General features: G+C 37.3%; 114 protein-coding genes and 1 tRNA gene (1 of these 115 running past the window's edge). 42 read left to right on the forward strand and 73 right to left on the reverse strand.

Annotated features, from left to right (window positions below):
• Positions 1–119 precede the first annotated feature (119 nt).
• From asnS to J2Y40_RS20490, 6 genes are all read right to left on the reverse strand, one after another.
• A complete protein-coding gene (gene asnS, locus J2Y40_RS20465; protein WP_310001041.1) occupies positions 120–1,568 on the reverse strand; it encodes an asparagine--tRNA ligase in 1,449 nt (482 codons plus the stop codon).
• A gap of 693 nt (positions 1,569–2,261) precedes the next feature.
• Positions 2,262–3,737, reverse strand: coding sequence for a helix-turn-helix domain-containing protein (locus tag J2Y40_RS20470; RefSeq protein WP_310001043.1), 1,476 nt, complete (start codon positions 3,735–3,737; stop codon positions 2,262–2,264).
• Between the two features lie 182 nt (positions 3,738–3,919).
• Complete coding sequence (locus J2Y40_RS20475) at positions 3,920–4,519, reverse strand: CDP-alcohol phosphatidyltransferase family protein (RefSeq protein WP_153395080.1); 600 nt, start codon at positions 4,517–4,519, stop codon at positions 3,920–3,922.
• Between the two features lie 4 nt (positions 4,520–4,523).
• Entirely contained in the window at positions 4,524–5,171 is a 648-nt protein-coding gene (locus J2Y40_RS20480; protein ID WP_153395082.1) for an LA_2272 family surface repeat-containing protein, read from the reverse strand.
• Between the two features lie 31 nt (positions 5,172–5,202).
• Positions 5,203–6,276 carry a fatty acid desaturase gene (locus tag J2Y40_RS20485; protein ID WP_185151964.1) on the reverse strand — a complete coding sequence of 358 codons (1,074 nt, stop codon included), beginning with the start codon at positions 6,274–6,276 and terminating at the stop codon, positions 5,203–5,205.
• Between the two features lie 10 nt (positions 6,277–6,286).
• On the reverse strand, positions 6,287–6,754 hold the full coding sequence (locus J2Y40_RS20490; RefSeq protein ID WP_153395086.1) for a hypothetical protein: 468 nt from the start codon (positions 6,752–6,754) through the stop codon (positions 6,287–6,289).
• Between the two features lie 106 nt (positions 6,755–6,860).
• On the opposite strand from J2Y40_RS20490, the gene J2Y40_RS20495 reads away from it, so the two are divergent.
• Both J2Y40_RS20495 and J2Y40_RS20500 read left to right on the forward strand, forming a co-directional pair.
• The gene (locus J2Y40_RS20495) at positions 6,861–7,793 is read left to right on the forward strand and encodes an XRE family transcriptional regulator (RefSeq protein WP_310001047.1); all 933 of its coding nucleotides are present in this window, start codon (positions 6,861–6,863) and stop codon (positions 7,791–7,793) included.
• A gap of 27 nt (positions 7,794–7,820) precedes the next feature.
• Positions 7,821–8,885: a hypothetical protein gene (locus tag J2Y40_RS20500; protein ID WP_310001049.1), complete on the forward strand. Its 1,065-nt coding sequence runs from the start codon at positions 7,821–7,823 to the stop codon at positions 8,883–8,885.
• A gap of 1 nt (position 8,886) precedes the next feature.
• On the opposite strand, the gene rimM is transcribed toward J2Y40_RS20500, so the two are convergent.
• Both rimM and J2Y40_RS20510 read right to left on the reverse strand, forming a co-directional pair.
• Positions 8,887–9,429, reverse strand: a complete 543-nt coding sequence (gene rimM, locus J2Y40_RS20505; RefSeq protein ID WP_310001051.1) for a ribosome maturation factor RimM — start codon at positions 9,427–9,429, stop codon at positions 8,887–8,889.
• A 13-nt stretch (positions 9,430–9,442) separates the two neighbouring features.
• The gene (locus J2Y40_RS20510) at positions 9,443–10,006 is read right to left on the reverse strand and encodes a 30S ribosomal protein S16 (protein WP_153395092.1); all 564 of its coding nucleotides are present in this window, start codon (positions 10,004–10,006) and stop codon (positions 9,443–9,445) included.
• A gap of 232 nt (positions 10,007–10,238) precedes the next feature.
• Between J2Y40_RS20510 and J2Y40_RS20515 the strand changes: the two genes are divergently transcribed.
• Positions 10,239–11,861: a serine hydrolase gene (locus J2Y40_RS20515; protein ID WP_310001054.1), complete on the forward strand. Its 1,623-nt coding sequence runs from the start codon at positions 10,239–10,241 to the stop codon at positions 11,859–11,861.
• 31 nt (positions 11,862–11,892) lie between these two features.
• Here J2Y40_RS20515 and J2Y40_RS20520 read toward each other — a convergent pair whose 3' ends face one another.
• From J2Y40_RS20520 to J2Y40_RS20530, 3 genes are all read right to left on the reverse strand, one after another.
• Positions 11,893–12,405 carry a nitroreductase gene (locus tag J2Y40_RS20520; protein ID WP_310001056.1) on the reverse strand — a complete coding sequence of 171 codons (513 nt, stop codon included), beginning with the start codon at positions 12,403–12,405 and terminating at the stop codon, positions 11,893–11,895.
• Positions 12,406–12,446: 41 nt separating this feature from the next.
• Complete coding sequence (locus J2Y40_RS20525; protein ID WP_310001058.1) at positions 12,447–13,088, reverse strand: DoxX family membrane protein; 642 nt, start codon at positions 13,086–13,088, stop codon at positions 12,447–12,449.
• A gap of 79 nt (positions 13,089–13,167) precedes the next feature.
• Positions 13,168–13,617 (reverse strand): hypothetical protein, encoded by a 450-nt coding sequence (locus tag J2Y40_RS20530; protein WP_153395100.1) that lies wholly within the window; start codon positions 13,615–13,617, stop codon positions 13,168–13,170.
• Between the two features lie 156 nt (positions 13,618–13,773).
• On the opposite strand from J2Y40_RS20530, the gene J2Y40_RS20535 reads away from it, so the two are divergent.
• Positions 13,774–14,142 carry a hypothetical protein gene (locus tag J2Y40_RS20535; protein WP_153395102.1) on the forward strand — a complete coding sequence of 123 codons (369 nt, stop codon included), beginning with the start codon at positions 13,774–13,776 and terminating at the stop codon, positions 14,140–14,142.
• A gap of 71 nt (positions 14,143–14,213) precedes the next feature.
• On the opposite strand, the gene J2Y40_RS20540 is transcribed toward J2Y40_RS20535, so the two are convergent.
• Positions 14,214–14,738 (reverse strand): SRPBCC family protein, encoded by a 525-nt coding sequence (locus J2Y40_RS20540; RefSeq protein WP_153395104.1) that lies wholly within the window; start codon positions 14,736–14,738, stop codon positions 14,214–14,216.
• 210 nt (positions 14,739–14,948) lie between these two features.
• On the opposite strand from J2Y40_RS20540, the gene J2Y40_RS20545 reads away from it, so the two are divergent.
• The 7 genes from J2Y40_RS20545 to J2Y40_RS20575 all read left to right on the forward strand — a co-directional run bounded on the left by J2Y40_RS20545 (position 14,949) and on the right by J2Y40_RS20575 (position 21,406).
• Positions 14,949–16,997, forward strand: coding sequence for a M3 family metallopeptidase (locus tag J2Y40_RS20545; protein WP_310001062.1), 2,049 nt, complete (start codon positions 14,949–14,951; stop codon positions 16,995–16,997).
• 13 nt (positions 16,998–17,010) lie between these two features.
• Positions 17,011–17,430 carry a hypothetical protein gene (locus J2Y40_RS20550; RefSeq protein WP_310001064.1) on the forward strand — a complete coding sequence of 140 codons (420 nt, stop codon included), beginning with the start codon at positions 17,011–17,013 and terminating at the stop codon, positions 17,428–17,430.
• A gap of 209 nt (positions 17,431–17,639) precedes the next feature.
• On the forward strand, positions 17,640–17,840 hold the full coding sequence (locus J2Y40_RS20555) for a YqaE/Pmp3 family membrane protein (RefSeq protein ID WP_153395109.1): 201 nt from the start codon (positions 17,640–17,642) through the stop codon (positions 17,838–17,840).
• 162 nt (positions 17,841–18,002) lie between these two features.
• Positions 18,003–18,734: a class I SAM-dependent methyltransferase gene (locus J2Y40_RS20560; RefSeq protein WP_153395111.1), complete on the forward strand. Its 732-nt coding sequence runs from the start codon at positions 18,003–18,005 to the stop codon at positions 18,732–18,734.
• A 121-nt stretch (positions 18,735–18,855) separates the two neighbouring features.
• Positions 18,856–19,113, forward strand: a complete 258-nt coding sequence (locus tag J2Y40_RS20565) for a serine hydrolase domain-containing protein (RefSeq protein ID WP_310001067.1) — start codon at positions 18,856–18,858, stop codon at positions 19,111–19,113.
• Positions 19,114–19,600: 487 nt separating this feature from the next.
• Positions 19,601–19,879, forward strand: coding sequence for a hypothetical protein (locus J2Y40_RS20570; protein ID WP_310001069.1), 279 nt, complete (start codon positions 19,601–19,603; stop codon positions 19,877–19,879).
• Between the two features lie 111 nt (positions 19,880–19,990).
• Entirely contained in the window at positions 19,991–21,406 is a 1,416-nt protein-coding gene (locus J2Y40_RS20575) for a hypothetical protein (RefSeq protein ID WP_153395115.1), read from the forward strand.
• Positions 21,407–21,487: 81 nt separating this feature from the next.
• Here J2Y40_RS20575 and J2Y40_RS20580 read toward each other — a convergent pair whose 3' ends face one another.
• The 4 genes from J2Y40_RS20580 to J2Y40_RS20595 are packed head-to-tail and all read right to left on the reverse strand — an operon-like array spanning position 21,488 to position 23,971.
• Positions 21,488–22,177, reverse strand: a complete 690-nt coding sequence (locus J2Y40_RS20580) for a response regulator transcription factor (protein ID WP_153395117.1) — start codon at positions 22,175–22,177, stop codon at positions 21,488–21,490.
• A gap of 17 nt (positions 22,178–22,194) precedes the next feature.
• Positions 22,195–22,971 (reverse strand): sensor histidine kinase, encoded by a 777-nt coding sequence (locus tag J2Y40_RS20585; protein WP_153395119.1) that lies wholly within the window; start codon positions 22,969–22,971, stop codon positions 22,195–22,197.
• A 21-nt stretch (positions 22,972–22,992) separates the two neighbouring features.
• A complete protein-coding gene (locus tag J2Y40_RS20590) occupies positions 22,993–23,625 on the reverse strand; it encodes a hypothetical protein (protein WP_153395121.1) in 633 nt (210 codons plus the stop codon).
• Between the two features lie 13 nt (positions 23,626–23,638).
• Complete coding sequence (locus tag J2Y40_RS20595) at positions 23,639–23,971, reverse strand: hypothetical protein (RefSeq protein WP_310001073.1); 333 nt, start codon at positions 23,969–23,971, stop codon at positions 23,639–23,641.
• Positions 23,972–24,350: 379 nt separating this feature from the next.
• Here J2Y40_RS20595 and J2Y40_RS20600 point away from each other — a divergent pair, with 379 nt between their 5' ends.
• From J2Y40_RS20600 to J2Y40_RS20630, 7 genes are all read left to right on the forward strand, one after another.
• Positions 24,351–25,190, forward strand: coding sequence for a T9SS type A sorting domain-containing protein (locus J2Y40_RS20600; RefSeq protein WP_310001076.1), 840 nt, complete (start codon positions 24,351–24,353; stop codon positions 25,188–25,190).
• Between the two features lie 91 nt (positions 25,191–25,281).
• Positions 25,282–26,643: a phosphatidylinositol-specific phospholipase C domain-containing protein gene (locus tag J2Y40_RS20605; protein WP_310001078.1), complete on the forward strand. Its 1,362-nt coding sequence runs from the start codon at positions 25,282–25,284 to the stop codon at positions 26,641–26,643.
• Between the two features lie 162 nt (positions 26,644–26,805).
• Positions 26,806–28,044: a hypothetical protein gene (locus J2Y40_RS20610; RefSeq protein ID WP_310001080.1), complete on the forward strand. Its 1,239-nt coding sequence runs from the start codon at positions 26,806–26,808 to the stop codon at positions 28,042–28,044.
• Entirely contained in the window at positions 28,037–28,492 is a 456-nt protein-coding gene (locus J2Y40_RS20615) for a VOC family protein (protein WP_310001083.1), read from the forward strand. The genes J2Y40_RS20610 and J2Y40_RS20615 overlap by 8 nt, the downstream gene beginning before the upstream one ends.
• A 141-nt stretch (positions 28,493–28,633) precedes the next feature.
• Positions 28,634–29,251 (forward strand): hypothetical protein, encoded by a 618-nt coding sequence (locus J2Y40_RS20620; protein WP_310001085.1) that lies wholly within the window; start codon positions 28,634–28,636, stop codon positions 29,249–29,251.
• 485 nt (positions 29,252–29,736) lie between these two features.
• A complete protein-coding gene (locus J2Y40_RS20625; protein WP_310001088.1) occupies positions 29,737–32,109 on the forward strand; it encodes a TonB-dependent receptor domain-containing protein in 2,373 nt (790 codons plus the stop codon).
• Between the two features lie 18 nt (positions 32,110–32,127).
• Positions 32,128–32,784: a hypothetical protein gene (locus J2Y40_RS20630; RefSeq protein ID WP_310001090.1), complete on the forward strand. Its 657-nt coding sequence runs from the start codon at positions 32,128–32,130 to the stop codon at positions 32,782–32,784.
• A gap of 5 nt (positions 32,785–32,789) precedes the next feature.
• Here the strand turns inward: J2Y40_RS20630 and J2Y40_RS20635 are convergent, their stop codons facing one another.
• Both J2Y40_RS20635 and J2Y40_RS20640 read right to left on the reverse strand, forming a co-directional pair.
• Entirely contained in the window at positions 32,790–33,158 is a 369-nt protein-coding gene (locus J2Y40_RS20635) for a hypothetical protein (protein WP_310001092.1), read from the reverse strand.
• A gap of 3 nt (positions 33,159–33,161) precedes the next feature.
• Complete coding sequence (locus tag J2Y40_RS20640; protein ID WP_310001094.1) at positions 33,162–33,296, reverse strand: hypothetical protein; 135 nt, start codon at positions 33,294–33,296, stop codon at positions 33,162–33,164.
• 86 nt (positions 33,297–33,382) lie between these two features.
• Here J2Y40_RS20640 and J2Y40_RS20645 point away from each other — a divergent pair, with 86 nt between their 5' ends.
• From J2Y40_RS20645 to J2Y40_RS20685, 9 genes are all read left to right on the forward strand, one after another.
• The gene (locus J2Y40_RS20645) at positions 33,383–34,006 is read left to right on the forward strand and encodes a TetR/AcrR family transcriptional regulator (protein ID WP_310001096.1); all 624 of its coding nucleotides are present in this window, start codon (positions 33,383–33,385) and stop codon (positions 34,004–34,006) included.
• The gene (locus J2Y40_RS20650; RefSeq protein WP_310001098.1) at positions 34,006–34,485 is read left to right on the forward strand and encodes a GNAT family N-acetyltransferase; all 480 of its coding nucleotides are present in this window, start codon (positions 34,006–34,008) and stop codon (positions 34,483–34,485) included. The genes J2Y40_RS20645 and J2Y40_RS20650 overlap by 1 nt, the downstream gene beginning before the upstream one ends.
• A 10-nt stretch (positions 34,486–34,495) precedes the next feature.
• Positions 34,496–35,314 carry an AraC family transcriptional regulator gene (locus J2Y40_RS20655; protein ID WP_310001100.1) on the forward strand — a complete coding sequence of 273 codons (819 nt, stop codon included), beginning with the start codon at positions 34,496–34,498 and terminating at the stop codon, positions 35,312–35,314.
• 72 nt (positions 35,315–35,386) lie between these two features.
• Positions 35,387–35,983 (forward strand): NAD(P)H-dependent oxidoreductase, encoded by a 597-nt coding sequence (locus tag J2Y40_RS20660; RefSeq protein WP_310001104.1) that lies wholly within the window; start codon positions 35,387–35,389, stop codon positions 35,981–35,983.
• 492 nt (positions 35,984–36,475) lie between these two features.
• Complete coding sequence (gene tyrS, locus J2Y40_RS20665) at positions 36,476–37,672, forward strand: tyrosine--tRNA ligase (RefSeq protein ID WP_310001105.1); 1,197 nt, start codon at positions 36,476–36,478, stop codon at positions 37,670–37,672.
• Positions 37,673–37,726: 54 nt separating this feature from the next.
• Entirely contained in the window at positions 37,727–38,263 is a 537-nt protein-coding gene (locus J2Y40_RS20670) for a hypothetical protein (RefSeq protein WP_153395139.1), read from the forward strand.
• Positions 38,264–38,266: 3 nt separating this feature from the next.
• Entirely contained in the window at positions 38,267–38,788 is a 522-nt protein-coding gene (locus J2Y40_RS20675) for a 3'-5' exoribonuclease domain-containing protein (protein WP_310001107.1), read from the forward strand.
• 16 nt (positions 38,789–38,804) lie between these two features.
• On the forward strand, positions 38,805–39,344 hold the full coding sequence (locus J2Y40_RS20680; RefSeq protein ID WP_310001109.1) for a hypothetical protein: 540 nt from the start codon (positions 38,805–38,807) through the stop codon (positions 39,342–39,344).
• Between the two features lie 247 nt (positions 39,345–39,591).
• Entirely contained in the window at positions 39,592–40,041 is a 450-nt protein-coding gene (locus tag J2Y40_RS20685) for a GNAT family N-acetyltransferase (RefSeq protein WP_310001111.1), read from the forward strand.
• 156 nt (positions 40,042–40,197) lie between these two features.
• Here J2Y40_RS20685 and J2Y40_RS20690 read toward each other — a convergent pair whose 3' ends face one another.
• The 8 genes from J2Y40_RS20690 to panD all read right to left on the reverse strand — a co-directional run bounded on the left by J2Y40_RS20690 (position 40,198) and on the right by panD (position 47,638).
• Entirely contained in the window at positions 40,198–41,709 is a 1,512-nt protein-coding gene (locus tag J2Y40_RS20690; protein WP_153395147.1) for a helix-hairpin-helix domain-containing protein, read from the reverse strand.
• 3 nt (positions 41,710–41,712) lie between these two features.
• Entirely contained in the window at positions 41,713–42,996 is a 1,284-nt protein-coding gene (locus J2Y40_RS20695) for a PP2C family serine/threonine-protein phosphatase (protein WP_153395149.1), read from the reverse strand.
• 12 nt (positions 42,997–43,008) lie between these two features.
• On the reverse strand, positions 43,009–44,052 hold the full coding sequence (locus J2Y40_RS20700; protein WP_153395151.1) for a TerY-C metal binding domain-containing protein: 1,044 nt from the start codon (positions 44,050–44,052) through the stop codon (positions 43,009–43,011).
• A 22-nt stretch (positions 44,053–44,074) separates the two neighbouring features.
• The gene (locus tag J2Y40_RS20705) at positions 44,075–44,713 is read right to left on the reverse strand and encodes a VWA domain-containing protein (protein WP_153395153.1); all 639 of its coding nucleotides are present in this window, start codon (positions 44,711–44,713) and stop codon (positions 44,075–44,077) included.
• 82 nt (positions 44,714–44,795) lie between these two features.
• The gene (locus J2Y40_RS20710) at positions 44,796–45,470 is read right to left on the reverse strand and encodes a TerD family protein (RefSeq protein WP_153395155.1); all 675 of its coding nucleotides are present in this window, start codon (positions 45,468–45,470) and stop codon (positions 44,796–44,798) included.
• A 24-nt stretch (positions 45,471–45,494) separates the two neighbouring features.
• Positions 45,495–46,070 (reverse strand): TerD family protein, encoded by a 576-nt coding sequence (locus tag J2Y40_RS20715; RefSeq protein WP_153395157.1) that lies wholly within the window; start codon positions 46,068–46,070, stop codon positions 45,495–45,497.
• Positions 46,071–46,255: 185 nt separating this feature from the next.
• A complete protein-coding gene (locus tag J2Y40_RS20720) occupies positions 46,256–47,284 on the reverse strand; it encodes a lysylphosphatidylglycerol synthase transmembrane domain-containing protein (protein ID WP_310001117.1) in 1,029 nt (342 codons plus the stop codon).
• A 3-nt stretch (positions 47,285–47,287) separates the two neighbouring features.
• Positions 47,288–47,638: an aspartate 1-decarboxylase gene (gene panD, locus J2Y40_RS20725; RefSeq protein WP_062702848.1), complete on the reverse strand. Its 351-nt coding sequence runs from the start codon at positions 47,636–47,638 to the stop codon at positions 47,288–47,290.
• A gap of 399 nt (positions 47,639–48,037) precedes the next feature.
• Here panD and J2Y40_RS20730 point away from each other — a divergent pair, with 399 nt between their 5' ends.
• Positions 48,038–48,328: an HU family DNA-binding protein gene (locus J2Y40_RS20730; RefSeq protein ID WP_062702846.1), complete on the forward strand. Its 291-nt coding sequence runs from the start codon at positions 48,038–48,040 to the stop codon at positions 48,326–48,328.
• A gap of 126 nt (positions 48,329–48,454) precedes the next feature.
• Here the strand turns inward: J2Y40_RS20730 and pdxH are convergent, their stop codons facing one another.
• Entirely contained in the window at positions 48,455–49,096 is a 642-nt protein-coding gene (pdxH, locus tag J2Y40_RS20735; RefSeq protein WP_153395161.1) for a pyridoxamine 5'-phosphate oxidase, read from the reverse strand.
• Between the two features lie 24 nt (positions 49,097–49,120).
• Here pdxH and J2Y40_RS20740 point away from each other — a divergent pair, with 24 nt between their 5' ends.
• Together J2Y40_RS20740 and J2Y40_RS20745 are read left to right on the forward strand one after the other, a co-directional pair.
• Complete coding sequence (locus J2Y40_RS20740) at positions 49,121–49,669, forward strand: YqgE/AlgH family protein (RefSeq protein WP_153395163.1); 549 nt, start codon at positions 49,121–49,123, stop codon at positions 49,667–49,669.
• 108 nt (positions 49,670–49,777) lie between these two features.
• The gene (locus tag J2Y40_RS20745) at positions 49,778–50,359 is read left to right on the forward strand and encodes an N-acetylmuramoyl-L-alanine amidase (RefSeq protein ID WP_153395165.1); all 582 of its coding nucleotides are present in this window, start codon (positions 49,778–49,780) and stop codon (positions 50,357–50,359) included.
• A gap of 84 nt (positions 50,360–50,443) precedes the next feature.
• Here the strand turns inward: J2Y40_RS20745 and J2Y40_RS20750 are convergent, their stop codons facing one another.
• From J2Y40_RS20750 to J2Y40_RS20790, 9 genes are all read right to left on the reverse strand, one after another.
• On the reverse strand, positions 50,444–51,253 hold the full coding sequence (locus J2Y40_RS20750; protein ID WP_153395167.1) for an aminotransferase class IV: 810 nt from the start codon (positions 51,251–51,253) through the stop codon (positions 50,444–50,446).
• A 78-nt stretch (positions 51,254–51,331) separates the two neighbouring features.
• Entirely contained in the window at positions 51,332–51,718 is a 387-nt protein-coding gene (locus J2Y40_RS20755) for an START-like domain-containing protein (protein WP_076551122.1), read from the reverse strand.
• A gap of 190 nt (positions 51,719–51,908) precedes the next feature.
• Complete coding sequence (locus J2Y40_RS20760) at positions 51,909–53,084, reverse strand: aspartate aminotransferase family protein (RefSeq protein WP_153399861.1); 1,176 nt, start codon at positions 53,082–53,084, stop codon at positions 51,909–51,911.
• A 419-nt stretch (positions 53,085–53,503) separates the two neighbouring features.
• A complete protein-coding gene (locus tag J2Y40_RS20765; RefSeq protein ID WP_310001124.1) occupies positions 53,504–55,246 on the reverse strand; it encodes an OstA-like protein in 1,743 nt (580 codons plus the stop codon).
• Between the two features lie 3 nt (positions 55,247–55,249).
• Positions 55,250–55,723, reverse strand: coding sequence for a Fur family transcriptional regulator (locus tag J2Y40_RS20770; RefSeq protein WP_055984478.1), 474 nt, complete (start codon positions 55,721–55,723; stop codon positions 55,250–55,252).
• A gap of 66 nt (positions 55,724–55,789) precedes the next feature.
• Complete coding sequence (locus J2Y40_RS20775; RefSeq protein ID WP_153395171.1) at positions 55,790–57,781, reverse strand: KUP/HAK/KT family potassium transporter; 1,992 nt, start codon at positions 57,779–57,781, stop codon at positions 55,790–55,792.
• A gap of 119 nt (positions 57,782–57,900) precedes the next feature.
• Positions 57,901–58,881 carry a pyruvate dehydrogenase complex E1 component subunit beta gene (locus J2Y40_RS20780; protein WP_153395173.1) on the reverse strand — a complete coding sequence of 327 codons (981 nt, stop codon included), beginning with the start codon at positions 58,879–58,881 and terminating at the stop codon, positions 57,901–57,903.
• A 258-nt stretch (positions 58,882–59,139) separates the two neighbouring features.
• Entirely contained in the window at positions 59,140–59,559 is a 420-nt protein-coding gene (locus tag J2Y40_RS20785; RefSeq protein ID WP_153395175.1) for a DUF2147 domain-containing protein, read from the reverse strand.
• Positions 59,560–59,737: 178 nt separating this feature from the next.
• Positions 59,738–61,666, reverse strand: coding sequence for an LTA synthase family protein (locus J2Y40_RS20790; RefSeq protein WP_153395177.1), 1,929 nt, complete (start codon positions 61,664–61,666; stop codon positions 59,738–59,740).
• Between the two features lie 89 nt (positions 61,667–61,755).
• On the opposite strand from J2Y40_RS20790, the gene J2Y40_RS20795 reads away from it, so the two are divergent.
• From J2Y40_RS20795 to J2Y40_RS20815, 5 genes are read left to right on the forward strand one after another with little or no spacing between them, the layout of a single operon-like run.
• On the forward strand, positions 61,756–62,469 hold the full coding sequence (locus J2Y40_RS20795; protein WP_153395179.1) for a phosphatidylcholine/phosphatidylserine synthase: 714 nt from the start codon (positions 61,756–61,758) through the stop codon (positions 62,467–62,469).
• 28 nt (positions 62,470–62,497) lie between these two features.
• Entirely contained in the window at positions 62,498–63,262 is a 765-nt protein-coding gene (locus J2Y40_RS20800; protein ID WP_153395181.1) for a 3'-5' exonuclease, read from the forward strand.
• A gap of 5 nt (positions 63,263–63,267) precedes the next feature.
• Entirely contained in the window at positions 63,268–63,666 is a 399-nt protein-coding gene (locus tag J2Y40_RS20805; RefSeq protein WP_153395183.1) for a DUF2007 domain-containing protein, read from the forward strand.
• Between the two features lie 45 nt (positions 63,667–63,711).
• Positions 63,712–64,317 carry a fumarylacetoacetate hydrolase family protein gene (locus tag J2Y40_RS20810; protein WP_153395185.1) on the forward strand — a complete coding sequence of 202 codons (606 nt, stop codon included), beginning with the start codon at positions 63,712–63,714 and terminating at the stop codon, positions 64,315–64,317.
• A gap of 59 nt (positions 64,318–64,376) precedes the next feature.
• A complete protein-coding gene (locus tag J2Y40_RS20815) occupies positions 64,377–64,814 on the forward strand; it encodes a universal stress protein (RefSeq protein ID WP_153395187.1) in 438 nt (145 codons plus the stop codon).
• An 83-nt stretch (positions 64,815–64,897) separates the two neighbouring features.
• Here the strand turns inward: J2Y40_RS20815 and J2Y40_RS20820 are convergent, their stop codons facing one another.
• Positions 64,898–65,131: a DUF6341 family protein gene (locus J2Y40_RS20820; RefSeq protein WP_153395189.1), complete on the reverse strand. Its 234-nt coding sequence runs from the start codon at positions 65,129–65,131 to the stop codon at positions 64,898–64,900.
• A gap of 42 nt (positions 65,132–65,173) precedes the next feature.
• Between J2Y40_RS20820 and J2Y40_RS20825 the strand changes: the two genes are divergently transcribed.
• Both J2Y40_RS20825 and J2Y40_RS20830 read left to right on the forward strand, forming a co-directional pair.
• The gene (locus J2Y40_RS20825) at positions 65,174–66,079 is read left to right on the forward strand and encodes a DUF6427 family protein (RefSeq protein WP_153395191.1); all 906 of its coding nucleotides are present in this window, start codon (positions 65,174–65,176) and stop codon (positions 66,077–66,079) included.
• Between the two features lie 5 nt (positions 66,080–66,084).
• Positions 66,085–66,669 (forward strand): DUF3109 family protein, encoded by a 585-nt coding sequence (locus tag J2Y40_RS20830; protein ID WP_153395192.1) that lies wholly within the window; start codon positions 66,085–66,087, stop codon positions 66,667–66,669.
• A 50-nt stretch (positions 66,670–66,719) separates the two neighbouring features.
• On the opposite strand, the gene J2Y40_RS20835 is transcribed toward J2Y40_RS20830, so the two are convergent.
• From J2Y40_RS20835 to J2Y40_RS20895, 13 genes are all read right to left on the reverse strand, one after another.
• A complete protein-coding gene (locus J2Y40_RS20835; RefSeq protein WP_153395194.1) occupies positions 66,720–69,563 on the reverse strand; it encodes a pitrilysin family protein in 2,844 nt (947 codons plus the stop codon).
• Positions 69,564–69,714: 151 nt separating this feature from the next.
• On the reverse strand, positions 69,715–70,401 hold the full coding sequence (locus J2Y40_RS20840; protein ID WP_153395196.1) for a hypothetical protein: 687 nt from the start codon (positions 70,399–70,401) through the stop codon (positions 69,715–69,717).
• Positions 70,402–70,655: 254 nt separating this feature from the next.
• Positions 70,656–71,990: a trigger factor gene (locus J2Y40_RS20845; protein ID WP_153395198.1), complete on the reverse strand. Its 1,335-nt coding sequence runs from the start codon at positions 71,988–71,990 to the stop codon at positions 70,656–70,658.
• A 143-nt stretch (positions 71,991–72,133) separates the two neighbouring features.
• A complete protein-coding gene (locus J2Y40_RS20850) occupies positions 72,134–72,700 on the reverse strand; it encodes a hypothetical protein (protein ID WP_153395200.1) in 567 nt (188 codons plus the stop codon).
• 31 nt (positions 72,701–72,731) lie between these two features.
• Positions 72,732–75,116, reverse strand: a complete 2,385-nt coding sequence (locus J2Y40_RS20855; RefSeq protein ID WP_310001138.1) for a TonB-dependent receptor — start codon at positions 75,114–75,116, stop codon at positions 72,732–72,734.
• Between the two features lie 269 nt (positions 75,117–75,385).
• Complete coding sequence (locus tag J2Y40_RS20860) at positions 75,386–75,742, reverse strand: hypothetical protein (protein WP_153395204.1); 357 nt, start codon at positions 75,740–75,742, stop codon at positions 75,386–75,388.
• Positions 75,743–76,092: 350 nt separating this feature from the next.
• Positions 76,093–78,024 carry an ABC-F family ATP-binding cassette domain-containing protein gene (locus J2Y40_RS20865; protein ID WP_153395206.1) on the reverse strand — a complete coding sequence of 644 codons (1,932 nt, stop codon included), beginning with the start codon at positions 78,022–78,024 and terminating at the stop codon, positions 76,093–76,095.
• A gap of 318 nt (positions 78,025–78,342) precedes the next feature.
• Entirely contained in the window at positions 78,343–79,719 is a 1,377-nt protein-coding gene (locus J2Y40_RS20870; RefSeq protein ID WP_231128669.1) for a DUF2235 domain-containing protein, read from the reverse strand.
• 155 nt (positions 79,720–79,874) lie between these two features.
• Positions 79,875–80,552 carry a response regulator gene (locus J2Y40_RS20875; RefSeq protein ID WP_153395208.1) on the reverse strand — a complete coding sequence of 226 codons (678 nt, stop codon included), beginning with the start codon at positions 80,550–80,552 and terminating at the stop codon, positions 79,875–79,877.
• Positions 80,521–81,282, reverse strand: coding sequence for a sensor histidine kinase (locus tag J2Y40_RS20880; RefSeq protein WP_231128670.1), 762 nt, complete (start codon positions 81,280–81,282; stop codon positions 80,521–80,523). The genes J2Y40_RS20875 and J2Y40_RS20880 overlap by 32 nt, the downstream gene beginning before the upstream one ends.
• Positions 81,283–81,299: 17 nt before the next feature.
• Complete coding sequence (locus J2Y40_RS20885) at positions 81,300–81,923, reverse strand: hypothetical protein (RefSeq protein ID WP_153395210.1); 624 nt, start codon at positions 81,921–81,923, stop codon at positions 81,300–81,302.
• Positions 81,924–81,950: 27 nt separating this feature from the next.
• Complete coding sequence (locus tag J2Y40_RS20890; RefSeq protein WP_153395212.1) at positions 81,951–82,688, reverse strand: hypothetical protein; 738 nt, start codon at positions 82,686–82,688, stop codon at positions 81,951–81,953.
• Between the two features lie 817 nt (positions 82,689–83,505).
• A complete protein-coding gene (locus J2Y40_RS20895) occupies positions 83,506–84,126 on the reverse strand; it encodes a DUF5715 family protein (RefSeq protein WP_153395214.1) in 621 nt (206 codons plus the stop codon).
• Between the two features lie 220 nt (positions 84,127–84,346).
• On the opposite strand from J2Y40_RS20895, the gene aqpZ reads away from it, so the two are divergent.
• On the forward strand, positions 84,347–85,063 hold the full coding sequence (gene aqpZ, locus J2Y40_RS20900; protein WP_153399867.1) for an aquaporin Z: 717 nt from the start codon (positions 84,347–84,349) through the stop codon (positions 85,061–85,063).
• A gap of 56 nt (positions 85,064–85,119) precedes the next feature.
• Here aqpZ and J2Y40_RS20905 read toward each other — a convergent pair whose 3' ends face one another.
• The 20 genes from J2Y40_RS20905 to aceB form a co-directional block, all read right to left on the reverse strand.
• Entirely contained in the window at positions 85,120–85,665 is a 546-nt protein-coding gene (locus tag J2Y40_RS20905) for a hypothetical protein (RefSeq protein ID WP_153395216.1), read from the reverse strand.
• Between the two features lie 95 nt (positions 85,666–85,760).
• Positions 85,761–86,741: an acyl transferase gene (locus tag J2Y40_RS20910; protein WP_310001144.1), complete on the reverse strand. Its 981-nt coding sequence runs from the start codon at positions 86,739–86,741 to the stop codon at positions 85,761–85,763.
• Between the two features lie 175 nt (positions 86,742–86,916).
• Positions 86,917–87,708, reverse strand: a complete 792-nt coding sequence (locus tag J2Y40_RS20915) for a UDP-2,3-diacylglucosamine diphosphatase (RefSeq protein ID WP_153395220.1) — start codon at positions 87,706–87,708, stop codon at positions 86,917–86,919.
• 24 nt (positions 87,709–87,732) lie between these two features.
• Positions 87,733–88,179: a 6-carboxytetrahydropterin synthase gene (locus J2Y40_RS20920; RefSeq protein WP_153395222.1), complete on the reverse strand. Its 447-nt coding sequence runs from the start codon at positions 88,177–88,179 to the stop codon at positions 87,733–87,735.
• A 310-nt stretch (positions 88,180–88,489) separates the two neighbouring features.
• Entirely contained in the window at positions 88,490–88,852 is a 363-nt protein-coding gene (locus tag J2Y40_RS20925) for a hypothetical protein (RefSeq protein ID WP_153395224.1), read from the reverse strand.
• Between the two features lie 85 nt (positions 88,853–88,937).
• Positions 88,938–89,879: an RHS repeat-associated core domain-containing protein gene (locus tag J2Y40_RS20930; protein ID WP_310001145.1), complete on the reverse strand. Its 942-nt coding sequence runs from the start codon at positions 89,877–89,879 to the stop codon at positions 88,938–88,940.
• A 523-nt stretch (positions 89,880–90,402) separates the two neighbouring features.
• Complete coding sequence (locus tag J2Y40_RS20935) at positions 90,403–93,978, reverse strand: DUF6443 domain-containing protein (RefSeq protein WP_310001146.1); 3,576 nt, start codon at positions 93,976–93,978, stop codon at positions 90,403–90,405.
• Positions 93,979–93,983: 5 nt separating this feature from the next.
• Entirely contained in the window at positions 93,984–97,328 is a 3,345-nt protein-coding gene (locus tag J2Y40_RS20940; protein ID WP_310001147.1) for a hypothetical protein, read from the reverse strand.
• A 5-nt stretch (positions 97,329–97,333) separates the two neighbouring features.
• Positions 97,334–98,878 carry a T9SS type A sorting domain-containing protein gene (locus J2Y40_RS20945; protein ID WP_310001148.1) on the reverse strand — a complete coding sequence of 515 codons (1,545 nt, stop codon included), beginning with the start codon at positions 98,876–98,878 and terminating at the stop codon, positions 97,334–97,336.
• Positions 98,879–99,401: 523 nt separating this feature from the next.
• Positions 99,402–100,136 (reverse strand): DUF6882 domain-containing protein, encoded by a 735-nt coding sequence (locus J2Y40_RS20950; RefSeq protein ID WP_310001149.1) that lies wholly within the window; start codon positions 100,134–100,136, stop codon positions 99,402–99,404.
• Positions 100,137–100,142: 6 nt separating this feature from the next.
• Positions 100,143–100,730 carry a hypothetical protein gene (locus J2Y40_RS20955; RefSeq protein WP_310001150.1) on the reverse strand — a complete coding sequence of 196 codons (588 nt, stop codon included), beginning with the start codon at positions 100,728–100,730 and terminating at the stop codon, positions 100,143–100,145.
• Between the two features lie 4 nt (positions 100,731–100,734).
• Positions 100,735–101,286, reverse strand: a complete 552-nt coding sequence (locus J2Y40_RS20960; protein ID WP_310001151.1) for a hypothetical protein — start codon at positions 101,284–101,286, stop codon at positions 100,735–100,737.
• Between the two features lie 17 nt (positions 101,287–101,303).
• Positions 101,304–102,476: a hypothetical protein gene (locus J2Y40_RS20965; protein WP_310001152.1), complete on the reverse strand. Its 1,173-nt coding sequence runs from the start codon at positions 102,474–102,476 to the stop codon at positions 101,304–101,306.
• Positions 102,477–102,624: 148 nt separating this feature from the next.
• Positions 102,625–103,179 (reverse strand): hypothetical protein, encoded by a 555-nt coding sequence (locus tag J2Y40_RS20970; RefSeq protein WP_310001154.1) that lies wholly within the window; start codon positions 103,177–103,179, stop codon positions 102,625–102,627.
• A gap of 13 nt (positions 103,180–103,192) precedes the next feature.
• Positions 103,193–103,678, reverse strand: a complete 486-nt coding sequence (locus tag J2Y40_RS20975; RefSeq protein WP_153395248.1) for a DUF4259 domain-containing protein — start codon at positions 103,676–103,678, stop codon at positions 103,193–103,195.
• Positions 103,679–103,855: 177 nt separating this feature from the next.
• Positions 103,856–105,118, reverse strand: a complete 1,263-nt coding sequence (locus tag J2Y40_RS20980) for an erythromycin esterase family protein (protein ID WP_310001156.1) — start codon at positions 105,116–105,118, stop codon at positions 103,856–103,858.
• Between the two features lie 263 nt (positions 105,119–105,381).
• The gene (locus J2Y40_RS20985) at positions 105,382–105,768 is read right to left on the reverse strand and encodes a thioesterase family protein (protein ID WP_153395252.1); all 387 of its coding nucleotides are present in this window, start codon (positions 105,766–105,768) and stop codon (positions 105,382–105,384) included.
• A gap of 117 nt (positions 105,769–105,885) precedes the next feature.
• Positions 105,886–106,455 (reverse strand): OmpH family outer membrane protein, encoded by a 570-nt coding sequence (locus tag J2Y40_RS20990; RefSeq protein ID WP_153395254.1) that lies wholly within the window; start codon positions 106,453–106,455, stop codon positions 105,886–105,888.
• A gap of 189 nt (positions 106,456–106,644) precedes the next feature.
• A complete protein-coding gene (aceA, locus tag J2Y40_RS20995; protein ID WP_153395256.1) occupies positions 106,645–107,925 on the reverse strand; it encodes an isocitrate lyase in 1,281 nt (426 codons plus the stop codon).
• Positions 107,926–107,988: 63 nt separating this feature from the next.
• Positions 107,989–109,566 (reverse strand): malate synthase A, encoded by a 1,578-nt coding sequence (gene aceB, locus J2Y40_RS21000; protein ID WP_310001160.1) that lies wholly within the window; start codon positions 109,564–109,566, stop codon positions 107,989–107,991.
• 124 nt (positions 109,567–109,690) lie between these two features.
• Between aceB and J2Y40_RS21005 the strand changes: the two genes are divergently transcribed.
• The 3 genes from J2Y40_RS21005 (at position 109,691) to J2Y40_RS21015 (ending at position 112,722) form a co-directional block, all read left to right on the forward strand.
• Positions 109,691–111,169: a helix-turn-helix domain-containing protein gene (locus tag J2Y40_RS21005; protein ID WP_153395260.1), complete on the forward strand. Its 1,479-nt coding sequence runs from the start codon at positions 109,691–109,693 to the stop codon at positions 111,167–111,169.
• Between the two features lie 77 nt (positions 111,170–111,246).
• Positions 111,247–111,900 (forward strand): ComF family protein, encoded by a 654-nt coding sequence (locus J2Y40_RS21010; RefSeq protein ID WP_310001162.1) that lies wholly within the window; start codon positions 111,247–111,249, stop codon positions 111,898–111,900.
• Positions 111,901–112,032: 132 nt separating this feature from the next.
• A complete protein-coding gene (locus tag J2Y40_RS21015; protein WP_310001164.1) occupies positions 112,033–112,722 on the forward strand; it encodes an alpha/beta hydrolase in 690 nt (229 codons plus the stop codon).
• Between the two features lie 5 nt (positions 112,723–112,727).
• Here the strand turns inward: J2Y40_RS21015 and upp are convergent, their stop codons facing one another.
• The gene (upp, locus tag J2Y40_RS21020; protein ID WP_153395266.1) at positions 112,728–113,378 is read right to left on the reverse strand and encodes a uracil phosphoribosyltransferase; all 651 of its coding nucleotides are present in this window, start codon (positions 113,376–113,378) and stop codon (positions 112,728–112,730) included.
• Between the two features lie 82 nt (positions 113,379–113,460).
• Positions 113,461–114,771, reverse strand: a complete 1,311-nt coding sequence (der, locus tag J2Y40_RS21025; RefSeq protein ID WP_153395268.1) for a ribosome biogenesis GTPase Der — start codon at positions 114,769–114,771, stop codon at positions 113,461–113,463.
• A 255-nt stretch (positions 114,772–115,026) separates the two neighbouring features.
• Here der and J2Y40_RS21030 point away from each other — a divergent pair.
• Positions 115,027–115,097: transfer RNA gene (locus J2Y40_RS21030), tRNA-Gln, on the forward strand.
• A gap of 146 nt (positions 115,098–115,243) precedes the next feature.
• Here J2Y40_RS21030 and J2Y40_RS21035 read toward each other — a convergent pair.
• A protein-coding gene (locus J2Y40_RS21035; protein WP_310001167.1) for a hypothetical protein crosses the window boundary here: on the reverse strand, positions 115,244–115,343 show its 3' portion. Its footprint extends 260 nt past the window's final position; 100 of the gene's 360 nt are visible here — the last part of the coding sequence; its start codon lies beyond the right edge, outside the window; its stop codon occupies positions 115,244–115,246.

Raw genomic sequence — 115,343 nt, forward strand, 5'->3', positions numbered from 1 at the left:
AATACATTCTAATTTGAAAGCAACGCTAAATTTTTCTTTTCTATACATAAAAAAATGCCCCTAAAAAGTGTCTAACTTTTTGGGGGCAGTCCATTTACATTAAGGCTTTTTTTATTCGTCTAGAACTCAGCGTTCTTCGGCGTTCTTGGAAAAGGAATTACGTCTCTGATATTCGTCATTCCTGTTACGAAAAGAATAAGTCTTTCCAATCCTAATCCAAACCCGGCATGTGGCACAGAACCGAATTTACGGGTATCAAGATACCACCAAAGTTCGTGCTCATCCACGTGCATATCTGCCATTTTCTGTTTTAGTACGTCTAATCTGGCCTCTCTTTCGGAACCTCCGATGATTTCTCCGATTCCCGGAAAAAGGACATCCATTGCAGCAACGGTCTTGTTATCATCATTCAGTTTCATGTAGAATGCTTTGATTTCCTTCGGATAATCGAATAATACTACCGGGCACTCAAAGTGTTTTTCTACCAGATATCTTTCATGCTCAGACTGAAGATCTGTTCCCCATTGTTCAACAGGATACACAAATTTTCCTTTTTTATTTTCTTTAGAGTTCAACAGGATCTCAATAGCTTCTGTATAGCTTACACGCTTGAAACGCTTGGTAATTACATTCTCAAGTTTTTCTATCAGTCCTTCTTTCGCTCTTTCTTTTTCCGGTTTTGATTTTTGTTCTTCTTCAAAACGCTTGTCAAGGAATTCAAGATCGTCTTTGCAGTTGTCAAGAACATACTGAATCACGTATTTCAGGAAGTCTTCTGCCAGATCAATGTTATCTTCAAGGTTGTTGAAAGCCACTTCAGGCTCAATCATCCAGAATTCCGCAAGGTGTCTTGTCGTGTTCGAGTTTTCTGCACGGAAAGTAGGCCCGAAGGTATAAATTCTTCCCAATCCCATTGCGGCAGTTTCTCCTTCAAGCTGTCCGGAAACCGTTAAGTTGGTTTTTTTACCGAAGAAATCCTGTGAGAAATCAATTTCACCTTCTTCAGTTCTTGGCATATTGTTAAGATCGAAGTTGGTCACTCCGAACATTTCTCCTGCTCCTTCAGCATCTGCTCCTGTAATAACCGGAGTGTTGATATAGAAGAACTGGTTTTTGTTAAAGAATGAGTGTACTGCGAAACTTACCGCGTGACGGATTCTGAAAACGGCTCCAAATACATTGGTTCTGAATCTTAAATGCGCCTGCTCACGAAGCTTTTCCAGACTGTGCTTTTTTGGCTGCAAAATAGTATTCTGCAATTCTTCTGTAAAGTTATCTCCTAAAATAATGATCTTTTTAGCAATAATTTCCACAGTCTGCCCGGCTCCCTGACTTTCTACCACTTCTCCTACAACTTTAAGAGATGAAGCTGTACTGATCTTTTTGATAAGCTCCTCGTCAAAGCTTTCAAAATCAACAACAATCTGCAAATTATTAATCGTAGAACCATCATTTAGGGCAATAAAGCGATTAGAACGGAATGCTCTTACCCATCCGTAAACTGTAATGTCATGATGTAATACTTTCTTGTAATCCTGTAGGATTTCTTTAATCGTCTGCTTTTTCATTTGTTGATGATAAATTTTTGTATAAAAATTAATGACTGCAAAGTTACAAAAAAACAGCGCAATTTGATGATTGCGCTGTCTTTAAAAAAATCATTTAAGAAGTATTTAAACTTTCAGTTCAGGAAAATCGCCTTTTTATCTGTTAGTCTTTTTTGATTTTCGAATTTAATTTCACTTTAATACCGGTCTGAACTGTTATAAAAACCTTCATTAATCTGAAGCCACATCACTTTAAATAAATTAGTCTGAGTTTTCATGGAGTAGTTTTTAATAATAAATGGTTATTAGTTTTTAAAATTCAGATTAATGTTCAAACCATGATCCCGTTTTGCTATTACACTTCATTTCCACATTTAAAATGCATTAATGGGATTGAATGGTTCTTGTTTTTACTGGTTTAAAATCCTTAAATGATTAGTGTCTGCATATCAATCTTTAAACAATTATGTCATTACTTTCGTTCGATTTTTTTCGTCACATTAACTTTTTGATTTGATTTTTTACGATCAAAGATTGAACATTTTCAATTTTGAATGGTACCTCTTCAAAATGCAGATGTTGTGTCTTTAACTGAAACAAAGATGCAGTAAAGTAAGATGATTATGCAAGCAGATGGTTTATAGATTCATAAATTTATAGGGATAAAATCATGAATCTATAAATGATAAAACACTGATAACAAATAAATTAAAGTTAAATCGAATTAATATTTTCAATCTCCTTCAGATAAATAGAAAGTGGGGTTCCGGTTCGTTTTTTGAAGGCTAAAGTGAAGGCCTGTTCATTATTATATCCTAGTTCTTCGGCAATAAAAGGAATTTTATAAGAACGGAATTTCTTATCATTGGCCAATCTGTTAATCGCATAATCAATACGAAGATCATTAAGATACGTAGCAAAATTCTTTCCTTTATAGGTATTGATGATTTCTGATAAATATCTGGAATTGGTCTTTACTTTTTTGGCGAGACTTCCCAGGGTAATTCCTTTATTTAAAAACTGTTCTTTATCTTCGAAAATTTCAAGTTCTTTTAATACAGCCTGGGCGATATCCTCTGAAACGGTTTTGGCTGTTTTATGATCTTCAGTTTCTTTGTTCTGTTCTGAAAAATCCTCTGACATCGTTTCACTTTTCGGTTCCCAGCTTCTTTTATTTTTATGAACAGACTGAAGAAGATCCTGTGCAATTTTCCTGTATTTCTTTCCCGTTTTTTTATACCTGAAATAAAAATTCATAAATAATAAATGGGAGATCACTAAAAGACTGAGAACAATATAAAAAAGGTTCTTCCTGTTTTTAAAATCATTGGCAGCGGCTTCTTCTTCCTGCTGCAGTTCAGGGACATCATATTTTCCGGGAAGCTCACGGGATATATCCAGGAATTGAGCATCCAGAATACGGTCAATTTTCATAAAACGGTCTACATAATACCATTGCTTCTCCTTGTCCCCATTTTCTTTATAATAATTGATAAGATAAGTATATACTTCTTTTAGCTCAGGATAAATATAATCCGTCTTAAGAACCATAGAATCTATTCTGACAAAACATTCTATCGCTTTCTCTTTTTCCTGAAGCCCTGCATAGGATTTCCCTAAATTTAAAAGGGTATAGTTTTGATTTCTCTTAGTCGAATTTTCCGGAATAAAGAAGAATTTTCTGCATTGTATCAGGTTATCTATGGCAGGTCTGTATTTTTTTAGCTGTACATGATAAAGGCCCAATAAACCCAGATACTGATGATAGCTGTACTTATTTTCATTCTTTTGGGAAGCCTGCAAACCCTCCTGTATCAGTGTATAAGCAGAATCCATTTTATTAGTCTGTATATAGGCATCTGCAAGGCTAAGTTTGAGAAGATCACGTTCGCCCTCATTCATATTATCTGCCTCATATAAGTAATGTCTGAAAGTTCTGGCTGCTTCGGCATGTTTTCCTGTATAATTATTCAGGGTGGCAATGCCTATATGCGCCAGGGCCATCTGCTTTTTATCTCCTTGTTCTTTGGCAGATTCCAGGGCAGCCTGAGGATTTGTGTTAAAGAATTTTTCTTCCAGTTCCTGATAGGCTGATTGTTTTCCTAAGATACTTTTTTCAGCCGTATGTGCCTGTGCATTCACTACGGTAGTCCATACAATCCATAACAGTATCCAATATTTTACTTTCATTGCTCCTTCAGGGTATCTTACAAAAATATTATTTTATTCGGCAGATTCATGATCTCTTTCAATTTTCCTTTATTGATTGAGGGTTTATAAGGAAATTAATTCCCGATCAAGTTACAAAAAACAGCGTAAAGTAACGATTACGCTGTATGATTCATCAATTATTTAAAAGAAAACGATATGGATCAATTAAAGAAGATGGTCTTTTTTCTCTGTTTTCCGTTCCGGATTCTCCATGCATGGTAAGAGCTGGGTACGTCATACTGCCATTTCGGGAGCAGCACGACAATCAGGATCACATCTATATGAGAGATAAAGCCCAATCCCACTGTAAGATAAAATGCCCAGCCGGTCTGTTGGAATCCTATTAAATAGGTAAAAGCGATCAGCAGACTCACTCCCCACATTTTTGATAAGAACGCATGGGTACAGGTTTCCTTTCCGAATTTCCAGATGCTTACGATATAGCAAAGTGCTTCCATCACAAAGATCAGAAGAATTCCCTGCCATTCGTCTTTAATGAGTCCGGGATTCAGGAAATAGGCAGCAAAGCCCAGTGAAAGCCAGAATATCAAATCGGTCTGACTGTCCATTCTCCGGAGTTTTTCGGAAGAAACCCCTGCTTTCCGGGCAATAATCCCATCAAAAATGTCCGTGAGCAGTCCTGCATACATCATTATCAAAATTATAAATCGGGCTTTTTCACCTGCAGAATAGGCTAAGAAAAGAATCACCGGAGCAAGGAGCAGTCTTATGGCAATTAAAATATAAGGTATTGTTTTCATGGTTTTAAAAATTAATGATTGGTAAACTTCTTTTTCCGTTTTTATTCCATAGTCCCAACTGAAGGCCTTTCATTTTCCTGGAAACATTGACCAGCCCGATCTGTACTCCTGTCATTTCTTCTGTTTTATTGTAGATTCCGGCCTGAAATCCTTTAAATAGTTCAGCGTTGTTTACCGGAGCAATCGTTACTCCTTTAAAGTCTTTTTCATAATTATAAAACCCGGACAGCATCACCCCCTTTCCTTTATCGATGTAAGTGCCCAGTCCTGTTACAATAATTCCGTTCATCGTGTTTCCATAATTATAAACTGAAACAGAAACCCCGTTGTGGTTCACTATACTTCCGTATCCGCAACCGGAAACCGTAAGGCCGTTGACAATAAGCTCAGGCTGCTCTTTCCTGTTTTTCGCAGGATCGTAAAACATCCATACAACAGGTCCCAGAGGAATCGGTTCCAGATTGATACCATTAATTTTTCTGGTATTGTTTTTATCCAGAACACCTCCTAACCCTAAAGCAATACCGTTTACTTTATCAATTTTATTTAATGGAGTTAAAGCGGCGAAACTTGTTCTTTCCCTGCTTAAACTGTTCTGAGCTGAAACCAGAACACTCAAAAAAAGTCCTGTTATTAAAAATATTGTTTTCATATTCTTTTTGATTTATATTTTTTATTCAAAACTACCGGCTTAATTTTTTCAGATATTCATAATGAGAAATTACCGCATAAAAGATGCTTTTTTCATGATAAGGAAGCTGATTTCTCACTGCTGCTTTTTTAATAGCGGGAGTGATAATCGTATACACTGTATGCGGAAGACCGGGAAAAAGATGATGGGCGGCATGGGAATTAAATCCTCCGAAAATCCAGTTGGCCAGTCTGTTTGTAGGGTGATAATCCAGAGAGACGGCTAACTGATGTTCATAATAATCATAGGGTAGATAACCGTTTTCATCTGCTTCCGGAAAGTCTGTTTCAAGGCTCAGGTGGGAAATAATCAGGGTGAGCACAAAAAACAGGGAAATCGTCAGGTGCATGATGATAAAAGACAAAATGATTGTCACTACCGGAATATGAGTAAAAAAAGCAGGAATTACCAACATGTAGCTGAAATAAGCCAGCTTCAGGATAATGACTTCTGCAACAGACATCCAGGAATGGCTTTGATTTCTCAGATTGGCCAGGTCTTTTTTCCCCAGATAAATAAAATCTTTAATCAGGATCCAGTGTAAGGTATACAGACAATACAATAAAGTAGCGTATAAATGCTGGTATTGATGAAGCTTACTTCTGGGCTGATTAGCAGAAAGCCGGATGAATATATTGTCATCAATATCTGTGTCACAACCATCTACATTCGGAAACACATGATGTGAGGCAATATGTCTTTTTTTCCACAGTCTCGCATTAACTCCCTGCAGATTAAAGGTGATATAATAAATAATCTGGTTCAGCTTTTTATACTTTGAAAATGTATTATGTACACAGTCATGAGAACAATTGAATGCAAGAAGTATCCCTGACAACCCTAATAATATATAGTTAATAACAACGGCGTACCTCTTATTTTCCATATAAGGATTAAAAAGATTGAGATACAGCAGGATAAAAGCCACAGAATAGAACAAGAATTTTACAATTATTAGCTGCTTCGCTTTATCAACAGTCTCTTCTGTAAGCAGTACCTTTACCTCTTCACGCAGCTCCGGGTAAAACGCGGAACTCGTTTTTTTGAATTTTATCTTTGTTTTCATGATCATGTGGTTAAAAAACAATGTTGAACCCAAAGGAATACCTGAATCCTTTAATAGGAAAGTGTTTATACGTATTGTACTCGAAATTATAGCCCAGTTCTCCGGTAAAGAAATGGCAGAATGTTACTCCGAATTTGGGTGACGCAGTATAAGGAGAAACTCCTGCTCCCGCATATAGGCTGGTCACGAGATCTTCATCACCAAACGCTTTTATCTTCCGGAAATAATCGAATTCCGGAATGATCAGCAGCTTTCTCTCGTCCCACCAGTTAAAGTGCCCTCTCAGGCTGTAATAGTTCTTGGCATTTTCGGACGGTAATTTCATTCCTACCGATAAAAAGGTCTTGTCTCCTAATGAAGTTCCTTCTATTCTGGTACTGAGGATTACGGCTACAATTTTCCAGCCTTTATCATTTCCCAGCTGAGCTTTGCCCAAACTAAAAAAAAGTAAAAATGCTCCTAAGATTATATTTTTCATCGCTGATTGTTTTAAAATGATGTTTCAAAATTATCTGTGAAAAACACCAATCCGAATGCGAAAAAAAATTAAAATAAATGCCTACATTTGTGAAAATCACAAAAACATGCACCAGGAACTTTTACTCAGGGAAATTCGTAGGAAAATCGGTGACAAATCGCTGAATGATGAAATTGCTAATATCCTCAATGTAAGTTATGATGCAGCCCACAGAAGAACTTCATTAAAAGCAAAATTCAGCTTTGAAGAGGCTCTGGAACTCGCAAAATACTATCAGATTTCTCTGGATCAGTTTATGACATCCGATCATCAGATTCTGGTACAAAAAACATCAGCAGTGACTGAAACGGAAGATTTGCAGTCATTTTTTCAGAATAATCTCAGCGTTTTTGAGAATTTACCGCTTTCAGACGGGATTACCATTTACTATTCGGCGAAGGATATTCCCTTTTTTTACACCCTTTCCGATACACTGCTTTCCCGGTTCAAAGTATATGTATGGATGAATCTCCTGAATGCCAAGCAGGTCTTCGTTCCTTTCCTTCAGTTTTCACCGCCTTATTTTGAAGCAGACACCCAGGAATTGAAGAAAAAGTATGAAACACAAAACGTTGTGGAACTGTGGAATGATATGACGGTTTCCAGCATTCTGCAGCAGATTTCATTTTATTCCGATACCGGACTTTTACAAAAGAAAGAAGCCAATATTATTTTGGAGGAACTGAAGGAACTGATAGAATATATCGAACAGAAAACGGAAAACAACCCCAAATTTCACCTGTATGAAAATGAGCTGATGCACCTTTCCAACGATATTTTTTTCCACCATCCGCAGCAGTCCCTTTTTGCTATTCCTACCAACATGTTTGGGTATATTCTTATTAATGATGCCAAAACCTGTAACGAAACCCTGAATTATTTTGAACATCAGATTAAAAATTCAAAATCCCTGAATACCTCCGGGAACCGCGACAGGAAGATATTTTTCAACAAAATGTACGAACAGATCGGTCGCCTTCAGAGATATCTGAGCGAATAAAACTGTATCTTTAATCAAAACAACCTTATGAAAACCCGGATTATCCTCTTATTTTCACTATTGGTGCTTCAGTCCTGTTATTCCCCGAAAACAGATATTGAGGAGGACAAACACCCTGAAATACCGGAATTTCCAAAATTTTCAGAGCCTGCCATTTATGCGGAAAAGGTAATGGAACTTCCTCTTTCACAGAGCAGTAATTGTTTTTATCAGCAAAAGGATGATTATTTTTTCATCTACAATTATCCAGGGCTGGATTACGCATCCAATGATCTCTGCCAGCTCTTCATCATCAAAAACGGTAAACCAGTCATTTTTGAAAAATGGAAAAATATTCCGAAGATCAATAATTTCGCATTTGTGGGGGATCATGCAGATCTTTATGTGAATAACAGAAAATATCTGGCCCCCAATTATACTCTGAAAGAAATTTTCCCCATTTATAATCTTGATGATGTTCAGGATAAATATGAACACCTTTTGCATTTGGGAGAAAATGAAAAAGATTCCGCGGTATTGCAAAAGATCGCCGTGGAGCAGAAACAGCTGCAGGATAATATTTTAAGCAGGATCAAAGAAATCCGTTACATCGATGATGAAGCCAGTCCGGGAATGATGAACTACCCTTCCTCATCCGTTTCCTATCTCTGCAATTCTGATTCTGAAAATCCTTTTTATATTATGCCTAATTTTCTGGAAGAATCGCGGGCTGCATTTGAAATGAGGGATGTCGGCTACAGAGATTCTCTTTACGGGAAATTACGACCGAAAATGACACTGGTTCACAGAGAAAACAGGTTTACCCGTGAAATCAGCAAACAGCATGTGGATTCTACATTTTTCAATCAAAAAGATAGAATTGTTACCGGAAATGTATGGTTCAGCCGTGGCAATCATTATGTAGCCAGCTTTGGTTATTCTCCGGTCTACATGTATTATTACGATCTGAAAATCAAAAATAAGACCATCTCTACCAAGGAAGACAATACCAAAATGGTTATCACATCCATTGTAAAAACAGCCTCAGGGAAATATTTTTTAGTGAACAACCTGAAAGCAGGAAAGTTTCAGGTCTATTTTTTGAAAAATTAAATTATTCGTCCTTTTTGGAAGGCACTAAAAAGACATCGATAAGTCCTTCAGGAAGTTCAGTTTTAATGAATCTTTCTTCTCTGTTGACTTCCATGATCCAGTCTTTGATAATTGGAATTACTACTTCTTTTCCGTCTAAATTGGTGATAAAGTAGTTCTGTGCAGTCTGATCATTAACAGATCTTATCACTCCGCAGTTATTATTATTCTGGTCCAGAATATCGAAACCAATGATTTCGTGGTAATAGAATTGTTTTCCTGAAAGCTTAGGCAGTGTAGCAAGCGGCAGATAAACACTTTTACCTAACACCTGATCTACAATGGCTTCTGTGGAATTTTTAAGGAAAATATTCAGAGCATCGTTTTTGCTCCAGGATGATCTTTCAATAAAAAAAGGAACCAATAATCCGTTGATTTCAACGAATATTGATTCCAATTTATTGTAAAGCTCGGGTTGATCGGTATCCAATTTAAGGATAACGTTGCCCGCAAGTCCGTGTCTGCGTGTGATCTTACCTAATAAATAGCAGTCTTCTTTACGCATACGGCGGTACTTTTTAAGCTTCAGTGTTTTCTTCAGTTTCAGCAGCAGGAGCTTCTCCTTCTGTAGCTTCAGCAACTTCTTCAGCAGGTGCGTTAGCAGCTTCTTCAGCAGCCTTAGCATCAGCTTCAGCCTGTGCAGCAGCAGCGATTCTAGCTTCGTTTACTTTAGCTTCAGCTTCTAAAGCAGCTTTCTTAGCGTCTGCCTGAGCTTTAGATAAACCTTCTACTTTACCTTGTACTTTTGCATCTTTAGCTTCTACCCAAGCATTGAATCTTTTTTCAGCTTCAGCTTCGTCAAAAGCACCTTTAGCTACACCACCTTGTAGGTGTTTTTTGTAAAGGGCACCTTTGTAAGAAAGGATTGCTCTTGCAGTATCAGTTGGCTGTGCACCGTTGTTTAACCACTTTACAGCAGCATCAACGTTCAAATCGATAGTTGCAGGGTTAGTAATTGGGTTGTAAGTTCCTAGTTTCTCGATGAATCTACCATCTCTTCTAGCTCTAGAATCTGCAACCACGATGTGGAAGAAAGGCTTACCTTTTTTACCGTGTCTTTGTAATCTGATTTTTACTGACATAATGTTGTGAATTTTACGGGAACTCGTCCCAGTTAAATATTTAAGAGTGCAAAGATAAATAATTTTTCTGATGTAACAAGATAAAATCTTAAATTGTTATAGTATTAAACGGTCAGACAGTTTGTTTATGAAAAATTTCTGTGATTTCCGGAGTTAGTTCTGGTATTACTTTTTCTTTTTCATGTTTCCGTTCAAAGCATTTTTAAATATTTTAACAAAAACGTTACGTTTAATGAAAAACTTACTCCTCCTTATGGTAGCCATCTTTGGTTGTAAAAATCTGTACAGCCAATCCAGAGAAGAAAAAATTGACAAGCTTATCAGCTCTTATGAGCATCTCGGCCGTTTTAACGGAAGTGTTCTTGTGGCAGAAAAGGGAAAAATACTTTTTGAGAAAAGTTATGGCATCAAAAATTTCCAGACCAAAGAAAAGAATACTAATCAGACTATTTACCGGATCTACTCTACCACCAAATCATTCACAGCTACCGTTGTTTTATTGCTGGAAAAACAGGGAAAATTATCTCTGCAGGATAAACTATCCAAATATTTTCCAAAATTTCCAAAAGGAGACAGCATTACCATTGAACAATTACTTACCCATACTTCCGGCATTCAGAACAATACCAATTCTGAGCAGACCAAAGATGAAGAAACATTTCTGAACTATATAGCGGGCCAGCCTTTAGATTTTTCTCCCGGCAGCAAATGGAGTTACAGCAATTCCAATTATTACTTATTAGGATACATCATCAACAAAACGGCAGGAATGTCTTACCAACAGGCTGTAAAAAAATATATTCTAAATCCTTTAAGCATGACCAGTACAGGTTTTGGATTTAAAGATTTAAAAGATAAAAACAAAGCAACAGGCTATGATTTTTTATCCAAAAACAATTCCAGAGAAGGGGTAAATTATGATTATGACCACCCTCACGCTGCGGGCGCCATGTATTCTACAGTAGAGGATCTTTACAAATATGAAGAAGGACTTAAGAATTTTAAAATACTGGATAAGGAAACTTTGGAAAAGGCGCAGTCCCCTTTCCATAATTACGGCTATGGATATGGATGGACCGTTGAATCAATACAAGGGAAAACGGTGATCGGACATGGTGGTGCGGGGCCTGGCTTTCTATCTTTCTTTTCAAGAATTCCTCAGGATGATATTTCTGTTATCATATTAAGCAATATTTTCGATGGTGGTGTTCCGGAAGTATACAAAGGAATCATCTCTTTACTGAACAACCATCCTTATCATCTTCCTAAAAATGTAAAAATCAGTCCTGAACAGCAAAACCGGATAAAGGGATTATACCAGTCAGCAGACAGGAATATCTATATTTCTGCAAACGACGGATTAACAAGTTATTTTGATTCTAAAGACAGCTCCGGAGATACCTTCTTTCCGGAAAATGAAAAAAAGTTTTACGTTATCAATTATGAAAATGATAAAATTTATTTTGAATTTGAAGCGGGCAAAAATGGAGAAATAAGCTCTTTAAAAATAACCAAAAACGGAAAACTGATGAGGGAAGCTAAAAAAATAAGCAGTTCTTTTCTATGGGGAGCAGTAGGAGCCTCCACTCCAAATGGGTGGAACGGACCAGATGTAAAATTAGCACCCAGTTCCGAAAATAAAAATATTCTGGAAGCCAGAAATGTCATATTAAAACCAGGTGACCTAAAATTTCGGGCCAATAATGAATGGGCGATGGAACTGGGCATCAATGAAGCCAACCATCTGGTAAAATATGGGAATAATATCAAAATAACAGAACCCGGAACCTATGATATTATTCTGGATATGACCAATGAAATTAACCCTGCTTACCAGGTAATTAAAAAGCCGTGATTACAGGATTAATTTCACAGGTATAATTCATTTAATTAAGTTTCCCCAAGTAGAAAAGTCCAAGACATTTCTGGTTTTCTTCAATAGTCAGGGATTCTTTCAGATGGTCTACAATTTTGGGTGAACTCCAATAGCACCCTATTTCATTGGCTGTACAGGTAAGATACATATTTTGTACAGCCATTGAGGTAGCTGCAATTTCTTCCCATTCAGGAACCATTCCGCTAAAATTAACGACAATGGATACTACCGCATCTGCTTTATTGATTTTAAATCCTATATCGTTATATTTTTTCTCCAGGAAAAGCTGTTCAGGCTGTGTTGCCTTATAAATAGCCTGCATTTCGGAAGCTAGCTTTGCTTTGTCTTCGCCTCTGAAAACTTTAAATCTCCACGGTTTCGTCCGTTTATGATTGGGAGCAAATGCTGCTGAGCTGAGAATTTCATCAATCAGTTCCTGAGAAATTTCAGCATCGGTATAATCTTTCGGAAATATACTTCTTCTGTGCTCTATGATTTCTTTTAAAATTTCTGCTTTATTCATGCTGCAAATTTACAACATGAACGCAAACGCACCGCATTTATTTACATCTGATTTTTCAAAAAAAGATCCGGGTTTTTGTATGCTTTATACCCGGTTATTACAAAGGTACCCACCATCAAAATCCCCAAAGCTGCAGAAATCCCCTTCATGTAGATATTTTCACCGACGGGCCCAAGCAGATAAAGGGTTACAAAACTGAAAATATAAATCATTCCCGTCATTACCCAGCTTTTGTCCGGATCCGGAAAGGCTTTCACAGAAGATGACTGATTGTAGCTGAATAAAGGCATCAGTTTATGTTTATCCCATATAATCAATGCCAGTACGGCAATCATCATCAGAGAAGTAATCATCCAGGTTCCGGTAAAAGAGAGGCTTATCGTAATGACCCATATATTACTCAGGATTGCCATGAACATGAGTGCCCCCAATAATGCAAAGCGCTGTGTCATCAGTAAAATTCCTGCTGCCACCTGTGTGAGTCCTAAAAAATTCCAATAAAAACCTGATTGATATAATGCTTCAAAAAAATACCCGATGGGATGATCTGTAGAAATACGGGTAAATCTCTCTCCCATCAGTTTCACCAGCCCTGAGGGTAGAAAAGCAAATCCTACGAGGTATCTTAAATGTATGATGATCCACTGATTGAATCGATTTGTTCTTAACTTTTCAAATATCACAGCTTTAGTATTTTGCAATGCAAGGTACTAAAATATTTCAAATCCACAAATTTCTTTCAATATATTTGTAATGAGATCCCTAAAGTACTTCAATAATCTCCTGGTGGATATTATTCAGAGTAAAAGCATCTCCTGATTTCATTCCCATCATTTTTCGGGCCATAGGACTTTCGGGAGAAATGGCATAAAAACGATCTCCTTCAAAAAAGAATTCACCTAAAGAAACAGAAATATAAAAACGGGCTTTATTGGTAATCACAAGAGAGCCGAGTTGTACTCTTTCCGTAGCATTGTTCAGCACTTTTGCCATATTTCTTTTCAGATCATTCAAAGCACCTAACTGGCGCTGCATCTGGTAGATCTCCTCTTGCATTTCTTCCCTCATACTGTCATATTTGGGCGTTTTTTTAATGTCACGGCTTGCTTCCAGCGTAAATTCGATGAAGTTTTTAAGTTTTTCTATTTTCTCTGCAATAACAGTCTTAACATAGTTTCGGATATCACTTTTTTCAAATACAGTCTTCTCCATACATCTAATCTTTACATAAAGGTATATTTTTTTCCTGAAAAAATTAAGCCATTCTGATCAGGACAACCTATTATTTTAACAGAACCCATTTTTTCATCTAAAAAATCTAATTCTCCCCGCATTATCCGTAAATGTTATATTTTAGCCTAAAAAAAAATGAAGATAGGTTTAATCATATGGGCTTTGATTTTTATACTGCCATTAAGCTCATGTGTTTCTGATGAAGAATCCGTCAGACAGGTAAATTCAGCGTTTAAGGGTGAATATGCAGGAACGTTCAGCGGAGATGAAAACGGCAACATTTCTTTTACAATATCAAAAGAAGGAACCATGGATGGCAAACTGGAATTTCCTCCCGCTAATACAACAGAGATCATAGACGGATATGTGAATTCCGACGGTAAATTTGATATGAATACCAAAAATAATTTTCATTTTACCGGATACCTGAAACAAACCCACACTACGGGAAGTTGGAAAAGAGGTCCGTTATCCGGGACGTTCAGTTTTGACAAAAAACAATAGTAATAACACTTCTATTTTGAGTTGCAATAAAAAAAGAGACTTTTTATAGCCTCTTTTTTTAGTATTATTAATTATTGTTCTGCCTGTTTCTTCAAATCTCCAAGCCCCTGATTAAACATTTTTTCCATATTCATGTTCATCAGAGGCTTCATGATCTTCATTACCGGATTCAGTTCATTGTCTATCATCCAGGTTACTTTGGTTCCGCTTCCTTCAGGAGTTAAAACAAATGCTGCTTTGGCATTACCATTGAATGGTTTGATAAAGTGAAGTTTTGTCACCAGTTTTTGATTGGGCACTATTTCAGTAACAGACTGTTCTCCTTCACTTCCCTCTCCTATCCAATGATAAGAATCTCCCATTTTGTCACCTTCTCCGGAATATGTGATCTTGATATTTTTGATTTCTTTAGAAAAAGGATCCCATGTGTTATAGCTTTTCAGAGAGCCTACATGCTGCCATACTTTTTCTATTGGAGCATTAATGGTTACAGCTTTTTCGAAATGATAATCTTTGCTGAATGTTAATATCGCAATGATACCATATACGACAAGAAGCAGAATGATTGTGCCAAGAATTTTTAAGATTGTTTTCATAGTTTATCTATTTTTAAGTTTATTTTGAGTTGAAATGGTAAATCCTGTCACCAAAATTAGTCATTCTGTTTTCTCTGCAGCTTTCCATATGACAAGATTATTAAAGTTAAAGTATTTTTGTCATATCCTGACATCAAGGCATTATTTTTGACCATTTTCAGCTTTGATTCAGGGATGAATCATTATTTTTACCTTAAATAAAATTGAAAAATGAATATTTTAACAGAAACTTTTAATACGCCATATCACGCAGCCCCTTTCAATGAAATCAAAAATGAGGATTACCTTCCGGCTTTTAACGAACTGATTAAACGATCTGAGCAGGAAATTGATGCCATTGTCAATAATCCAGAAGCACCAACTTTTGAAAATGTTATTGAAGCCCTCGCCTATTCCGGTGAACAGCTGGATGTGGTTTCGAATATATTTTTTAATTTAAATTCTGCGGAAACCAGTGATGAGATCCAGCAGATCGCCCAGGAAGTTTCTCCCATCCTGACGGAATATTCTTCTAAAATTTCTCAGAATGAGGCCCTTTTCAGCAAAATCAAAAAAGTATATGATGAGAAGGAAAAATACCAACTTAACGGTGAACAGGAAATGCTTTTAAATGAAACCTACAAAGGGTTTGTAAGAAGCGGAGCCCTGTTGAATGAGGAAGACAAAGAAAAATTAAAGAAAATCAGCATGGATCTGTCTTTAAAGTCCCTTCAATATGGACAAAACGTACTGGCTTCTACAAATGCTTATTTTAAACATATCACCGATAAAAAAGAACTGGCTGGAATTCCGCAAGCCATCATTGAACAGTTTGCTGAAGAAGCTAAAGAAAGAAATCTTGAAGGCTGGGTGGTTACCTTGCAGTACCCAAGCTATATTCCGTTTATGACGTATGCCGAAAACCGTGATCTGAGAAAGGAACTGGCTCTGGCCAACGGTAAAAAATCTTTCAATGGTGATGAGTTTGACAACCAGAATCTGATTAAAGAGCTTCTTACTTTAAAGCAGCAGAAAGCTGAGCTTTTAGGATATAAAAATTATGCGGATTATGTTCTTGAAGAAAGAATGGCTAAATCTCCGGTTAAGGTTTTTGATTTTTTAAATGAACTTTTAACCAAAGCAAAGCCTTATGCTGACCAGGAAATCGAAGAACTGAAATCTCTGGCAAAAGCTGACGGAATTGAAGAAATGCAAAACTATGATCATACGTTCTATGCCGAGAAGCTCCGTAAAGCCAAATTTGATCTGGATGACGAAGAACTAAAACCTTACTTCCCACTGGATCAGGTACAGGACGCCGTGTTCGGACTGGCAGGAAAACTTTTCGGGCTTAGCTTTGAAGAAAGAAATGATATTCCGAAATATCACGAGGATGTGAAAGTGTATGAGGTAAAAGAAATTATAGCTGTTTCCAGTACCGGTAAGATAGAATCTGAGTACAAAGCATTGTTATATGTTGATTATTTCCCAAGAAAAGGTAAAAGAGCCGGAGCATGGATGACCAGCTATAAAAGCCAGTATCAACAAAACGGTGAAAACTCCCGTCCGCACATTTCTATTGTATGTAATTTCAGCAAACCGACAAAAGATACACCTAGCTTACTGACCTTCCAGGAAGTAACCACTCTTTTCCATGAATTCGGACACGCACTTCATGGCATGATGGCTGATACTCAATACCCAAGTCTTTCCGGAACTTCCGTAAAATGGGACTTTGTAGAACTTCCTTCCCAGTTTTTGGAGAACTTCTGCTTTGAACCTGAATTCTTAAAAACATTCGCAAAACATTATCAGACAGGAGAAGTACTTCCTGATGAAAAGATTGAAAAAATTGAATTGTCTAAAAACTTCATGGAAGGTTACCAGACGCTCAGACAGATCGGTTTCGGGCTGCTGGATATGAATTATCATACCAAAGTGAAAGAGCTGGAGAATGAAAGTATAAAAGAGTTTGAAGATAAGTATACTAAACCTGCTACCCTTTATCCGATTAATCCTGAAACAGCCATGAGCCCAAGCTTCTCGCATATTTTCCAGGGCGGATATTCTGCAGGGTATTATTCTTACAAATGGGCTGAAGTACTGGATGCCGATGCTTTCCAATATTTTAAGGAAACCGGAATTTTTAATCCTGAAACCGCAGCAAAATATAAAATCCTGCTTTCTTCCGGAGGAACAAAAGATCCTATGGAGCTGTATAAAGACTTCAGAGGAAGCGAGCCTAAGGTGGAAAGTTTACTGAAAAGAGCATTTGGATAAAAAATAGACAATTATGAAGCAGGTACTTAATACTCTTGGAGAGATTTTTATAAAGACTTTAAAAATCACTCTTAATAAGATTACTTCCGAAAGCATTGACGAAATTTTAAACAACAGAGATGAGCCTGAATTTTCATCATTGTGGATGCAGGCTTACCAGGTCGTGGAGGAAAAGGAAATGAAGGAAGCTTTAAGGGATCAGGTTGACGAAATCAGAAAGGAAATCTTTTTATTCACTTTCAGAACAGCCAACTCATCTGATCTTCCGGCCTATATTTCTGAAGATTTTGAACTGATTGCTTCTTACTGCATTCATGAAATTGAAAATCCCTGGGTTACGAATCTGTTTTTCACGTATCTCAATCATCAGATTCCTTATGGAGAACTGATGAAAACGGATAAGACCATGAAGGAATTAATTGATTCACTATAAAATTCCGGATTATTTAAATAATAAAAGATAGGTGTAGGTTTTATTCCTGCATCTATTTTTTTATAATTACCTCCCGAAAAATGAAAAATGGGATACAGAGAAGCAGTCATACCTAATCTCTTCACCAAATAATATTTTCCAAGCAAAAGCCACTCCTATTTTTTAAAATATAACTAACTTTCGTATTCATAATATTAAAATCAGAAGCCATGTTATTAGCTATTCTTCTCCCCTTTCTATCCTTTATGGTTCGTGGAAAAATCATTACAGGAATTGTCTGCCTGATTCTTCAGATTACATTGATAGGCTGGCTTCCCGCAGCGATCTGGGCTGTTTTATCCTTAAATAATGAAAGAGCAGACCAACGAAATGAAAGATTAATCCGTGCCATGCGCGAAAATCGGAAATAAGCTGCCGGCCGTGAATATATTATACAGATCCTTTATTTTTTTAAAGGATTTTTTATATTCAAAAGCGCTTACAGGAATTGTAACAGGAAATCAGAAAGACTATTTCATGGATTATTTTCGTTTTTAATGAAACAAATCTCTTAGAAAAACAACTTATCCTATATGAAAGAAAATAAGTACGACGAACCTTCATTTTTTGAGCAGTATGATAAAATGCTCCGCTCTCAAATCGGGCTGCAAGGAGCCGGGGAATGGCATGCCCTGAAAAATATGTTACCGGATTTTAAGGATAAAAATGTTCTTGATCTTGGCTGCGGATTCGGATGGCACTGCCGCTATGCTGTTGAAAATGGAGCAAAATCTGTCATTGGAATTGATCTTTCAGAAAAAATGCTTGCCAAGGCGAAAGAAGTCAACAGCCTTGAAGGTATTCAATATGAAAGGAAAGCTCTGGAAGATCTGGAGTATCCTTCAGAAAAATTCGATATTATATTGAGCTCATTAACTCTGCATTATGTGGAATCTCTGGATACGGTCATTCAGAATGTTTACCGATGGTTGACTGCCGAAGGACATTTTATATTCTCAGTGGAACATCCTGTGTTTACCTCGGAAGGAGGCCAGGATTGGACTTATGACAAAAATGGCGAAAAAATAAGCTGGCCTGTCGACCGATATTTCATGGAAGGAAAAAGGAGCACAACATTTCTCGGCGAAAATGTCACCAAATACCACAGAACTTTAACCTCTTACCTGAATACCCTGCTAAAACACGGCTTTAGAATCAAAGAAATTGTAGAACCAGAACCAAGCCATGAAATGCTGAAAGAAATCCCTGAAATGAAAGATGAACTCCGCCGCCCAATGATGCTTCTGGTCTCAGCAGAAAAATAGTATTCTAAGATAAAAAGAAGCTAAACTAATATCATCACTATGAAACTCAGAATCATTATTTTATTCTTACTTACCCATCAGCTGTATTTTACACAAAAAAAAATCTTCCGGATCTAAAAATATGGAAGCCAGAATTGATCGTATTATTCTCACTGGTTTTAGTAATAAAAATGAGCCTGGTGGCGTATTTATGGTGGCTAAAGGCGAGAAAACCCTATACCGGAAGGCCTTCGGGAAAGCCAATCTGGAACTGAATTCAGATATGACTCCGGAACAGGTCTTCCAGATCGGCTCAATGACCAAACAGTTTGCTGCGGTGGCTATCCTTATGCTGGAGCAACAGGGAAAACTGAGTGTTAATGATCCGGTTTCAAAATAGATTAAAGATTATCCTTCCGGAGATAAAATTACGATTCACCATCTGCTTACCCATACTTCAGGGATTATTTAGAGAGCAAAGGATAGAATCAACTTCGTTGATTCGTCGAAGCATGTGGATAAGCATACCTCTTCATCAGCGACAAAGTCGTTTCACTTTGCCCACTTCAAATAAAGCGGAATTATTCATCAACTTTGCATTAATTTTTTTGCAGACTTGAAGAAATATAAAATTTAAACAGTCTCTAAGTATCAAAAATTCAAAATGGATCAGCTGGAAAAGCTATTTTCAAAAGCATTTACCTGTAAAAATAGGAGCCACCTGTACTCTTATTTCCCTTTTACTGGCCTGTACAGGCTTTGCAGCTATTGTATCGGTTATTCCTGTCGCCTTTGCTGTTGAATTACTGATCTCGCTATTTGGAGATCATCAAGAGGGACCGGGTGGTTTGATATTGCTGTCATTCGTTTTTATCAGTGCTCTGATCATGACTTTCTATTATGTAAAGAATCTGGCAAGAAACATATTCACGATTACGAAAAAAGAATTATTCCTTATTATGTTCCTCTTTTACTGGATTGTGCACTCTCTGGGTTTTTATATTTACTGGGGCCTTTTTACGGATTTTAGCAATGACGGGCAGATTATTTTGGGTTCTATCTTCAGCTTTCCGGTTTCCAGTCTTGCTTTTATTATCATCGGTTTTTGGATTGATTCTATCATTAAAAAATACACTCCGGAACATCAGTTACCTGAAAATCATTAAAAATTCTATTAGTTATTTCAAAAAATTTGGAGGATCACGGCTTAAATAATATCTTTATCAGACAGCATTTCTCAGAAATTGCTGAAAGAAACTAAATACCATATGCAATCAATGTTCAGAAAACCAGACATTAAAATTACATTCTCGTTTTTCATTATTTTATTATTTTCATTACAAGCCATAGCCCAAGAAAAAAGTCCTTTGCTTACTGGCAAAGTCACTATTTCCATAAAAGAAGGAACTTTTGACTGTGATCTTACTTTAAGTGATATTCCCCGTATTGAAGATTATGTCATCCGCCTCAATTCCGGGATGAATATATTACACTTTAAAAGTAAAAAGCCCAATGATTTTGTACTAGCTTATGAAAAAAGTACTGTTGACAGTACTTCAACAGGCGAGTCACTTGCCTACTATTTTCCGAAAAACAAAAAAGAAAAATTTCTGCCTCAATCTGTACAATTGAAGTATACCGGCAAGTTTCCTATTGCCAAAGATACTATTGAAAATTATACTAAAGATGACTGGAGAGGAAATATCGCCTTCAACTATAATTCTCTGAGAGCCGAAGGTAACCAGGGCGCCTGGTATCCTATTTTATTTGATATGGCCAAGGACAAAAAATATGAAGAAGTGCGATATGATATTGAATTTACCTGCAGCGACTGCTCCACTCTGTATGTCAACGGAAATCCCCCTGTAAAGGCTAAAAATTACCGTTTCAAAAGTGATGTACCCTATGAGCTGGCGGTCTTCCTTGGAAATTATGATTACTCCAATATCGCCAATACCTATATCCTGAATCCTCAACTTACGCAGGAACAGATTAAACAATTCAGCGAAATGATTAATACCTATAAAAATTATTATGCTGAAAACCTGGAAACTCCTTTTGGGGGGCCGGTGACTTTTGTAGAAACTACCCCTACTTCCCGCGACAACGGATGGCTGTTCGTATCTTACCCAACCATCATGAATATAGGCTGGGGAGATAATGGACTTAAAAGCCTTTTTGATCCTAAAACCCAGAACTGGTTCAAGCCTTTTATTGCTCATGAACTGGCTCATTACTATTTCGGAACTTATAAACAATTCAACTCTGAGCTTGGCGGAATTATCTCAGAAGGATTTTCGGAATTCCTTTCTCTAAAAGTAGCCAAAGATATTCTGGGTAAAGAGGTATATGACAAAAAGATAAAGGATAAACTTAAAAATATTAAGGATTTTACTCCAATGCCTTTAAGCACTATCAAAACAAAACCATCCGATGATGATTATATTGAATATGCTTACGAATCTACTCCTATTCTTCTGGCGGCTATAGAAAAAGAAATAGGTGAAAAGCAAATGTGGAAATGGATGGATGCCCTTCTGAAAACACCTACCGTTTTCACCAACTACTCATTCCTGATATCAACGTTAAAAGCATCACTTAAAGACGATAAAAAATTTGAATATCTCAAAATCCGTTATTTTGAAGACAAAAAGCATATAGAACATGCCATACAGACTTTAGAACAGAAGTAAACAAGATGACAGCAGAACACCCTGCTGTCATTTTTTATTTATGCTGAATAAGTAGACCATAACTTCCAGCCTTCCTAAATCCTACTCAAAATTATCTTTCAGATAATGGGTATCCACAATTTTACTTTCTATGGCATACACTACAAGGCCTGCCGTATTTTTTGCCCCGGTTTTCAGGAGAAGGTTATTGCGGTGGCCTTCAACTGTCCTCGAACTTAAGAATAATTTATCTGCAATTTCCGAAGTACTGTACTGCCTGCAAATAAGCTCCAGCACCTCTTTTTCTCTTTTTGAGATATGATTGGCATCAAAAATACTGGAGACTTTTTTACTGGAATCCGTTATATTCTGATGCAGCGCTTCCATAACTTCCCCATTATAATAAAAGCCTTTCTCATACACTTCCCTCACCGCTTTGACCAATTCTGCCGGGCTGGAATTTTTTTTAAGAAAAGAACAGGCTCCCGACTGGATCATATTGATGATAAAAGATTTGGTATTGTAACTGGTCAGTGCAATTATTTTTACCTGAGGATATTTTGTATGGATCTGTTTGGTTGCTTCTACTCCGTTTACTTCCGGCATATTAAGATCCATCAGAATTACATGTGGCAGCTCTTCAAGAACAGCAAGAGCATCAAGAATCTCTTTGCCATTGCTGAAATCTCCGGAAAGCACCATATCTTTTTCTCTTTGTATTAAAAAGGAAATTCCCTGGCGGAACAGGGCTTCGTCATCTACAATGATCACCCGGATTAAGTTTTCTTTCATCTTATTCTGATTATCAATTAAAATGTAAATTCTACCGTAGTTCCCTTGTCTTTTTTACTTTCTATTTTCAGGGTACCATTGATGAGCTCTATTCTGCTTCTTATATTTCTCAGTCCCAGACCGCCTTTTAGGGTATCGTCATCCGGGTCAAAACCTTTACCGTTATCTTCATACCTGCAAACATTTTTTCCGTCTCTTCCTTCAAATATAATCCGGATATGAGTGCTTTCGCCATGCTTTATGGAGTTGTTGGTAAGTTCCTGGATTATTCTAAAGATATGTAAATTTTTTTCACTTTCAGCCTTTGCAAAATATAAATTGCTGGTATAGGAAACCTGCACTGTTTTTGAAAGATTGATTTCTGAACACAGGGCATCTATGGCCGCGTGCAGTCCGAATTTTTCCAATATGGGAGGAAGCAGGTCATGCGAAATCTGCCGGGCACTTTCTGCGGTTATATTAATCAGGTTTATTATTTTATCCTTAAGCTCGGTATATTCCTCTTTTGTTAAATATTCGCAATCCAGCAGATGAACATTCAGAGAAACCACACTTAGTTTTGAGCTGATATCATCATGCAGATCCTGAGCTATTCTCAGTCTTTCTTTTTCCTGTGAACTGATCATGGCATGGGTAAGATCTTTTTCATACCTGATTTCCATTTCTTTCTTCTGAAGAAGATTTTTGGTGATCTTTTTATTGGAGAAATAGTAGAAAATAATCAGTGCGACAGCCAGTAAGGTGAATGCCAGAAAAGTGTAGACTATCGTGGAAATAATGGTATTGTCATTCATGGTATAAAATCTTCAAAATAATTATACTCTTTTTCTGTGGAAGGAAAAATACTCGATCAGAATAAAAATCTGGTACACAATAAACATCACTGCATTGATTACCCAGATCTCTTTATGCACATTTCTATCCATAACCACGTACAGATTCCCTGATAAAAACAGCACTGTACTGCTGATCAGATACATAATGAGCCCCAAAACCATATAATTATATTTTTTTTCGCCATCCAGTATATTATATAAGTGAAACAATCCCAGAATAATGATGGCGTAAGAGGTAACAAAAATTTCAAACAGATTGAAAATGTAATATTTTGCCGGATCTGCAATGTATTGCAAAATCAGGACGGTGGGAATAATCATTAAAAAAAACTGTGCAGTTTTCTTCTGATACCGTTCCGTCAGAATCTCACGAAAGAACAGTCCCAGCAGTAGGAATTGGCCTATCAGATAATAATGAGAGAAAAACAGATTATTGATTTTCTGATAGCTCAGTATGTAAAATACAGCTTCACATATTGATATCCAGATTAAATAGCCCATAAAAAATCTATAGGCCTTCCCGGAACCGGAAAAGCCTATGGTATATACGGTCAGGTTAATCAGCAGAATACCTTTTCCAATTAACGATGGTATTTCAATCCATTGATACAATGATCCCGCTATTTTAAATTGTTTCTTCCCACCATTTATTAGCAGAACATGCAGAAGGACAAGGAGTGGTCATATCATAAATATACCATCTGCGATCAGGATCTACCATATCATTCCCATCCGGATCAACGCCTACCATCAGAAATTTATACTCACCCTCATCGGTAATGGCATTATAGCCGCGAAACCGTTCGGTTCCGTTTTCAATCTTAAAGATTTCATATACATCAATAGATGGAAGAAGGTGAGAAATGATCTGGGTGCCTTTAATTTTTTCCTGCTTCTGCCAGTTGCTTATCCATCTTCTGGCGTCTTTTAACGGTACATGTAATACGGGTTCTTTCATAGTTTAGATTTTTTTAAAGTTACACAATTCGTTCAGAATATTGAGTATTAACCTCAGCATATTTTACAAAATAAAGATCTGATGCATAGCTCAATACTTATGAAATTTTACAATTTTCAATCATTTACAGCTCTTTGCTTTCCATCTCTTTTAAATAAGGAATATGACTGTTATTTCAAATCTTCTGTCTCTGTTTTCAAAAGTAGAATAATCCCGGAATTGAAAACCGCGTATTTCTACCTGTTTTTCAATTCAGCCTGTAATACGCTGTTTTTGCCTTTTTTTTCACTGTTACTTTGGAGTATTCATTACATGGGAAGTATGAGCACTCATATTTTGTAAGAATAATAAAAAACAGTCCTATCTAAAAATCTATATCATGAAAAAAATTTTCTTTTTTGCAATCCTTGTTTTCTTAAGCAGTATTGCAGGCATCAGTGCACAGACAAGCACAATGACTTTTGAGAATGCAATTAATGGCAGCACAAGCTTTATCAATAACGGGTATACTTTTAACATTGTTTCACAAGCAGGTACTTTTAGAATTCAGTCCAATTATCCGGGCACAGGATGGAACGGAACCGCGAATGATAATGTTTATATTGATAATACGGGAACCACCAATATCAACTCTCCTTCCTTCAGCGTTAAGAGCACTTCCAGATTTACCGTATCGAAGTTTTGGGTGTTTTTAAGCAATACCCAGCTGAATCAATCTAATTCATCAGGAACATTGATCATTACAGGAAAACTAGGAGGTGTCACTAAATTTACCACCACCAAAACATCGGGATTCAACACTACTTTCAACGGAACAACAGGATCAACTGGTGTCTACAACGGTTTTACCCTGATTGATCTTTCCACCCTGAATAACCAGAACAACAGCAACACTCTCATTGACGAGCTCCAGCTGCAGTCTACCGGAGGCTATGTTTATATGTGCCTTGATGCCTTTACCTGGACAAAAACATCCACACTGGGAACAGCCGAAAATAAGATTAAAGACAAAACGGCAATATACCCTAATCCTACCTCAGGAATTTTCCATCTGAATGTGGAAAAAAACAATAAAGTTTCTGTTTATGATCAATCAGGAAAGCTTGTGAAGTCCACAGAAGTGGTAAAAGGTGACAATGAGATAGACATTACCGCACTTCCCGACGGAGCTTATCTTATCACCACAGATTCCGGAAGTTATAAAATCATTAAAAAATAACATCGGAAAAATAAGATGGAGACCAGAAACCACCTATCAAACGGGGCAGATTCCGAAAAGCCATAAGAGTAGGAAAACTAATTATACAAAAATGAAAACATTTTCACAAAACTGGATGAGCTATCTTCCCAATCATCTGAAAATTACTGATCTTACTATTCCCGGAACTCATGACAGCGGAACTTATCCGGCCTGGGATTCAAGCTACCTTACCAAATGCCAGTCCCTGAACATCTCTGAACAGTTAAATGCAGGTATACGATTTCTGGACATCCGTTTAAAACGCGGAACGCGGGCAGACAAGGATCATGTGCTCTGGGTGTATCATGGGATTGCAGATATGGATATCAGTTTCAGCGGAACCATTATGAATGAATGTCAGAAATTTCTTTCAGAAAACCCGGGAGAAACCATACTGATGTCCATCAAAAATGAAAGTGACCCCGACAGCAGTAAAGACAAAAACAAATTCTATGATGATCTGACCGGATCTGTCAATATAGGACATTTCCCGGGCCTTTTCTACACAGAAAACCGAATACCCGCATTGAGTGAAGTAAAGGGAAAAATAGTGCTCCTCCGTCGGTTTGGACTGGGAGACCGGGCTGACATAGGAATTGACCTTTATGACCAATGGCCGCATGACAGCACCAAAGAATTCAGCAATCACGGCATCGCCTTGTATGTTCAGGACAGGTATGATGACTGGAAAGATGATATAGAAGATAAATTCATAAAGGCTGTAAAACCTGTCCTGGAAAAAGCTTCATCATCACTTCCGGACAGTCTTTTCATTAATTTTACCAGTGGAACCAGCGGTAATATATTTTATGAAGGACCAAGAGGCATTGCAGAAATTGTCAACCGTCTTTTTTTTAATTATCTGTATAACAAACCTAAATCCCGATATGGAATTATTCCGATGGATTTTCCGGAAATCCCGCAGGATAAAGCCCTGATTAATCGTCTTTTCTCCTGTAACCCTTTTTCTTTCAGTTCTGAAACCATGCAACACGGACAGATTTATGAAGTTCGTACAAGACTGGACCTTAACAAATGTATGGATGTCAATCAAAACAGCCAGCAGGACGGAACCCCAATCATTGTGCATACCGCAAACGGCCAGCCCAATCAAAGATGGAAACTGGAAGCTGCGGGAGACGGTTATTTCTATCTGCATGCCCAGAATACTCCCGACTCTGTTCTGGATGTAAATGGCTTAGGAAAAACTGACGGAACAGCTGTTATTCTTCAGAAAAAGAATGGCGGGGATAATCAGAAATGGAAAATCAACCGTCTGGAAAACGGGTACTTCACCTTAAATCCAAAACATATATCCACCATGTCACTTGATTTATTTGGGGCATCAACAGAAAACGGATCATTAATTAAAATTTTCCAGGCTTCAACCGGTGACTGGGCAGAGCAATGGGCATTTATTCCGGTAAGATGATTCCAAACAATATAAAAAATAATTACAATGGGAGCACCCCAATTTCTGAAGCATTTTATCTTATTTAATTTTAAGGCCAATAAAAAATAGACAGAATCTGATTTGTCTATTTTTTTGTTTCTCACTTTGTGTATCTTTATTCACACGAAAAAATATCAGTTAATGGACCATCTTCATGGAAAAGTAAAATCGGTGAAAGAATATGTATCGGATACTATTCGTGAAGAAACCCTCTACACCCCGGAAGGACAGATGTCAGAAAAGAAATTATACAGGAAAGGTGTTCTGACAAGTATCGAAAAAAGATATGGAAAAGAGGGTATGCAAGTCAGGGAACTTCACCGTCTGGGAAAAAATATGCCTGATACGATTGTCTATCATTTTACGGATCCATCAGGAAACCTCAACAAAAAAGAGACTTATGATCTGAACGGCAATTTTCTGGAGGAAAAAAAGATGGGGAGTACCTTTATCACCTATAATTCTACAGGAAAACTGGTCAGCTTTATTAAAGACGGGATCACTCTTTTTACCAAACAGTTCAATGCACAAAATCAGGCTCTGGAAGAAATATCATTTACCGATTCCGGTGAAGAATGGTCTGTTGTTACCTATTCTTATGCTGGAAATTCTATTACCAAAAAAACATTTGATGCAGAAAAAAGACTGGTGAGGCTAAAATATCTTGTCTTGGATGAAAAGAAAAGGATCTTACAGAGTTTTGCCTTTTCCAGATATGATATTCATGTTTATGATCTGTATGAATTGTATAACAAGGAAATCACCTCCAGGATTACACCAGAAAATTTCAAAAATATAATCTCAGATGGTCTCCCGGAACAGGCTGTTTTTCCTTTACAAAATAACGGACTGTATAGGGATGAAATTAAAAATCTCCTTGAAGAATTTAGATATGATATGAATGGAGCACTTCTTCCCGGCTACCCACCGATCCATTTTTTCAATGAATTAATAACATTGGGTTATGATGAATCTGACCGGGAAATTTACTCTGCAAGATTCGTTTACTGGCCTGATTTTGACGAAACGGAACTTACTCAATTGGAGTTTTCAGAAAATAAATACGATGACCGCGGACTTTTAACGGCCCACACCAATACTATCACAGAAAAAAATTATGATTTCGGAGGCAGTTATACATACACTTATGAATTTGATGGCGAAAATAGGGTCATCAAAAAAATCAAAACGGGCAGAAGTTCCAGCATCACTGCTGTTTCTTATGAAAACGGAAACAGAATTGAAGTGGAACAAACTGAAGACCATCGGAGGTTTACCCATATTTTTGACCCGCATAATAACCTAATCTACTACGAAGATGCTTCAGAGAGAGAAAATGAGAAATGGTCACAGTCTTATGAAATCACCTATTATGAATAAAAGTCTTTTACATTTTGTATTTCTCCTGTTATTATTAAACGCCTGCGCTCCAAAAGAAACTCCTATGAATACATCCAATCCCGTTGTTTACTTTGAAATTCCCGTTACTGATCTGCAACGCGCTGAACAGTTTTACAAGGCTGTTTTCGGGTTCAGCTTTGAAAAAGAAATTATCGACCGTTATGAAATGGCATTGTTCCCTTTTGAAGAAAAAAGCAGCGGCATTACCGGAGCTCTGGCCAAAGGAGATGTTTACAAACCCAGCAAAGAAGGCGTTATTATTTATTTCAAAACAGATAATATTGATAAGACTTTAGACAAAGCCGTTCAGAATGGCGGAAAAATTCTCTATCCGAAAAAAACAGATGATAAATATGGTTTTGCCGTAGCTGAATTTGAAGACTCGGAAGGAAACAGAATTGCCCTTCACGAAACTCTAAAAAAATAAGGAGTGTAAAGACAGTTCAGACGGTATTTACACTTATGATAGAACAAATTAATTATTATTATCAAATTGTGAAAAAAAAATCTTTACCTTAGTTCACGGAAAAGGGCTTACCACCTTAAAAAACCAAGCTATGCATAACATATGGCAAATGAACTTTTTTTCATAAAAACCAATCCTACTATTGCCAAAATTAATTTGTTCAATAAGATTGACCGCGAGGAAGAACAGATGATGAAATTTCTTCCGGATGATGCCCGGGTAAGCCTTGAAATTATTAAGAAAAAGGTAAAGGATTCTGTGGAACACCTTACCAAAGATGAACTTTCCACTATTTTTGCATGGTTCAACAGCCTTTATCCTTCCGACATTGAAGAAACCAAAACACAGCTTTTCATCAACGGAATTGATCTCTTCTATGAAATCTCCCATAAAGACCGGGTGGCAAGTTTCCAGCAGCTTCTTACCGATTACGAAAATTATTCCCAGCAAAATCTGGAATTCATTATGGATTCCCAAAATTTCAATCAGTTTCTGCTTTACGGAATATTTATCACGGATATAGCTTCGGAAGAAAAAGGCAGTGTGAATATGCTTTCCCATTATTTAAAGACCGACCATCCTACGCTCTACTCTTTTGCAGAAGGCCAGTTCAAAAAAGGGATTGAAATAGAGGCCCACTCTGAATTACAGCGGTATTTCGGAGAACTCTATGATCTTACCCGATTTTACAAAGGTTCTATCATCAAACTCGACCAGTAAGCATTTTCCGCCTGTATTAATAAGTTGGAAAACGCAACGGCGCCAGGATCTTTAAATACTAACCGTTTTTAGGGCGCAAAGGCGTTTACACTCAGCAAAGATGATTTTTTATAGATTATAAAACTTTCATTGGAAAGAAAAAGCATTCACAAAAATCTGCGAAATCTGTGAGATCTGTGGGAAACAAAAATGACTTATAAATCCTTATAAGTTGGAAAACGCTAAGGCGCCAGGATCTTTAACTACTACCCGTTTTTAGGACGCTAAGGCGTTTACACTCAGCAAAGATGTTTCTTAATGGATAATTGCCAAAAATCTTTGATTTTTTTGTGCCTTATAAACAGCATAATAGGAAAAGTTCTTTGCGTCTTTTGCGTATACCAACATGAAAAGTTCTGCAGCCATCAATGCTCTCATCTCTTTTAAAAATAGATCAGGGATGTAATATCTTCAGTTCGTGAATTGTCATGTATAAAAAAACAACCATGAACCGGAAGATAATTATTCTTGCATGCCTCGCCTCCTCTTCTTTCTTTTTTGCTCAAAGCGTTGAAGGAACCGTAACCGACGGACAAAATAAACCGTCATCGGAAACTGAAGTGCTTATCACTAAAAATAACGCTAAATTTTCTGCCATTACAGATGAAAACGGGATGTTCAAAATCCCACTGAAAGAAGACGGAGACTACCTGCTTGAAATTATCCGGGATGGTGTAAAAACCAACAGTGAAAAAATTACCGTAAAAGGAACTTCCAAAAAGGATATACAGCTCAAAGAAGTGCCTGCTCCGGAACAGAAAATAGAAGGAGTAACGATCACCGCAAAGAAAAAACTGTTTGAAAGAAAAGTTGACAGGCTGGTTTTTAATGTAGAGAATTCTGTAGCTTCACAAGGAATAGACGCCGTGGAAGCATTGGCAAAAACCCCGATGGTAAGGGCAACTGATGATGCCATAAGTATTGCAGGGAAAAGCAATGTTGCTGTTATGATCAACGACAGGCTCCTAAACCTAAGCGGTCAGGAGCTTATCAATTACCTAAAAACATTAAGATCCGATGATATTTTAAAAATAGAAGTCATTACCACACCCCCTGCAAAATATGAAGCAGAAGGGAAAAGCGGGCTGATCAATATTATCATGAAGAAAAATACCAGCCTGGGCTGGAACGGTTCTCTTCAGACTTCCGGAAGTTATTATGGAGGAAGACCGGCAACCTCTACCAGAAGCGGTGCCTCATTTAATTATCAGGGGGAAAAGCTTTCCCTGAGCACCAATCTTTCTTTAGGTGATAATTACTGGGAAAATCATTCTTACAATTATCTGACAGGAACCACAGCTGATAATTACTGGAATACCAACAACATCAGTTCCAATAATTATAAATACAAAGGCGGAAACGCAAAAGGAGAATACAAGATTAATGATCATAATCTGATTGGTTTCAACTATAATTATTCTTTCAGTAATCCTTTGGAACAGGGAGAAAGCAAAACGACCATTTTCAATGAGGAAGGGCTGCTGAATGTTGAATCTAATTTCAGAAACAAAAACCGCAGAAATGTTCATAATGCCACCGCTTTTTATGATCTTAAACTGGATTCTCTGGGAAGCAAGCTGAACATTACGGCTAACATGCTTGTGAATGATGCCAATGCCAGAAACTTTTATAATACCATTACTTCAGAGACAAGCTCAACATTTGTTAATCCAATCAGTAAATACCGTATTTATTCCGGGCAGGCTGATCTGGAGAAAAACTTTGCCAAAATTAAGACAGAGGCAGGGTTGAAATATACTAAGATCAAAAATGATTCTGAGTTTAATTTCTTTGATATTAAAAACAATGAATACCTCATCAATCTGAAAAAGACCAACACCTTCTTTTACAATGAACAAAACTACGCTGCATATGCATCTGCCAGCCTTAAAATCAACGAAAAATGGGATGCTAAAGCCGGTCTCCGCTATGAATATACTTCTCTAGAAGGTATTTCTATGAATGATGATTCTTCTGCAAAAATCAAATACGGAAAATTCTTCCCTACCGCTTATATCAGCTATAAACCCAATGAAAATCATACATTCTCCCTGAATTATTCAAGGAGAATTTCACGCCCTTATTTTGGAAACCTCAATCCTTTCAAATTTTATACTTCAGATTTTGAATACAATACCGGGAATCCTTACCTGCTTCCTTCTTTTTCTGATAATTTTGAATTCGGGTATGTGCTGAATAATAACTTCAATGTTACCTTATACTATAATTACAATAAAGACAACTGGGACAGGATTCAGTATGTGGAAGGCAACCTTAAATACAGTATTGTCAAGAATTTTTATAATGAAGATCAGGCCGGAATCAACATCAGCTATAACTACAACAAACTGAAGTGGCTGGAATCCAATATTTTTGTGAACGGCTATTATGCCAAATCAAAATCGTATGATCCGGATGCGGTCTCTGCTCCGGCCGGATACAGTGCCAACTTTAATGTAGATAATAATTTCTTCCTGAATAAAGACAAAACCCTGACCTTAATGCTCGGTTTATGGAGCAATCTTCCCAACAGAGACGGGAATACCTCTTATTTTGCCAATGCTTCCCTGTACACAGGAATGAAACTGAACCTGATGGATAAAAAACTTCTGATCAACCTGTATGTCAATGATTTTCTGAATACCAACCGATCAAAAGGAATAGAATATTATCCCAATTATAACGTAGAATACTATTATAAAGGAATTACAAGAAACATCTATCTTTCTGTGACCTATAAATTCGGGAACAATAATGTAAAAGGTGCTACCAAACAGGTTAAATTTGAAGAATCCAGCAGAGCGGGAGGTAATAATTAAGCATATTTACTATTTTTAATGAAAATTACAGTCTTGGATGAAAATTATTTAGAAGCAGCACAAAAATATGTTCAGGAAACAGCCGGATCTGGATTTAATATTCCAGGAAAAAGTATAGAGAATTATGAAGATATATTCTGCTTTTCTTATCAGTCCGGTTCCTATTTAAAGACTTTGAATGCGGAAGATATGCAGGTCGGGCCCGGGCCTCATGTTTTAGTTAAAGCAGACGGAAGGATATATCCTTATTCCGGTTCATATTCTTATGCAGAAGCCATTCAGGAAACCAGGATGAAACTGTACCGTGAAAAAATCATTAAAAGTGTACATTCAGGCTATCAGCTTGACAAAGTATATACCCTGATCATCGAAAAAATACATCATGAAGATCAGCTGATCTCTATTTTAAGAGACTACAAAGCAAGTTTTATTATACCGGAAATTATAGGAAACTCTATTTACCGTACAGAAAGAACTTACAAAAAAAGTGAACTGAAAAAAAGGTTTGAACTTCTCCCTGCGGAATTTAATAAACTGCATGGGGATTTTTCTGCTGCATTAAACAACATTATTGAAACTTATTGCTGTGAATTCAGTCTGAAAGAGAAACATCATTATCCGTATGCCTCGTATATCGGAAATGCCCAAGAAAAGGATTATGAAACGGTCTGGTAAACAGTTTATATAGCTTCTGCGTCTTTCTTCATTAACCTGATTTTCAAAACATAATAAAGCATTCCTCCTGCCAGGTAGGCCAGAACATCCAGCAGATCTCCTGTAAACCTCTCTGAAATTAGCGGGCAAATAGCTTCAAATAACAGTGATAGATACAGAACAGAAGTAAGAATGAATTTCAGATCCGGTTTCCAGGAATATCCCATTCTTTTATTCATCAGGTATTCTATCAGATAAGTGTACATCGGAACCGTAATAAAATCAGTAAAATGATTACTGATGACAGGAATGATAATACCTTTTTTCCTTAAAATAAGAATCATAAGCCAGACTGTAAGCCCTGATAAAAACCAATATGAAATTTTATTTTTCATCCGTTACATATGAAGAACTGCCATAATAAATCCAATGATTACCTGCAGAATTTTAACCATGGTTTCCTGCATATCCTTTCCTTTTTTCGCATCATTATTTCCTGAAGCTTCGTAGTTGAACATTTTTTTACCTTCCATCCTGATCTGATTTTGAGTTACAAATATACTAAAATTAGAACAATTGTTCTAATTTTGAAATATGATCTAAACTCTCTTATCTTTGGATGATGAAAACTAAGGACAAAATACTACAGAAAGCGCTGCAGCTTTTTAATGAAAAAGGTTATAACAATATTACAACCAGGCACATTGCAGCCGCTCTGAATATCAGTCCGGGAAATTTACATTATCATTTCAAACACTCTGAAGACATTGTTAAGATCCTTTTTTCCGATCTGATCTTAAAAATGGACGAGGTGCTGAACAATATGAAGAAGGAAGAAAACAGAACGCTGGAAGATCTTTATCAGTTTACCTTGTCTACCTACGAAATATTTTATTCCTTCCGGTTTATTTTCATGAATTTTGTTGATATTTTGCAGGAAATCCCAGAGATTGAATCACAGTATGAATCAATCAATGTCAGCAGAAAAGAAGAATTTCAGGTTATTTTTAAAGGATTGCAGGCCAGTGGGGTATTCAGAAAAAACATTCCGGATTTCATCCTTCACAGCCTGACTACACAGATTTTCATCATTGCGGATAACTGGATCACCCATAACAGCCTTGCCTTTAAATTTGATAAAGAAAAAGCCATTCAATATTACGTACTGATCCAGATGAATCTTTTTTATCCTTTATTGAATGAAGAACAGCAGAAACTCTACGAAAAGAAATATATCCAATAATGAACTCCCCAACCGCCAAAATACGAGAAGGAAACAACAATGATCTGGCAAAAATGAAGCAGCTTTTTACAGATACCATCACTCATATCTGTAAAAAAGATTATGATGATGTACAGATTGAAGCCTGGAAGCTGGGAGCTGAGAACGAAATACGGTGGCAGAAAGTCATGGAAAACCAATATGTACTGATCGCTGAATCTAACGGGGAAATTACAGGTTTTATCAGTCTTGATCAAGGAAATTATATTGACTTTTTGTTTGTACATAAAGATTATCAGAATCAGGGGATAGCTTTTCAGCTCTATCAGCTTATTGAGCATGAAGCGATAAAACAGGAGAAAACTTTTATGACAGCAGATGTGAGTAAAACAGCAAAACCTTTCTTTGAAAAAATGGGATTTAGTATTGTCCGGGAGCAGTCTGTTCCGGTAAGGGGAGTTGAGCTCACCAATTATAAAATGGAGAAAAAATTGTTGTAAAATCCATATTATGAAAGAGTTTTACCATCAACGCAGAATCGCAGTTCCTGAAGAGTTTGCAGGAGTATTTTCACATTTCTATTTTGTAGAAAACCCATCTTCAGTCCTTCCGGTTACCAAAACTCTTCTCCCAACGTATCAGACTATTTTATTATTCTGCTTTGGAAAAAGTGCATCTATGCAGATACAGGAAGGTGATCTGATCACTGTAGACCAATGCATTATTTTCGGACCGGTAAGACAGTCTTTTGAATATATACTTCCTCCCGGAACATCAATTCTGGCAGCCAATTTCAAAGATGATGCATTTTTCAGGTTCTTTGGAAAAATTATGACAGAAAAGAACAGGATAACACATCCTGATGATCTGCTGGAAGAAAACTGTTTCACAGATCTATGGCATATTATTTCAAAAATTCAATCTCCTGAAGAGCAGGTACAATGTATTTTAGAGTTTTGCAAACCTTATCTCCCGGAACAGAACGCCACCGGATTTCTTTTAAGCAGTTTTGAAAATAATGCCTTAAATCCCATAAAGACCATAGCCGGACAAACCGGCCAAACTGAAAGGAATATCCAGCGCAGACAGAAAGAGCAGTTTGGTTATTCCCAAAAAGAAATTTCCAGGTATAACCGTTTTCTAAAAGCCATTATCCTCATTGAAGCCTGCATTAAAAACCAACATCAACCGGAGTGGTTCAGTATTATTGAACAGTGTGGTTATTATGATCAAAGCCAGCTTATTCATGATTTCAAGCATTATCTTAATCTTTCTCCTACCCAATATCTCAAATTCCAGCAGAACATCTGCAATCCCAGATCGGAATAACCTTTCGTTTTCTTACAATTTTTAAGCGTTCGGCTGCTCTACATTTGTTTCATTAATTTAAAAATCAAAACAATGAGACATTTAATTATTTATGCCCATCCTAATGAGCAGAGTTTAAACAACCAACTTTTAAACACAGTTACGGAAAGCCTTGAATTACAAAATCATGAAATCAGAATCAGAGATCTTTATCACATTGGATTTGATCCTGTTCTTTCTTTAGCAGATATGCAGGGACAGCGTGCCGGAACGGTTTCGGAAGATGTACAGAAAGAGCAGGAACATATATCGTGGGCAGAGCAGATCACATTTATTTATCCTATCTGGTGGACGGGCTTACCCGCCATTATGAAAGGATATATAGACCGGGTTTTCAGCTATGGTTTTGCGTACCGGTATGACTCAGGAGTTCAAAAAGGTCTTTTAAAAGGTAAAAAGGCCATTGTGATCAATACTCACGGAAAATCATACGAAGAATATGAACGTATGGGAATGGATAAAGCCCTTTCACTGACTTCCGACAGTGGTATCTTTATATATTCCGGCTTAGAAGTTATCCGTCATTTTTTCTTTGACAAAGCAGACAGAGTTTCTTCCGATGATCTTGAGGTCTGGATAGAACAGATCCGGAATACCTTTCAACCTTCCCAGGAAATCGCTAATCAGTAATTAAAATGCAAGTGATATGATAATTGTCAGCAATACCATACAGAACATTAGTTTCCCTCTGGTTCTTAGGATATTATTCCAGGCATTTTCAGCCTGTACATTTCTTCCATTTTGAAAATGAATAATTTATGGCATGGTATTGGATAAAAGAATGGCAAGTAAAATTGTTTTGAACCACTATTTTAAACCATTAGGATTGGTAAAATGATTAAAATTTTTAAGTTTTTTTGCTAAAATCTTACCTTACTTGTTCCAAACAAGGCATCTTAATGGTTTAAATATTGGAATACTATGAAAAAACGATTATATTTACAATACAGATGAAACACCTGAACAGCATATTGCGTCTTCCATTCTTCAGTGAGTATTACTCCCCGATCAGCCGTTCGGGAAGACTTTCTATATCTGTGATTCAATAAGACTATTCTAACCAATCATATAGAGCCCGGACAGCATTGTCCGGGCTTTTTTCATTTTTAAAATTAATACAACATGATCAGTACATTACAAGAAAATGCAGCCATCATCATCCCGGAAAACGGGCTGGAACAGAAGTTGAAACAGGCTGAAAAAGAAAACAGAAAATTAATGATCAAACTGGGCTTTGATCCCACAGCTCCGGATCTTCATTTAGGACATGCCGTAGTTCTTAAAAAACTAAAACAGTTTCAGGAACTCGGACATCAGGTTATCATTGTAGTAGGAAGTTTTACGGCAAGAATCGGAGATCCTACAGGAAAAAACAAAGCAAGAAAGCCTCTGACTGTTGAAGAGGTAAATCATAATGCACAGACCTACATCAGCCAGCTTTCAAAGATCCTTGATCCGGAGAAAACCCAAGTTGTTTTTAATTCTGACTGGCTGGATGCACTCAGTTTTTCAGAAGTGATTCAGCTGATGTCAAAAGTAACAGTAGCCCAGCTGATGCACAGAAACGATTTCAACAAGAGGTTTACGGAAAATACACCGATTGCCATGCACGAACTGGTTTACCCTATCCTTCAGGGATTTGATTCGGTGAAGATTGAATGTGATGTTGAAATGGGTGGTACAGACCAGCTCTTCAACTGTACAATGGGAAGACAGCTTCAGGAAACTCATGATCTGCCGGCACAAATTGTTATGTGCATGCCTCTGCTGAAAGGCCTTGACGGAAAGGAAAAAATGAGTAAATCCCTTAACAACATTATCGGACTGACAGATGAACCTAATGAAATGTTCGGGAAAACCATGTCAATCCCGGACAGTCTTATTGATGAATTCATCGATCTTACCACCGATTTTTCCATGGAAGAAAAGAACTATTTAAAACAAAAAATAGAAAACGGTGAAAATCCGATGAACATTAAAAAACTAATCGCTAAAAATATCATTGTCCAATACCATGATAAAGCTTCAGCAGAAGATGCTGAACAATTTTTTGAAAATCAGTTTCAGAATAAAAATTTTGAAGAGAAAGTCTATGAAAAAGTTTTAATGAAATCTTTGAAACATCAGCATACGATTTCTTTAGTTGAACTTTGTCATCATTTAAAAAATGACCTCAGCAAATCTGCCATACGAAGACTGATTCTGAATGGAGGAATCCAGATTAATGATATCAAAATAACAGATCCTGAACAGGAAATTGAACTGAAAAAAGAAATGAAGATCAAAATCGGGAGAAGAAGTTTTTTTGAACTGGTATAAACTTTCCAACTGCAGGAATAATTTCAATATATTCGCTGGATCAAAGAAAAAACAATGACCACGAAAGAAATTTTCCTGCTCGTTCAGGATGAACTTTACGCGCAGAACGTTGATACGGAAATCAAAGAAGATGAAATTGTATGGACAGACCATTACGGAGCTGAAAATTCGGTATTGGCATGGCAGACCGCTGTCAGTGATAACGGATGGGCAGCCTGGTGGCTTCGCAACGATGTAGGCAATGATATGGTAAAAATATGGCTCAGAAAAGATACTGTTGTTACCTGGCACCCACCGCTTAATACCATGTGCCAGCCTTCGGTTGGAGGCCGTTTGATGTTTTTTGAAAATTATCTTATTGCCCGGTATTATGATAAGCATGGAGAGAGGATTTTTATTTTCAATATTCATACTTTAAATAAAACAGAGATATTCGTTATACCTTCAAAATTTAAATCCTATGGCAATGAACTCATTGTAGGAAACAGCTTCAACAATCAACTGCTAAAGATTACTACGTATCCGGACCGTATGGAAAAGGAAGAAGTTGATGAGGAATATATGAAGATCCGAAATATTAAATTTGATTAAGTTATGAGCTACTTTATGGTGGATATAGAGTCAGACGGCCCTATTCCCGGAGATTTTTCAATGGTCTGTTTCGGTGCTGTACTGGTTGATGAAAAACTGGACCGGACTTTCTACGGAAAGCTCAAACCCATATCGGATCAGTTCAATCCTGATGCGCTGGCGGTTTCAGGCTTCAGCAGAGAGGAAACAATGAATTTTGATGATCCGGAACAGGTGATGCTGGCCTTTGAGGAATGGATTAAAGAAAACTCTAAAGGAAGACCTATTTTTATCAGTGACAATAATGGTTTCGACTGGATGTTTATCTGCTGGTATTTTCATCATTTTATCGGAAGAAATCCCTTTGGCTACTCTTCCCGGAGACTTTCTGATCTGTACTGCGGGCTGGAAAAAGATACGTTTGCCCAATGGAAACACCTCCGCAAAACAGAGCACACCCACAACCCCGTAGATGATGCGAGAGGAAATGCTGAGGTTCTGCTTTATATGAAAGAAGAAATGGGGCTGAAAATTGTTCTGAAATAACTCAATCTATCAGATCATGGGAAGAAATACATCCATTTATATGTTTGATAAAGAGAAAGCATCAACTCTTTATGAGCACCTTGTGCATCCCGAAAGCTTTAAAGAATATCTGAGAGAAAGTGAAACCGATTTTGATGAAATAAATTTTGATAATCTGTTAGAAACCGTCAGAAATGACATCAATAGAATCTCTGCTGAGGAACTCTCCGTAATTATTTCATTTTTTAATAAAGAAAGCCATTTTCATTCTATAGACAAAGATCGTGCAACATCGGAACAGATACTTCAGGAGCTGTACAATCGTTTTGGGATCACGCTACTTTACGAGGTACCTACTTCTACTGTCTGCTACTGCTATATGTTTCAGTATGGAAATTACACTCATTGCTTTCCGGTTGATCAAAAGACAGACGAAGACATTGGTATTACCATTGGTTCAAAAGATTTTCTGAGGTTCAATGATTATATGATTCTTCTGGCCAAACAAATTCTGGACAGCAGACTGGATGGCTTTGAATATACTTTTACTGAACTTGAAGAAAAAAACAGTCTTTGAAATTAAGGATAATCCGGGTAATAGAACTATCTTGGAAGAAGCGGAGAATGAATTCGAATATCTGAAAAAGATGTTCAACAAAGATAACATCGCTACACAAACAGTTTGCAGGGCCTATGATTTTTTTCTATGTTCTGCAGCCATGAAATCTAAAATTAATGCTGATAAAAATACAAGAATCATTATTTTAGACTCCTGTTAATGGTACTGCAATGGTATCTGTAAGATGAAATGAAAAAATAAAACAATGGATCCTGACCTGCACTATGAAAAAGCCAATGAAGCTGATATTGATTTTCTTCTCAGCCTGAGAATGAAAACCATGAATCCTCATTACGAAAAATCCAATTTACCTACTGACCATGAGGCTACTTTGCAAAGAGTTCTGTACCAGTTTGATAAGGCGCATATTATTTTCTTACACCATCATCCCATCGGATTATTAAAAATAAACCGGACAGAAGACAAAACAGAAGTTCTTCAGCTGCAGATTGATCCGGAGCAGCAGGGCCGCGGGCTGGGGAAAAAAATATTGAAAGATATTCTTGATGAAGCTTCAGAAACAGGAAAAACAGTCATCCTGAGCGTATTGAAAACCAATAAGGCACAGAACTTATATTCTGCCCTAGGGTTTAAAATTATTGGTGAAGATGAGCATTCTTATTTTATGGAATTTCTAGAGGAGAAAGAATCATAAAACCTTCAATTAAGAATTTAAAACATCCACAAAAATCTGTGAAATCTGAGCGATCTGTGGGAAATATGTAACTACAACAGACACAAAAGATTTAACACTTTATCAATAAGTTTAACTGCATAAAAGAGCACCTTAGTTTTTAGAAATCTACGATTTTTATTGATTCGCCAGCGTTACATAAATTAGTCTGCCTCCTTCTTCAGCAGATAAAAGGATCTTTTTGCCGTCAGTCAGCTCAGTCATTGAGCCCGGCGGAATTTCTTTCTGTTCCGTAACATCTTTCATTGAAGTAAGACTTTGATTGACCAACACCCATTTTCCCTGATGAAACGTAAAATATCCTACAGGCATTTTGTCCTGCATGGTAAGATTTTCATTTCGGATCACTTTCCGGGAAACGTGCCATTTGAAAAGATACTGGTTATTGTAAACCATTAATCTGTGGTTTTCGGGTTTCCATACCTCATCATCAAATTTAAAATATAGATCCAGCACGGGTAGTGTTCCCTGATGCGGTGTACCACAGAAAGGACATTTTGGATTGCTGGTGTTATCAAAAACATACCATTTTTCCGTACAGGATGCGTTAGAGCAGGGTTGTATAAGGTCTACTGTCTTCAGCAAGGCCGTTTCCCATTCATTAGCCAGGGGACGTCTTATCGGGTCATGAAGGCCATCAACAAAAGCCTTTTTGAACAACTCAGAAAGATAAGGACCGGTAATGGTATACGGAATTTTTTGAGGATCGCCCCAGAAAGTCTCCCACTTTTTCAGATGATCAGGCTTGACATGGTTCACGGAATCATCAGGATGTTCCACAAATGTAGCTTTTTCACCCATAGAAAGTATTTCATCCTTTTCAGAATCCAGATCCCATATTTTTCCTCCTCTCAATGGATGTCTTCTCAAGAGGTACATATAGATCAGCGCTGCGAGGGCATGAAGGTCTGTTTTCTGGTTAGGCAGATGTCTTCCGGGATCCTGAATATTCAGATGTTTGGTCTTCAGTACTTCAGGAGCAATAAAATCAGCGGTTCCAATCACTTCGGGAGGGAATAATTTTGGTACCACTAATCCGTCAATATCAATAATACAGGCTGATTTCGTTACCGGATCCACCAGAATATTATTATAAGAAAGATCCGAATGAGCCAGGCCCATCTGGTGAAGCTTTTTCACTCCCCTGCTGATATTGATGGCAATCTGAAAATAACTCAGCCAGTCACCCAGTTCCGACTGGTCAAGCCTTAACGGGTACTGCTGGTTTCTGAACATCGGGGAAGTAAACCATTTCCCCACTTTATCTTCACCCTGGATATTATCTGAACCGATATACCCTTTAGCAAAGAAGAATTTATTGTGATATACGGGAACAACAATTCCCGTAAGCTTTCCTTTTTCCACAATATCATACGGCCATCTGAATATTTCGTTCAAAAAGTATTCTGATGAAGTTCCGCTTTGTATATTTCCGAGATAAGTAGATACGATCCGCATGATACGCTCTTTCTGTCCGGCATCGATGGGATTTCTGTAAAAGGCTACGACATAATCTCTCTCGGGAGAAAAATAGACATCTTTTACTCCTCCCCGAATGGGATTTTCATCTACATATTCATATGATTTGGATGTGTCTAAAATAGAAACAACCTTAACAGTCTTTTTCATGTTTTAATAGATTATGGCAAGGGTTCTGTCATCGTGATTTCCTCTGCTCCAGAAATCGGCCCATTGCAGAAGCTGACGGTCAATATCTGTATCGTTGATAAAGTCAACTTTTGCACGGTCATCATTATTTCCGTTGAGGTCATTAAAAAAAGTTGTCCAGCTTTCCAGATCTTCCAGTTTATTTTCCGTCATGAATTTCGGATCATAAATCCCGTCAGTCATCAATACCAGATAGGAAAAATCATTCACACAGGTCATTCCGAAACGGGAAATCATCTGATCATTGAAGATCTCGTCCATGGTAATAAAGCGGGTTCCTCCGCTGAATTCTCCTACGTCCATCCGGTTTAACAGCTTTACTTCGGAAAAATCAGGGCTGATGAGATTAATCGGACAGTCTCCTACTCCAAAGGTCAGAAAAACATATCCGAAATCAAACTTCTTAGCCAGCGCAAAAATAAGTGTGGTATGAAAATCTTTGATGGAAAGTGAATGTTCAGATGCTGTTTTATCTAAAACCTGATAGACATACTTTACACTTTCAGATAAAATTCCGGTAATATTTTTTTCTGCTTCGGAATGTACTCCGGATGTAACGTTATAAATGACTTTTATATTTTTTTCAAGCTCGCTTAATTTTGCTTCTGAGCCAAAAAATTCATTCACTGAATGTACAGCCAGCCTGGAACCTTCCCGTGCCATTTCCGCGGAACCGGCTCCATCAGATACAGAAACAATATTCCATCCTTCAGAAAGTTCATTTACGGCAAAATCGTCTTCCCGAAACCGTCCGTCATGGGCGTGTGAGCGACCTCTTTTGGAGGCAGCCACCATTTTTTTATCTAAAAAAGTTCCTTTCCATGAGACTTCATCAGATTTATAGAAAATAGCGTTGGTATCACCGGGAATATTTTTCCAGAGGTCTTTGGGGTCTGCATTGACATACAGCTGAACTCTTTTAAGGTCTGAATTGTTTTCATCCCGGATATGGTAAAATTCAATATCCAGATCATACACACTACCTCCTGTGGGAATTCCGGTAATCCTATTTTCTTCAAATTCCAGTCCGGTTTCCTCAATATTTCCGATAGTTCTGATTCTGATATTGGGAAAATCCTCCAGTTCAAAACTGAATTCATAAAACTGTCTTGAAGTAGCATTTTTCAGGACCAGATAAGCTTCTCTGAACTCTTCTTTTTCTTTAAAGATCAAAGCCCTTTCCCTCGCTTCTTCACCTCCGGAAGCTTGTTCTTCTTTCCCGCTATTATTAAAAAAAATACTGCCCATATTGTGCTACTGTTACCCCAACGTTCTGTTAATATCATACCCTCCGCTGGAGAATCCATAATGATCGGATGTTCCGCACCATGGACACTTGTTGTATCCTTCTCCTTTCAGACAGTGAATTCCGCCGCAGGAACAGGTCGCCAGCGCAATAGGGTTGGCACAGTGAGGACAGGATGTTCCGCCCTGAAGTTCTTCAATAGAGATTTTCAGATTATTTCTCTGGGATGAAGAAAGTCTCATATATGCTTTTTCATCAATTTTATAGGCACCGTCCAGTTTATAATATCTTGTGGACATGCCCATAATTCCGGAATCTGTAAAGGCTTTCTTAAACTTCATCAGATACAGTTTTTCAGTTTCTGAACATTTACCGTTCAGCACTATAAAATTGTTGTCCGGAAATCTTTGTTCCATTTCAGGATCTACCTTTTCCAGAATAATGGAGTCGATCTTTGACAGATTGATTCCTTCTTTATTGGCTTCGGTAACACTCTGGCTGGTGGTTTTAATAGAATCTGTTACCCATCTGAAGAATTCTTTATAGGAATTTTCATCGGAGTTGTTGAAAAGCAGTACATTTTCAGCTAAAGAACCGAGCAGTTTATAGTTGGTATTTTCTCCGATGGATACGGCAATGGTATTGGCTTTTCCTCCATATTTGGTATTCCATCTTTCGATCGCTTTGGTAGCATCGTCTGTAGGAACTCCATCTGTAAACAGAAAAACAATAGGTTTCCAGTCGCCTTTCCTTTCGTAGGTTGTTTTTACAATATCCCGGTCTATGCAGTCCATGACTTTAATCAATCCCTGGGATAGTGATGTTCCGCTTCCAATCGGAATTTTCGGCGGATAAAAGCTGATGATGTCCTGAAGCGGAGTAATGACTTCGGCTTCTCCGGCAAAACCGATCACAGAAATATAAACCGTTTCCAGTGAATACGGATCTTTTTTTAATTCTCTGATGATGTTGGCAATACCTTCCTGTACCTGTTCGATAGGCTCTCCTACCATAGATTCAGAAATATCAACCAAAAAATAAATCGGTAGTCTTCTCATGATTATAGTGTAAAGACGGTAATTAAATAATAATATTAAGCTCTGATGGCGGCGGCGGAAGCGTTACATTTTCTCCCGCATTCTGTGAATGCCCTCCCTGTGTAATGGAAGAACTTACCCATCTGAAGAAAGAAGAAAGCGTAATCGCATCTGTTGTATCCAGTTTTACCACATGATCAGTCAGTTCTTTCAGAAACTGTTCATCGGCTTTCGGACCTGCTGCACAGCCTACAATTGCGCCAAATTCAAGACCTCTGATCACAGGAATCATCTGTCTGTATTTCTGAATATCAGAAGGTTTTCCATCGGTAAATATAAAAAGTAACGGCTGCCAGTCTCCTTTTTCGTCTCCGGATCCTTTTACCAGATCCTTCTGAACGAGTTCCGAAACCATTTCCAATGCAGCGCCCGTATGAGTAGGCCCGCTGTCCGGACAGGTAATTTCCATTGGATAAAAGCTCGCAAGATCAATCAGCGGAATGATATTTTTAACCTCTCTGTCGAAAGTAATGACACTCAGGTGAAGGCTGTCCATGGCCTGAGGATCTGCTCTGAGCATGCTGATAAGCCCGTTAAATCCGTTATTAAGTGCCTGGATAGGTTCTCCGTTCATAGAGCCGGAAGTATCCAGTAAAAAGTATGCTAATAATCTTCTGGTCATTGTAAGACAAATATTAATTCTGAAGCCGGCAGGAAGTATTTTACTATTCTCTGCCGGCTTTTAAGTTGTATAGAAGGTTAATTTAGTTGCTGTAGGCGTACTGCTTCAGAATTTCTATAAAATTATCTGTAGGATGTGGTTCACCTATAGCACGGAACTTCCAGTCACCATTATGACGGTAAGCTTCCGCAAACACCATGGCACACATTCCGTTCATACTTGAATCTCCGGAAAGGCTGTATTTTGTGATTTCTTTTCCTTTAGCATCTACGGCTCTGATGAAAGCATTTTCAATCATTCCGAAATGCTGATTATTCTGTTTTCCCTGATAAATAGTTACCAGAAATAGTATTTTCTGATAGCTTTCATCCAGCTGATCCAGTTTTACAATAATCTGCTCGTCATCTCCGTCTCCAGCTCCGGTTCTGTTGTCTCCGGTAAGCCACACGTTTCCGCTTGGATGCTGCATTGAATTAAAGAAAACAACGTCTCCCTGATAAAGAGCGATCTGTCTTCCGTCCTGAGTCTGAACTGTTTTCCCCAGATTGGCTACTTTTCCGTTTCCATCCAGAAGAAATGCCACTGCATCAAGATCGTACTCAGCTTCTTTGCTGAATAGTTTTCCGAAGAAGCCTCCGCCCTGTTTTCTCACGTCCCATCCTAAACCGATTGTTACTTTTGACAGGTCATAGACACTTTCTCCACGGTCATTTTTTCTTAGATCAATGGTCTGACCTTTCTGTAAATTAATTGCCATAGCTATAGTTTTATATAATTGATATTATTTAATGATTTGTCCGTTATAATATTTTTCAAGGAAGAATCCAAGGTCTGCTCTGTAGCCGATTCCTGAAGCTTCAAATTTCCAGCTACCGTTTCTTTTGTACAGTCTTCCGAATTCTACACCAGTTTCTATAGAGAAATCTTCATCCAGTTCATATTTCGCAATTTCCTGATTGGAGCTGTTGTCTACAATTCTGATATAAGAGTTTCTTACCTGTCCGAAGTTTTGTTTTCTTCTTTCAAAATCCTCGATGGTGACTACGAAAAGGATTTCCTCTACTCTAGGGTCTACTTTTTCAAGGTCTACAATGATTGCTTCATCATCATCCCCATCACTGTTTTTACCATTGGGATCATCTCCTGTGTGTGTTAATGCACCATCCGGAGATTGCAGGTTATTATAAAAAACGAAACATTCCTCACTTACTAATTTTCTGTTGGAGTCAATCATGATAGCAGAAGCATCCAGATCAAAGTCGAATCCTGTTCCGTCATTCGGGTCCCAGCCCAGTCCTATCGTCATTTTTGTCAGTCCGATTTCAATCTTTTGTCCTTTCTGTAAATTAATTGCCATAGTGTTTTAGATTATTAATTATTTTTCGATTAAGATAGATTTGATTTGTGAATTGACCAAATTTATACATAAAAAAATAAATGTTACAGGATAAACCGGATAAAGTTTTATTTTTCGGAGTGTAAAAACATAAAAAAGTCCGGTTTCTCAACCGGACTCATTATTAAAATATAATAGTAGTAATATTAATCTTTAAATTCTTTATCGGAAACAGCATTATTTCTTGCCTTTGCCAGCATAGGAATGGATATAAGCCCCATTACCAGCATGATCGTAATCTGAAGCGGAAGTGAGATAAATGAATAGGTAAGTCCCATTTCACCACCCAGATCTGCACTTTTCCCTACTGAAATGAACAAAGCCATAAATCCGTACTTCATCGCCAAATTAAATGCTCCAATACCGCCGCTGGCAGGAATGATCATCCCCAAAGTTCCTACAACAATAATGAAAAACCCGTCAGCAATAGTAAAATCCGAGGTTTCAGGAAGGGCAAAACATACCAGATAGGCCGCAAAATAATACGAAATCCAGATTCCTAAAGTATAAAGTATGAATTTTACTTTCTGTTTCAACTTAAAAATAGTTGCCAGCCCCTGAAAGATACCATCGATAAAATTCACGATCTTTCCTAAAAACGGTATTCCGGCCAGCTTCTTTTTAAATACAAAGAACAGAACCGTTCCTGCTGTCAGGATTAGAAGGACCAGTAAAATCTTGTTAGGGTTAATATTGATTCCTGAATTCTTATAAAAAGACAGGATGGCATCGTATTTAAATAACAATGTTAATCCCAGGAAACCAAGCATGCAGGCAAGATCTACCACTCTTTCCAGAATAATTGTTCCGAAAGATTTATCTACCGGAACTTTTTCCACACCGTACAAGGCAGTAGCCCTCGCAAGCTCCCCGCTTCTTGGAATGGTAAGATTCATGAGATAACCAAATGATATTGACCAGAGAGAATTGGAATTGGAAATCCGGTGTCCCATGGGTTCAAGCATCAGATTCCATCGGATTGCCCTGAACCAGTAAGCTAAAATCCCGAAAACGGAAGCAAACAGCACCCAAAGATAATTGGCTTTTGCCAGCGATTTCTGAATCACTTTGAAGTCAAGCCCTTTTAGGGCCAGCCATAAAAAAAAGCCTGCAAAAGCAAGCGATATTACTATTGTTAGTATGGATTTTAATGGATTTTTTGATTTTTTCTCCATAGATTACGTCAACAGATTTGTTTTTTCATCCGGGAAAACGATCTTCGGCTGGAAAGTTTTTGCTTCTTCAGGAGACATCTGTGCATAAGCAATGATGATGATGATATCATCTTTCTGTACTTTTCTGGCGGCAGGACCGTTCAGACATACCTCTCCTGATTTTCTTTTTCCTTTGATCACATAGGTATCAAAGCGCTCCCCGTTATTTACGTTGACAATATAGACCCTTTCTCCTACTACCAGACCGGCAGCATCAATAAGATCTTCATCAATCGTTATACTTCCAATATAATTAAGGTCTGAGGCAGTAACCCTCACCCTATGGATCTTAGACTTGAAAACTTCTATTAACATACTGCAAATTTATTAATAAAAATTCATAAATCGAGCTTTTGTAATCATTTTAAAAGTCCCACAAACACAGGGGTTTAATTTCAAATTATATAAGTTTTTTGAATATTGCTTGATAAATTATCAAACATATGATAAAAAAAATTAATAGTCTACATGCAATTTAGGATTTAATAAATACAGAAAGTAATATTAATTTTTTGCTAAAGTCAATGCACATAAGCATTTGGCATGATTTTAGTGACCCGTAACGCAGGTTTTCCGTGAAAAACCAAATTATCATATTTTGACTATTTTCACCAAAAAGCAAAAAAATTATATAAGTTTTAATAAAAAAATTGCACAAATAGAAAATAGTATTATATTTGCTATAATTACGAACTAACTTTAATATTAAAAATTATGAACAAGTCTGAATTAATCGACGCAATCGCAAAAGATGCAGGAATCACTAAAGTTGCAGCTAAAGCTGCTTTAGAATCTTTTATTTCTAACGTAACGACTACTTTAAAGAAAAAAGACGGAAAAGTTTCTTTAGTAGGATTCGGAACTTTCTCAGTAGCTGAGAGAGCGGCTAGACAAGGTATCAACCCTGCAACTAAGAAACCAATCAAAATTGCGGCTAAAAAAGTTGCTAAATTCAAAGCTGGAGCTGATCTATCTAATGCAGTTTCTGGTGCTAAGAAAAAATAATCATTCAGATTACAAAATTCAAAGACCGCTTCCAAGAAGCGGTCTTTTTTATAGCAAATAGTTTTAATTTTATATATACCTTGCCTGGCTATGCGATTAATTACATCAAATTAATTTCATAATTTATTACGGGGCCAATCTGGAGATTTTCCAGTCCAGATCTTCCAGTTGATAAATAATCCGGTCATGGAGGCGATTGGGTCTTCCCTGCCAGAATTCAATTTCATAAGGTTTTGCAAGGTATCCGCCCCAGTTTTCAGGTCTTGGAACTTCGGTGTTTTCGTATTGTTTTTCCAGTTCTTTCAATTTTTCTTCAAGAAATTCACGATTTGGAATGACCTCGCTCTGTGGTGAAACGGCTGCTCCAAGCTGGCTTCCTTTCGGCCTTGAATGAAAATATCCATCACTGAGGTTCCCAGCTATTTTTTCAAGATCAGCTTTGATGATGATCTGTCTTTCAAGGTTCGGCCAGAAGAAATGCAGACAGGCCTTGTGATTCTTTTCTATGGCTTTTCCTTTTCTGCTGCTGTAATTGGTATAGAAAATAAATCCTTCATGGGTATACGCTTTAAGCAGCACCATTCTGGTTCTCGGGCATCCGTCTTCTTCTACAGTGGAAACAGCCATAGCATTGGCTTCAGAGATCACAGCACTCTCGCTGGCCTCTAAAAACCAGTCTCTGAACTGCTCAATAGGATTTTGTTTTATCTCACTTTCAATAAGTTGGGATTTCTCATACACTTTTCTTTTGTCGTGCAGGTTTTCCATAAATATTTTTTATTAAATTTGAGTATGAATTACTCATACAAAGGTAAAATATTAATCTCCACCCCTGACATTTCCGGCGATATTTTTTCCAGATCGGTGGTTCTGATCATTGAACATAACGAAGGCGGTGCATTTGGTTTGATATTAAATAAAAGGAACAACCAGATGAGTAATAAATTCAACAATTTCTTTGATTTCAAAATAGAGGTATATGACGGCGGGCCGGTAGAAAATGACAAAGTATTTTTTATCGTAAAAGGCAAAAAAGTAACAGAGATCTATTCTGAGATCACCGATGATTTCTATTTAACAGAAGACATTGAAAATATCATCAGTGCAGTCCTCAACAAAGAACTGAGCATTGATGATGTAAAGATTTTCTCAGGATATTCCGGATGGGCTGCAGACCAGTTGGATAAGGAGATCCAGAGAAAGATGTGGACTGTTGTGGATGTATATAATCTAGACTACACACTACCCAATGATCAGACCTTATGGAAATCAATTATGCAGAACCTGGGCGGCGAATATCTGCTTTGGGCCAACTCTCCCGAAGACATTTCTCTTAACTAACTGTATTCCTATTCACTACACCTTAAAAACATTAACAAATTTTAAGATTACGTTAACCAATTTTAAAGAAAGAATTTCCGTTATTTGAAAAACCAAAAATCACTGAAAATGAGAGGGATTAAACTACTTACTTTATCAGCATTTTCCGCGGCATTCTTATCTTTTACTCCGGTTAATAAAAAGGTTATTGTTATTGATGCCGGGCATGGCGGAAATGATAATGGTGTTGTTCACGGAAATATTGCCGAGAAAGATATCACCATGAATATCGCGAAAGAAATCAAAAAGTTTAATGATGGCCAGAATCAGTATGAAGTAATTCTTACCAGGGATTCTGATACCTATCCATCTCTTTCTGACAGAACAGCACTGATCAACAAACTTAATCCTGAAATTGTGATTTCCCTGCACGTTAACGGAAGTCCTCAAAAGGAATCTCCTGATCAGGGGACCGAAGTTTTTGTTCAGAATACTGACAACTCAAAACAGCTGGCTAAAAAGATATCCGAAAAATTTGATGTCCGTAAGGTTGAAGAGCGTAATCTTCACATTTTACGGGAAACAAAAGCTCCTGCGGTATTGGTAGAACTTGGATTTATCAATAATACCAAAGACAGAGAGTATATCACCAGCGAAAAAGGACAAAAAGAAATCGCTCAGAAATTCACTGAAATCATCAGCGAATACTAAATAAAAATACAATTTCTGATTTATTCAGAATAAAACCCGGTAAAGGACTGTGGAACTTTTGTTGTTTACCGGGTTTGTCAATTTTTAAAAACTTTTTTTCCAGCTTTCTACCATTTCCAGAAAACGGCTGTTTTCAAAAGTTTTATTTCTTATTTTACCTACAGAAAATATACCTTTTTCATCGGAGATCATTAAAATCTCTTCGGCTTTCTGGGATTCAAACGCTATAATTTCATGTTCCTGAATATCTGCCAGATTATTTTTGTGCAGGAAGGTTACAAAATTTTCCATAAAAGGAGAGATGTAAGCTCCTTCTGTCTGTTTCGGCACCTTAATCACGTTTCCCTCCAGAAATAAAAGGTTTCCTGATGTGGTACGGGCAATTCTTTTATTAGGGTTAAGCAGGATAACATCGTCAAGATCATTTTCCTGGGCATAAATTCCACCGTAGATATTTTCAGGGCAGTGTACCCGGATATTACTCAATAGATTGTTATTGACATTGATTTCTTTAATCAGATCCAGCTCTAAAAGTCTTTGCTGAACAGAAAGAACATCTGCTACTTCTGTCACTTCATAAAAATAAGAAACTGAAGATTTTGCCAGCGTTATTTCATCATTATTTCTGAATACCTGAAAATTAATAATCCCGTTTTGAATTCCTTTCCCTTCTATAATATCTTTGTAAAAAAGGGTTTGAAAAAATTCCAGAGTATAGGTCAGGGGAATATTCATTCTCATCTTTCTCATGGAAGCCATCAGGAAAAAATAGCATTCTTCATCCATGATAAGTTCTCCGTTTCTCACAAAGAAAGAAACCTTCACTGCGTCTCCCATCAGAAACGCTCTGTTCTTTACATTTAATTCGTCTGATGTAAAATATTGATTTTCCAATTTTTGATGTGATTTATTTATAAAAAAATAATGAACGATAAATCGTTCATCAGTTTTACCATTTTACCAGTATCCGGATTACGCCGCACCTAGTTTTATTCTAAGGTTTTCTATCAGATTTTCCCAGTACATTGCGTTTTCTTCTTCATCTCCTTCTTCACAGAAATCGGTGATATTTAAAGCTAGATCTTCTGTAATGTCATCTATAATGATGGTCATTTCAAAAAAGTTCTTCGTTCCTTCATCTTCTTCCCATCTGAAACGGACGAAACCTTCAGGCTTATATCTGATCAAAGTAGCCTTTTCGGCAGGCCCTCCGCCCCAGCTAAAAAAGAAATCATCGCCTTTCTCAGTTACCTCATCCGCAAACCATTCAGATAATCCCTCTGCAGTTGCCAGATATTCATATAAAATCTCTGATAAACAATGCATTGGAAATTCGTAATGGACTTTATGTTTCGCCATATAATCTTTGTTTTTATCGTCCCGCAATATATAAATTAATTTTTTTATTACACAAAAAAGCCATTACTTTTTTACATAATCTGCATGATATTTATCAGAGATCAAAAATCTGTAACAGACTTCATTTTCAGGGATAAAAACTATAATGCTGAGCATAAAAAAATCTCTCCGGACCGAAGAGATTTTTTATTTAATTTTCATTTAAAACATCCAGAATAATCTGACAACCCTGTCTGATTTCATCCATCGAAATAGTAAGCGGAGGTGAAATTCTCAGGTATTCATTTCGGTACAGCTGCCAGAAGACAATAAGTCCTTTTTCCATACATTTTTTTGCCGTTTCCAGCGTGTATTCCGGACTTCCCAGATTGACAGCCAGCATCAATCCTTTTCCGTTGATATTTTTAATTTTCGGATGAACCAGAAGTTCTCTGAATAGTTTTTCTTTTTCTGCAGTTTCTTCCATAAGACCACTTTCCAGTACTTCCTTTAAAGTAGCGTGGCTTGCTGCTGCGATCAGAGGGTTTCCTCCAAAAGTGGTAATATGCCCTAACTTCGGTGAGTGTGACAGAGTTTCCATAATTCTTTTAGAGCTCATGAAAGCTCCTACTGGTACTCCTCCTCCCATTCCTTTTCCCATTACAAGAATATCAGGAACGATTCCGAAATGCTCAAAAGAAAAAAGTTTTCCGGTTCTTCCGAAGCCCGGCTGAATTTCATCTAAAATAAGAAGGGCTCCAACTTCTTCGCATCTCTTTTTCAGTTTGATGAGATAATCCTCTGCCGGCACCAGAAATCCCGCTGCTCCCTGAATTGTTTCCAGAATCACACAGGCTGTTTTTTCTGTGATCTTATCAAAATCATCTTCATTATTGAACTCAATAAAGCTGATCATCGGTAATAAAGGCCGGAATTCTCTTTTATGGAATTCATTTCCTGATACACTTAATGCACCGTGGGTATTTCCGTGATAGGAATTCTTAAAAGAAACAATTTCTTCTCTTCCTGTATATCGTTTTGCCAGTTTAAGACTACCATCTATAGCTTCTGCTCCACTGTTTACCAGATAAGTAATTTCTAAAGGATCCGGTGTTGCTTCTGCAAGCAGCTTACACAATTCAACAGGCTTTTCCTGAGCATACTCTCCATACACCATGACATGAAGATATTTATCGGCCTGCTCTTTGATTGCGTTTATCACTTTAGGATGCGAATGTCCCAAGGTATTGGCTGAAACTCCTGCCACAAAGTCCAGATATTTCTTTCCGTCTGTTCCATAAATGTAGCATCCTTCTGCTTTTTCAACTTCAAAACCTGCCGCAAATTGAGTGGTTTGTGCCTGATATGTAAAAAAATCCTTTTGCATTTCCATTGTCTCGAAAAATTTCAGCAAAGCTATAAAACATTCATTAGATGCTCAAATTAATGGGGCAAAAAGATAGATGATGATATTCTTTTTTGTGATTGATAAAAACTGTTGATTTTTTTAATTATTTAGGCGGACTAAAGTCCACCTCTATTGTATAAATACTGCAGATTATATATATTTTCGCAGATTCTGCAGATTGAGCAGATCTTTTATTCTGTCATAAACAGAAATCTTAGATTTCTAAAAACTAAGGTGTTCTTTTATGCAGTAAGCTTTTAAACGTATTGAGACTAAAGGGTTGAATCTTTTGTGGTTAAATATTTCCCACAGATTGCTCAGATTACACGGATTTTGTGGTGTTTTTTAATTAGTGACAACTAGGCATAAAAAAGACCAGTCGTACGCTGGTCTTTTGTTTATTTTCTAACTCTTTTCGGTTTCTTGGCTTCTTCTTTTGCCCTTTCTTTCTCTACGGCTTCCTGAGCCTGATTATAAAGGTCATTTTCTGCCACATATTTTATTTCCTCGTAATTCGGAGAGTCTACAAGGATGTCCTGCCATTTTCTTATCCGGTCTTTGGTATTCCAGTTGAAATCCGGAAATTTTCTTTTTTCAGGTTCTATCATACTCATTGGATAGGTATCTGAATTGGCTCCGATACTGCATGAAATAACCTGCAATCCTGTTTCTTCAAATAAAGCTCCGATAATTCCGCAGGTTGAAAGGGTAATTCCGATTCTTCGGGGTTTCTGGGTTTCCTGATCAACATCATCTGCATACGCAATGGCCTGGGCATTTCCAACTACACGAGCCTCTTTGATATTGTTATGCTCATAGTAAACAGTCATAAACTTCCCTTTTACCTGGTTGAATTCATCTTTCAGATTCAGGGAGTCAACTTTGCTTATTGCGAAAGCATTTCCGATTACTTTAAGTGAGTCTAAGTCTTCTGTTTTTGTATTGAAATAAGCTTCAATCTTATCCCCCGTTACCTGCTTCTCGCCGCTCCATAAAATAGGTTTGGTGTACATGTGCATAATTCCATCAGTCTCATTGAAGGCAATGGAATCTGCTCTTCCTTGTGCATTGGACTTATATATTCTTCCTTTTCTATAAGCTCTTAAGAAGTTTTTCTTGATTTTTATATCTGCAGAATCAGGTTTTTGGTAAGAAATAATCTTTTCAGCGGCAAAGTAGATGGAATCTTTTTCCATAATCTTTACAGCATAAGGACTTTTGGTCATCATGGCAGAATCTTTCTTTTCAAAAACTTCACCATAACCTCCTTTCATATACCTTTTTTCCAGAGGATCGTCTAAGGTTACATTCCCTGTTGCTTTTCCGAAACCAGTGATCTGATTATAATACATATCGTCCCCGGTAAGGATTTTATCGTTATAAAAGATTTTCGAATTTTTATACAGGAAAGCTTCTTTAGTTTCCATTTTATAGGTCCCTTTTTCTGTATAAATTCTGTTTTTAGGATTGGCTCTGTTGGTAATGGTGGTTGGTCCTATAAAATCAGCCACTTTTGTATTTTGATTCTGTTTGATATTAGCTCCTTCTATGATATACTGAGGAGTATCTATCTTTACATTTCCTGTAAGATCAACCAGTTTTGTAGTGAGAAAATAAGTCGCTGACTTGGTATAGGTTACATTCTTTCCATCAGAAATGGTTCCTCCGGTATTGAAGTAAGCCTGATTGGAAATTCTGTCATAATACAGAATATCGGTTTTTATGGTTTGTTTCGGATCGGTAAGAACTACGTTTTTCCTAGCAATACCTTTCTGGGTATTGCCGTCATATTCCATTTCTCCTGCAGTGATCACTGATCCGTCGGTATTCTGGAGTTTGGTATTTCCGATTGCTTTTACAAAATTTTCTTTCTCATAAATGATCAGTTCATCCGCTGTAAGAATGGATCCCTGATGTTCAATCTGAACATTGCCAACGAAATACTGGTTTCCATCATATTTTTCGGGATTTTTTTTGATCTCATCTGCATGAATGATCTTTATTTTATCTTCAGGTTTTTGTGGTTGCTGACGTGGTGCCCCTGCAGCCGGCTGAAGATACGGATCTCTTTTCACAGGCTTAGTGTCCTGTGCGGAAGCGAGCGCAGAAATAAAAATTAACAGGAAAAGGAATATTCTCATTGATTAATCATTCTTAGTACCATAAAAATACAGCGAATGCGAATCAATTTTTACGCCAAATGCATCTTCAATTGCTTCTTTTATTCCCTGGATTCTTGGGTCGCAGAATTCTATAATTTCTTCAATTTCTTTATCAGAGTCTTTTTTGTAGATCACCAGGTGGTCATGCTGCTTATCAAAATAAGACTTTTCATAAGATGAAGAGGTCAATGTCTTTTCTCCAAATTGATGCTTACGGATTAAACCGGCATCAAGGAAAATCTCAATAGTATTGTAAATCGTTGCTTTAGAAACATGATATTTTTTCTGCATCATCAGAAGATACAGATCATCAACATTGAAGTGATGATCCATATTATAAATCTCTTCTAATATCGTATATCGTTCAGGAGTGTTTCTAAACCCTTTTTCTAATAAGTAGTTTCTTAAAACATCCTTGATCAAAGCAATATTTTTTTCTTTTTGTACTGTATCCATCAAAAAAATTATCTACAAATTTATTGATTTTTATTTAAATAGACCTTATGGTTTAATACGCCGGGATTAAGAGTTGTGACGGAAGAATCCTGATTGTTCTATTTTATTGTCGTAAACGGTCAGCTCTGTAATTGGTGCAGACTCCACTTCAACGTTGTGGGAAGATACTCCCCATGCTTTAAAGTCATCACTTCCGATGTATTTCACGAAGTTGTAAATATTCAGGGTAATCTTCTGTTTAACTGTTAAAAGTATATCGTTGATATATGTATTATCTATAATAACATATTTCAGATCCGGCGGAACATTATGAGCCCTTAATGACGGATGGCTGCTTCTTGAAGGAATGGTTCCATCGGCCATCAGGTCTTTAAGAACCATATTAAAGTAGTCATTGATTCTTCGGTCTACTTTAAATCCTAAAAGGAAATTCACTTTATACACAGTTCCCGGAAGGATTTCATCCACCGTATATTTGAAAGTATATGGATCTTCCTGATTGACAATACTTAAAATAAAGTAATGATCAGCTCTTTTAGGCTGTTTTTTGATGATGGAATAGATAATTTTTGATTCTACTTCATCGTTTCTTTTAGCTCTGCTCAGGTAGGCCAGATTGGTAGCATATTTCGGGATAGACTCATCCAGTTTCATGTCTTTCAGAATCGATACGTATTTATCAATTTTTACATACTGAATAAAGTTCGCTTTAATCAATCGGCCGTTGTACCATGCATACATACAGACTGCTATAAATCCTCCTAATACCATAGTCAGCCACCCTCCGTCTACAAATTTGATCACATTGGCATAGAAGAACCCTGATTCAAGGAACAGATATACAATAGCAAAACCTAAGATAAAAATCTTATTGACTCTGGTACGGCTCAGCCAGAACAGGAGCAGAATAGTCGTCATCAACATGGTAATGGTAATGGTAAGACCATAAGCGGCTTCCATACGTTCTGATTTCTGGAAGAAAATTACAACTACAAAACAGAAAGCCATTAGCCCCCAGTTAATTCTTGGAATATACATCTGTCCTTTAATCCCTGAAGGATATTCGATATGCTGGTTGGGCCAGAAAGAAATGGACATTGCTTCAGAGAACATGGTAAATGAACCTGTGATTACGGCCTGGCTGGCAATAATTGCAGCCGCTGTTGCCAATATAACACTCGGAAGAACCGCCCATTCAGGCATGATTCCGAAAAAAGGATTAACTCCATTATGTACCTGATGGTAATTATCTAACAACCATGAGCCTTGTCCTAAATAGTTCAGTATAAGCATTATTTTAACAAAAATCCAGCTTATTCTGATATTTTTTGCTCCGCAGTGTCCCAAATCTGAGTATAACGCTTCGGCCCCTGTTGTACAGAGGAAAACAGCTCCCATAATCACAATTGCGCTTGATGAGTGGGTGATCAGGTTATAGGCATACATTGGGTTGAAAGCTCTCAGAATTTCAATATGATCGAAGATATGCAGTGATCCGGAAACTCCCAAAACCAGGAACCAGGTTACCATAATCGGTCCAAAGAATTTACCAATAGAAGCCGTCCCGAACTGCTGTACCACAAAGATTACAAACAGGATTACCAGTGTAATGAGCACTACAGGGGTTTCCGGATTGTATATTTTAAGACCTTCAATGGCCGACATTACGGTAAGAGACGGCGTAATAACACTATCTGCTACCAATGTGGAGGCTCCAATAATGGCGACGACATAGAGCCATTTTTTCTTCAGTTTTTTGACTAATGAATACAAAGCAAGAATTCCTCCTTCTCCCTTGTTGTCTGCCCTTAAGGCAATGATTACATATTTCAGGGTCGTCTGCAGGGTAAGGGTCCAGATAATACAGGACAATGCTCCTTCAATATACTCATCGAACGGCATAGCGGCCCCGTCTTTTCTTGCGTTAACGATCGCCTTCATTACGTAAAGCGGCGAGGTACCAATATCCCCGAAAACAATCCCTAGAGATACTATAACACCTACAAATGAGAGTTTCTTAAGGTCAAAGTGATGACCGCCCTCTGTAACTTCTGCCATATCAGCCAATTTTAATTTTTAAAAGCGCAAATTTATACTAATTTTATGACGCCAAGAATTTTTCTTCATGAATATAATAAATGAAAAAACTTCCTTTCGGAAGTTTTTCTCTATTATCTTTACTTTACGTACATCGCTTTTTTAATTTCCTCTTTTACTTTTTCAAGTTTAGGGAACCATTCTGCAAACAATGCAGCTGAATAAGGCGCAGGTGCGTCAGGGGTAGTAATTCTCTTTATAGGTGCATCAAGATAGTCAAATGCTTTCTGTTGTACCATATAAGTAATTTCAGAGGATATTGAACCGAAAGGCCATGCTTCCTCAAGAATTACCAGTCTGTTTGTCTTTTTAACTGATTCTAAGATGGTATCGAAATCAAGCGGACGAACTGTTCTAAGGTCAATAACTTCTACAGAAATACCTTCTTTAGCCATATCTTCAGCAGCCTGTAAAGCCAGCTTCATAATTTTACCGAAAGAAACTAATGTTACATCTGTCCCTTCTCTCTTGATATCAGCTTTTCCTATTGGAAGGTAGTATTCTTCTTCAGGGATTTCCATTTTATCTCCATACATCTGTTCAGATTCCATGAAAATAACCGGATCATTATCCTGAATTGCAGTTTTCAATAATCCTTTTGCATCATATGGGTTGGAAGGAACAACAACTTTAAGTCCTGGACAGTTAGCAAACCAGCCTTCAAAAGCCTGAGAGTGAGTTGCTCCAAGCTGTCCTGCAGAAGCAGTAGGGCCACGGAAAACAATTGGGCAGTTCCATTGTCCACCACTCATCTGACGGATCTTCGCTGCATTATTGATAATCTGATCAATTCCTACCAATGAGAAATTAAAGGTCATAAATTCTACGATAGGTCTGTTACCATTCATTGCAGCTCCCACAGAGATCCCTGTAAATCCAAGTTCTGCAATTGGGGTATCGATTACTCTTTTAGGACCAAATTCATCCAGCATTCCTTTTGAAGCTTTGTATGCACCATTGTATTCTGCAACTTCTTCTCCCATCAGATAGATAGATTCGTCTTTACGCATTTCCTCGCTCATTGCCTGTGCAATTACCTCACGAAAAGTATATTCTGCCATATTTTCTTGAAAAATTTAGACTACAAAAATAGTGTTTTTTTATTATACACATAACAAAAAAGGCATCTCATTGGATGAGATGCTTTAATATTCATTGTATTTAGCGAACCTGAGTTCGGGTTAAGAAGTTTAAATATAAAAGAAAAGACCGGAAGTTGCTTTTAGTTTTACATATTGAAAGTCATCAGAAAATCAAATTAGATAAAAAAACGGTATTTCATTGCTGAAATGCCGTTTTTAAATTCTATTTAAACTTGATTAGTTTGCTTTGTCCCAGGTCTGTGTTCTTCCAAATACCGACATTCCAAGATATCCTCTTACATTAAGCTTTTCGCCATTTTTGGTAATGGTACACTTGTATGTTTTTCCTGTTTTAGGATCTGTAATGGTTCCTCCTGTAAATTCATCACCGTCTTTTTTCAGACCTCTGATAATTTCAAGTCCTACGATTGGCTTTCCTTTTCTGTCATCTTTACAAGCGCTACAGTTTGGATCCGCAGGTTTTATAAGCAGTTGGGAAACTTTTCCGTAGTATTTCCCGTCTGATTTTTTAAAGATTTCAACAATAGATTTTGCCTGTTTGGTTTCATCATCTATGGTCTTCCATTTACCTTCTATCTGCGCAAAAGACATTACGCTGAACAATGAAAGTACAAAGGTTGCTAATAATTTTTTCATATTTCTATAGTTTTAATTCTGATATATTGGCTTTATTGCCTATCTATTGATAAAAATATAAATTAATTTCCAACCTGCAAAAAATTTTATTATACGGAGCATATTAAGAAAGGGCAAAATAAGCAAAAGGGTGATCTGTAATTTCTTTATTGCTCTTCCTATATTGCTACTTTTTTACTTAATTCAGTTTTCTGTTGATTACTCTGTCCATATAATCCTGATACCAGGCCATTGCGGTCTTTTTCCCTGTTTCTATTTCCGGACTGTTTATTTTTCCCATCAGATTTTTCTCAAACCCAAGATCTGCTTTATCATATACTCCTATGATTTCTTTTCCGTTAAAACGGTACATATAGTTTCCAATGATGAACTGTTCTGTAGTTCCATCTGAGTTTACGACAAGTGATGGATATTTTTTATCACTTACCAGGCTTCTCCCCCAGCTTCTGATACGTTTATTGTAACCTATAAGGTCTGCCAGTGTAGGATAAATATCAATCTGCTGTGCTATTTCCGGGCTCACTCCTTTAAGGTTATACTTTGGATTAGGAGAATAGAAAATCAACGGTACTGCAAAACGGTTCATGGCTTTTTCATATTCACCATAAGCAATCTGGTTGGTATGGTCTCCGGTAAAAACAAAAATAGTATTATTGAACCATGGCTGCTTTTTGGCGGTTTCAAAGTATTCTTTGATGGCATAATCCGTGTATTGTATCGGCTCATGCATTTCTATCGTTCCTTTTTTGAATTTCCCCTGGTACTTTTCAGGAATTTTGAAAGGATGATGCGATGAAGCGGTAAATACTGTACTCATGAAAGGCTGTTTTTTTCCTACATTTTTAGCAAAATACTGAAGAAATGGTTCATCCCATATTGCCCACATTCCATCGAAATCTTCATCATGGTTGTATTCATTCTTTCCGAAATAATGTTTAAACCCTAAGATATTTCCAAATCCCAGGAATCCCATGGAACCGTTCGGAGCTCCATGATAAAAAGAAGTATCATATCCAAGATCATTACACACTGAAACAATAGACTGAATTTTCTGATTGGAATACGGTGAGCTGGTAAAAGCATCGGTAAGACTTGGAATTCCGGCCAGCACGCTGCTCATCCCATGAATAGACTGTCTTCCATTGGCAAAAGTATTAGGAAAAATAAGACTTTGTCCAGCCAGACTGTCGATAAACGGGGTGTAAGAAACATAGCCATTTATATTTTTATCTTTATTGAATGCCCCGGAATATTCCCTTCCAAAAGATTCAACAATAAAAATAACAACATTGGGGCGGTTTTCTACTTCCCTGCTGTATTCTTTATAAGGCTGAACATGGTCATCAATATATTTTTGATCTACAAAATGAACTTCTTTGAAATTATTGGTTCCTAATGTTCTGAAAAATGAAAATGTACTGTTCAGAACAATATTCCCCTGCAGCGGATTGACAACAAAACGGTTGGCATCTACCAGGTTAATAGGTCTTGTACTGTGTTTGAAATCTCCCCGGATTCCGCCAACTACTAAAACAGCTGTTCCGCAGAGAACAAGGATAGACCAGATAAAGTATGGAATGAGTTTTAAAGGTTTATACTCTGTGATCTTCACTTTTTTATAAAGGAACACCCAAAGCGCCATCAGAACAATAAACCATATCAAAACAAACGGATGCTGCCCAATGGAAACCGTGAAAACTTTAAAAATATTGGATTCGTGCTGGGCAACATTCAGCGCTGTAGAAGTTAATCTTGCCTGTGAAAACTTATAATAAACAAAATCACCGAAGTTCATGGCGTAGGCAATTCCATTGGTGACAAAGTACAACCAGAATAAAACAGTCTGATACACTTTTTTTGTATTAATCACTATCGGAATAAGGCTCAGCAGGATGAATAAAGCGTTAACGTATAAAATCGCTGTGGTATCAAAGGCGGTTCCATGAAAGGCCAGGTTGAAATAATCTGAAACGGAATCCACTTTTATGAGCTCCTTATTGAAATACCAAAACAAAAGCCTTGCAATCTGATAAAAAACATATGCTAAGAAAATCCGGTACAAAAGGACCAGAACTTCTTGTTTTCTAAATTCTTTAAAAAATTTCATTCGGCAAATTTACATCAAAATCATATGAATGTATTTTTTCCTGCATAATATTTCAGGATAAAATTTGGAAAAACTGTATTTTTGCGGATATGAATTTCATAAAAAATAATCTTGCCAACTTACTGACGCTTGCTAATCTGCTGGCAGGCTGTATAGGGGCAATACATCTTATTCTGGGAGATTACCAGACCACTGCCATCTGCCTGATCCTCTCTTCTATCTTTGATTTTTTTGATGGATTTGTAGCCAGAGCTGTAAAATCTAATTCTAATCTGGGGCTTCAACTGGATTCTCTTGCTGATATGATCAGCTTTGGGCTGATTCCGGGGCTTACCATGTTTAAAGCACTGGAACCTTTCGGAAGCGAGCTTCTGGGAATGCATTTCCCTTTTGAGATTAAATACATCGGGCTTTTGGTTACCGTTTTTTCATGCCTCAGACTGGCTATTTTTAATCTGGATGAAGAGCAGCGTTATTATTTTAAAGGCCTCAACACTCCTACCAATACTGTTTTATTATTTGGGTTGTATTATGCCTTCAAAGAAACAGGAAACTTCAGCTTCTTATTTGAGAACGAATTATTTCTGATAGCACTGACCATAATTACTTCATGGCTTTTAATCAGTCCTATAAAAATGATGGCGATGAAATTTAAATCCAAAACATTAAAAGATAATTATCCAAAGGTAATATTACTGGCAGGCGGTATTGCTATTCTGGCTTTTTTCCAGATTGTAGGAATCCCGATGCTTGTGATTTATTATATATTGGTATCACTCATTTTTCAGGGACAGTTAAAATAAACACATTTTCAAATTATTAATCATCAACATGAATTTAAAACTCCATAAACCTCTTTGCATTTTTGATCTTGAAACCACAGGAACCAACATCGGAAAAGACAGAATTGTAGAAATCTGCATATTAAAAGTAAATCCTGATGCGTCCAGAGAAAGCAAAACCTGGCGTGTAAACCCTGAGATGCTTATTCCAAAAGAATCCAGTGAAATCCACGGAATTTATGATGAAGATGTAAAAGATGCTCCAACCTTCAGAGAAATTGCTCCCAAAATTATGGAAATGCTTGCAGGAACTGACTTAGGAGGCTTTAATTCTAACCGTTTTGACGTTCCTCTTCTGGCTGAAGAGCTTTTAAGAGTGGGTATTGATTTTGATCTGAGTAAATTCAGACTGGTAGATGCCCAGACCATTTTCCACAAAAAAGAACCGAGAAATTTAGGGGCTGCCTACCAGTTCTATTGTGGCAAAACCTTGGAAAATGCACACTCTGCGGAAGCTGATGTAATGGCTACTTTTGAAGTACTGGATGCACAGGTGGGAAAATATGATGATATTCCGAATGAGATTGCTCCTTTAAGTGAATTTACATTCCACAATAAGAATGCAGATCTGGCAGGATTTATCGGATACAATGATAAAATGGTGGAAGTTTTCAACTTCGGAAAATATAAAGGACAGGGTGTAAAGGCTGTTTTCCAAAAAGATCTTGGATATTTCGGATGGCTTCAGAATGCAGACTTTCCTCTGTATACTAAGAAAGTATTCACAAAGATTCAATTGACTGGTAAATCCTAAACAAAATGTCAGAACTTGTCCGTTTTAAATTCTATGAAACTGCTCTGGAAGCCAACAGGGACAAACAGATCCTTGCTGAAAACGGGGTCAACAGTTTCATTGCCAACGAGCAGCTTATTCAGTCGGACTGGCTCCTGTCTCAGGCTGTAGGCGGCATCCAGCTTCAGGTATTTGAAGAAGATCTGGAAAAAGCAAAACAGATCCTGCAAGAGTATAAAGACAATGAAGCGTTTTCACTGGAAGCTGAACATACCATTGTAAATCCTGAATTTGATTTTGTATGCCCCAAATGTGGTTCTAACCATATTTACAGAGATGACAGGGCAACCAGCTTTTTTGGGATCTCCATCCTGAAGAGCCAGAAATTTGTCTGCTATCATTGCGGTAACGAATTCATACACTAACAATTCTCAGTATATCACTATTCTATCATTAAAATAAAAAGAATTATGAAAATTATCTGTATAGGAAGAAATTACAGCGAACATGCAAAGGAACTGGGAAATGAAATTCCTGAGAAACCGGTTATTTTCATGAAGCCTGACACTGCCGTATTAAAAGGAAATGATTTTTATATTCCTGAATTTTCAGAAGATATCCATTATGAGCTGGAAGTGGTTCTGAAGGTTTCAAAAGGCGGAAAATATATCCAGAAAGATTCTGCAAACAAACATTATGAAGAAATCAGCCTTGGAATAGATTTTACGGCAAGAGATCTTCAGAACGAGCTTAAATCCAAAGGACTTCCCTGGGAACTGGCTAAAGGTTTTGACGGATCTGCTGTTGTCGGAAATTTCTTCAAAAAAGAAAACTTTGATCTTCAGAACCTTGAGTTTTCTTTATTACAGAATAAAAGTAAAGTTCAGGATGGCAATACAAAAGATATGATGTTCAGTTTTGATGATATTATAGCTTTCGTTTCCCAGTATTTTACTTTAAGAGTAGGTGACCTGATCTTTACAGGAACACCAAAAGGAGTTGGAAAAGTGAATGAAAATGATATTCTGGAAGCGTATCTGAAAGATGATAAAATTCTTGATATCCGAATATTATAACTTATTTAACATAAATTCCGACAATTTTTTCCTATCTTTAGGTAACAAAATTAGAGGTCATGATAAATATTGTATTACCCGTAGATTTTGGGGATAAAACAGAACAACTTGTAGAAGGTGCCGTAAAATTTGCAAAACAGCTGAACGGCAGAATTTTCCTTATTCACGTAGCACCGTCCGATATTGGTTTTGCCATTGGTGATATGGGATATCAATATTTTCCTGAGGTGGAGCAAAACGAGATCAGAGAAGAGCTGGTACAGCTGAATAAAATAGAACAGCGCATCATTGCTCACGATATAGACTGTGAGCACCTTTTGAAGCAGGGACTTGCCAAAGAAACAATCCTGGAATATGCTAAAGCAAAAAATGCAGATTACATTGTGATGGGATCACACGGAAGAAGCGGAATCTACGATGTATTCGTAGGAAGCCTTACAAAAGGTCTTACCAAAGATTCTCCTGTTCCGGTGCTGGTACTCCCTATTCATGACTAGAGAATACAAATAAATTTAATCGTTAATAAAAAAACCGATCGGAAACAATCTTCCAATCGGTTTTTTACTATATAACCAATTAATTAACCTTCTTTTTTGTAGATTTTCGGATCGTAGTAAGGGTTCTTGCCCTCCGTTGGAGAATAGTAGTCTTTATCTTTATCGCCACCTAGTTTTGCAACCAGGACATAGCACCAATACGTGAACAATACACAGCAAACGATAAATAAAATCCAGTTCAGAACATTTCCAAATGTATCATAAAAACCGAAAGACCATTTGAAAACTTTACTTAAGAATAACCAGAAAGACGTCATTATTTTCCTTTTTTAAATTAACTTTGTACAAATTTATAAAAAATGTTTAAATTACTTTCAAAAGAAAGCAATATTTTTTCAATTCCTGTTTATATTGGCTGCCTTCTTTTAGTAGTATTAATATTTAACATACTGAATTTCAATACTTATGAAGCTATAATTGCCGGAATTACTTTTCTGGGAATTGCTTTAGGATATTTTTGTTTTCACAGCATTGCTCTGAATTATCAAACTCATCTGCCCTTATTTTTATATACAATTTTTATTTTCGGGCTGTATCCTGGAAATCTGGACATCGGCATTGCCGTTTCATTGCTTACCAATTCATTTCTCATCCTTCTTCTGACCAGTACGGATGAAGATATCAGAAAGAAATCTTATGTTCTGGTAGGATCTATTGTTGCTTTGAACTTTATTTTCCTGCCAACCACCTGGCCTATGGCTGTTTTTGTTATTATTCATGTGATTGCTACCTCTCAAAGAATTGCACTGAATCTTTTCAGATTTCTTCTGGGAATCATTCTGATTGCATTCAGCTATTTTTCAATTATGTTCTTTTTCCGCTTTACTTCATGGAATATCGATTATTTTCCGTTTGGAAAAATGAAACCCATGACTGACTATAGTGAGCTGATTCCGCTTCTTCCGGTTGCCCTGATGCTTATATATGCTGTATATGACCATTTTACCAACTATAATAAGAAAAGCCCGATAAGCCGCTACAAATACACTTTCCTGCTGGTTTTTTCCGTGGCTCAGCTGATCACCATTATTCTGTATATGAATAAAAGTTATGAATATCTTCTGCTGCTGGCATTTCCCTCCAGTATTATCCTGAGCAGAATGATGAGATTTTTACCTAAGTACTGGATGCAGGAAGTGAGTCTGTGGCTGATTATAATCAGCCTTATCACATTCAAAGCAGGTACATATTTTGATTTATTTTAAAGATTATGATTCAGATAGACGATAAATTGATTTCTGAGGATATTTTTTCCGAAGAATTTGTTTGCAACCTTACGAAATGTAAAGGTGCATGCTGTGTGGAAGGAGATGTAGGTGCTCCACTGGACAAAGATGAACTTGAAATTTTAGACAGCATCTTTGACAAAATCAAGCCCTATCTTACTCCGGAAGGCATTAAAGCCCTTGAAGAACAAGGTACATGGACTACTGATCCTATGGACGGAATGTATGTTACCCCAATGGTGGAAGACCGCGAATGTGCTTATGTAACCTTTGATGAAAAGGGAATTACAAAATGTGGAATTGAAAAAGCGTATGAAGACGGAGCTGTAGACTGGCAAAAGCCTATCTCATGCCACCTCTATCCGATCCGTATTACAGAATATTCCACTTTTACGGCTCTAAACTATCACGAATGGAATGTCTGCAGCGATGCCTGTACGCTTGGAAAAGAACTTCAGGTACCTGTTTACAAATTTCTGAAAACTCCGCTGACCAGAAAATACGGTGAAGCGTTTTACGAAGTTTTAAGTGAAGCTGCCGATGAATGGAAAAAAGAATATGGTTCATAAAATAAAAAACCGCAGAGTGATCTGCGGTTTTCTTATATAAATAAAAGCTTTTAGTTGGCTGCACCTACTTTTTTAGCTTCTTCTTTTTTAGCATTTTCCCATCCGTCTTCCGGCATTAGTGTTGCTGTAATTCTTCCTTTAGAAAGATATTTTTTCGCCACATCCTGAAGATCTTTTACGGTAAGGGCTTTTACTTTGTCCTGATAGTTCAGGATGTCGTATTTATCGCTTCCGTCCAACTGATTTTTAGACAAAGCACTCATCCAGTACATATTGTCTTTAAGATCTGTCTTATTATCATTGTACTCTCCTTCTTTGTATTTGTCAAGATCTTTCTGCTCAGGACCTTTATCAATCAGTTTCTGAAGTTCTGCAATAGCACTTTTCGTTAATTTGTCAGCATTTTCAGGTCCGCAAGGAAAGCTGATACTGAAGCTGTAGGTACTGTATGGAACTTTGTTCATTCCTCCTCTGGCTCCTCCGCCGTAGATACCGCTTTCATCTTCTCTAAGCTTCTCAATTACTTTAATGGTTGCCACTTCTCCAAGAGCAGATAAAGCCAAAGCTTCTTTCTCATTGTAAGGAGCTTCTCCACTGTAAGAAATCGTTACCATACTCTTAGGGTCTTTTCCTTTTTTGTATACTTTGGTAAAATCACCCGTCATCTGTCTGTAGCCTGTATCTTTGAATGAGGTTGTTTTTCCTGCGGAAGGAAGACTTGCAATATACTGCAATACTTCATTTTTGAATTTAGCTTCGTCAATATTTCCTACGAAATAGAACTGGAAGTTACCGGCATTGGCAAATTTCTCTTTGTAAATATCGTATGCCTTTTTATAGTCTGTATTCGCCCATTCTTTTTCCATTGGAACCACTCCGATAAATCTAGGGTTCTTCTGATTCATGAATTTAGCATGTTCGCTTGAGAAATAGAACTGAGGATTAGACAGAAGGTTATTCAGCATGGCTGCCTGTTTTTCTTTATAAGCATTGAATGCTGCCGGGTTGAAGTTTAAATCTGTGAAATAGGCATACATAAGCTCCATTGCTGTTCCCAGATCCTTTTGTGAAGATCTTCCTGAAATCCCTTCAAAAAGAGGGGTAATCATTGGGTTTACACCAACCTGCTTTCCTGCAAGATAATTGGTAAGATCTGCTTTGGAAAGGCCTCCTACTCCTGCTTCTGATAATGCAGAGAAAGCAAATTGTGTTTTATTGAAATCAGCATCCGAAATTAAAGAGCTTCCTCCTAAACTTCTTGCTGAGAATACAATTTCGTCATCTTTGAAATCTGTTTTCTTGAAAGTCACTTTTGCACCGTTGCTTAACGTCCAGGTTGTTGTTCCCAGTTTTGCATCCGTTTCCGTTTTTGCAATTTTTCCTTCAGATTTGAAAGGTTTTACCAGATTTTTGATGGTTGCTTTCTCTTCGTAAGGTTTAAGGTCGGCCATTTTCACCGCTTCAAAGGTATTCAGTACCATTGCTTCGGTAGGCATTGTTACATTATCTTTTTTAGGACCTGTTATCACGATTACCCTGCTGTCATCCTTAACCATTTTCTTGATGACATCGTTGGTCTGTGCCAAAGTAACGGAAGGAAGGAATGATTTTGTATCTTCATATTCCCAGGCAATTCCAGGCATAGGCTCCTGCTCCAGGAAGTTTCTTACATACTCATCTACCAGCATATCACTTTCCGTTTTGTCACGGTTGTTGTAAGATCTTTCAAGGTTGGATAAAACCTGCGCCTTTGCACGGTCAAGTTCAGTTTGTGTAAACCCGAACCTTTTTGCTCTTTCCACTTCTTCCAATAGAACTTTAAGCGCACTAAGCTGATTTCCTTCTTTCACCATAGCAAATCCCTGTAAAGCTTCTTTAGTTCTTGCGTATGTTCCTCCGTGATATACGGAACCAAACGTGAAAGGCGGATTATTTGAGTTAATAAGCTCTCTCAATCTGTTGTTCAGCATGGTTGTAGAAAGATTTTCTATAATACTTTGATTGTACTGCTGGATCGTTACATCCGGCTTATACGCTTCAGCATCTTTCATAATAAACTGAACCATAGAATTGGTTGCATCAGGATCAGTTTCAATCGCTACCAGTGTTTCTTTATGGTTAGGAAGGTCAAATACTTTTCTTTCTCTCGGCTTGGAAGGATTTTTATATTTTCCGAAATTCTCCTTTACCTTTTTCTCCACTTCATCCACATTGATATCTCCAACCACTACAAGAGCCATAAGATCTGGTCTGTACCAATCCTGATGGAATTTTCTGATGACATCCGGTTTAAAGTTTTCCAGCACTTCCTTTTTACCGATCGGCAGTCTGTCTGCATATTGGGATTTATATAAAAGCTTAGGAAGATATTTATCTGACATTCTTTTATCAGCGCCAAGACCTAATCTCAATTCCTCTAAAACAACCCCTCTTTCCTTATTGATCTGCTCATCGGAAAGTGTTGCATTAAAGGCCCAGTCTTCCATTACTTTCAGACCTGCATCCAGATTTCCCGGCTTATCTAGAGGAACAGGAAGCATATAAACAGTTTCATCAAAACTAGTGTACGCATTAAGGTGCTGCCCGAACTTCACTCCTATAGACTGCAGAAAGTCCACTAATTTATTGTCCGGAAAATTTTTGGTTCCGTTGAAGTTCATGTGCTCCATAAAGTGAGCAAGACCTCTCTGGTTTTCATCTTCAAGAATAGATCCGGCATTGATAGCCAGACGGAAATCTACTTTCTTTTCAGGTAATGTGTTTTTTTTGATGTAGTACTTCATTCCGTTGGAAAGGGTACCGATTCTTACAGAAGGATCCACAGGGATATTCTGCCCGAAAACATTTGAGGACATCAGAACGACCACCGCAAATGACGATAAAATTCTCTTCATGTTATTTGATTTTATTTTGAGCCAAAAGTATCAATTATTCACCACGTAAAGAAATGCTAAAATCCGGATTATAGTTAAATTTGAGTTAAAATTAAAAATCCAGCAAAAAGCCGGGTACTTTCCCGGCTTTGTTATTAAAAAAATCAATTTTTTATTTGAATTCACTATCATTGATTACCGGATTAAGAGTAATCTTGGTAGTTTTAATCGTTGCTTTCTGCCCGTTTCCTTCAAAGTCTACTTCTGATGGGAATTTTAATCCATCAACAGTCATATAGCTTTTAATAGTCATACCTCCCTGCTCAGATCCTACTTTATATAAAAGTCCTGTAGAGGCATCAAAGTATGATTTTCCTTTATCAGAAACCAAAACATTATAATCTTTACCATCTAGTTTTTCTACTGAAGCTGATTTAAAATCCGCCTCTTCAAAAGCTAATGCTTCAACCGGACCTCCTTTTTTCAAAGCTGGAATCTGGTCTGCCGGAAGATCCATTTTCTGCCCCATCTGATCTACATATCCTTTTTCACCATCAAAAACCTGAGTCATAGACTGGCCCATTACAGACTGTACAGATTTGAATTTATTTCCTGATTTTTGGGTAGTCATTGCAATTTCCATCCCTTGGGTACTCATCGTATTTTCAATGGTAATAGACTTTACAGCTTCTAATTTATTTTTACCACCCAAAGCGTTGAAATATTTATCCAAAACATCTTTAGGTGTTAATTGTGATTTTGCAACTTCCGTCTTAGCAGGAGCTGCACTTTTCTTTTGAGCCGCTGCCGGAACCGAAAAAAGTACGGCACAGAAAAACGGAATGATAATCTTTTTCATAATAATGATAATAAGTTTAAAGTGTAAATATATGAATATTGGAGAAAATAAAATCAATAAAAGAAATTATCCTCAGGGCTGAATATTGGCAAATACTTTATGGATGGGAGATTGATGCAGGAAGATGGGCCTTGTCATTAACTTCCAAATTCAGATTGTTGTTGAAATATGATTAACTAACTTTAACAGGATGGTCTGTTTAAACAAAAAAACCGCCATAACTGGCGGTTTTGAAATATTTATATCAAGAAATATTATTTCTTAAGTTCTTCTAAAAACTCATCGTGAGAGATTACAGTTTCTTTTTTACCTGCTTTCTCAAGGATAACGTCTTTTAGTTTAGCCATAGCTACTTCAGAAGAAATTTGTCTTACCTGCTCCTGATCTTTCAACATTTCAACAGCATATTTCTGGATTTCTTCATCTCCTAAGTGGTGAATTCCGTAGATTGCCAGCTGATTTCTTACCAATTGCTCAGCCTGAGCCAATACATCAGCATAATCTAACTGAATTTCATTGTCAGTCATCAACTTACCTTCAATGATCTGGTATCTTAACTGGTTTTTCTCTGCTTCAAGAATTGCTTTAGCCTGATCTTCAGACTGGATGTTCTGATTAGAGAACTGTAACCACTTTACAAGGAAAGTTTCAGGAAGTTTTACTTCTTCTTTGTCTGTAACCTGCTCCAATACTTTATTCACAAAGTGAACGTCTGCATTCTGCTGGAAGTACTCATCCAGTTCAGATTTCACTTTTTCTTTAAGTTCTTCTTCAGACTTGATGTTTCCTTCTCCGTATACTTTATCAAAAAGTTCCTGATTAAGCTCAGCAAGGTTTAGTGAATAGAAGTCTTTTACAGTTACTTCCACTTCAGCGTGGTGTAAATGTTCTACTTCCTCTTTGCTGAATCCTAATTCTTTAGCTAATTCTTCATCTCCTGCAAGAGTTTCTTTCGTTACTTTTACAGATCCGTCCATTTTCAATCCTTTTACCAATTTGAAAGCTTCTTTGTTTTCAGCTGTAATGGTAACGTTCTTTGGATGGTGGTGGTGCTCTCCTTCTGCATCTTCTTCTACAACCTGAGAAACTTCTAAAGCAATGTAAGAATCTTTAGTGATCTTATCCTGAGGAACCTGCTCTGCGAAACGTCTCTGCATGTTCTCGATGCTTTTGTTGATCTCTTTTTCAGAAGCTTCTACTTTGTAGTGAGGAGCTTCGTATGACGCTAAATCTATAGTGAATTCAGGCTCATATCCAACTTCAAAAGCAACTTCCAATTGATCAGCATTGTAATCGAATTCGTTTACTGGCTGAGGAACAGGCTGTCCAACTAGTCTTAATTTGTTTTCGTTAACGTAGTTGTTCAAAGCGTCAGAAACCTGTTTGTTGATTTCTTCAAATGCAATACCTGCTTCATATTGTTTTCTAACCATACTTAAAGGCACTTTCCCTTTTCTGAAACCAGGAACTTGCGCATTTTTAGCATAATTAATCAATTGCTTTTCTACTCTTTCTTTGTAGTCAGATTTTTCCAATGTTACGGTAAGTAAAGCACTTACGTCATCATGGTTTTGTGCGGTAACCTTCATTATTGATTAAAATTTTAGGTTGCAAAAATATGAAATTTTTATGAAAATAACTCATTAATAATAAATTCTTAACGGTCAAATATTTATAAATGAAAAACCGCTGAAAAATTCAGCGGTCGGTTACTTTAATATTAAGGTTTTTATTAGTGAATATCAATTAAAGCATCTACATCACTTTCTCCTCCTACCACACTTCCCAACTGGTTATCGGATGAAGGTGAATTTTCATTGACAGAGGTTGGTGCATGGATAAGTTTGATATTGGCTTTACCGTTGGTTGTTGTACTTACCACAGTCCATTCTGTTTTAAGCCCTAATCTTTTCCCGTCTGTTCTTATAACATCATCTGCGGCTCTTTTCACTTTAACATCGGCTCCTGCGAAATTAAAAATGATAAAATGTTCGTCTTTCTCTTCCAGGATCTCGTCGTTAGCGCTATGGTAATGATCATCATGCTTCACCTGAAAATCAAGTTCTACCGTATAAACATCACCGGCATGAGCATGAATATGAGCATCTGCCACTCCTCCGATATAATTAATAGTTTGGATATCTGCCGCATCATTTTTATTCGTAAGCTTCACAACCAGCTTTTCGATTTCTTCATGTTCGTGGATATCTTCCGGAATACTGTCGTTATCATCATTTCTACAAGAGAATAACAGAACTGCAGCGAAAAGTATAAGTGTTATATTGAATATTTTTTTCATTTTGATTTAAATTTTAAGTATTAATAATAAATTAGAAATTGTATTTCAGAGTAACCACGAAATTTCTTCCCGGTTCATACATTACTAATCTTAACCTGTTAAGATATTCTTTGTAAAGAGTGTTCGTAATGTTATTTATTCTGAAATTCAGGTTAAAGTTTTTGAAAATATCTGCCCCGACAGATGCATTAAATGCAACATATCCCGGAGGAGGCGTGCTCATATCGATGGTTTTTGTTACAAGCGTTCCATTTTCTATAAAGGTGATATCAGGATTTCTTACCGGAAAACGTTTCTGATGTGTAACAATATCATTTTCCAAAGTTATATAAAACTTGGAAGGTTTATTGAGTTTCAACTCAACGCTGTTCCTAAGTTTAGTCGGCATCATCAGGATAAGAGGTTCATCATTCGTCAGATCATTCCCTCTCAAAGTACTGAATGCGGATCTAAAGTTCAGGTTATCAAGAATCCGAAGTTCTGCTTCTGCATCCAATCCGTACATTCTGGCTTTAATCTGCTGATACGTCCAGATTGGGAAAACCCCTCTATTGGTTGACTGTATCCCTGTTGGAACCTGATTAATAAAGCTATCGGAGTACATAAAGTAAGGACTTGCTTCAATATGCAGCCCTTTCAGCACATCAAACTGAGCCGCCAAAGAAAGATTTACATTATAAGCCGTCTCTTTTTTGATGGTCAGGTCGCCTTTTTCCATCACTGCTGCAGAATGGTGAAGTCCGTCTGCAAACAATTCTGCAGGATTAGGAGTTCTTTCTGCTCGGGATGCATTCAGCTTCACTTCAAAATTACGGACCGGAGTATAATTCAGGCCGATATTGGCTGAAAGATTATGATAATCCAGAATCGGACGGGTTAGAATTCTGCTGTCATTTTTCTGCACAAAAAATTGTGGGAAAAGGTCGGCATATTTACTTTCCCATTCGGAAGCATCATAATATTTATAGGCATCGTATCTGCTGAAATCATACCGTACAGCAGCTTCTGCATTCAGTTTACCGTTAAATCTATATTTAAACACAGAAAACGCTCCGGCATCATAGCGATAATAATCAGGGATCAGACGTCTTGCTTTGGTAGCCGGGTTTGGATAATTATCCTGATATCCCGCAGAAATTCCACTCTCCAGGCTCCATGCTGAGCGTTCAAGGAGGTGTGTTAAACTTGCTGTATGGGTAATCAATCTTAAATCCATGGAAGGAACAGCATTCAGCTCACCCCTTCTGATATCAAACTCTTTACGTCTGTTTAATTGAAAACTATACTGGAAAGTCAGCTTTCCAAAATCGGCAAAACGCTTGTAAGCCATAACTTTTCCGATATGATGCTCAACTTCCTGTTTCGGGCTGTTGATATCATAGCTGAAACCGTCGTAAAAATAGGCCTGACCAAGATTTACGGCATTGTAATAATCTATCGGTCCTCCAAGGTGAGCCCCTTTGTAAATCCCGAATTCCTGATTGATTCCGCTATAAGCCACTTCAAATCCCTGCATAAAACTCTGCTTTCCGAAAGAAAAATTAAAAGAATTAATTTCCAGTCCGGTATTTTGCAGCGTGTGATGAGGAATGTACTGGTCTCCAAGCTTTTTGTAGCTTCCTCCGGTTTTTACAAACCAGTCATTTTTCCAGGATTTAAGAGCATTTGCAGCCAATTCACCGCCTTTTCCGTTGGACATTCCTGACAGTTTTATATTTCCCATCAGCGTATCTTTCTTAGGCAGCGGCGCCGGTTCCAGAATGATAGTTCCCCCGATTCCTTCGCTACCGTATTTTAATGCCGATGCTCCTTTGATTACATCGATATGTTCAAAATCATTGACGTCCACATTAGGAGCATGCTCTACTCCCCATTCCTGTTCAGCCATTTTCACTCCGCTGTTCAAAATAGAAATACGGCTTCCGTAAAGACCTCGGATAACAGGTTTTGAAATATTATTCCCTGTTTTCAATGCGGTAACTCCGGATAATCTTGAAAGCAAATTCCCCAGATTTTCCGTTGAATTTCTTTCAATTTCAGTTTTGTCCAGCGTTTTCATAATTACGGATGCTTTCTTTTTATGGCTTCCGTGCAGGGTAATGGTTTCGATATCACCGGAATGATGCTCTAGTATAATTGCCAGGCTAAGATCCTCGTCAACTCCTATATTTTCAGTATAATCATTGCAATCAGGATGTTTAGCAATGAGTGTATACTTTCCCGCAGGAATCCTGGGAAGGACAAACTTACCTTTCCGGTCTGTTTTTGCCGTGAACGTCCCGATTTTCACTTCTGCATTTTCCAGCATGGTTTTATCATGAAAATCCTGAACGGTTCCTTCAATGGTGTACGTTTTTTGTGCACTTGTAAGCGCCAGTCCGCAAAAGACCAGCAGCAGGCTATATATCAATTTCATTGTCAATAAATAGATTGAGTACCTTTTTTGAGGTACATTTTTTCGTAAAAATTAAGGGATGGGTTTATAATCTGTGTTGATGTACGATGTACAATGTATAATGTACTATGTCTTAATGATCAAAGAAAGTTATAAATCATTAAAAGCTGTATTACTGTTTCCAGCCAACAGACTATTAATTGTTTTTACTAACAATATAAGCTTTAAACGTCAAACATTGAATATTACATCTAAAACAGCATGTTTTAAACCCAAAAAGAATCTATGAATTATGAAATTGTGGGTGGACCCCGAAGCTGAAATGTGAATTTAGTCTGAGACCATATTTTTTCCTGAACAGCAATAATAAGTTCTACTTCCTGTGTATAATGTTCAAAAGTAAAACTGTATTCTTCAGGAACCAAAGTATGTCCTGTTGCCAGGAAATGACAGGCAAGACAGTCTCCGGCTTTTTCTTTCTGGGAAGACTTTGCCATGGTATTTTCTGTTTTTTTAAGATTGAAGCTCTTAAAATAGTCTACAGAATCATGGTGGTGAAAGCTTTGGGAAAACAGCGCAACGAAGTATATCCCAAACAAAAGCTTGGCGATAAAACTCTTCAGATTTCTGCTTTCCTTAAAAACCATTTGTCAAAATTATAAAAATAATTTAATTTTTAAATTAAACTTATATTAAAATTAAACTGAACTACTCTTATCAATAGGTAGAAAAGCAGTGCTCTTTGTTACAAAAGAACAGGATTAAAATAACTCAATATAGCTTAATACACTGATTTAAAAATCTTTGGAAAAGAATTTTAAAGATGGAGCAGTTTTTTATTAATCGCAATAGCAGATAAATCGAAGTGTTTTTAAGATAAACAAAGGCGTAAACTTAGCAAAGTCATACAATGTTTTGCAAACTCTGATTAATGTGCGCCTTTGTTTAATTTATTATTCTATTTTGGGAAAAACTCTCTGCTCTTCTTATTTCAAAATTAATCCAGCTGAGAACCTAAATATTCCCACTCCTGTAAAGCAAGTTCAAGTTCTCCCTTGGTTTTATTATATTTTTCCAGGGTTTCCTCTGAAGGATTTTCCTGAGCAAAAGAGGCCTCCATTTTTTCAATTTCGGTTTCCAGTTCTGAAATTTTCTCTTCTACCTTTTTCAGCTTGTTCTGGATGTTTTTTTGCTCTTTACTAACCATAACAGATGACTGGCTGCTTGGTGTAGCAGGCTTCACTTCTGCTTTTTTAGGCTCCGGCTTTACTTCTTCATTGTGCAGCTTTGCTTTTTCTGCAGAAATTTCTCTAAGGGTTTCTTTTTGTCTGTATTCAAGGTATTCTCCTACACTTCCCAGGAATTCTTTCATTCTTCCGTCACGGAATTCATAGATTTTATCACAAAGTCCATCCAGGAATTCTCTGTCGTGGGAAATTACGATCAATGTTCCCTGAAAATTCTGTAGAGCCAGTTTGATAATCTCCTTAGACTGAATATCCAGGTGATTGGTAGGCTCATCCATAATCAGAGTATTGAAAGGACGAAGCAACAATTTACAAAGCGCCAGACGGTTTCTTTCTCCCCCGGAAAGCACTTTTGTTTTTTTGGTTACCGCTTCTCCCTGAAAAAGGAAAGATCCTAAAAGGTCTCTCACTCTTGGTCTTGTTTCTTCCGTTGCGGCATCTTCAGCTTCTTCCAGTACTGTTTTATTGGGTGTCAGTACTTCTTCCTGATTTTGGGCGAAGTATCCGATGTTTACATTATGTCCTAAATTCCAGGTTCCAGTATAATCTTTGATGTCTCCGGCAAGAATTTTGGCTAGTGTTGTTTTTCCCTGTCCGTTTTGTCCTAAAAGGGCAATTCTGTCTCCTCTCTGAACAATAAAGTCTACATCATCAAAAATCTGTTTTGTTCCGTAAGCTTTTCCTAAATGTTCAGCCTCGAAAATAACTTTTCCGGGTACCACAGACTGTACGAAACGGATATTGAATTTGGAAACGTCTTCGGTATCTACTTCAATACGTTCAATTTTATCCAGTTTCTTAATAAGGGACTGTGCAAAAGATGCTTTGGTAGCACTTGCACGGAACTTATTGATGTTATCTTCCATCTGCTTGATCTCCGCGTCCTGATTCTTTTTAGCCTGAATCAGTTTTTCACGGCGTTCTTCACGCATTACAAGATATTTTGAATAATTGGCTTTATAGTCATCAACTTTTTTGTTATTAATGTCAAATGTTCTGTTGCACACCGCCGTCATAAACTGTTTATCGTGGCTTACCAGAACAATGGCTCCAGGATATTCTTTCAGGAAGTTTTCCAGCCAGATAATAGACTCCATATCAAGGTGATTGGTGGGCTCATCGAGAAGCATGATATCATTCTTTTGAAGCAGCAGCTTTGCCAGCTCGATTCTCATTCTCCAACCTCCGGAAAATTCATCGGTAATTTTATGAAAATCATCTGCTTTGAAACCTAAACCAAACAATATTTTCTCCATATCACCTTCAAGATTGTAGGCATCATGGTTCATTAAAAGATCATTAAGTTCAGTCATCTTATTGATCAGATCAGTATAGGCATCACTTTCGTAATCGGTTCTGGTAGCCAGCTGGTGGTTAACTTCTTCCAGCGCTTCTTTCCAGGCATTAATCTGTTCGAAGGCCTGCATGGTTTCATTCCATACCGTTCTTCCTTTAACGAAATCAAGATCCTGCTTCAGGAAACCAATGGTTATATTCCCTTCAGGAACTACATTTCCTTCGTAGAAATTAATTTCTCCCGACAGCATTTTCAACAGGGTAGATTTCCCTGCTCCGTTTTTTCCTACCAAACCAACTTTATCATCTTTTTTGATGGTAAAATTTACGTTTTGAAACAGATAATTTCCCGAATGATGTAATCCTAAACCTTGAACCGAAAGCATTTCTTTTAATTAATAATTAGTTATGAATAATGAATTTTCGGGTGCAAAAGTACGGAAAAAGAAATGAATAGGCCAGAAATAAAAAGAGGGAAGCCGGAAGAGGGAGGATGGAAGTTCACCGCTGCCTCAGACTTTAGGAGGTTTTCTGAAACTGATTTTTGTTTTTATCGCAACGGCAGACAAAAAAAAATTAAATTCCTGATGTTTTTAAGATAAACAAGGCCGCTTCGCTTATTTTTGAAATACAAGAGTTTTAAAGATAGAAGTTTACGAAGTGGCCCATTGTTTTTTTATAACAAAATGCGTTGCTTTCAGGTCTTAATGGTTCCCTTCTTCCAGCTTCCAGCTTTCTCCATTCATTTTATTCATTCTCATCTCGATGGTACGGCTCCAGATATCGTTGTTTGGGACATTGGTTCCATAGAGAAAATCAGGGATAAAGCTGTCTTCGGGAAGATGAAGTTCCATGATAACCTTAGTATGGCTTTCATGATCCAGAGAGCTGCTGCTGGGTACATTAAGGCCATTATTAATCAATTCTGCACTAATATCTTTTGTGGATCTTTTTAATACTTCATCGCTGTACAGCCCGAAGTTGGCAGAAATATGGGTATACTCTGCAAAGCGGCTATAATCATATACAGGCTGGAGTTCCGGCTGCATATTTTTAACGTAAGCTTCTGCACGGATATAAAAGTCTACAAGAAACGGGTGTTTTTCCGGATCTATCTCAAAATCATCTTCTTTAAAATCTGTACTGAAGATCTGTGATGTTACCCTGTTGGTTTCGTCCAACATCAGTCTGCCATATACTTTTGAAAGATCCTGATAAACTTTGTCTCTGGAAACATAAGCTTGCGCAAGAATCACCCCTTTTTCAATCTGAAATTCTGCAAGCAGCGAATCCCATATTTTATTTCCAGCCCTATCTGTTTTGGCATTTCGTATATCTGATACATAATCCTGCAAGTCCTGGGTATTGAGAAAATCTGTAGAAATATAGACGGACTGGGGACCTTCCAGATAGCCACCTCCAATATCTGCATGAGCCCCGGGAACAAAGACCTCCTTCCATACAGAATTCCAGGTTTCCGTTTTTGTATCCCGCCTACTTTTGGAAGTCTCAAAAAAACCGGCAAGAGGAAAAAAGTACCTGCATTCATTCACGGCACACAGATGAAGGGCATTCTCTGTTTCCTGCGGCAAATTGATTGTGTAGGTATTAAAAGGTTTGGATTCTACGGTGTCAAAAACACCCAGAAATTTTATTTTAATGGAGACTGAAGGATACTGTAAGAGAATCTGATTGCTGAAATGTCTTGCCAGCATACTTCCTCTGCTGAATCCATAGATATAAAAATAGTATATTTTGTTGGTATTATTTATTGTATGCTCTACGAAATCATAGGCTTTCTGAAGTTTGTCATCCGAAGAATATCCTTTTTCTCCAGGAGGATTGCTACAGGTCGCCATTGCAAAATTACTATCTTCCCCACCATTTAGGGTACCAATTCCTTCAACATATAATTTGTGGTTTCCGTTAAATAAACTGAACAGTTTGTAAATATTAGTCGCTGCTCCCTGATAACTTTCATTATTCCTGGCCGGCATATTCGCTGAAGCAGCATTAACTCCGTTGTTTCCGGTTCCGTCAAAAAAAATTCCGACTGATATTATTCCATCGTTTTTCATCATTGTGTTTCTACGTTGTAACTGACTATCTCCGGCGTATTTTAATGAACTACAATTATTTACATCCGGACTAAACTTATAGTGTCAAATTAACGAAAGATACAACAAGTGTACAAGCGTGAAATCACCAAATAAAAAAATTCCGTATTTCTACGGAATCATATTTTTTCAAGGGTATAAATGTTATTAATGATGGCATAGATCACAATGCCTACTGTATTTTTGGCTCCAATCTTTTCAAGAATCCGCTGCCTGTGGCTTTCTACTGTTCTTGGACTGATGAACAGCTTTTCTCCGATCTCATTGTTGGTATACTCCTGGCAGATCAGCTTTACCACATCTTTTTCTCTTTCGGAAAGTTCATCTTCCATTTCAAAAAGAGATTTTTTCTTCGTCGAACTGTTCATATAAGTAAACAGCATCTGATGATCTTCAGCGGTAAAGAAAACGCCATTTTTATAAACCATTGTGATGGCATCAATAAATGTTTTTCTATCTGAATTTTTAGGAAGAAATGCAGAAACTCCCAGTTTAACCATATATCCCAGGATAGATGTTTTATAGTGGGAAGAAAGAATGATAATCTTCAATTCAGGGTATTTTTCTTTTAAAATCTCCACGAGTTCAAAGCCATTCATGGGCTGCATCTGCACATCTACGAGAGCAATATCCGGAAAGCCTTCATTGGAAAGTTCTTCCAGTTTTTCAATAAAATCAGGTCCGTTACCGGAAGTCAGCGATACGGAGATATTTTTTTCATTGGACAACAGCATTTTTACTCCTTCCAGGATCAGCTGTTCATCATCAATCAGTGCTATTTTGATTTGCGGGTTCATGGTTTGTTGGAATTATAATAATTAAACGGCTTCCTTTTTTCAGGGTACTTTTCCACTTATGGACAGCATTCATTGATTTCATCCGGGATTCTATATTTTTGAGTCCCATTCCTTTTTTTACCTGGTCATAATCAAATCCCTGCCCGTTATCTGATATGACCACCGCCATATACAAAGGATAATCTTTGATATAAATCCAGAGATCTGTTGCCTGGGAATGTTTGATTACATTGGTTGTAAATTCCTGAATAATCCTATACAGCTGCACTTCTGTAAAAATCTCTTTTTTCCTGTACCCGGGCATTACCTGCAGAGAAATATTGATTTTATGAGACAGATTCGCAATCAATTCTTCCACATATAAAACCAATCCTACTGATTCAAGATTTACAGGATATAATGAATGTGAAATGCTTCTTGCCGCATCAATCAATGATGACATCTGGCCGTAAATATTCTTTTTAATCACCTCATCTCCTTTGGTATCCAGATTATTCAGCCATAATGATAAAATATTAAGCCTGTTTCCGATATCATCATGAATCATAACGGCTATCCTTTTTCTTTCTTCTTCCTGAGCTTTAATGTTTTCAAGTACCAGACTTTTCTGGTGAAGAACTTCTGCCTCATGCTGGGCATTTTTTTCTTTAATAATCCGGCTGATGAAAGAGCGGTAAGCAAGGAGTATAAAGGATACTATAACTGTTATGGTAACAATTATAAGAACCAAAAGACTGATATTTAAAGTTACTTCTTTAATTTGATAAAAGTGTATATAAATGAACAATATAAGATACTCAGCAAGATATTATTAATGCTCAGCATAAAGTAAAAATCATCATCAGAAAGATTGGCAAGCTGATGCTGAATAATAAAAAAAAATACTGACACGGAATAATAGAAGAAAATACTGGCATCTACCAAAAGAAAACGGTTCTTTGCAGAAGCTCCATTAATTTCCCGGATGAGCGTGAATCCCGAAAGACAGACAATGATAATATTGGATACTACCTTCACAATATCACTGTTGGAGGGATAATCAAAGGCATATTTTGCGACCATAAAACCAATAGCCAGTACTCCTGCCAGCCCGAGAAAATATTTTGATACGTCCAATTTTCTGATGAATAGAGCACTCAGCAGAAAAAATTCTCCGGCAATATAAAACGGATAGATAAATGAAGTATCATTCAGTTTAAAAACATAAGGCAGGATCAGGTTCAGGAGTTCAATAAAAAAAAGAAAAGCAATACAATAAAAATACTGCTTTTCCTTATGATTGAGTATACGATATCTGGCTGCTCCCAAAATAATCACACAAAGAAGCAGGCCATAATTCAGAAATAAAATTGTCTTAAAAAATTCTGTCATTCCTTTTTCGTCCAGACATTTAAGATCTTAATTTGGGAATCCGGGAATACGGCATACCGGCGGACATGGTTTTGCCCAGTCATAGGTATTGGAAATAGAGGATGTAGTTCCTCCATTCTGCAGCAGTTCATGGTAAGAAATAAAGATCAGGGTTACCAGCATTCTTTGATAAATATCATTGTAACGAAGTCCGAATGAGCATACGATTCTGGTAACTTCAGGGATCGGATGGCAAAGGTCTTCCATAGGAACGTAGAATTTTCTGAAGATTCTTGCCCCTCCGAATTCTGAACATTCATGATAGAACCATTCCATTCCTTCGTCTCTCCAGCGCTCAATGGCTTCTACCGCTTTATCCTGCTCAAAAACAGGAGCTTCTGATACTGGAAAATACATATCCGTATTGCTGCCTATTTTTTGAAGGTCGTTAGAAAGTAATGCATTTTTTACGATTTTAAACTCTTTAGTCTCCTGTAGGACAAGATCGTATTTCTGAGGCTCAAGAGTAGTGTACTGGTACTCTGTTACAGCACTGTTTATCACTCCTTTTTCAGTTAACGGAACAAAAATCAGGACAAGACTTCCTTCAACTACTCCAACTTCTGCGCAGATATATTCGTAGGAATTGTAGTCTTTGATTTTATCAATTTGATCTTTAGATAGTTTAAAAGTGTAATTGGTGCGAATCCACTCAGCAATTGAGTGATAATCAGAAACCCCGTTACCCCATTGGGCAATTGCCAGGGCGTATTCTTCTCTGTTCATAGATGTGGCTTGTTTAGTTTGCATAAAAATATACAAACTAAATGTGCTGTGCAAATAATCACTAAAATTTGAATTTTAATTAACCTGGGTTAAGAAATTTTAAATATAAAAGGTTGGAAGATGGAAGAAGGAGGCTGGAAGTCACTGTTGGTTATAGATACTGAAACCTCTGTAAAATCAAATGAGATAAAAATATATCAACACTTATTTTTAATGACCTTCATAACTTTCCTTCTTCCAGCTTTAAGCCAGTCTAAATAAAACATTTTATCCCGGACTGAGATGATAATTGTTTTCAAATTTTGTTCATATTAAAGCTATATCAGAACAACATATGAATCAATATAATTATCAGGTCGCTCCTACGGAGCTCACTTTAGATCATGTATTAAATTCTATGAACAGAGTACTCCTACGGAGCACTTAAAAAACTCAAATAATATCATATTTTTTTACAAAAATTTATAAATTGATCATCAGTTATAACACTTAATATAAGTCTGATTTTTTATTCCGGACTGAGGTTAAGGTAAGTATAAAAGAATGGATAAGGAAGACTCGAAATTATTTTTGGTTGCACCCTAAACAGCCACCATAAAATTAAAAAACTCTATCAGAACATCATATGATCAATATAATTATCAGGTCGCTCCTACGGAGCTCACCTTAGATCATGTATTAAATTCTATGAACAGAGTATTCCTAAGGAGCACTTAAAAAACTCAAATAATATCATATTTTTTACAAAAATTTATAAATTGATCATCAGTTATAACACTTAATATAAGTCTGATTTTTTATTCCGGACTGAGGCTAATTAATAATTCCTAACAGTAACATGATAACAGCTCTGCTGTTTTTCTTTGATATAGTAAATTCGGCCCGCGTCTGCATAGTATTTCAGGACTTTCTCCAAAGCGAGCTCCATTTTAGGATTATATTTGAGTACATTATTGAAACGCACATAAGAAATATCGAAAGAGTTTCCGTAATTGTGAGAACTGATCCCTAGAGAGGCATTGGAGTTCACTTTTCTAAGCCGGCATTGGTCTTCAAGGGTTCTTGTTATTGACGAAACCGTAAAGGTATGACCTTTTGTCTCTTTACTGAATTTTGATGCGATCTTCTCTAATGTTGTTTTGGCTTTGGATACCATAAAAGCCCTGCTGTAATCCAGTCTCTGAACACGGTACCCTTTTCCTGTTTTTTTTACCGCGTGAAATTTACCGCTATTAACGTACTTCTGTACCGTTTTAGAGTCTTTAAGCAGTTTAACCCCAAAACTCTTTGAGGCATCCAGATGAGACTTATAAAGAGGAGTAGGTTCTACTTTTAAAACCTGTGACAAATCATAGCAGGGAAGACTCTTTTTAGCTCCCTGTGAATAATAAAGACTGTATAGGAAAGGCACAAAAACCACACAAAAAAACTTTCTCATTAACCATGCTTTAAAATTACTAACGAAAGATAAACATTTATGTTATATCAATCAATCCGGAGCGTTATGCTCTTTCAACAGAATCCCCAACAAACATTAAACCAAATTAATAAATCCTCAATTTTTTCGTTCTCCAATATTTGAAATATTTTTAAGATTTATCTTTCTATTTTGAGATTTAAATTCTACATTTGAGATACATTTAAAAATAAACAACATGATAAAAAAACTTTTTGCTGAATTTTTCGGCACGTTTTGGCTTGTTTTCGGAGGCTGCGGAAGTGCGGTTTTTGCAGCCGGAGTTCCCGACATCGGAATTGGTCTTTTAGGCGTTGCTCTAGCTTTTGGTCTTACAGTGCTTACAATGGCATATGCTGTGGGCCACATCTCCGGAGGTCATTTTAATCCGGCCGTTACTTTCGGGCTTATGGCAGGAGGCAGATTTCCTGCAAAAGACCTTATCCCGTACATTGTTGCCCAGTGTCTTGGAGCGCTTGTTGCTGCGGGATGCCTGTATGTTATCCTTAATGGCGCCGGAACCGTAGATTTTTCCCAACCCGGAGCGTTTGCCACCAACTTCTATGGGGAAGCGGTATATAACGGCAAAGCATTCAGCATGGGAGCCGCATTTCTTGCGGAATTCTTACTGACAGCATTTTTCCTCATTGTTATTATGGGAGCAACGGATAAATGGGCGAACGGAAAGTTTGCTGGTATTGCTATCGGTCTGGCTTTAACACTGATTCACTTAATTTCAATTCCTATCACCAATACTTCGGTAAACCCTGCGAGATCTCTTTCACAGGCTGTTTTTGCAGGAGGACTTGCGATGTCTCAGCTCTGGTTATTCTGGGCAGCTCCTATTTTAGGAGGGATTGTAGGAGGGTTGATTTATAAGTTCCTTCTTCAGAGAGACTCGACGGAAGTTGAAGCTTAATTATATTCAACATTTCATTATCATAAATAACAAATCCTGTCATCTGACAGGATTTGTTATTTTTTCTTCTTTATATCAAAAGGATTTTTAAAGATCAATTCTTCGTGTTTTCCTTTGATCTCCATCTTCCTGTGCAGGAGATTCAACGCCATTTTACGTATAAAAAGATCTTTATCATTCAGTTTCCAGTAAGAATCTTCATGTACATTTTTAGGCTTACGTATCAGATAGAATTCCGTTTCCCAGCTGTCTTCATTATGGTAAAACTCAATGATGCCACAGTGTTCCGGAACATCTTTATGCTCGATCATTCCCATCGGAAGCAGAAAACTGAATGCGTTGCAGACATAATCTCCACAAGAAACCTTGTCATGCTTCAGAAATTTTTCTCCCGTATCTTTGTTGAGATATGATTTTTTGAAATCGTTTTTAAAGTCACTTTTCGATAGTTTGATCTCAATTTCATGACTGAACCCTTCGGCATCAATGATCAGTATATCAGCCTCCCAATCTGCCTGAAAGTGATTTGTCATCACAATTTCCTTCTCAAAATCACAGTGAGAGTGGATGTAGGCATGAACAAGCTCGTCTATTTTGATCATTGTTTGGAAAGTGTGTTATCTGCTTTGTATAATGTACGATGTATAGTTTACGATGTAAAAGTATCGGACTAATTTTCAGTTCAAACCGCCCTCTATTAACTTACCAACAGGCTGCAACCGCGGATATCGGAATGGTCTATTCTTCCAAGCACCTGAAACTGATCTCCGGTTATTTTCCCCAAATCCTGGGTAGCAATAAAAGAACAGGAATGAATATTGGCAAGATCTATAATATTGACCGCTCCGGTTCTCCCCTCTTTTTCATAGGCAAAAGGGTCTTCTGCATTTCTGATCATCACTCTCATCCATTTTGGGCATGTATATTCATTTTTTCCGAGAGAATAAGCCTGGGAAAGCAGTTCTGTCATCGAATATTCGGAGTAGATTTTTTCGGTTTTAAATCCGTTTTGTAAAATGGCCAGAAGTTCGTCTTTGGTCATTTCTTCCTTTCTGCCTTTCATTCCTCCAGTTTCAATTACGGTCAGGTTGAGGGATTCTGAGATCGATAGATTTTGAGATTTCAATGTATCTAAAAAATCCAGCAGAGCGAAGGAAACTCCGAAAAGAATAACTTTTTTATCCTTTATTGTTACCAGCAGATCAAAAAGTTCGGTATGATTGTAAAGGAAATATCCGTTCTCCGGTTTGCCTGATTTTTTCATAAGATAATCCACCATATAAATCAGGGAAGAGTTCTGTTTTTCCAGGTAACTAGGAAGAAGCCCTAGGAAAATAAAGTCTTCCGGTTTTCCGATAAACTGTTGAAAACTTTTATAGATGCTCTCCTCATATTTTCGAGGATCTGCAATATAATGTTTTGAAAGATTCATCTGCGTGGTTCCTGAGCTTTGAAAAAAAAGATCAGCTTTGGCATTTTTATCCAGAATCTGATGATTTTTAAACATTTCTATGGGCAGAAACGGAATTTTCTCCAGACTGTTGATCTTTTCAACATCTGTCTTCAGAAAGTCTACAAACTTCCTGTATATTTCAACGTTTTCATACTGATATCGAAAAGTTTTCAATGCTGCGTTCAGGAAATCCTGTTCTGTCTGAATGTTGAATATATTTTCCAATTCTAATAAAACTATTTTAAACTCCCCCGCTTTACCCTAAGTTTTTACAGGGAAAAAGATATTTTTTAATATTTTTTTCAGAAGATTTACACTTTGGTAAACTTCTTGCAATTACCTATTCGGAATATGGATTAAAAACAAGAGTGGACTTCGGTCCATTCGGAAATTACCTCTTTTAGGGGTAATTTTTTTTTGTTCCGTCCTTATAGGTTTTCAATTCAAAATTCTTCTCAAAAACCCCGTAAGTGTAATATGAAATCCAGTCACCGAGGTTAATATATTCAGCCTTTCCACTCAGGTTCAGAACCATCGGAAGGTGGCGGTGTCCGTAAATAAAGTAGTCTATTTTCTGGGTTTTCAGTTTCTCTTTTGAATAGATGATCAAAAATTCTTTATCTTCTCCCAGGAATGCCTTATCTTCTTCTCCGGAAATCATTTTATTTTTCTGGGAAAGGTATAAGGCTACTTTCATTGCAATATCGGGATGAAGCCATTTGAAAAACCACTGGGCAACAGGATTGGTAAACAGCTTTTTCATTCTTTTATATCCTTTATCGCCAGGCCCTAATCCGTCTCCATGAGCTAGCAGAAACTGCTTTCCGCCCATTTCAAAATACTGCTTCTGATAGAATACAGTACAGCCGATTTCTTCTTCAAGATAATCTTTCATCCAAAGATCATGGTTCCCGACAAAGAAATAGATGTGAATTCCCCTGTCTTTCAATTCTGCTATTTTACCGAGAACACGTACGTATCCTTTTGGAATTACGTGTTTCCATTCGTGCCAGAAATCGAAAAGGTCACCCATTAAAAACAGGACCTGGGCATCTTCCTTAATTTCATCCATCCAGCGTATGAATTTCTCTTCACGCATCTTGCTTTCCTTAGGAGTGGGTGCTCCGAAATGCTGATCTGAAGCGAAATATACCTTTTTGCCAGGTTCGAGATTAATGATCGTTTTTAACACCGTCTTGAGTTTTTATCTGTCAGATTACTTATTATCTTCTGCGAACCATTCTCCGTAAGAGTTTTCGGTTTCATGAAGTTTAAGGTAGGCCAGAGAAACCTCAGCCGGAAGTTTTGATTTTATTTTTGCAGCGATTGCATACAGCATATTTTCACAGGTAGGCTGAAAACTGCAGTAGATCACTTTATGACCTTTCTGCTCCAGATCTTCGCCCAATTCTTTATGCGGAGACAGGGCATTCACCAAAACAGCATGGTCCCATACATCTACAATTTCAGATTTTACGATACTTTTGATATCCCCAAAATCTACTACCATCCCGTTTTTGGGATCTTCCAAGTCATTGATGGGCCTCCCTTTCACCGTTACAAACAGCTTATAGGAATGTCCGTGCATATTTTTACATTTCCCGTCATAGTTGTACAGCACATGAGCGGTTTCGAATGTAAAAATTTTCGTAATACGTATCATAATAAGTCTTTCAATTTTAATTTACTGGTTTTTATATTTTTTTAACTGCAAAAAAATACAGCAGAACTGAATATCGTTCATGAAATAAAAACCAGTAAAATGAATTTACAAATTTAAGATAAAAAGAGGAACAAATAAAATGCCTGAAAGATTGGGGAGAAATTATTATTTTGTATTTGGGGAACAGAACGTTTTTATTTTTATCAGCTATACGAAAGGAATCGTGCGAGAGCGGGGGCTACTCAGAAACGAAACATACAAAGAAAAGAAGCTAACTTTTAAGAGTTGGTTTTATTATTATACTCAAAGTCTAATCGAACCTCATTGAAGAAGGAGATTTAATAATGACATAGTATTTATCATTTTTAGCAATTTTTGAAAATCTTTTTCTATATTTTTTTTTATCTAAATTAAATATGTTAATAATAACATATTCTTGGTTTAAATAAACTTTGGGCAAGTTGACAAGATATTTTGAAACAAATACTTTATTAGGTATAATCGCTTCAAAACCTATATTTATATTTTGCGATGAAGTATTTAATAAACTTGTATAAAAATTGTCGCTTATATCAACTGATCCAACAGTATATTTAAATTCAATCTTTTCTGTAGATGGAGGAATGTTTATATAAAAATTATTTACCGTTAAACATGGTTCTTCATCAATCATGATTAATATATTTAATTTTTTACATTGAGAATAATATGTCGTCAATATAAAGGAGCAAGCTAAAATTAATACTTTTTTTACTATACTATTTTGCATTTCTATTCAATATGTTTTTTATTACGGGAACAGTCAATTTCATTCTAAAAGATCCATCTCTATTATATACTGCCGCACCAACAGATCTGTTATCTTTATAGCTCCCATCACTATTTTTTGTAATATTTGATGAATTACCAATCTCTAATCTACCAGCAATTATATTTGTTTGATAAGTTGAAAATGCTACATCATCAACACCTCGAGTTGGAGTTAAAGCATTTAAAGGATAAAAAGTTCCGCCTGTACCTTCAATAATACCTGTACTATGAGAATGTATACTTGTTGTCGGAACGCCTTGCAAAAGACTATTAAACTTAATATTTGTACTTGCCGTAGCCATTGCTCCATCTGCGGAGATTGTTGGCGCTGGTCCTGTAGGAGATCTTAAAATATATCCAGTACTCCCAATAGTAGAAGCTTCTTCACTTAAACCACCATTATCAGTTTCTCTCTTTATAACGTCTAGTGTTTCAGTAAGCTCATTGTCAAACGGAACAATCATATTAGAATTTAATTCACTTAATTTTTCAGTAGAAATATGTTCCCCTTTTTTTTCTGCTGCTTTTATTGCTTTTTGATCATCTCTATTAGTTATCATTAATGTTCCTTGTACATCAGTTCCGTCAGTCCCAATTTTTTTTCCATTTTCATTAACATAGTCAATTGGATCTCTTCCATCTGGATCAATAAATCTAATCGGATTATTAAACGCATAATTATAAGGACTATGACGAGTCATCTTCTCCGCCAGCGGATCCACAACACCCCATCTTCCCAAATCCGGCATATACATCCTCGCTCCGTAGTCATACATACCTGTCTCTTGCAACTCTTTACCGTTGTACTTATAACTAAGATAGCCTCCTAATTTCCCTTTAGAAATCTGACCGTCAATATGGTTCAGACCAAAAGGATAATAGTTGTTCACATCCGTTATTTCAAGAACGCCTTCGCTGTTTTTGGCATAGCTCACCCTTGCGTTGCCAAGATGATCCCTGTACTGATAAATATAACGGTTTTCCTAAACCTGTATATAAAAGCCACTACAGATGCAGTGGTTTTTGTGTTTACCATCATGGTACAAGCGTGACGCTTGCGCCAGCTGGGGGATTATATATATTCAGAAGTTAAAAATCCATAAACCAATCTAATGAAAATATATAAATAATATATAGTTATTAAACAAATAGGAATTAATGAAATCTTAATATTTCTTTTATTGTTACAACTTTTACTGATACTAAAATTAAATATTGAAATACCTAAGAAAACGGCTGTTCCAGGTATAAAGCAAAATAGATTAAATGTTGTTTTAATTTTTTTATAAAAATATTCATTGGATTGAAAAAATTCATATCCTATATAATTTACAGATATAAATATTACAATAAATATTATAAAAAAGATTAAAATATAGTTAGGGCTAAGTATTTTTTTTATATTCATAATTTTTATTTTCCTGTCATTATAAATCTTCGTCCATTAAAAATAGCACGTTGATCTGCCTTACTATCCAATTGACCATTTAAGATTTCATTGAAATGGCTCCCTCCGAATACCTCATGATCAAATAAACCAATAGCGGCAGACCATCCTCCCCACATAAAGTTACCAGCATCCATTAAACTGTAAATAGTATTCGTACCCTCAAATCTAAAATGGTAAGAAGAATCATTTTGATTAACATTACTACCAATATCCAATTTTCGAGATAAGTAGTGAGCGGAAAAATCAGCTTCTCCCCAAGTAGACTCATAACCAATCAGGCTATAGGCAGCAATTTGTGCACTCGGAGATGTAAGAATATTTCCTACTCTTGCTTGTGTTAACAGGCGTACAATGTTGTAATTATTTCCAACATTGTTTAAAGCACCTATATAATCCTTCCTGCTAATCCAATAATAAACCTGATCTCCTATATTGTATTTTTTCTTTTGAGTAGGTTTATCTACATTTTTGGGGTCATTAAAAAATAACTCATTCCCATTTTCCTCAAAAAATCTATTGTTTCCTTCTTTTCTAACATAATTTACAACTCTACCATTTTTCCCTACTGTTATATCGTCTTTAGGACGGCTGGACGCCATAGAGTTTTGTAATAATCTAAAGGCAGATTGTGCGTCCGAACCAGTATAAGTCGTTCCAATTGACGTTTCTTTTACAGCTCTTCCATCAGGATCAGTAAATCTAATTGGGTTATTCACTGTATAATTATACGGTGACCATCTGCGATATTTCTCCGCCAGCGGATCCACTACACCCCATCTTCCCAAATCCGGCATATACATCCTTGCCCCATAATCATACATTCCAGTCTCTTGCAACTCTTTCCCGTTGTACTTATACTGATAATCATTCTGTGTGGTTGCTGTATAATTATGCAGCAATCCAAAAGGATAATAATTATTCACTTCCACAATCTCTCCCGGTTTCCAACCATCAATACAATTGGGTGGATTTAAAGGGTTCCAAGGTCCGTCACATTGCACCCAACGGTATTGTCTTGGCTGTATGAATCCGTCCTTATTGGTATCCGTGTAGCTTAATCTTACATTACCCAAATGATCGGTATAATTATAAATGTACTGGCCGTTAAGTGCATCATAATAACCTTCTGAGGTAGGAATGATTCTGAGTTTCATCTCCGCAACTTCATTTGGATCAGGTAATATAATTCCACCTGTTCCTGCTTCTGATGGCTTGGTACTTTTATACTGGAATCCATCCAGATAATAGGTTTCCAGGTTCTTAAAGAGCTTCTTTACTTTTACTCCATCTGCCCTATAGGTATATTGGGTGAGATTTGAGTTTTGGGTAATCTGTTTGGGTAAATTTAAATAATTATACTGAATTAAAGAAATATCTTTATCCGGATGACTGGTCATATTCCCATTGCCGCTGCCATTATCATTGTCATACCCAATTGTTCCGGGGCTGGCAAGGTATGGATAGCCTGATGGATTCTGCTGCAAATCGGTTACTTTAGTCAGCTTATTGCCTGTATAATCATATCTTAAATCATCAATCACAACAGCAGCTGTATTTCCTGTTTGGAGGGCAGCTGATCTTTTCAGCTTTGTGATATTTCCATTCAGGTCGTACTCTGGCATTTCAAAATATTCATTGGCTGTCTCATTGCCTTGTTTCTGGTAAAATCCTGCTAAAAGACGGTTTAATGGATCATAAACATAACCGTATCTTTTTAACGGTTCATTTTCTTCCGTTAAAGTTTTCCAAGATACTTCCGCAATATTTCCGTTGAATTTAGGTCTTACTTTTAAGGTGCTATAGTTACTGTTCGGGGTTTCCATTCCTTCAACCTGGTTGTAATTGATTTTATAACCAAACAGATCATTTCCCAAATTCGCAGGATCGTTAATTTGTGTCATCCAGCCTCTGATGTTATACTGATAGTTGATGGTTTGTAATGGTGATCCCGCACTAGTTCCTCCAACCTTCTTGGTTTCCAATTGGGAGAGTTCATTGTAGCTGTTTTGCGACAGAATCTCTTCCGGATTACTGTCTACTTGATGCTTATGAACGAGCTGTCTGTTCTGGTGGTCATACGTAAAGGTTTCAGTAACCACTCTCTCGGTATCTGTACTCAGTCTTTTATGCTTTGTCACAGCTTTCTGTACAGCTCCTGCGAAATCAAGTTTGGATTCATTGTGAGTATAACCTCCCAAATGATTGATGGAATGAGTGCTAATTACTCTTCCTTTGGTATCATAATAAGAGTAGCTTTTGGTCCAGTTATCGTCTTCAATGTTCTTAACCAGGCTCATCACGGCAAGGCCTTTCGTGCTTCTTCCCTCTGTAGAAGGGGTATCTGTTAAGACTGTTTCCCCTTCAATGCTTGATGGGAAAGAAGGATTGAAGCTATACTGGGGATAAGTATCATAATAATTGATACTTAACACAGTCTGTGTGTCAGATGGGAAATAATTATTGGAATAGTAAACAGACATCCCACTTTTAACATAACCTGCTGTACTTCGGGATTCTATAATTATTAAATCTTTGATCAGATTTTGAAGGGCTGGTCTTTCTCCTGCTGCAATTATTCCAGTAAGAATAGTTCTTCCAAACTGGTCATATTTAGTCATCAACCATTTACCTTGCGTTCTCATCCCTGCATCCTGGGTAAGAATCAAACGGTCTGACTTGTCATACACCATATATTCCCAATCTTTTCCCGGAAGTTTCTTCTCAACCAAACGGTTTCTACCGTCATAACGGTACTGATAGCAAAGATTTTTGAGCGTGGCTTCATCCAGCGATGCCGCTCCGGAAGCTAATGGCGGGAGAACAAAAGCCAACTGATCATATTCATTATAAACATAGTAGGTGTCTGTATTTTTGATTTTGTTGAGTATTTTTCTGACTAAAATGGTCTGGCCTTTTCCATTCTTGAATTCGATGGTCTTATTGCCGTCTTCATCAATAATTGTGTTTTTATACAACTGTGCAGCACCATAGCTTTCTACAGAACTGAACTCTGATTGGGTAGCTCCGTTTACCCAGGTTGTGGTGACGGTATATTTCCTTACCTCTCCGTCTTCAGAAGCATCATACTCAAATTTCACGGGTTTTCCATCCCATGCAGTACCTACCTGTTTCTGTTCCAAAATCCGGTCTAGGGGTGAGTTTTCCAGGACTTTCTCAGCATAGATCTTTTCTGAGCCATAAGGTGTACTTGAAGCATTAGCCAGTGGATTGGGAACAATAGCACCGTTTAAGGTTCCTGTCTGGGGAATGGGAAGGTATTCTTTAATCTGCCTTCCAAACTCATCATACGTGATATGGGTAACCACATCTCTTCCCAGAGGAGAAGCTTTTACATTAACAACCTGTTTGGGCCTTCCAAGACCATCAACATACTGAACGGTTTCTAATGTTTTGGAAGGCTGGGTTCCGTTATAATCAAGGTAGGTCTTGGACTGGACGTAATTTTCTGTATCGGTAAGCTGGCCATGGGCTAAGCCAGAGAGCAGCAGGGTACCTATCGGGATGATGTATTTTTTCATCGTTCTTAGTTTTTATAGTGGTATTGGTATTCTTTGATGATTCTCCCGCCCGGGCTGTGTTCTCTTACTTCTTTCAGCCTGTTCGCCGCATCATACAGGTATACTTCCCGGATTCCTGACGGTGGCGTAATGCTTTTCACCCCGATTAATGGATCGTAGCTGTAAGTGGTGATCTGATAGCCGGTTAATGAAGCATGATTCCTGAAACTGTCCAGTGCCGCCAAGAGATTCAGCTCAGCCTGTTCTGCCGATACGCCCTGAGGGGGAATATTGTCATTGTCTGACGCGGTGATGATACCGGTCACTAAAGAGGATGGAATATCGGTGTATTTAATGCCTTCTATTTTAGCGATCGGCTGGGTACTGTTGTATCCCCAAATGATGGCGGTGGAAATGCCGTCTTTGGTGGTATACTGCAGAATATTTCCTTTGCTGTCGTATCGGTCATAGGTAACTTCTGTATGTGCTGCTGACGGGTTCTGTATATCATAAGACTGAAGTGACAATGGCAGCACAAGGTTTCCGGCTACCGCATGCGGCAACGATGAAGGATAAATGGTTTCTGTCTTAGACAATGTTTTGGTCATTCCATTTATAGTCTGCTTTACAGTAGTTTCCAAGGGAATGCCTATCATATTTTTTTCAATCATCAGCTGGTTTCCTTTTTCATGGGCATAGCTGTAAATGGTCTCAATAGGTTCATTATGAGTGAGAATATTGATTTGCTTCAAAAGATTAATTGGTTTTTGAATATCATTTATAGAGTACTCATTATTTACTTTTGAAGTGAGGATCTTTCCATTAATATAATCTTTTGTAGTGACTTCATCTAATAAAAACTTCCCTGATTCTATAGGGTAATGTGCCAGTATTTTTGTTGTATACCATGCAGTCTGTATAGTAGGCCCACCTTTCCACATTAGGTATATTCCCATGATCGTAGAAGGGATCACCTGTCCCCCATTGCCAGATGAATAATTACTTGACAATGCATTTTTAAAATAAGTCGGAGTATAGCTGTAAATCACCTCTCTTAACGGGTTGTTTGCATTCAGGCTATAGATGGTTTCACTGAGAAGGCTGGTATTACTCAGCTTATAAGGATTAAATCCATTGCCGTCAAGACTGGTAATATCCATAGGATTATCGGTATAGCTATATTTGAATAATTTTTTTCCTTTTCCCAATGTATGTTCGGTGACATATTCATAATTTACCACATCTTTTCCCGATAAGCTTGAATTAATTGCCTGATCTGCGCTGAGTACATAAGGATTACAGAGAATATCATGATCATATCCCGTATTTCGGATCACTTTATAGGTACCTTTCACAAATTCTAAAGGAGACGCAAAATAGGCGGAAGATCTTTTCCCTGAAAGATTAGGATTGTAATATTCAAACTGTCGTTTTGTATAGGTTATTGAGCCGTCAAAATCTTCAACACTTTTTATTCTCACTCCTCCAACAGGATTATTCTGGTTATTGTTTTTAATATTTTTCACTTTATAAAACCGTAATGCAACAGAACAATTCCCATTTCTGACCGTTCTGATCCTTTTAGGAGCTTGCGGATGGAGAAAAAAATTTGGATCTGTTAATTGTGCCTCGCCATCCTGACCGCTGAACGTAGCCACTGTTTTCCATTGATTATTTATCAACTCGTCTAAATAAGCAAACCCGGAACTGCTTCCATTTTCAGGAATTTGATTGGGAATCTCGTTTGAACATGAATTTCTGAACTCACACCAAAGTTCCTCAGAATTACTTGAAGGATCTACATCGAAATAAAAATACTCGTTTGAAGGAGTTATTTTTGTAATTATGTCATACTCATTCTGAGTATTGTCATAATAATTGTTGATCGTTCCGTATTCGACAGCCTGTCTTTGCGGAATCACCAGCTTATCCCATATCGTATTATTTTCATAAGTAAATGACGATGAGCCGCCTGTAGGATATAGAACCTTCTTTAAAATGAAAGCCTGTGAATAATCCGAATATACGCCTCTGTCCCCTCCCTTGATATAATTGATATTGAAATAGCGAAGATTGGGGATAAGCCCTCTATTTGTATCATTTCCGTTATAATACCCCCAAATGTCCTGTGCAAAGCTTTCAATAGCAGGCTTATATGCTTCATTGTACTCAAAGATATGCTTGCTATTTTCCAAAATATTATCTATTCTGGTTAGTTTCAGTCTGTAGTTTCTGTAATCCGTGCCAATTCCAGAACCAAAATAAGTGTGGTTAAATTTATAGTTCCCAATGGTATTTCCAGCCGAATTGTTAATGAGTATCTGATCTATTGCAAAAGTATTCTCTGGATTTGCCCCATTAACATCTTTCCTTCCCAGTACCCCGTCAATCGTATTTTTATAATTAAACTTTACAGTCTCATTGCCATATTTTATTTCCGTCAGCAAAATATCCCTATATTGGTTAATAGTTGTTGCATGAGTATCTTCTACCGCGCCCCGGCAGGAAATTTCATATCCCTCTATGGGAGCATATACATCCTGATAGCTATGTGTGGTAGTCTGATAAGTCATTCGTTTTTCATATTTGAAAGAAATTTCCTCGTTGGTTGGAAGTTTAATATTTTCAAGGAAAAAAGAAGATACTGAGGAGTCTACAGACGGCCCCGTTGTTGACGACAGAGTGTTCCCACGTCCTAAAGTATAAATAATTCCCTTTGGATCTGTTATTTGGAATCTTTTATCAGTGTCTGAATAAGAAATTTTTATATTGTCATAAGGGATTGTATGAAAACCTCCGTTGGAATCCATGATAAAAGAACCTGAAATTGTAGGCAGGTTATAATGGAAAATATCAGGCTGCATATCCTGAAGACCGTCATATAGATTATAAAGCTTTGTACGGACGTCAACCGGCAGAGATTCTAAGTTGATATCTGTATATACATGGTCAAAAGGATTTGCTGGAAACCATTTGGTATAATTCATTACATCACTTCTCCCATGCTGCTCCACTGAAATACTGTTGGGAATGGCTAAAGTCCACCCTAAACCAACTGTACCAGAGGTTTCATCTACTTTTATCCCTCCTGTATTATAGGTTAAATGAATAGGGATTGATAATCCACTGGTATTAATACTGTAAATAGGAATGGATATATTGAGCTTCCCTGTCCTGTAATCAACCGGAAAGTCTCCAGCTTTAAAAATGCTGTAAGTCTCAGGAGTAGAGGGAATAATTTTGTCAAGGTTGTTATTGCTGCCCAGCGATTGTTGTCCGCAAAGGTTCGTTGAAATCATAAAAAAGAAAACCGCACCTTTTAACCGTTTTATTCCATGGTGTTTATTTTGAATCTGCAAATATTTTTTCATTTGTATTATTTCTTTATCAGTTTTGCATTTGCTGTTTTATTGGTATCTGTTTTGATCACCACTAGATAAGCTCCCTGAACCAGTGGCTGAGTATTAATCTTGGTGACTTTATTCTTCGTCTTCACGCTCTGAAGCTGTCTTCCGCCCATGTCATACACCAGAATATCGGATTCTGAAAAATCAACACCTATTTCTACGTAAGCATAATCCGAGACAGGGTTTGGATAAATTTTGATATCCTGCTTCTGGATCAGCTTATCGATCTGGCTGTCTCCAAGCTTCACAATCTTCCAGTTCTCTTTTCCGAGTTCTTCAGCACTGGTGCCGGCAAGAATAATGGAACCGTCTCTGTTCAGTTTAATATCTGAAAGCCTTTCTTCTTTCTTCCGGTTCTCTCCCGTGATGTGTTTTCTCCACTGTTCATTACCCTGCTGATCCAGATACAGCATCCAGAACGTTTCATCATCTTTTTCTATTCTTCCTTCTGCCTGGGTGTAACCACCAAGCAAAATTCCTTTGGAAGTTTTATCATCCGCGGAATGAATCACACTCATTCCCATCAGGATATCACGGTTTTTGAAGTTGTAGGATTTCTGCCACTGTTCTTCTCCTCTTTCATTTAAAGCGACAAGCCATAAATCGGTTCCTTCTTCTATGCCTACGGTTTTATTGCCTGATCTCTCTGATCTGGATTCTCCTCCAATAACATAGCCCGTGGATGTTAAAGCAAGAGTTCTTAAATGATCATCACCCTTGCCTCCATAGTTCTTTTCCCATTCTACTTTTCCCGTTTTATCAAGCTTCACCATCCAGTAATCACCTTCTCCCGAGTTTTCAGTTTTCTTGTTTCCTCCAACTGAGCTTCGTGAATAAATCCCTATTAGGACACCACCATCTTTTGTCGGGATCATTTTCTCTACTTCATCCAGTCCTTTTCCACCTAAAATGATCTGAGAAAGTTCTTTTCCATCTTTATCCAGTCTGATGATCCAGGCATCTTTAGAGCCATAACCTTTGGAAGAGTTTTGAACATTACCTGCCACAAAGAATCCCAGGTCTGTAGTCTGAACGACTGCCCTGGCCTGTTCATCGGAAGCGGTTCCTAAAGTTTTCTGCCATAATTCATCCCCGAACTCATTCAATCTTACCAGCCAGATATCGGATCCACCTTTGGATTCTTCTTTTTTATCCAGTCCTTTTCCCGAATACGAAGTTCCAGCTATAAGGAAACCGCCTTCCTGGGTAGAAACAGAAGCGGAAAGATAGTCGTGATTTTGTCCTGAAAGGTATTTTTCCCAGACCTGTTCACCCTGCTGGTTCAGTTTAACCAAATGGAAATCGTAGCCGTTGTTTTGCTTGTTAGCAGCTGGCTGTTGGCTTTTTGTCTGGATGGAACTTCCGGTAATCAGATACTGCTGATCAATAGTGGTGGTAATCTGGCTTAGGAAATCCTGCGTGGAGGATTTGAGGTATTTCTGCCAGAGAATTTCCTGGGCTGATATACTCAGGACCGTACATATCACTAATACACTCATATAGAGTTTTCTCATTTGCGTTTGTTTTTATTATGAAATATTTACAAAATTAACATTTATTAGTATAAATTAATTCCTCACTAAAGAGAGTTATTGTAAATTTTATCACTTTAAAGTGTTTTTTATACGAATGTAAGTATTTGTATTGAAAATATATTTCTATACATCAACAAAAATAATCGTATTTTTTTCGAAAGAATTATTTTTTAATTGATAATGATATAGAAATTAGTGATATAAGTAAAAATCGATAAAATTTAAATTTTGCACCAAATTTTAGCAAAAAAACTGCTTCAGAAATGAAACAGTTTTTTTTCTTTGGCCTATAAAGTTAGCTCTAGAGAATCTCTTCCACTCAAAGCTTTATCGTTTATACCGCTAATTTTAGGGAGCAAAGGATAGAATCAACTTTGTTGATTCGAAGAAGCAGCCTCCATAAAGATTCAGTTTGATTTCAATTTGTTTGTTACCCCCCAAGGTCTGCGATGGACATTACTTATTTTTGAAATATAAAGTTTCGAAATACATGGTAGATCGCCTACCCTTTCAGATTAGTCAGCCTTGATAAATCATCAAACTCTCCGATTACAGAATTTCCGTTTTGCGTTCCTTCTACAGAATTTTCATTTTCGGTTACCTGATATCCTTTAAAGACCAGATAGTTCTTGAAGGTATTTTTATGGTTCACTTCAAACTGTGAGATCAGTTGCGGGAAAGCAGTAAAGATCCGGAGATGATCACTGGTTCGGGCCTGGTCTATTGTATCACTTTTCACAGTTACCACCATGGCACCCTGGCCGTAATCTGCAATATAATAACCGCTCGCATCAAACATTCCCGATGCAGTCATGCCTATAAGGTGCAGTTCCTCAGCTGAAAAATCAAAGGTATCCGTGCTCAGAAGATCAATTCCATTGTCTTCACCATATTTTTTAAGCTGAAGAGACTGCCTGATTATATTTTCAGGAAGATTGGATTGTGTATTCGCCCATGCCCAAAGCCAGGTTTGCGATGAATGGGAAAAAGTTCCCAGTATTTGCATCGGAAAAGTAAGATCTTCACCAAAACTGATGATTCCCTGACCAATGTCCACATTCCAGTTATTATCTCCGATTACTTCTCCAAAATCCATCTGTTTATCAAAGGCTATTGCTCCATAACGTTCAAGAAGCTCCTGCTCTGTTTTGCAAGCAGCCTGTTCTGGCTGTACTCCTTGAGAGCTATCAGAATTTTGGTTGTCCGGCTGTCCGAAAATGTTGTTAAATAATCCCATATTATATTATTTGAATTGATTATCTGTTTCTGTAAGCAAATTAATAATTTCTTTGGCGGTGTCTATTTCTGTTTGATCAGTAAACTTTGTCAAGATAAATGAATGCGCTTTTGCTATTTCGAAAATATATTTCAGCCAATAATAATGTTCATCCCCATACTCAAATTCTTCCCAATGCATCTCATCCTGATCTTCACTTTCAAATTCCGGCCAGATATACTGATCATCAAGCAATTCTTGAATATGACTGATTTTATTTTCTATTTCCTGACCTTCATAATATTCAGTCTGGAATTTTGCTGCTTTCACAACTGCCAGAATAGTTTTTAAAATCTGCTTTTTATCTGTTTGGTCAAACGCAAGAAGTCTGAACAGGAACAACAGCGCAAATGGTGTTGCCATCATAATTCCATCCTGATGTTCAATATTCATTTCAATTTTTCCAATCGCCGCTTTTTGTTTTTCAGGATCATCCGAAAGCATATCATGGAAACAGGCAGGAAAATCGGTGGAACGGCCGTACCAGTTGACCAGTCTTCCCCATGGAATATCATAAAGTCCGGCTGAAAAATAGAATTCTTTATCTGTCTGCATCGATTTATAGTTTATGTTTTTCCATTATTTCGCCATACCTTTTATGATATACCGAAGGATCAATTTTTTCTTGAGCAGTAATTTCGGACAGAATTTCATTTTGAAAATTAACTTCTTTTTCCAATACATCATTCCAAAATTCAGGTTCATCTGAAAAATTTTCAAAGTAATCCAGCGCATCAATCACTCCGATAAACAATCCGACAATGTTCTCTGTACTGTTAATATCACAAACAGCATTGCCCAATGCATCTAATATAAAGATTTCAACGGGTTCCGGTTCTTCATAATCATCAGCATATTCATCCAACCCGTCCAGACTTTTCTCATTTGCTTCCTGATATTGTTTGACCTTCTCATTTCTAATATCAGAAATCAACTGTTTTTTATCAATTTCAAGGTGGATATATTTAGCTGTAACCTCTTCAAAATCATCCAGCAGAAAATAGAAATTCAATAAAGCAATGATCAGGTTTTTCCTTTGTTCAATTGAGGAACTGATAAGACCTTTCTGTAAATTCCCCGTATGCTCTTTGATGTGCTTTACGATGTCCATTTTAATTTATTTTGAAATTATCTTGTTGCTTCAAATCTGCTGATCACCTTATATTCCCTGTTCATTATTATAATATCATAATTTCCTTTATCCAGTATCAAAAACCGGCTGTCTTTTGAATTGTTAAGTTCGATAATATCCGCGGGAATCCCTTTTTTCTCAAATTCTCCTTTTCTGTAAGCCAGAACCAATACCGGAAATTGTGTGACTTTAGACTTTGGAATTTTATAGAACCTGCGGTTTCCGTCCAGCATCCAGCCAGGTCTTCCTTTTATGTATTTTGTAACCGGATGAATGATTTTAATATCTGTATACAGCTCTTTGTCTTCTCCGTTGTAAGGTGTCTGGTTTTCATCTTTCAGAACAACAGGAATTTTTTTGTTAACGATTCTGATAAGCGGCTCATTGTATTTCGGATCGCTTTTTTCTGAAAACTGGGTTTGGTCAATGGTAAAAGGGTTTAAAGAGGTCAGGTCAGAAAGCCTTCCTGCCATCGTTTTCTCCCAGGCTTTATGAACTCCTTCATAAGCATGCTGATAACCGCAGTAGATCAGGTATTTTCCGTCTTTATTGTTCTGCATGAAATTATAAATATTCTCTGCTTCGCCTATCTCCCTTTCTTTACCATTCTTTCCTTTGGTATCATAAGGAAACAGCTTAAATCCGATTTTAAGGGCCTGATAAATAAAGTTCCCGAATTCCGGTTCCTGGGAATACATTCCGCTTTCCTGCGTAGCAAACTTCCCGATATGGAAAGGGCCGTCATTATTCAGGGTTTCAACACCCAAATATCGATATCCTTTATCATATAATCCCTGAAGCAGAGAGGAGGCAAAAGTTCTGTGGCTGGCATTATGATGTGCTTCGTTAATGATAATTACTTTTTCATTCACCGCCCTGTTCAGAATATAATCTTTTGCATTGACGGGAGTCATTTTTGTGAACTTCAGACTGTCGGCACTGCTGATTTTTTTAGGTCTTCCAAACATTTTATCCCAATTGACAAGCGCCAATTTATAGTTTCCGCTTATTGAATAATAGGTAGCACCCATCTGGCTTGTCCAGGATTTATCTTTTGTGGAATCCTTCACAATTGTCTTTTCAATATCATCCGAAAACCAGTAGAGATTCTCCTGGCCGTGCGCCGCAAGGCTGAGCAGTAATACAATTACTGAATAATGAATTTTCATGTTCTATAGTTTTTATAATAGCCTGTACGGCATCCAATAAAGTTTTTCACACTTCATTTTTAGAGTTGTCAATATAATATTTTTAACCGAAAAAAGCCGGGATTTCAGGATTTAACCTCTAAATTAATAACAAAATTCAGACTGTGGTTTATGAATATCTGAACCAAATCGTTTTTGTTCCCTTTGACCTGGCATAATCCACAAAATTTTTGAAATTATTCAAATCTGTGTAAAAGTTATCACCTCCGTTATTTTCTTTTTTGAAATAAACTGAGCTGTTCAGCGAATCAAACGAAGTGAATGACAATAAACGATACAGGTCTTCTTTTTCTTTCAGTTTTTCTATAAGTTCAGTTATTTTTGAGGACACCTCATCCAGATTATTTTCAATTTTGCTCCTCTGAATTTCATATTCCACTTTTTGCTCCTCATAATATTCAGGATCATATTCTAAAATCTCTTCGAGTTCGCCCAGATCAGGAATTTCGTCTAAATGACTAATTGATGACAAATCAATCCCCGTAATTTGGGAAATCTGATCCAGCTCTGTTTTTTCATTCTCAGGAATAACATTCTTTCTACTCATCAAGTTAGCGAAAGTACGGGTCAGCTCATGATGTCTTTTCAGTTCATCATCGGTAATATATTCAAAGGTGAAAATCTCGTCGTCGTTATCAACATTATAGAAAATATCCAGTCCCATCTGTTTATAAATTTTAGTTATTCTCTGCTTTAAGTCCGGCAATTAAACCGGTTAAATTTTCTTCCCATTCATTGTATACATCAGAATCTTTCCAGAGTTCTACAATTTCCCGTTCTCCGTCTTCATCAGGGACTCCATTTTTAATATCAGTCAGATACCCAAGCAGAAAATCAAAGGATGCGGTGTCTCCAGTAAATGATTGAATTCGTTTTTTAAGATCCCGTGTTTCATTTTCTTCATCCGGATAGTCCAACTCTCCTGTTTCTTTAAACATAAGGTATAATTCTGCAAGTGCCATCGCTGAATGATCATAAAAAAAGTCTATTTCAGCCCATGTTTTTCCAAAGAAATCAGCTTCTTTCAAAGCATTGATCACTTCTGAAAGTTTCAGATCAATCTGAACATTCCCCGGATATTTTGTTTCGGCATAGTCTCTGATAAAATCAACAACATCCAGTCCTTCATCGCTTTCCAGTGCTTTATATCCCCATGCTCCCATAGTAATTATTATATTTTGATTGGTTTATATTAATGCAGCCTTACCGCTGATAACCAAATATACTTCATTGTGTCTATACTATATCTATAATTTCCCGAAATTAACGTTCAAAAAATATAAAAAACAACCCGGCTTAAAAAGCCGGGCCGTCAAGAGATTGATTATAAATGTCTGGCATTAACTGCCGGTTAAGTGTTCTGCTGCATTCGTATTTTTAATAAAGATAAGTCCGTCAAAACATTCATTCAGTTTTAAGGGCTCTGTAATGGTAAACTTTTCTGTTTCCGGTGTGATTGGACCATATCCTACAAACCTTGCTTTGAAAGATTTTCCATAAAATCCTGTGTTATCTTTTTGAAAATCTGTGAAATAATTTCCTGCGTTTTTCTGTCTCAGTTTTTCTTCCCAACTGTCTTCCAGTAATTTTGGAAGAGGATAAGAAGTGTATTTATTATTTTTCACAGCACGGGGGTCTGTTGTTGCGCTGTAAGTTCCGGATGCCGTAAATGTGCCCAGCGCATAATATTCTTTTCCATATTTCTTTTTTATATATCCTCCCATTCCGTCTACCAGAATCGGTTTCAATGCGACATGAGCGTTATGGGCAAAAAGGATCATTTTTTTATGATATACTGATTGAATTTTACCGATCATATCGGCCATAATCCGGTCCCTGGAGACATCATAGTTCTTTTTACCGGCTTCATAGGGAATTTCAAAGCCAAGCTGAAGGTTATAAAGAGCAAGTTCAGCATCTCTTCCTATTTTACCGCCATAAATACTGTCTATTTTCTTTGCCAGCATATACCCTTCTGTTCCGTTCTTAATCACGGCCTTCATATCCAGTTTGAAAGAGGGATCATTTTGTTTTTCCCACATTTCATCCTGAAATACAGCTTTCTTTTTAAGCTCATCTGCAATTTCGGAATATTGTTTTTCTTTAACTTCAGATTTTTCGAGCATTCTGGCGCTGTTTTCCAAAGAATTGGTATCGAACCCTGAAATAATGACTTTATCTTTATGGTTTTTGTTGTAAACTCTTATCCAGCCCAGTAGATTTTCGATTTCTTTTGTCTGCCAGATGGAGGTTATATAATTTTTTAATACATCTTTCAAATCGGTATCTGAGTTAAGAGCATCATTCAGAAAAGCAGCATCACCATAGGCACTTTCAAATGCAACGATTTTAAAATCATTTTTATCAATAAGATTTTTTGAAATTTCACTTCTGATCTCATTAAATTCTTTTGTTCCGTGGATTCCTTCTCCCAACCCGACAATGGTGTAGTCTTTAAGACTCCCGCTGATATTTTTTACTGCTTTATTCAGGCTTCTGCTGTCTGTTAGCTGTGACGGAATCTGTATTTCTGATTTCTTGTCTTGTGAAAAACCCAATGCAGAGACCAGCATCAGGTTGAGTAACAAATATTTTTTTAACATAGCAATTATCTTAATCCGAAGGCCTTTTTCTTTTGCATATTCTGTGAGGGCCTTCTATCAGGGGTAAATTTACATAAATAAATCATAGAAACCCTTCTCTTTAAATCCCGTTAACCTATCATTAACCTAACCAATACTTGAGTTCGGGTTAAGCAGGTTAAGATTAATAACCGGAAGAGGAAACAAGGAAACTGGAAGTTACTTTTAGCTATAGATATTAAAGACCACTGTACAATCAAATTACTTAAAATTACCTTCAGTTATTAGGATAGTTGTTCAAGCCAGTCGCTTTCCAGTCTTCTGATCTTTTGTGTTTCTTTATCAAATAACACCCACAGCGTATGGGAATCTACCACCAGCTGATCATTGCAGTAGAATTCAACTTTTCTGGGCTGCCGGATCCCTTCCGGATCTTTTGGATATGTTTTTACAGTGATGGCATCTCCTAAATAAACCTGTTTTTTGTATTGTATATGGTGGTCAACCAGCATCCAGACATCATTCGCGTATTCTGTCTTATCTTTCAGAAGCTCCCAATGTTCTGCGGCTACATCTTCTACCCAATGAACATACTGTACATTGTTAACATGATTATTCTGATCAATATGGGCTTCTGTTACTTTTATCTGCTTTTCATAGACTAGATTCATTTCTAAAAAATTTATTCAAATGTATAAAACATCTGAATAAATCCGTACCAACAGAAGGAATAAAAAAACGGAATCAGATAGTCATCCGATTCCGTTTTCAATATTAATTTAAAAACATTATTTTTTTGCAGCCGGCTTAGCAGTCGTTGCTGAAGCTCCCAGTTTAGTTTTTACGATAGATGTGATATCTTCGCTTCCATCTGTATAAATAAGATTGTTTGCTCCTTGTGCAGCAACATCAAAAACATAACTCAGATTTCTTTCTTTAGCCACAGTAAAGATCGCTGTCTTTACCTTTTGCTGTATTGGATTAACCAATTCATTTTGTTTAGCAGCAATATCTTTAGCAGCCTGTGCTCTGGTTTCCTCTATCTTTTTACCTAAAGTTTCAAGTTCCGTTTGCGCAGCCATCAGTTCTTTAGTCACTGTTTCTTTATTAGCCTCACTTAATGTTTTCTCTTTATCCTGTGCTGCCTTTAGTTTTGTCTGGTATTGGCTGATCAATTTTTCAATCTCAGCCTGCTTAGTCTTAGACAGGGTCTCAATAGTTGTATTGGCTGTTTTCACTTCAGTTAAACTTTCAAATACATCATTAGTATCTACACTTCCTATTTTCTGTTGAGCATTCGCAGCATTGGCAGTCAGCATTAATCCTGCAGCAATAAAAAATCCTTTAATTAGTTTCATTTTTTTTATAGTTTTTTCCAAAAAAATCCGTTTTTTTTCGCGTTCAAATATAATACATATTTTTAATAGTTATTACCTGGTTTTCATTCTCATTCAGGAACGAATATAAATCACTGAAAATCAAATTAAAAAACTCAAAAAACCTTCTCAAAACGAGAAGGCTTACATCAGAAAAATATGGAAAAATGATTAATGAAATTGTGCAGTTTCTGTAGAATCTTTCATGGCTACTGTTGCAGAGGAGCCGTTGGTCACCACATTCTGAATTTCATCAAAATATCCCGTTCCCACGAATGATTGGTGTTTTACCGCCCTGAATCCTTTCTGCTGAAGGGCAAACTCACGCTCCTGAAGCTCTGAATATCCGGCCATTCCCTTTTCTTTATAGGCTAAAGCCAGCTCAAACATAGATGTGTTCAGCGCATGGAAACCAGCCAGTGTAATGAACTGGAATTTGTAGCCCATTTTGGCCAGCTCTTCACGGAAACTGCCCATTTCTTCAACACTCAGTTTTGCGGCCCAGTTGAATGATGGTGAGCAGTTGTAAGCTAACATTTTCCCCGGAAACTGCGCATGAATTCCTTCTGCAAATTTTCTGGCCTGTTCCAGATCCGGATTAGAAGTCTCCATCCAGATAAGATCTGCGTAAGGGGCATAAGAAAGACCGCGGTCTATTCCCTGCTCTACTCCGTTTCTTACGACATAAAAACCTTCGGAGGTTCTTTCGCCTGTTACAAATTTTTTATCTCTGTCATCTATATCTGAAGTCAGAAGATCTGCAGCATCTGCGTCTGTTCTTGCCACAATTACACTTGGCACTCCTAATACATCTGCGGCAAGACGGGCTGCCACCAGTTTATTTATGGCTTCCTGAGTAGGAACCAGAACTTTTCCGCCCAGATGTCCGCATTTTTTAGCAGAAGAAAGCTGGTCTTCAAAGTGTACTCCGGCTGCTCCGGCTTCAATCATCTGTTTCATCAGTTCAAAAGCATTGAGATTTCCTCCGAACCCGGCCTCTGCATCGGCAACAATCGGAACAAGGTACTCCCTGTCTCCGCTTCCGTTGACAGACTGGATCTGATCTGCTCTCAATAAAGCATTATTGATCTTTTTCACTACAGAAGGTACTGAGTTGGCTGGATACAATGACTGATCCGGATACATTTCTCCGGAAAGATTGGCATCTGCTGCCACCTGCCATCCGGAAAGATAGATAGCTTCAAGACCTGCATCAACTTCCTGAACGGCCTGATTTCCTGTAAGAGCACCAAGCCCTGCTACATAATCCTGGTTATTTAATTTATCCCAAAGCTTTGCAGACATTTCTGTCGCAATGGTATAATCAATTTTATAAGAGCCACGAAGTTTAAGCACTTCTTCAGCCGTATAGGTTCTTTTTACCCCGTTCCAGCGCGGATTGTTCAACCAATCCTGCTCTAATGCGTGGATTTGTTCTTGTTTTGTTTTCATAATATTTGGATTTTTAGATTAAGAGGAATGAGTTTGAGGATTGTTTCAAACTTTGTTTGGGGTTCAGTCAATAAAAGGATATGCTTTCAGGGTCAGAAATTCTTCAAATTTTTCAGAGAAAACGAGTTCATTGAAAAGTTCTTTGGCCAGATTGAATTTCCCGTTTTTAAATCGGTTTTCTCCGATATATTTTTCGATATGGCCTATTTCTTCTGCTTCCCACTGGAGAATCATTTCACGGGTAAGGATTCTACCATCGCTTAGTTCTGCTTCATTTTTCAGCCATTGCCACAGCTGGGTTCTAGAGATCTCTGCAGTGGCAGCATCTTCCATCAGATTATAAATGGCGGCAGCTCCTGCTCCCATTAGCCAGCTTTCCAGGTAAAGGATTCCTATATTGATATTTTTCCTGACTCCTTTTTCGGTAATTTCACCCTGAGGAACTTCCAGCAGATCATTTTCTTTGATATGGTATTCAAATTTTTCATCAATCTGATTGGCTTCGGGCATATATTGATCAAACACTTCCATGGCAACCTGCACCAAAGCAGGATGGGCTACCCAGGTTCCGTCATGACCGTTTTTTACTTCACGCTCTTTGTCACCTCTCACTTTTTCGAAAGCAATTGTATTGGCTTCCTCATCATCTTTTACGGGAATCTGTGCCGCCATCCCTCCTACTGCATGAACATTTCTTTTATGGCAGATCTCAATAACCCTTTTGGAATAAGCACTCATAAATGGTGATAGCATGGTTACCTGATCCCTGTCGGGCACCATAAATCCGGGCAGGTTTCTGAATTTTTTAATGTAGGAGAAAATATAATCCCACCGCCCACAGTTGAGTCCGGAACTGTGATCTTTCAATTCGTACAGAATTTCATCAATCTGAAATGAAGCGGTAATGGTTTCTATTAAAACTGTCGCTTTAATGGTTCCGTTGGCAATTCCTAAATAATTCTGGGCAAAAACAAATACATCATTCCACCAGTGTGCTTCTTTATAATGTTCCAATTTAGGCAGGTAAAAGTATGGCCCGCTTCCATTTTTCAAAAGCTGTTGTGAATTATTGAAGAAATACATTCCAAAATCGATCAGTGAGCCTGAAGCTTCTTCTCCACCAATTTCAACATGTTTTTCCGGAAGATGTAATCCTCTCGGACGTACGAGAAGTACGGCTGTTTTCTCATTAAGCTTATACGATTTTCCATTTTCAGCTGTAAAATCAATATTTCTTCTTACCGCATCGGCCAGATTGATCTGTCCCTGAATGCAGTTTTCCCAAGTTGGCGAGCTGCTGTCTTCAAAATCTGCCATAAAGGTTTTTGCTCCTGAATTCAGTGCATTGATGATCATCTTTCGGTCTACAGGTCCTGTGATTTCTACTCTTCTGTCCAGTAGATCTTCCGGAAGAGGTGCACAGGTCCAGTCTGCATTTCGGATGCCTTCTGTTTCAGATAAAAATTCCGGCATTTTCCCCTGATCCCATTCTGACTGTGTTTTTTTTCTGTCTTCTAAAAGTTCCAGCCTTCTTTCATTAAAATTCTGATGTAAGGCAATCAGAAAATCGGTAAGATCAGGAGTAAAAACTGCTTCAAACTGCTTCTGAGCCTTTATTTTGAATTGTGTTTTGGTTTCCATATTATGCTGATTTTGTGTTTTGATATTACAAACATAAATAAAAATTTTCACAAACAGCGAACGTTCGCTAAATATTTTAAAAATTTATTATGCGAATAACCGCAATCATTATTTATATTTGAACATGAATTCAGAAAGTGATTATATCAAAACGGTTTTCGGACTGAAGCTGAAACAGCTGAGACAAAAGAAAAACTGGTCTCTTCAGGATCTTGCTGTAAAAACAGGATTATCTAAATCTTATCTCAACGAGATCGAGAATGGAAAAAAATATCCGAAACATGACAAAATCATCCAGCTTTCAGAATCACTGAACTGTACTTTTGATGATCTGGTTTCTACCAAACTGGACAAAAGCCTGGCTCCTTTTAATGAAATCCTCCAGTCTGATTTTTTTAAGGAAATTCCGCTGGAACTCTTTGGTATTAATAAAAACAACCTCATCAGTATCATCAGTGATGCGCCTAAAAAGGTAACCGCTTTTATTAATGCACTGATTGAGATCTCCCAGAATTATAATTTAGGAAAGGAACGTTTTTATTTTGCCGTACTGCGATCTTTCCAGGAGTTATATGACAATTATTTTCCTGAAATTGAAGAAAAAGCAACAGAATTTGCCCAGAAAAATGAGCTGGATATCAGCAAAGATCTTCGGGATTCTGTTCTGGAGCATATCCTTACTGAAAAATTCAGATACAGCATCCGTTCTGAAGATTTTGAACAATTCGGGACACTGGGAAACCTCCGTTCTCTGTTCATTCCTGAAAAAAAATTGCTTTTACTCAATCGAAAACTGGAAAAGGATCAAAGAACATTTATTCTGGCCAAAGAGATCGGGTTCAATGTTCTGGAATTAAAAATCCGTCCTAATACTTACTCTTGGCTGGATTTTGGAAGCTTTGAGGAAATTCTCAACAATTTTTACGCCTCCTATTTTGCGGGTGCTTTACTTATTTCTAAAAAGAAAGTAACTGAAAAGGTTTCTGACTTTTTCCTGCAGCACGAATGGACCTCCGGAAATTTTGAAAAGCTCATCCAGGACTTTACGGATTCTCCTGAGACTTTTTATTACAGGCTCACCAATATCCTTTCTTCCGAACTTGGGATTAAAGACCTGTTTTACCTCTGTCTGGTTAAGAAAAAAGATTCGGATAAAATCCAGATCCTGAAAGAACTTCATCTGAATCATCAGCAGGCCCCTCATGCCAATGCGACCAACGAACATTACTGCCGAAGATGGATTGCCGTTAAAAACCTACATCTTTTAAAGGAAAATGAAACGCTTACAGATGCCCAGATCTCGCATTACAAAGATCAGGGGGTAAGTTATCTGGTGATTTCCACTTCGCAGAAAAACCCGTTTTCGGATGGCAGCAACCGAAGCTACTGTCTGGGTATTTTACTGAATTCTCAAACGATTAAAAAAATCAGTTTTATAAAGTCGCCGTCATTAAAAACCGTAAATGTAGGAGTCACCTGTGAATCCTGCAGCATAGCCGATTGTGAAGTAAGACAGGCTCCTCCGGTACGGCTGGAAAAGGAACATTTTAACCGGAACATGAAAAATGCAATTGAGAGAATCAGGAAAACTATTGAAGAATAAGAAAGCTTAATCGTTTAAAGGCAACAGGTTGCGAATGTTATCACTAATTATTAACTTCCAGTTTCTAAAAAACACCAATGATACTAGATTTATTTTTCCCGAACCGGTGCATCAACTGCAACCGGATCATTGAAGCAGATCTTCTGGTCTGTGATCTGTGTTTTGCGCAGATTAATTTTACTCATTCTGATTACTTTGGAGAAAACAGCATTAAAGAACAATGCAGACTTTTATTTCCTGCTGAGAATACGTATGGCCTGATGCAGTTTGAAAAAGAAGGATTAAGCCGGAAGATTATTCATGAACTGAAATATAAAGGCAGGGAAAACGCAGGAAAAGTTATTGCTTCATGGACTATAGAACGCCTGGATTTTAAAGGAGAAAAACCTGACCTTCTGGTTCCTGTTCCACTTCACCAGAAAAAGCTCAGAGAAAGAGGTTACAACCAGCTTCATTTATATACCAGGACCTTGTCAGAATTTTATAATATTCCTTATGATTTCAGTCTGGTTAAGAGAAACTATTATTCAAAGGCACAGGCTTTAAAGGATAAAAAACACCGGCTGGAAACAGCGGCGGCTTTTTCTCTCACGAAAGAAATTACCGGGAAGCACATCCTTCTGATTGACGATGTTTTCACCACAGGAAATACAGTTTCATCCATTGCCTGGGAGTTCCTGAATGCAGGAGATAATAAAGTGAGCGTTCTGGTAATGGCTGTAGATGTGTAGATCAGGAGGCAGGTAATAGCTTGCAGGCTGTAAATAGCATCCATTTTTCAGGCTTTTATTTCTTTCAAAATGATTCATTTTCCTTTTTTTCTCTTCCGATTCTTTTTCCTAATTTCGGGCAAACTCATGATCATGAAAAATCTACTGTTACTGCATGGTGCTTTGGGGCACACCGACCTGTTCAATCCTTATCTGGAGCAGATGTCAAAACACTTTACTATCCATACTTTTTTATTCTCAGGACACGGTAAAACGGAACTGCCTGAAAATGGCATCACCGTAGAGAAATATACTGAAGAGCTGATGAATTATCTGGCACAGAATCAACTGGAAAACGTTGATATTTTAGGCCACAGTATGGGCGGTTATGTTGCTCTGTGCGGAGCCCTGCAATATCCCGGAAAAATTAATTCTGTAATGACTTTGGGAACAAAATTCAACTGGACGGAGGAACAGGCTTTACAGGAAAGTAAAATGCTTGACCCTGAAGTTATTCTTTCAAAAATTCCGAAATATGCGGAACAATTAGAAAGCCAGCATGGTACGGCATGGAAACAGCTTCTTCCTTCTATTGCCGGCATGATGATTTCTCTTGGTAAAAATCCTCCCCTGAATGAAAAGAGCCTTTCTTCGATTGATATTCCGGTACAGATTATGACGGGAGATCAGGATCAGATGGTGAGTATAGAGGAAAGTGTAAATGCTTCCCGTTCTATTCCTAATGCAAAATTGGCCATACTTCCGGATACCAAGCATCCTATGGAAAGAGTACGGCCAAATTTATTATTGGGTCTGATGAAAGATTTCTGGAATCTTTCTTAAGTTTTTTATCGCTGAAGTTTTTCGCCGTAGCTTAAATCTCCTGCATCTCCAAGTCCGGGGGTGATATATCCTTTGGAGGTAAGGTTTTCATCAATAGCACCTACCCAAATTTTAGCATCCGGATAAGCTTTTTCAATCGTTTCTACTCCCTGCCTGGAAGCAATTGCAGCAACAATATGCAGCTGTGTAGGCGTTCCGTTAGTCAGGAGGTCTTTGATGGCTTCAATAAGAGAGGCACCTGTAGCCAGCATCGGATCTGCAACGATGAGTGGTCTTCCTTCAATATTCGGACAGGTAAGATAGTCCTGCTTGATAGAAAAATAATCGTTGGCATCGTGTTTTCTGTAGGCAGCTACGAAGCCACAGTCGGCTCTGTCCAGATAATTTAAAATTCCTTCAAACAAAGGCACTCCTGCTCTCAAAATCGTAGTAATTACAGGCTGAACTGCTATTTCCTGAACTTTTATGGTGTCTAAGGGAGTCTGAATTTCCACTTCTTTCTGTTCAAGACTTTTACTGATCTCGAATGCAGCAATTTCACCGATACGCTCCATATTTCTGCGGAACCTCATCCGGTCATGCTGAATATCAACGTTTCGAAGTTCATTGATCCAGGAGTTCACTAAGGAGAATTGTTTTGAAAGTTCTACTGTCATAACTTTTTAATGAAAAAATTTGAAAACGAAAAATGAGATCATGTTTCTCGGTTGAAAATCATGATCTCATTTTTAAACTAGTTTATTTTTGTCTGAAATACACTTCGATCGGAACTCCGGTAAATCCGAATTCTTTTCTCAGCTGATTTTCAGTAAATCTCTTATAAGGCTCTTTTACGTACTGTGGCAGGTTGCAGAAGAATACAAACTGAGGTGATGGGGTCGGCAGCTGTACACAGTATTTAATTTTGATGTATTTTCCTTTGTTGGCAGGAGGCGGAGTCTGTTCGAAAATAGGAAGCATTACTTCATTTAGTTTTGAAGTTTTGATTTTTTTCTTACGATCCTCGTATACTTCCATAGCCACTTCTACCGCTTTCAGAATTCTTTGTTTCGTTAATGCTGAAACGAACAGGATTGGAACATCATGAAACTGACCTATCTTATCTTTGATCACTTTCTCGAAATCACGCATGGTGTTGGTCTGCTTGTCTTCGATAAGATCCCATTTATTAACCAGGATTACAATTCCTTTTCTGTTTTTCTGTGCCAGTCCGAAGATATTCATATCCTGAGATTCCCATCCCTGTGTAGCGTCTACCATGATGATCACAACATCAGAAAATTCGATGGAACGGATGGATCTCATTACGGAATAAAATTCCAGGTCTTCATTTACTTTGGACTTTCTTCTCATTCCCGCTGTATCCACCAGCACAAATTCATGACCGAATTTATTGTAAAGGGTCTGAATACTGTCTCTTGTAGTTCCTGCAATATCTGTTACAATATTTCTTTCAACATCCAGAAGGGCATTTGTTAAGGTAGATTTACCTACGTTAGGACGTCCTGCGATGGTGATCTTAGGTAATCCTTCAAACGGATCTTTGTAATCCGTAGTCGGGAAATCTCTTACAATATCATCCAGAAGTTCTCCTGTTCCGGAACCTGTAGCTGAAGAAAGAGTGTAGTATTTATCAATTCCCAACTGGTAAAATTCAGTAGCAGGAAGTTCTTCTTTTGCGGAATCCACCTTGTTGATTACAATATAGACCGGTTTGTTTGATCTTCTTAAAAGTCGGTAGATTTCATAATCAGTATCGGTAAGTCCTTCTTCTACGTTCATCATAAAAATGATAGAAGTAGCTTCATCTACCGCCAGTTGTACCTGCTTACGAATCTCCTCTTCAAAAATATCATCCGTTCCTACATCGTAACCGCCGGTATCAATAACTGTAAAATCTACCCCGTTCCAGTCGGATTTCCCGTAATGACGGTCTCTGGTAACGCCAGCCGTAGAATCTACGATGGCTTCCCTTCTTTCAAGTAAACGGTTAAAAAGCGTGGATTTTCCTACGTTGGGACGCCCAACGATTGCGACAATATTCGACATAAAAATGTTTAATAAATTAAATTATTAATGGGTTTCTCCAACTTTTGGAGCCCAATTTTTTGCAAAGATAAGGTTTTATTATTTAGTGAGTGGAAAATCCGGCTTTCCTCTATTATTTTTTAGTAATTTTTTATGTAATTTATTCAATTCATAATCATCTAATTACACCGAATAAACCGTTATTTTGTACTTGAATTTTCAAAAAACATTTTTTTAATAGAATATTTTTTATAATTTTGCGCCACTAAAAAACAGAGACTCATGGTGTAGCGGTAACACTACTGATTTTGGTTCAGTCATCTGGGGTTCGAATCCCTGTGAGTCTACAGTTTAAGATTAAACAGCTTCTGATATCAGGAGCTGTTTTTTTATTATCTTTTAAATACCGCTGCGTCTGGCTTTTTCAAATAAATCAATTATCACAACACTATATTTATAAACTCAAGTCGGGAAGCTTTGTCAATGCGAATAGTTATCTTTTCTCCAAAATAATATTTTCCTTAAGTAATATCAATTTTTTATTATCAATAATCTTAAACTTATAATCTCTTTGATTCATATAACCATTAGAT

It is taken from the genome of Chryseobacterium sp. 2987, from assembly GCF_031456375.1.
In the GTDB taxonomy this organism is placed as follows: Bacteria; Bacteroidota; Bacteroidia; order Flavobacteriales; family Weeksellaceae; genus Chryseobacterium; species Chryseobacterium vaccae.

Bases quoted from the DNA above. Each gene is read 5' to 3' on its own strand.
- J2Y40_RS20855 (WP_310001138.1), bottom strand. From the start codon at position 75,116: ATGAAATTGATATATAGCCTGCTGCTGGTCTTTTGCGGACTGGCGCTT.
- J2Y40_RS20625 (WP_310001088.1), top strand. From the start codon at position 29,737: ATGAACCGGAAGATAATTATTCTTGCATGCCTCGCCTCCTCTTCTTTC.
- J2Y40_RS20520 (WP_310001056.1), bottom strand. From the start codon at position 12,405: ATGAATAAAGCAGAAATTTTAAAAGAAATCATAGAGCACAGAAGAAGT.
- J2Y40_RS20495 (WP_310001047.1), top strand. From the start codon at position 6,861: ATGCACCAGGAACTTTTACTCAGGGAAATTCGTAGGAAAATCGGTGAC.
- J2Y40_RS20470 (WP_310001043.1), bottom strand. From the start codon at position 3,737: ATGAAAGTAAAATATTGGATACTGTTATGGATTGTATGGACTACCGTA.
- J2Y40_RS21005 (WP_153395260.1), top strand. From the start codon at position 109,691: ATGAATTCAGAAAGTGATTATATCAAAACGGTTTTCGGACTGAAGCTG.
- J2Y40_RS20820 (WP_153395189.1), bottom strand. From the start codon at position 65,131: ATGACGTCTTTCTGGTTATTCTTAAGTAAAGTTTTCAAATGGTCTTTC.
- upp (WP_153395266.1), bottom strand. From the start codon at position 113,378: ATGACAGTAGAACTTTCAAAACAATTCTCCTTAGTGAACTCCTGGATC.
- asnS (WP_310001041.1), bottom strand. From the start codon at position 1,568: ATGAAAAAGCAGACGATTAAAGAAATCCTACAGGATTACAAGAAAGTA.
- J2Y40_RS20655 (WP_310001100.1), top strand. From the start codon at position 34,496: ATGAAAGAGTTTTACCATCAACGCAGAATCGCAGTTCCTGAAGAGTTT.
- J2Y40_RS20975 (WP_153395248.1), bottom strand. From the start codon at position 103,678: ATGGGAGCATGGGGATATAAAGCACTGGAAAGCGATGAAGGACTGGAT.
- J2Y40_RS20570 (WP_310001069.1), top strand. From the start codon at position 19,601: ATGACTTTCTATTATGTAAAGAATCTGGCAAGAAACATATTCACGATT.
- J2Y40_RS20985 (WP_153395252.1), bottom strand. From the start codon at position 105,768: ATGAATCTAGTCTATGAAAAGCAGATAAAAGTAACAGAAGCCCATATT.
- aceB (WP_310001160.1), bottom strand. From the start codon at position 109,566: ATGGAAACCAAAACACAATTCAAAATAAAGGCTCAGAAGCAGTTTGAA.
- J2Y40_RS20765 (WP_310001124.1), bottom strand. From the start codon at position 55,246: ATGAGAATATTCCTTTTCCTGTTAATTTTTATTTCTGCGCTCGCTTCC.
- J2Y40_RS20620 (WP_310001085.1), top strand. From the start codon at position 28,634: ATGGCAAATGAACTTTTTTTCATAAAAACCAATCCTACTATTGCCAAA.
- J2Y40_RS20990 (WP_153395254.1), bottom strand. From the start codon at position 106,455: ATGAAACTAATTAAAGGATTTTTTATTGCTGCAGGATTAATGCTGACT.
- J2Y40_RS20845 (WP_153395198.1), bottom strand. From the start codon at position 71,990: ATGAAGGTTACCGCACAAAACCATGATGACGTAAGTGCTTTACTTACC.
- J2Y40_RS20810 (WP_153395185.1), top strand. From the start codon at position 63,712: ATGAAAATTATCTGTATAGGAAGAAATTACAGCGAACATGCAAAGGAA.
- J2Y40_RS20575 (WP_153395115.1), top strand. From the start codon at position 19,991: ATGTTCAGAAAACCAGACATTAAAATTACATTCTCGTTTTTCATTATT.
- J2Y40_RS20675 (WP_310001107.1), top strand. From the start codon at position 38,267: ATGAGCTACTTTATGGTGGATATAGAGTCAGACGGCCCTATTCCCGGA.
- J2Y40_RS20860 (WP_153395204.1), bottom strand. From the start codon at position 75,742: ATGGTTTTTAAGGAAAGCAGAAATCTGAAGAGTTTTATCGCCAAGCTT.
- J2Y40_RS20545 (WP_310001062.1), top strand. From the start codon at position 14,949: ATGAATATTTTAACAGAAACTTTTAATACGCCATATCACGCAGCCCCT.
- der (WP_153395268.1), bottom strand. From the start codon at position 114,771: ATGTCGAATATTGTCGCAATCGTTGGGCGTCCCAACGTAGGAAAATCC.
- J2Y40_RS20955 (WP_310001150.1), bottom strand. From the start codon at position 100,730: ATGCAGACAGATAAAGAATTCTATTTTTCAGCCGGACTTTATGATATT.
- J2Y40_RS20740 (WP_153395163.1), top strand. From the start codon at position 49,121: ATGAATTACTCATACAAAGGTAAAATATTAATCTCCACCCCTGACATT.
- J2Y40_RS21015 (WP_310001164.1), top strand. From the start codon at position 112,033: ATGAAAAATCTACTGTTACTGCATGGTGCTTTGGGGCACACCGACCTG.
- J2Y40_RS20580 (WP_153395117.1), bottom strand. From the start codon at position 22,177: ATGAAAGAAAACTTAATCCGGGTGATCATTGTAGATGACGAAGCCCTG.
- J2Y40_RS20775 (WP_153395171.1), bottom strand. From the start codon at position 57,781: ATGGCAGAAGTTACAGAGGGCGGTCATCACTTTGACCTTAAGAAACTC.
- J2Y40_RS20560 (WP_153395111.1), top strand. From the start codon at position 18,003: ATGAAAGAAAATAAGTACGACGAACCTTCATTTTTTGAGCAGTATGAT.
- rimM (WP_310001051.1), bottom strand. From the start codon at position 9,429: ATGCGTAAAGAAGACTGCTATTTATTAGGTAAGATCACACGCAGACAC.
- J2Y40_RS20905 (WP_153395216.1), bottom strand. From the start codon at position 85,665: ATGATCAAAATAGACGAGCTTGTTCATGCCTACATCCACTCTCACTGT.
- J2Y40_RS20920 (WP_153395222.1), bottom strand. From the start codon at position 88,179: ATGATACGTATTACGAAAATTTTTACATTCGAAACCGCTCATGTGCTG.
- J2Y40_RS20925 (WP_153395224.1), bottom strand. From the start codon at position 88,852: ATGATTGATGAAGAACCATGTTTAACGGTAAATAATTTTTATATAAAC.
- J2Y40_RS20950 (WP_310001149.1), bottom strand. From the start codon at position 100,136: ATGGGATTATTTAACAACATTTTCGGACAGCCGGACAACCAAAATTCT.
- J2Y40_RS20815 (WP_153395187.1), top strand. From the start codon at position 64,377: ATGATAAATATTGTATTACCCGTAGATTTTGGGGATAAAACAGAACAA.
- J2Y40_RS20825 (WP_153395191.1), top strand. From the start codon at position 65,174: ATGTTTAAATTACTTTCAAAAGAAAGCAATATTTTTTCAATTCCTGTT.
- J2Y40_RS20710 (WP_153395155.1), bottom strand. From the start codon at position 45,470: ATGGCAATTAATTTACAGAAAGGTCAGACCATTGATCTAAGAAAAAAT.
- J2Y40_RS20490 (WP_153395086.1), bottom strand. From the start codon at position 6,754: ATGAAAAATATAATCTTAGGAGCATTTTTACTTTTTTTTAGTTTGGGC.
- J2Y40_RS20680 (WP_310001109.1), top strand. From the start codon at position 38,805: ATGGGAAGAAATACATCCATTTATATGTTTGATAAAGAGAAAGCATCA.
- panD (WP_062702848.1), bottom strand. From the start codon at position 47,638: ATGTTAATAGAAGTTTTCAAGTCTAAGATCCATAGGGTGAGGGTTACT.
- J2Y40_RS20610 (WP_310001080.1), top strand. From the start codon at position 26,806: ATGGACCATCTTCATGGAAAAGTAAAATCGGTGAAAGAATATGTATCG.
- J2Y40_RS20705 (WP_153395153.1), bottom strand. From the start codon at position 44,713: ATGACCAGAAGATTATTAGCATACTTTTTACTGGATACTTCCGGCTCT.
- J2Y40_RS20640 (WP_310001094.1), bottom strand. From the start codon at position 33,296: ATGGAAGGTAAAAAAATGTTCAACTACGAAGCTTCAGGAAATAATGAT.
- J2Y40_RS20540 (WP_153395104.1), bottom strand. From the start codon at position 14,738: ATGAAAACAATCTTAAAAATTCTTGGCACAATCATTCTGCTTCTTGTC.
- J2Y40_RS20850 (WP_153395200.1), bottom strand. From the start codon at position 72,700: ATGAAAAAAATATTCAATATAACACTTATACTTTTCGCTGCAGTTCTG.
- J2Y40_RS20660 (WP_310001104.1), top strand. From the start codon at position 35,387: ATGAGACATTTAATTATTTATGCCCATCCTAATGAGCAGAGTTTAAAC.
- J2Y40_RS20780 (WP_153395173.1), bottom strand. From the start codon at position 58,881: ATGGCAGAATATACTTTTCGTGAGGTAATTGCACAGGCAATGAGCGAG.
- J2Y40_RS20835 (WP_153395194.1), bottom strand. From the start codon at position 69,563: ATGAAGAGAATTTTATCGTCATTTGCGGTGGTCGTTCTGATGTCCTCA.
- J2Y40_RS20635 (WP_310001092.1), bottom strand. From the start codon at position 33,158: ATGAAAAATAAAATTTCATATTGGTTTTTATCAGGGCTTACAGTCTGG.
- J2Y40_RS20790 (WP_153395177.1), bottom strand. From the start codon at position 61,666: ATGAAATTTTTTAAAGAATTTAGAAAACAAGAAGTTCTGGTCCTTTTG.
- J2Y40_RS20865 (WP_153395206.1), bottom strand. From the start codon at position 78,024: ATGCTTTCGGTTCAAGGTTTAGGATTACATCATTCGGGAAATTATCTG.
- tyrS (WP_310001105.1), top strand. From the start codon at position 36,476: ATGATCAGTACATTACAAGAAAATGCAGCCATCATCATCCCGGAAAAC.
- J2Y40_RS20755 (WP_076551122.1), bottom strand. From the start codon at position 51,718: ATGGCGAAACATAAAGTCCATTACGAATTTCCAATGCATTGTTTATCA.
- J2Y40_RS20595 (WP_310001073.1), bottom strand. From the start codon at position 23,971: ATGAAAGAACCCGTATTACATGTACCGTTAAAAGACGCCAGAAGATGG.
- J2Y40_RS20535 (WP_153395102.1), top strand. From the start codon at position 13,774: ATGAAGATAGGTTTAATCATATGGGCTTTGATTTTTATACTGCCATTA.
- J2Y40_RS20480 (WP_153395082.1), bottom strand. From the start codon at position 5,171: ATGAAAACAATATTTTTAATAACAGGACTTTTTTTGAGTGTTCTGGTT.
- J2Y40_RS20555 (WP_153395109.1), top strand. From the start codon at position 17,640: ATGTTATTAGCTATTCTTCTCCCCTTTCTATCCTTTATGGTTCGTGGA.
- J2Y40_RS20870 (WP_231128669.1), bottom strand. From the start codon at position 79,719: ATGATGAAAAACGATGGAATAATATCAGTCGGAATTTTTTTTGACGGA.
- J2Y40_RS20760 (WP_153399861.1), bottom strand. From the start codon at position 53,084: ATGCAAAAGGATTTTTTTACATATCAGGCACAAACCACTCAATTTGCG.
- J2Y40_RS20475 (WP_153395080.1), bottom strand. From the start codon at position 4,519: ATGAAAACAATACCTTATATTTTAATTGCCATAAGACTGCTCCTTGCT.
- J2Y40_RS20795 (WP_153395179.1), top strand. From the start codon at position 61,756: ATGAATTTCATAAAAAATAATCTTGCCAACTTACTGACGCTTGCTAAT.
- J2Y40_RS20565 (WP_310001067.1), top strand. From the start codon at position 18,856: ATGGAAGCCAGAATTGATCGTATTATTCTCACTGGTTTTAGTAATAAA.
- J2Y40_RS20945 (WP_310001148.1), bottom strand. From the start codon at position 98,878: ATGAGAAAACTCTATATGAGTGTATTAGTGATATGTACGGTCCTGAGT.
- J2Y40_RS20715 (WP_153395157.1), bottom strand. From the start codon at position 46,070: ATGGCAATTAATTTACAGAAAGGACAAAAGATTGAAATCGGACTGACA.
- J2Y40_RS20500 (WP_310001049.1), top strand. From the start codon at position 7,821: ATGAAAACCCGGATTATCCTCTTATTTTCACTATTGGTGCTTCAGTCC.
- J2Y40_RS20700 (WP_153395151.1), bottom strand. From the start codon at position 44,052: ATGAGAAGACTACCGATTTATTTTTTGGTTGATATTTCTGAATCTATG.
- J2Y40_RS20585 (WP_153395119.1), bottom strand. From the start codon at position 22,971: ATGAATGACAATACCATTATTTCCACGATAGTCTACACTTTTCTGGCA.
- J2Y40_RS20720 (WP_310001117.1), bottom strand. From the start codon at position 47,284: ATGGAGAAAAAATCAAAAAATCCATTAAAATCCATACTAACAATAGTA.
- pdxH (WP_153395161.1), bottom strand. From the start codon at position 49,096: ATGGAAAACCTGCACGACAAAAGAAAAGTGTATGAGAAATCCCAACTT.
- J2Y40_RS20485 (WP_185151964.1), bottom strand. From the start codon at position 6,276: ATGAAAACAAAGATAAAATTCAAAAAAACGAGTTCCGCGTTTTACCCG.
- J2Y40_RS20515 (WP_310001054.1), top strand. From the start codon at position 10,239: ATGAAAAACTTACTCCTCCTTATGGTAGCCATCTTTGGTTGTAAAAAT.
- J2Y40_RS20630 (WP_310001090.1), top strand. From the start codon at position 32,128: ATGAAAATTACAGTCTTGGATGAAAATTATTTAGAAGCAGCACAAAAA.
- J2Y40_RS20890 (WP_153395212.1), bottom strand. From the start codon at position 82,688: ATGAACAGAGAAGAATACGCCCTGGCAATTGCCCAATGGGGTAACGGG.
- J2Y40_RS20935 (WP_310001146.1), bottom strand. From the start codon at position 93,978: ATGAAAAAATACATCATCCCGATAGGTACCCTGCTGCTCTCTGGCTTA.
- J2Y40_RS20895 (WP_153395214.1), bottom strand. From the start codon at position 84,126: ATGAGAAAGTTTTTTTGTGTGGTTTTTGTGCCTTTCCTATACAGTCTT.
- J2Y40_RS20745 (WP_153395165.1), top strand. From the start codon at position 49,778: ATGAGAGGGATTAAACTACTTACTTTATCAGCATTTTCCGCGGCATTC.
- J2Y40_RS20605 (WP_310001078.1), top strand. From the start codon at position 25,282: ATGAAAACATTTTCACAAAACTGGATGAGCTATCTTCCCAATCATCTG.
- J2Y40_RS20670 (WP_153395139.1), top strand. From the start codon at position 37,727: ATGACCACGAAAGAAATTTTCCTGCTCGTTCAGGATGAACTTTACGCG.
- J2Y40_RS20615 (WP_310001083.1), top strand. From the start codon at position 28,037: ATGAATAAAAGTCTTTTACATTTTGTATTTCTCCTGTTATTATTAAAC.
- J2Y40_RS20960 (WP_310001151.1), bottom strand. From the start codon at position 101,286: ATGGACATCGTAAAGCACATCAAAGAGCATACGGGGAATTTACAGAAA.
- J2Y40_RS20730 (WP_062702846.1), top strand. From the start codon at position 48,038: ATGAACAAGTCTGAATTAATCGACGCAATCGCAAAAGATGCAGGAATC.
- J2Y40_RS20800 (WP_153395181.1), top strand. From the start codon at position 62,498: ATGAATTTAAAACTCCATAAACCTCTTTGCATTTTTGATCTTGAAACC.
- aceA (WP_153395256.1), bottom strand. From the start codon at position 107,925: ATGAAAACAAAACAAGAACAAATCCACGCATTAGAGCAGGATTGGTTG.
- J2Y40_RS20980 (WP_310001156.1), bottom strand. From the start codon at position 105,118: ATGTTAAAAAAATATTTGTTACTCAACCTGATGCTGGTCTCTGCATTG.
- J2Y40_RS20785 (WP_153395175.1), bottom strand. From the start codon at position 59,559: ATGAAAAAATTATTAGCAACCTTTGTACTTTCATTGTTCAGCGTAATG.
- J2Y40_RS20885 (WP_153395210.1), bottom strand. From the start codon at position 81,923: ATGACAGAATTTTTTAAGACAATTTTATTTCTGAATTATGGCCTGCTT.
- J2Y40_RS20770 (WP_055984478.1), bottom strand. From the start codon at position 55,723: ATGGATACAGTACAAAAAGAAAAAAATATTGCTTTGATCAAGGATGTT.
- J2Y40_RS20805 (WP_153395183.1), top strand. From the start codon at position 63,268: ATGTCAGAACTTGTCCGTTTTAAATTCTATGAAACTGCTCTGGAAGCC.
- J2Y40_RS20830 (WP_153395192.1), top strand. From the start codon at position 66,085: ATGATTCAGATAGACGATAAATTGATTTCTGAGGATATTTTTTCCGAA.
- J2Y40_RS20600 (WP_310001076.1), top strand. From the start codon at position 24,351: ATGAAAAAAATTTTCTTTTTTGCAATCCTTGTTTTCTTAAGCAGTATT.
- J2Y40_RS20875 (WP_153395208.1), bottom strand. From the start codon at position 80,552: ATGAACCCGCAAATCAAAATAGCACTGATTGATGATGAACAGCTGATC.
- J2Y40_RS20530 (WP_153395100.1), bottom strand. From the start codon at position 13,617: ATGGAGAAGACTGTATTTGAAAAAAGTGATATCCGAAACTATGTTAAG.
- J2Y40_RS20685 (WP_310001111.1), top strand. From the start codon at position 39,592: ATGGATCCTGACCTGCACTATGAAAAAGCCAATGAAGCTGATATTGAT.
- J2Y40_RS20690 (WP_153395147.1), bottom strand. From the start codon at position 41,709: ATGAAAAAGACTGTTAAGGTTGTTTCTATTTTAGACACATCCAAATCA.
- J2Y40_RS20965 (WP_310001152.1), bottom strand. From the start codon at position 102,476: ATGAAAATTCATTATTCAGTAATTGTATTACTGCTCAGCCTTGCGGCG.
- J2Y40_RS20510 (WP_153395092.1), bottom strand. From the start codon at position 10,006: ATGTCAGTAAAAATCAGATTACAAAGACACGGTAAAAAAGGTAAGCCT.
- J2Y40_RS20650 (WP_310001098.1), top strand. From the start codon at position 34,006: ATGAACTCCCCAACCGCCAAAATACGAGAAGGAAACAACAATGATCTG.
- J2Y40_RS20840 (WP_153395196.1), bottom strand. From the start codon at position 70,401: ATGAAAAAGATTATCATTCCGTTTTTCTGTGCCGTACTTTTTTCGGTT.
- J2Y40_RS20550 (WP_310001064.1), top strand. From the start codon at position 17,011: ATGAAGCAGGTACTTAATACTCTTGGAGAGATTTTTATAAAGACTTTA.
- J2Y40_RS20695 (WP_153395149.1), bottom strand. From the start codon at position 42,996: ATGGGCAGTATTTTTTTTAATAATAGCGGGAAAGAAGAACAAGCTTCC.
- J2Y40_RS20645 (WP_310001096.1), top strand. From the start codon at position 33,383: ATGATGAAAACTAAGGACAAAATACTACAGAAAGCGCTGCAGCTTTTT.
- J2Y40_RS20940 (WP_310001147.1), bottom strand. From the start codon at position 97,328: ATGAAAAAATATTTGCAGATTCAAAATAAACACCATGGAATAAAACGG.
- J2Y40_RS20970 (WP_310001154.1), bottom strand. From the start codon at position 103,179: ATGGGACTGGATATTTTCTATAATGTTGATAACGACGACGAGATTTTC.
- J2Y40_RS21010 (WP_310001162.1), top strand. From the start codon at position 111,247: ATGATACTAGATTTATTTTTCCCGAACCGGTGCATCAACTGCAACCGG.